The 100,259-nt window shown below is 69.4% G+C and carries 85 protein-coding genes and 4 pseudogenes; 44 read left to right on the top strand and 45 right to left on the bottom strand.

What is annotated here, in order from left to right:
• From BCD49_RS34005 to BCD49_RS33990, 4 genes are all read right to left on the bottom strand, one after another.
• Positions 1 to 526 (bottom strand): transposase (locus tag BCD49_RS34005; protein ID WP_198939477.1); only part of this gene is annotated, 526 nt, incomplete at its 3' end.
• Positions 527 to 631: 105 nt separating this feature from the next.
• The gene (locus tag BCD49_RS41415; protein ID WP_232794288.1) at positions 632 to 970 is read right to left on the bottom strand and encodes a hypothetical protein; all 339 of its coding nucleotides are present in this window, start codon (positions 968 to 970) and stop codon (positions 632 to 634) included.
• A 35-nt stretch (positions 971 to 1,005) separates the two neighbouring features.
• Entirely contained in the window at positions 1,006 to 1,578 is a 573-nt protein-coding gene (locus BCD49_RS33995) for a hypothetical protein (protein WP_071042324.1), read from the bottom strand.
• 186 nt (positions 1,579 to 1,764) lie between these two features.
• On the bottom strand, positions 1,765 to 2,559 hold the full coding sequence (locus BCD49_RS33990) for an alpha/beta fold hydrolase (protein ID WP_007514062.1): 795 nt from the start codon (positions 2,557 to 2,559) through the stop codon (positions 1,765 to 1,767).
• Positions 2,560 to 3,166: 607 nt separating this feature from the next.
• Here BCD49_RS33990 and BCD49_RS33985 point away from each other — a divergent pair.
• The gene (locus BCD49_RS33985) at positions 3,167 to 3,541 is read left to right on the top strand and encodes a hypothetical protein (protein ID WP_007514064.1); all 375 of its coding nucleotides are present in this window, start codon (positions 3,167 to 3,169) and stop codon (positions 3,539 to 3,541) included.
• Positions 3,542 to 3,572: 31 nt separating this feature from the next.
• Positions 3,573 to 4,049, top strand: coding sequence for a nuclear transport factor 2 family protein (locus tag BCD49_RS33980; RefSeq protein WP_007514066.1), 477 nt, complete (start codon positions 3,573 to 3,575; stop codon positions 4,047 to 4,049).
• A 38-nt stretch (positions 4,050 to 4,087) separates the two neighbouring features.
• Here the strand turns inward: BCD49_RS33980 and BCD49_RS33975 are convergent, their stop codons facing one another.
• Together BCD49_RS33975 and BCD49_RS33970 are read right to left on the bottom strand one after the other, a co-directional pair.
• Positions 4,088 to 5,329 carry an NAD(P)-binding domain-containing protein gene (locus BCD49_RS33975; protein ID WP_083401869.1) on the bottom strand — a complete coding sequence of 414 codons (1,242 nt, stop codon included), beginning with the start codon at positions 5,327 to 5,329 and terminating at the stop codon, positions 4,088 to 4,090.
• 356 nt (positions 5,330 to 5,685) lie between these two features.
• Positions 5,686 to 6,459 (bottom strand): SDR family oxidoreductase, encoded by a 774-nt coding sequence (locus BCD49_RS33970; protein WP_007514069.1) that lies wholly within the window; start codon positions 6,457 to 6,459, stop codon positions 5,686 to 5,688.
• A gap of 87 nt (positions 6,460 to 6,546) precedes the next feature.
• Here BCD49_RS33970 and BCD49_RS33965 point away from each other — a divergent pair, with 87 nt between their 5' ends.
• Genes BCD49_RS33965 through BCD49_RS33950 form a run of 4 tightly spaced genes read left to right on the top strand, consistent with a single transcriptional unit; the run spans position 6,547 to position 10,269 of the window.
• On the top strand, positions 6,547 to 8,007 hold the full coding sequence (locus BCD49_RS33965; protein ID WP_007514070.1) for an aldehyde dehydrogenase family protein: 1,461 nt from the start codon (positions 6,547 to 6,549) through the stop codon (positions 8,005 to 8,007).
• Positions 8,004 to 8,822: an SDR family oxidoreductase gene (locus tag BCD49_RS33960; RefSeq protein ID WP_007514072.1), complete on the top strand. Its 819-nt coding sequence runs from the start codon at positions 8,004 to 8,006 to the stop codon at positions 8,820 to 8,822. Before BCD49_RS33965 ends, BCD49_RS33960 begins: the two co-directional genes overlap by 4 nt.
• A 2-nt stretch (positions 8,823 to 8,824) precedes the next feature.
• On the top strand, positions 8,825 to 9,577 hold the full coding sequence (locus tag BCD49_RS33955) for a carboxymuconolactone decarboxylase family protein (RefSeq protein ID WP_007514074.1): 753 nt from the start codon (positions 8,825 to 8,827) through the stop codon (positions 9,575 to 9,577).
• Positions 9,574 to 10,269 carry a TetR/AcrR family transcriptional regulator gene (locus BCD49_RS33950; RefSeq protein ID WP_007514075.1) on the top strand — a complete coding sequence of 232 codons (696 nt, stop codon included), beginning with the start codon at positions 9,574 to 9,576 and terminating at the stop codon, positions 10,267 to 10,269. Before BCD49_RS33955 ends, BCD49_RS33950 begins: the two co-directional genes overlap by 4 nt.
• Before the next feature lie 6 nt (positions 10,270 to 10,275).
• Here BCD49_RS33950 and BCD49_RS33945 read toward each other — a convergent pair whose 3' ends face one another.
• The 6 genes from BCD49_RS33945 to BCD49_RS33920 all read right to left on the bottom strand — a co-directional run bounded on the left by BCD49_RS33945 (position 10,276) and on the right by BCD49_RS33920 (position 18,596).
• Positions 10,276 to 11,067: an alpha/beta fold hydrolase gene (locus BCD49_RS33945; RefSeq protein ID WP_007514076.1), complete on the bottom strand. Its 792-nt coding sequence runs from the start codon at positions 11,065 to 11,067 to the stop codon at positions 10,276 to 10,278.
• Positions 11,068 to 11,257: 190 nt separating this feature from the next.
• The gene (locus BCD49_RS33940; RefSeq protein ID WP_241832449.1) at positions 11,258 to 12,535 is read right to left on the bottom strand and encodes an ABC transporter substrate-binding protein; all 1,278 of its coding nucleotides are present in this window, start codon (positions 12,533 to 12,535) and stop codon (positions 11,258 to 11,260) included.
• A 160-nt stretch (positions 12,536 to 12,695) separates the two neighbouring features.
• On the bottom strand, positions 12,696 to 14,243 hold the full coding sequence (locus BCD49_RS33935) for an acyl-CoA synthetase (RefSeq protein WP_071042320.1): 1,548 nt from the start codon (positions 14,241 to 14,243) through the stop codon (positions 12,696 to 12,698).
• Between the two features lie 198 nt (positions 14,244 to 14,441).
• Positions 14,442 to 15,476, bottom strand: a complete 1,035-nt coding sequence (locus tag BCD49_RS33930; protein WP_007514079.1) for an LLM class flavin-dependent oxidoreductase — start codon at positions 15,474 to 15,476, stop codon at positions 14,442 to 14,444.
• A gap of 51 nt (positions 15,477 to 15,527) precedes the next feature.
• On the bottom strand, positions 15,528 to 16,376 hold the full coding sequence (locus BCD49_RS33925; RefSeq protein ID WP_007514080.1) for an SMP-30/gluconolactonase/LRE family protein: 849 nt from the start codon (positions 16,374 to 16,376) through the stop codon (positions 15,528 to 15,530).
• 54 nt (positions 16,377 to 16,430) lie between these two features.
• Positions 16,431 to 18,596: an acyl-CoA dehydrogenase gene (locus BCD49_RS33920; protein WP_007514081.1), complete on the bottom strand. Its 2,166-nt coding sequence runs from the start codon at positions 18,594 to 18,596 to the stop codon at positions 16,431 to 16,433.
• Positions 18,597 to 18,839: 243 nt separating this feature from the next.
• Here BCD49_RS33920 and BCD49_RS33915 point away from each other — a divergent pair, with 243 nt between their 5' ends.
• The 9 genes from BCD49_RS33915 to BCD49_RS33875 all read left to right on the top strand — a co-directional run bounded on the left by BCD49_RS33915 (position 18,840) and on the right by BCD49_RS33875 (position 29,387).
• Positions 18,840 to 19,682 carry an enoyl-CoA hydratase/isomerase family protein gene (locus tag BCD49_RS33915; RefSeq protein WP_007514082.1) on the top strand — a complete coding sequence of 281 codons (843 nt, stop codon included), beginning with the start codon at positions 18,840 to 18,842 and terminating at the stop codon, positions 19,680 to 19,682.
• Between the two features lie 25 nt (positions 19,683 to 19,707).
• Positions 19,708 to 20,403 (top strand): TetR family transcriptional regulator, encoded by a 696-nt coding sequence (locus tag BCD49_RS33910; RefSeq protein WP_198939476.1) that lies wholly within the window; start codon positions 19,708 to 19,710, stop codon positions 20,401 to 20,403.
• A 53-nt stretch (positions 20,404 to 20,456) separates the two neighbouring features.
• Positions 20,457 to 21,290 (top strand): SDR family oxidoreductase, encoded by an 834-nt coding sequence (locus BCD49_RS33905; protein ID WP_007514084.1) that lies wholly within the window; start codon positions 20,457 to 20,459, stop codon positions 21,288 to 21,290.
• Positions 21,280 to 22,098 (top strand): maleylpyruvate isomerase family mycothiol-dependent enzyme, encoded by an 819-nt coding sequence (locus BCD49_RS33900; protein WP_007514085.1) that lies wholly within the window; start codon positions 21,280 to 21,282, stop codon positions 22,096 to 22,098. Before BCD49_RS33905 ends, BCD49_RS33900 begins: the two co-directional genes overlap by 11 nt.
• A 198-nt stretch (positions 22,099 to 22,296) precedes the next feature.
• The gene (locus BCD49_RS33895; RefSeq protein ID WP_007514086.1) at positions 22,297 to 23,313 is read left to right on the top strand and encodes a TIGR03617 family F420-dependent LLM class oxidoreductase; all 1,017 of its coding nucleotides are present in this window, start codon (positions 22,297 to 22,299) and stop codon (positions 23,311 to 23,313) included.
• Positions 23,314 to 23,358: 45 nt separating this feature from the next.
• Positions 23,359 to 24,333, top strand: coding sequence for an alpha/beta hydrolase (locus BCD49_RS33890; RefSeq protein WP_027140529.1), 975 nt, complete (start codon positions 23,359 to 23,361; stop codon positions 24,331 to 24,333).
• Positions 24,334 to 24,668: 335 nt separating this feature from the next.
• Positions 24,669 to 26,411: an N-acyl-D-amino-acid deacylase family protein gene (locus BCD49_RS33885; protein WP_007514088.1), complete on the top strand. Its 1,743-nt coding sequence runs from the start codon at positions 24,669 to 24,671 to the stop codon at positions 26,409 to 26,411.
• Between the two features lie 370 nt (positions 26,412 to 26,781).
• Entirely contained in the window at positions 26,782 to 28,227 is a 1,446-nt protein-coding gene (locus tag BCD49_RS33880; RefSeq protein WP_071042319.1) for an aldehyde dehydrogenase, read from the top strand.
• Positions 28,228 to 28,649: 422 nt separating this feature from the next.
• Positions 28,650 to 29,387 carry a hypothetical protein gene (locus tag BCD49_RS33875; RefSeq protein WP_206744937.1) on the top strand — a complete coding sequence of 246 codons (738 nt, stop codon included), beginning with the start codon at positions 28,650 to 28,652 and terminating at the stop codon, positions 29,385 to 29,387.
• Between the two features lie 391 nt (positions 29,388 to 29,778).
• Here BCD49_RS33875 and BCD49_RS33870 read toward each other — a convergent pair whose 3' ends face one another.
• The 4 genes and pseudogenes from BCD49_RS33870 to BCD49_RS46625 form a co-directional block, all read right to left on the bottom strand.
• The gene (locus BCD49_RS33870) at positions 29,779 to 31,170 is read right to left on the bottom strand and encodes an ABC transporter substrate-binding protein (RefSeq protein ID WP_071042317.1); all 1,392 of its coding nucleotides are present in this window, start codon (positions 31,168 to 31,170) and stop codon (positions 29,779 to 29,781) included.
• A complete protein-coding gene (locus BCD49_RS33865; protein ID WP_131803615.1) occupies positions 31,167 to 31,499 on the bottom strand; it encodes a hypothetical protein in 333 nt (110 codons plus the stop codon). Before BCD49_RS33865 ends, BCD49_RS33870 begins: the two co-directional genes overlap by 4 nt.
• Before the next feature lie 767 nt (positions 31,500 to 32,266).
• Positions 32,267 to 33,526 carry an ABC transporter substrate-binding protein gene (locus tag BCD49_RS33860; RefSeq protein WP_071042316.1) on the bottom strand — a complete coding sequence of 420 codons (1,260 nt, stop codon included), beginning with the start codon at positions 33,524 to 33,526 and terminating at the stop codon, positions 32,267 to 32,269.
• A gap of 447 nt (positions 33,527 to 33,973) precedes the next feature.
• A pseudogene (locus BCD49_RS46625) lies at positions 33,974 to 35,066 on the bottom strand (integrase core domain-containing protein).
• A gap of 101 nt (positions 35,067 to 35,167) precedes the next feature.
• Between BCD49_RS46625 and BCD49_RS33850 the strand changes: the two are divergent.
• On the top strand, positions 35,168 to 35,479 hold the full coding sequence (locus BCD49_RS33850) for a hypothetical protein (protein ID WP_007514101.1): 312 nt from the start codon (positions 35,168 to 35,170) through the stop codon (positions 35,477 to 35,479).
• Between the two features lie 118 nt (positions 35,480 to 35,597).
• On the opposite strand, the gene BCD49_RS33845 is transcribed toward BCD49_RS33850, so the two are convergent.
• Entirely contained in the window at positions 35,598 to 37,793 is a 2,196-nt protein-coding gene (locus BCD49_RS33845; RefSeq protein WP_071042315.1) for an MMPL family transporter, read from the bottom strand.
• 306 nt (positions 37,794 to 38,099) lie between these two features.
• On the opposite strand from BCD49_RS33845, the gene BCD49_RS33840 reads away from it, so the two are divergent.
• Positions 38,100 to 38,717: a TetR/AcrR family transcriptional regulator gene (locus tag BCD49_RS33840; protein WP_007514103.1), complete on the top strand. Its 618-nt coding sequence runs from the start codon at positions 38,100 to 38,102 to the stop codon at positions 38,715 to 38,717.
• Positions 38,718 to 39,023: 306 nt separating this feature from the next.
• On the opposite strand, the gene BCD49_RS33835 is transcribed toward BCD49_RS33840, so the two are convergent.
• The 11 genes from BCD49_RS33835 to BCD49_RS33785 form a co-directional block, all read right to left on the bottom strand.
• The gene (locus tag BCD49_RS33835) at positions 39,024 to 39,668 is read right to left on the bottom strand and encodes a response regulator (RefSeq protein ID WP_007514104.1); all 645 of its coding nucleotides are present in this window, start codon (positions 39,666 to 39,668) and stop codon (positions 39,024 to 39,026) included.
• On the bottom strand, positions 39,659 to 41,002 hold the full coding sequence (locus BCD49_RS33830; protein WP_007514105.1) for a sensor histidine kinase: 1,344 nt from the start codon (positions 41,000 to 41,002) through the stop codon (positions 39,659 to 39,661). The genes BCD49_RS33835 and BCD49_RS33830 overlap by 10 nt, the downstream gene beginning before the upstream one ends.
• An 84-nt stretch (positions 41,003 to 41,086) precedes the next feature.
• Positions 41,087 to 41,932, bottom strand: coding sequence for an ABC transporter permease (locus tag BCD49_RS33825; RefSeq protein ID WP_007514106.1), 846 nt, complete (start codon positions 41,930 to 41,932; stop codon positions 41,087 to 41,089).
• Positions 41,929 to 42,729, bottom strand: coding sequence for an ATP-binding cassette domain-containing protein (locus BCD49_RS33820; RefSeq protein WP_071042314.1), 801 nt, complete (start codon positions 42,727 to 42,729; stop codon positions 41,929 to 41,931). The genes BCD49_RS33825 and BCD49_RS33820 overlap by 4 nt, the downstream gene beginning before the upstream one ends.
• 1,197 nt (positions 42,730 to 43,926) lie before the next feature.
• The gene (locus BCD49_RS33815) at positions 43,927 to 44,739 is read right to left on the bottom strand and encodes a hypothetical protein (protein ID WP_051466247.1); all 813 of its coding nucleotides are present in this window, start codon (positions 44,737 to 44,739) and stop codon (positions 43,927 to 43,929) included.
• 348 nt (positions 44,740 to 45,087) lie between these two features.
• The gene (locus BCD49_RS33810; RefSeq protein WP_007514109.1) at positions 45,088 to 45,831 is read right to left on the bottom strand and encodes an SDR family NAD(P)-dependent oxidoreductase; all 744 of its coding nucleotides are present in this window, start codon (positions 45,829 to 45,831) and stop codon (positions 45,088 to 45,090) included.
• Positions 45,832 to 45,897: 66 nt separating this feature from the next.
• Positions 45,898 to 46,734 (bottom strand): TauD/TfdA dioxygenase family protein, encoded by an 837-nt coding sequence (locus BCD49_RS33805; RefSeq protein WP_007514110.1) that lies wholly within the window; start codon positions 46,732 to 46,734, stop codon positions 45,898 to 45,900.
• A 2-nt stretch (positions 46,735 to 46,736) separates the two neighbouring features.
• Entirely contained in the window at positions 46,737 to 48,479 is a 1,743-nt protein-coding gene (locus BCD49_RS33800; RefSeq protein ID WP_071042313.1) for a class I adenylate-forming enzyme family protein, read from the bottom strand.
• A 230-nt stretch (positions 48,480 to 48,709) separates the two neighbouring features.
• On the bottom strand, positions 48,710 to 49,291 hold the full coding sequence (locus tag BCD49_RS33795) for a carboxymuconolactone decarboxylase family protein (RefSeq protein ID WP_007514114.1): 582 nt from the start codon (positions 49,289 to 49,291) through the stop codon (positions 48,710 to 48,712).
• A gap of 239 nt (positions 49,292 to 49,530) precedes the next feature.
• Positions 49,531 to 51,114, bottom strand: coding sequence for a flavin-containing monooxygenase (locus BCD49_RS33790; protein WP_071042312.1), 1,584 nt, complete (start codon positions 51,112 to 51,114; stop codon positions 49,531 to 49,533).
• Positions 51,115 to 51,244: 130 nt separating this feature from the next.
• Positions 51,245 to 52,093, bottom strand: a complete 849-nt coding sequence (locus BCD49_RS33785) for a cupin domain-containing protein (RefSeq protein WP_007514117.1) — start codon at positions 52,091 to 52,093, stop codon at positions 51,245 to 51,247.
• Positions 52,094 to 52,484: 391 nt separating this feature from the next.
• On the opposite strand from BCD49_RS33785, the gene BCD49_RS33780 reads away from it, so the two are divergent.
• From BCD49_RS33780 to BCD49_RS33705, 16 genes are all read left to right on the top strand, one after another.
• Entirely contained in the window at positions 52,485 to 52,913 is a 429-nt protein-coding gene (locus BCD49_RS33780) for a Zn-ribbon domain-containing OB-fold protein (protein WP_071042311.1), read from the top strand.
• Entirely contained in the window at positions 52,910 to 54,073 is a 1,164-nt protein-coding gene (locus BCD49_RS33775; RefSeq protein WP_007514120.1) for a thiolase family protein, read from the top strand. The genes BCD49_RS33780 and BCD49_RS33775 overlap by 4 nt, the downstream gene beginning before the upstream one ends.
• A 360-nt stretch (positions 54,074 to 54,433) precedes the next feature.
• A complete protein-coding gene (locus tag BCD49_RS33770) occupies positions 54,434 to 55,372 on the top strand; it encodes a thiamine pyrophosphate-dependent dehydrogenase E1 component subunit alpha (protein ID WP_442960538.1) in 939 nt (312 codons plus the stop codon).
• A 54-nt stretch (positions 55,373 to 55,426) separates the two neighbouring features.
• Positions 55,427 to 56,422: an alpha-ketoacid dehydrogenase subunit beta gene (locus BCD49_RS33765; RefSeq protein WP_083401868.1), complete on the top strand. Its 996-nt coding sequence runs from the start codon at positions 55,427 to 55,429 to the stop codon at positions 56,420 to 56,422.
• Positions 56,415 to 56,657 (top strand): lipoyl domain-containing protein, encoded by a 243-nt coding sequence (locus tag BCD49_RS33760; protein WP_007514125.1) that lies wholly within the window; start codon positions 56,415 to 56,417, stop codon positions 56,655 to 56,657. The genes BCD49_RS33765 and BCD49_RS33760 overlap by 8 nt, the downstream gene beginning before the upstream one ends.
• Before the next feature lie 27 nt (positions 56,658 to 56,684).
• Positions 56,685 to 58,028: an aromatic ring-hydroxylating oxygenase subunit alpha gene (locus tag BCD49_RS33755; protein WP_071042308.1), complete on the top strand. Its 1,344-nt coding sequence runs from the start codon at positions 56,685 to 56,687 to the stop codon at positions 58,026 to 58,028.
• A gap of 44 nt (positions 58,029 to 58,072) precedes the next feature.
• Entirely contained in the window at positions 58,073 to 59,755 is a 1,683-nt protein-coding gene (locus BCD49_RS33750; RefSeq protein ID WP_007514128.1) for an FAD-dependent oxidoreductase, read from the top strand.
• On the top strand, positions 59,752 to 60,129 hold the full coding sequence (locus tag BCD49_RS33745; protein WP_027140534.1) for a 2Fe-2S iron-sulfur cluster-binding protein: 378 nt from the start codon (positions 59,752 to 59,754) through the stop codon (positions 60,127 to 60,129). Before BCD49_RS33750 ends, BCD49_RS33745 begins: the two co-directional genes overlap by 4 nt.
• Before the next feature lie 54 nt (positions 60,130 to 60,183).
• Positions 60,184 to 60,705, top strand: a complete 522-nt coding sequence (locus tag BCD49_RS33740; protein ID WP_007514132.1) for a nuclear transport factor 2 family protein — start codon at positions 60,184 to 60,186, stop codon at positions 60,703 to 60,705.
• A 204-nt stretch (positions 60,706 to 60,909) separates the two neighbouring features.
• Positions 60,910 to 62,130, top strand: a complete 1,221-nt coding sequence (locus BCD49_RS33735) for a CaiB/BaiF CoA transferase family protein (RefSeq protein ID WP_071042307.1) — start codon at positions 60,910 to 60,912, stop codon at positions 62,128 to 62,130.
• A gap of 14 nt (positions 62,131 to 62,144) precedes the next feature.
• Positions 62,145 to 63,269: an amidohydrolase family protein gene (locus BCD49_RS33730; protein WP_007514135.1), complete on the top strand. Its 1,125-nt coding sequence runs from the start codon at positions 62,145 to 62,147 to the stop codon at positions 63,267 to 63,269.
• 122 nt (positions 63,270 to 63,391) lie between these two features.
• On the top strand, positions 63,392 to 64,102 hold the full coding sequence (locus BCD49_RS33725) for a GntR family transcriptional regulator (RefSeq protein WP_071042323.1): 711 nt from the start codon (positions 63,392 to 63,394) through the stop codon (positions 64,100 to 64,102).
• A gap of 295 nt (positions 64,103 to 64,397) precedes the next feature.
• On the top strand, positions 64,398 to 65,240 hold the full coding sequence (locus BCD49_RS33720; protein ID WP_071042306.1) for a TauD/TfdA dioxygenase family protein: 843 nt from the start codon (positions 64,398 to 64,400) through the stop codon (positions 65,238 to 65,240).
• Positions 65,241 to 65,574: 334 nt separating this feature from the next.
• Entirely contained in the window at positions 65,575 to 66,474 is a 900-nt protein-coding gene (locus BCD49_RS33715; protein ID WP_027140536.1) for a 3-keto-5-aminohexanoate cleavage protein, read from the top strand.
• Between the two features lie 2 nt (positions 66,475 to 66,476).
• Positions 66,477 to 67,217: an SDR family NAD(P)-dependent oxidoreductase gene (locus tag BCD49_RS33710; RefSeq protein ID WP_007514142.1), complete on the top strand. Its 741-nt coding sequence runs from the start codon at positions 66,477 to 66,479 to the stop codon at positions 67,215 to 67,217.
• Positions 67,218 to 67,448: 231 nt separating this feature from the next.
• On the top strand, positions 67,449 to 68,951 hold the full coding sequence (locus tag BCD49_RS33705) for an aldehyde dehydrogenase family protein (protein ID WP_007514144.1): 1,503 nt from the start codon (positions 67,449 to 67,451) through the stop codon (positions 68,949 to 68,951).
• A gap of 104 nt (positions 68,952 to 69,055) precedes the next feature.
• Here the strand turns inward: BCD49_RS33705 and BCD49_RS33700 are convergent, their stop codons facing one another.
• The 4 genes from BCD49_RS33700 to BCD49_RS33685 form a co-directional block, all read right to left on the bottom strand.
• The gene (locus BCD49_RS33700) at positions 69,056 to 69,997 is read right to left on the bottom strand and encodes a sucrase ferredoxin (protein WP_007514146.1); all 942 of its coding nucleotides are present in this window, start codon (positions 69,995 to 69,997) and stop codon (positions 69,056 to 69,058) included.
• Between the two features lie 188 nt (positions 69,998 to 70,185).
• Positions 70,186 to 71,046 (bottom strand): SDR family NAD(P)-dependent oxidoreductase, encoded by an 861-nt coding sequence (locus BCD49_RS33695; protein ID WP_232794029.1) that lies wholly within the window; start codon positions 71,044 to 71,046, stop codon positions 70,186 to 70,188.
• Positions 71,043 to 71,948, bottom strand: a complete 906-nt coding sequence (locus tag BCD49_RS33690) for a carboxymuconolactone decarboxylase family protein (protein ID WP_007514150.1) — start codon at positions 71,946 to 71,948, stop codon at positions 71,043 to 71,045. The genes BCD49_RS33695 and BCD49_RS33690 overlap by 4 nt, the downstream gene beginning before the upstream one ends.
• Positions 71,949 to 72,009: 61 nt before the next feature.
• Positions 72,010 to 72,531 (bottom strand): cysteine hydrolase family protein, encoded by a 522-nt coding sequence (locus BCD49_RS33685; protein ID WP_007514152.1) that lies wholly within the window; start codon positions 72,529 to 72,531, stop codon positions 72,010 to 72,012.
• Here BCD49_RS33685 and BCD49_RS46235 point away from each other — a divergent pair.
• The 5 genes and pseudogenes from BCD49_RS46235 (at position 72,445) to BCD49_RS33670 (ending at position 75,521) form a co-directional block, all read left to right on the top strand.
• Positions 72,445 to 72,993 carry an HNH endonuclease gene (locus tag BCD49_RS46235; protein WP_335341732.1) on the top strand — a complete coding sequence of 183 codons (549 nt, stop codon included), beginning with the start codon at positions 72,445 to 72,447 and terminating at the stop codon, positions 72,991 to 72,993. The genes BCD49_RS33685 and BCD49_RS46235 overlap by 87 nt on opposite strands.
• Positions 72,994 to 73,099: 106 nt before the next feature.
• Positions 73,100 to 73,216, top strand: a pseudogene (locus BCD49_RS46620) (IS5/IS1182 family transposase); the annotation flags it as partial.
• A 275-nt stretch (positions 73,217 to 73,491) separates the two neighbouring features.
• Entirely contained in the window at positions 73,492 to 73,986 is a 495-nt protein-coding gene (locus BCD49_RS33680) for a MarR family winged helix-turn-helix transcriptional regulator (protein WP_071042305.1), read from the top strand.
• A 146-nt stretch (positions 73,987 to 74,132) separates the two neighbouring features.
• A pseudogene (locus BCD49_RS46615) lies at positions 74,133 to 74,722 on the top strand (DsbA family protein); the annotation flags it as partial.
• Between the two features lie 487 nt (positions 74,723 to 75,209).
• Entirely contained in the window at positions 75,210 to 75,521 is a 312-nt protein-coding gene (locus tag BCD49_RS33670) for a hypothetical protein (protein WP_007514158.1), read from the top strand.
• 773 nt (positions 75,522 to 76,294) lie between these two features.
• Here BCD49_RS33670 and BCD49_RS33665 read toward each other — a convergent pair.
• From BCD49_RS33665 to BCD49_RS33645, 5 genes are all read right to left on the bottom strand, one after another.
• Entirely contained in the window at positions 76,295 to 76,675 is a 381-nt protein-coding gene (locus tag BCD49_RS33665) for a nuclear transport factor 2 family protein (RefSeq protein WP_007514160.1), read from the bottom strand.
• Between the two features lie 34 nt (positions 76,676 to 76,709).
• Complete coding sequence (locus BCD49_RS33660; RefSeq protein WP_007514161.1) at positions 76,710 to 77,132, bottom strand: nuclear transport factor 2 family protein; 423 nt, start codon at positions 77,130 to 77,132, stop codon at positions 76,710 to 76,712.
• A gap of 5 nt (positions 77,133 to 77,137) precedes the next feature.
• Positions 77,138 to 77,944, bottom strand: coding sequence for an MBL fold metallo-hydrolase (locus tag BCD49_RS33655; RefSeq protein WP_007514163.1), 807 nt, complete (start codon positions 77,942 to 77,944; stop codon positions 77,138 to 77,140).
• Positions 77,945 to 77,991: 47 nt separating this feature from the next.
• Complete coding sequence (locus BCD49_RS33650) at positions 77,992 to 78,615, bottom strand: DsbA family protein (RefSeq protein WP_007514165.1); 624 nt, start codon at positions 78,613 to 78,615, stop codon at positions 77,992 to 77,994.
• A 146-nt stretch (positions 78,616 to 78,761) separates the two neighbouring features.
• Positions 78,762 to 79,244 carry a MarR family winged helix-turn-helix transcriptional regulator gene (locus BCD49_RS33645; RefSeq protein WP_007514166.1) on the bottom strand — a complete coding sequence of 161 codons (483 nt, stop codon included), beginning with the start codon at positions 79,242 to 79,244 and terminating at the stop codon, positions 78,762 to 78,764.
• Between the two features lie 655 nt (positions 79,245 to 79,899).
• Here BCD49_RS33645 and BCD49_RS45495 point away from each other — a divergent pair.
• The 3 genes from BCD49_RS45495 (at position 79,900) to BCD49_RS33630 (ending at position 82,975) form a co-directional block, all read left to right on the top strand.
• Positions 79,900 to 80,355 (top strand): alpha/beta hydrolase fold domain-containing protein, encoded by a 456-nt coding sequence (locus BCD49_RS45495; RefSeq protein ID WP_007514168.1) that lies wholly within the window; start codon positions 79,900 to 79,902, stop codon positions 80,353 to 80,355.
• Positions 80,356 to 80,656: 301 nt separating this feature from the next.
• Positions 80,657 to 81,223: a TetR/AcrR family transcriptional regulator gene (locus BCD49_RS33635; RefSeq protein ID WP_007514170.1), complete on the top strand. Its 567-nt coding sequence runs from the start codon at positions 80,657 to 80,659 to the stop codon at positions 81,221 to 81,223.
• A gap of 240 nt (positions 81,224 to 81,463) precedes the next feature.
• Positions 81,464 to 82,975: an alpha/beta hydrolase domain-containing protein gene (locus BCD49_RS33630; RefSeq protein ID WP_007514174.1), complete on the top strand. Its 1,512-nt coding sequence runs from the start codon at positions 81,464 to 81,466 to the stop codon at positions 82,973 to 82,975.
• A 200-nt stretch (positions 82,976 to 83,175) separates the two neighbouring features.
• Here the strand turns inward: BCD49_RS33630 and BCD49_RS33625 are convergent, their stop codons facing one another.
• Positions 83,176 to 83,760 carry an aromatic-ring hydroxylase C-terminal domain-containing protein gene (locus BCD49_RS33625; RefSeq protein WP_007514176.1) on the bottom strand — a complete coding sequence of 195 codons (585 nt, stop codon included), beginning with the start codon at positions 83,758 to 83,760 and terminating at the stop codon, positions 83,176 to 83,178.
• A 15-nt stretch (positions 83,761 to 83,775) separates the two neighbouring features.
• Positions 83,776 to 84,480: an integrase core domain-containing protein gene (locus tag BCD49_RS33620; protein ID WP_007514178.1), complete on the bottom strand. Its 705-nt coding sequence runs from the start codon at positions 84,478 to 84,480 to the stop codon at positions 83,776 to 83,778.
• Between the two features lie 446 nt (positions 84,481 to 84,926).
• On the opposite strand from BCD49_RS33620, the pseudogene BCD49_RS33615 reads away from it, so the two are divergent.
• Positions 84,927 to 85,211 (top strand): annotated as a pseudogene (locus BCD49_RS33615) (group II intron maturase-specific domain-containing protein); the annotation flags it as partial.
• 173 nt (positions 85,212 to 85,384) lie between these two features.
• Here the strand turns inward: BCD49_RS33615 and BCD49_RS33610 are convergent.
• From BCD49_RS33610 to BCD49_RS33585, 6 genes are all read right to left on the bottom strand, one after another.
• The gene (locus tag BCD49_RS33610; RefSeq protein WP_007514182.1) at positions 85,385 to 86,518 is read right to left on the bottom strand and encodes a glycosyltransferase; all 1,134 of its coding nucleotides are present in this window, start codon (positions 86,516 to 86,518) and stop codon (positions 85,385 to 85,387) included.
• 376 nt (positions 86,519 to 86,894) lie between these two features.
• On the bottom strand, positions 86,895 to 87,698 hold the full coding sequence (locus BCD49_RS46610; protein ID WP_425343340.1) for a DUF7507 domain-containing protein: 804 nt from the start codon (positions 87,696 to 87,698) through the stop codon (positions 86,895 to 86,897).
• A complete protein-coding gene (locus BCD49_RS33605) occupies positions 87,644 to 88,003 on the bottom strand; it encodes a DUF7507 domain-containing protein (RefSeq protein WP_157845207.1) in 360 nt (119 codons plus the stop codon). Before BCD49_RS33605 ends, BCD49_RS46610 begins: the two co-directional genes overlap by 55 nt.
• A gap of 167 nt (positions 88,004 to 88,170) precedes the next feature.
• Positions 88,171 to 89,106, bottom strand: a complete 936-nt coding sequence (locus BCD49_RS33600) for a methyltransferase domain-containing protein (RefSeq protein ID WP_007514190.1) — start codon at positions 89,104 to 89,106, stop codon at positions 88,171 to 88,173.
• Positions 89,107 to 89,590: 484 nt separating this feature from the next.
• Positions 89,591 to 94,786, bottom strand: a complete 5,196-nt coding sequence (locus tag BCD49_RS33595) for a tetratricopeptide repeat protein (RefSeq protein ID WP_158072982.1) — start codon at positions 94,784 to 94,786, stop codon at positions 89,591 to 89,593.
• Between the two features lie 588 nt (positions 94,787 to 95,374).
• Positions 95,375 to 99,022, bottom strand: coding sequence for a WD40 repeat domain-containing serine/threonine protein kinase (locus BCD49_RS33585; RefSeq protein ID WP_071042302.1), 3,648 nt, complete (start codon positions 99,020 to 99,022; stop codon positions 95,375 to 95,377).
• Positions 99,023 to 99,410: 388 nt separating this feature from the next.
• Between BCD49_RS33585 and BCD49_RS46230 the strand changes: the two genes are divergently transcribed.
• Entirely contained in the window at positions 99,411 to 99,755 is a 345-nt protein-coding gene (locus tag BCD49_RS46230; protein ID WP_116439454.1) for a transposase, read from the top strand.
• Between the two features lie 115 nt (positions 99,756 to 99,870).
• The coding region (locus BCD49_RS33575) for an IS5 family transposase (RefSeq protein ID WP_241832448.1) at positions 99,871 to 100,259 on the top strand (389 nt) is incomplete at its 3' end.

Genomic DNA, 100,259 nt, shown 5'->3' with positions numbered 1-100,259 from the left:
CGATGACCCTGTCGGTGATGTCCGAGACCTGCTGGCGCGACACGGTGGTGCCGTAGATCTCGGCGAGATGCGCCTGGACCTCGCCGGTCGTCAGTCCCTTCGCGACCAGCGAGACGACGAGGTCCTCGACCCCGCCGAGGCGGCGTTGGCGCTTGGCGACGATCGTCGGGGTGAAGGTGCCGTCACGGTCACGGGGCACGTCGATCTCGACCGGTCCGATCTCGGTGACCACGGTCTTCGTTCGAGTGCCGTTACGGGAGTTCCCGCCGTCACGGCCGGCCGGGTCGTGGGCCTCGTAGCCCAGATGCGAGCTCAGCTCGGCGGCGAGGGCCTTCTCCAGGACCATCTTCGTCAGGGTGCCCAGCAGCCCGCCCGGCCCCGTCAGCGACAGCCCCTCAACCCGGGCCTTCTCCACGAGGCTCTGCGCGAGCGCCTCGTCCACGACCACGCCCGCCGGCGCCCCATCGCCATCCACCGGTCTGACCGGGATCGCCMCAGCCGCCGTGTCAGCCATCGTGTCGGTCATCTGGTGTCTCCTCTACCTGCACAGATGCACAGAGTGTCACAGGGGAGTTACACCGTTGTTCTTACAGGCCCTTCGGCTGGCCATGGACGTGGTCGGTAGAGGGTGTCAGCTCCTGCTGTCGAGGCGGACGCGTTCGGCCTGTTGCTTGATGATGGCCAGGACTCGTTCGTCGCCGGGTGTGCTGGGAATGGTCGCCAGGATCCGGTCGAGTGTGTCGGTGACGATGGTCGACGCGGCGCGCCGTCGTAGGCCCCATCTGGTGGCTTCGTCGATGAGGTGGACAGTGGTCACCTGCTGGATGTCGGTCTGGCCGCCGACGCGTTGGCCCATGCGGGTTTCGGCTCGCATCGGTTGTCCGAGGTGGTCGCGGAGTTCGAGGGCGATCGTGGACAGGACGTCGTACAGCGGTGCGAGGCGTACCGCTGGATCATCTGTCGCGTGCAGGATCGAGAGGTTCTTGGCATGTGCGTCGACGTTGCCTATGGCGATGTTGCCAAGGCCACGGTGTCGTTGGTGAGGAAGTCGCAGGCCAACACGCCGCGGGCCTGGCTACGCAGGAACTGTGACCATCTTGGCCCGGCGCCGCGGCGGGGTGCCGGACCGAGGCCGTGGCGGCGCAGGAGGTTGCGGACCGAGGTGGCTGACACCTGGACCTGCAGCTTGCTGCATTCCCCGACGATGCGGACGTAGCCCCAGCGGGGKTTCTCCCGGGCCAGGCGGAGCACCAGCTGCACCGTGGCCTCCTCAAGTCGGCGACCACGATGCGGCTGCGGGTAGGTCCAGCGTCGGCGGCCCAGCTCGCGGTGCCAGCGCAGGAGGGTGGCAGGGGTGACGAGGAACGCCGACCAGCGCGGTCGGGGCAGGAGCTGGGCCAAGGTGGCCAGCAGCATCCGATCGGATGAGGTGTACCGCGGCCGGGCGAGCTGGCGATGCAGGACCGCCAGCTGGTGGCGCAGGACGGCGATCTCGATGTCCTTCTCGTCCGGCCGGCCACCGAGACCGGCCACGCCGGGCAGCCTACGGATCAGCAGGAGCACGACCGTCGACACCATGTCCACCATKATCCCCGCCGTGCTGTTCGCCCAGCTCAGCGCCCCTGATCGCCTACTTGCACCCCACAGGTCCGGTACAAAGGCTGACCAGGGCGAAGGAGAAGCCGCCGTCAGACAGGACCGGCCACTGGCCGTAACCGCGCTGTGCCGAAGCCGCCGGATCGCCCGCCGGCAGGCGCCCATGGATCAGGCGATGGACTCTAGCCAGGTGTCCACGAGCGCGTTGAACTCGGCGGGGCGTTCCTGGTGCAGCCAGTGGCCACATCCTTCCCAGGAGACGGCCTTGGAGCTGGCATCGGCGAACAGCGTCGTCTCCACGGACACCCGCGAAGGGTCGGCGTAGAACGACAACACTGGACAGCGTCGCCGTCGTAGGTAGCGCTCCCCGCTGGAGCGCATCGACGTCACCTCGGACCCGGCAGCCATGTTGGTGAGTGTGTCGCGGAGAACGTGGTTGGGCATGCCGGCGACCCGGCGAAGGTGCCAGGCGCGAAGCGCGGGAACTGACGCCGGGGTGTCGCTCGCGCCCAGCAGGCCTTGGACGAATGGCACAGGATCGCTGGCATCCATGACGGCCGTGAGGGCGGGGATGGCTTCGACGAGTGCGTCATCGACGAGATAGCCGGGATCGACGGCGACCAGCGCCTGGACCATCTCTGGGTGTTCGACGGCGAGGGCGCTGACCACGAGGGCGCCCATCGAGTGGCCCACGGCGACAACCGGCCCGCATCCGAGATGCTTGACGAGGCGAGCCACGTCGTCCGCGAAGACCCGCGGCTCATAGCCGCCCTCGGGGGTGCTGGAGTGCCCATGCCCTCGGAGATCCAGGGCGATCACCCGATGCCTGGCCGCGAAGTGCGGCAGCTGCCAGGTCCAGTCGTGCGAATCACAGGTGTACCCGTGCACGAAGAGCATCGGCGGGCTGCCGGTCCCCTCGTCGGTGAAGAACAGCTGCGCATCACCGAGGTCGGCGAATGCCACATCCACTCCTGTCCTCGACGCTCGCGTCGACGCCGGCTCCCGCGCCGTGCGCCGGCGAGGTTCCTCCCGTACGTCAGCCAGGACGACCTTCACCCCGGACGCGCCGAGGGTGTCGGCCATGCCGAGGCCGTTTGCCGCTTGCGGCGCGGGTCATGACCGCGACGCGCCCGCCGAACTTCTCCATCGGTACCTGCCCCCGACGTCAGTGCCGGTTCAGCATCCGTACGAGTGTCGAGCAAACGTATCCAATATGCAATAGTCGGAGGGCGGGAGAGCGGCTCGATCCGGCCACGGGCAGCCAGTCCCGCTCCTGCCTGGCTAACGGCCCCAGGGGCTCGGCGGCCTCGTCGTCCCTTCGGGCGTGGGCCAGGTCRCCCAGGACGTGGTCGATGCTCCGCCATCTCGGGCGTCTCCACCAGAAAGTCTCGCGCGGCGACATGTGGTCTTGAGGCGCGGATTGTGGTGGATGCCGCCAGCGCTGGAGTCTGATCGTGTTGGAGGGAGCGGATGGGCGTCGATGACGGAACGCCACGGACTTCGGCACCGCTTCCTCCAGCGTGCTCAACCCCGGCGTCCGCCTCGGCGCCCACACCACCAGCAGTACGCGGTGGTCGGCTTCGGCGAGACGCTGCGGATGGAACTCGAGCAGGAGGGGATCGGGGTGTCGATCCTGTTCCCGGCCAGCATGTCCACCCGTCACCTGGAAAGCAGCAGGCTGGCCCGACCAGCACAGCTGGGACCGTCCCTGCTGCGGAACGAGGATGTCGCGGCGATGCTCGCCAGCCGCGACATGGACGACACGACGAACGTCGTCACGCCGGAGTTCGCGGTCCGCAACCTGCTGGACGATCTCGCGCGCAACGAGCCGTACATCGTGACACACGGTGGCTACCGGGATGCGTTGGTCCGGCGCCAGCAGGCGTTCGTCGCCACGTATGACCGGATGACCGGCTCGAACGATGTGACGGAGCCGGCCCGGTGAGCCAGGAGGAGTTACAGGAGGGGAGTTAGCCGTGGACGCCGGCACCCTCGTCGAGATCGAGAAGATCAAGCAGCTCAAGGCCCGTTACTTCCGGCTGCTGGACACCAAGAAGTGGGACGACTGGGCCGAGGTCTTCACCCCGGACCTCAACCTCTGGGTACAGGACGTTCCGGACGTCATCTACACCAGCCGGGAGGAGTTCCTCGCCGCGATCGTCCCGATGCTCACCGGCGCGGTCACCACCCATCACGGGCACATGCCGGAGATCGACGTCACCGGGTCGGACACCGCCCGTGGCGTCTGGGCCATGTTCGACTACGTCCAGCTCCGCACCCCGGACCGGTCGATCCAGCTAAAGGGCTTCGGCCACTACCACGAGGAATACCGCAAGGGTTCGGACGGCCAGTGGCGGATCAGTTTGCTGCGGCTGCACCGGCTTCGCGTCGACTACAGCCGACGTGTACGCCAACGGTCCGCGTGCCCGCCCTCATCGGTCGCTTGCCAGTAGATGGTCGGGGCGCTCACGATAGCCGCGACGTCCGGGCTTCATCCATCCGCCGCGCTGTGGTCGAAGCGTTGCCGATTGTTGCGCTTGGAGCTGATCCGCCAGTGCCCGTCCGGGCATTTCCGGTACGTCTCGATGTAGTGGCCGTAGCCTTTGAGGCTCAGTCTGCCMTGAGGTCCGTCCAGCTGGACGTAGTCGAACATCGACCAGACGCCTTCGGCCTCGGTGTCGCTGAGCAACGTGATCTCTGGCATGTGGCCGTGATGGGTCGTCACGCCGTTGTCTAGCATGGGGATGGTGGATTCGAAGTACTCCTGGTTGAGCTGGAAGCGCTTCTCCCCTTCGATCGGGAGGTAGTGCTTGCAGTCCGCGGTGAACAGGTCGCGGAACGCGTCCCAGTTCTTCAGGTCAAGGTAGCGGAAGTACCGTGCCTTGAGCTGCTTGATCTGTTCGATGTCCCATAGCGCCTGCACGGAGGGTGAAACAGGCTGCTGACCGGACTCCGCGGCGGTCGCCAGGAGCCCAAGCTGCGTGCCCGCGGCGGCGGCGAGGGCCTTGGCGGTCGCGACGTCCTTGGTGATGTAACGGCCGGCAGCTTCCTGGAGGCGAGCCGACGAGCCGAGCGCGCGCACCGCGCCGAGGGCATAGCTGTYCCCGCTGCAGTGGCTGATCGCGTCGAGAGCTTTCGCTGGGTCGAGCCCAAGTTCCCGAGCCACCCGTTCCGCTTCCGCCACCAGGCCGACGTTCGCCCCGAACAGCGCGTTGTTGACCAGCTTCACCCGTTGGCCGTCACCGAGTCCGCCGACGTGCAGGATCGGGTTGGCATAGGCGGCCAGCACAGGCCGGACCGCCTCCAGAACGCTGGGCTCACCGCCGACCAGCAGCGTCACCCGGCTCGCCGCGGCGTCCGCCGGACCGCCGCTGAAGGCCGCGTCGAGGATCCGGATATCACGGGATCGCCCGGTCTCCGCGAGCGCGGGCGCGGTGTCGGGGCTACAGGTCGTGTGGATCACCACGACGGAGCCGGGACGCATCGAGGCGAGCAGCCCCTCGTCGCCCCCGCACACCTCATGTATCTGCTGGTCGGAGAAGACGCACACAACGACCACGTCGCTGGTGGCCGCCAGCGCGGCAGGCGTCGGTACGCTGCTCGCCCCCGATGCCTCGACCTCGCGCACCACCTCGGGCCGGCGGGCGTAGAACGACGCCTGGAAGCCTGCCTTGACAACTTGCTCCAGCATGGGCCGGCCCATGCTTCCCACGCCCAAGAATCCGATCTTCATGCCGTGCTCCCGGATCCGTCACCGGCGGCCGTCCATGCGTTCCGGTCGAGGCCGAAACCGCCATCAGGGGCGGCCGTGATCGTCTCTGCCAGTTCTGCTGTCATATCCAACCAATCGTCGGGCGACTGTCCTGTCGAACAAGAGCACAAACGGTGAACCTTTTCCATTGCCGTTGGCGGATAGGGCCCGCCGTGGGCAAGGAGACGCACAAATGGAAAAGGTTCAGTGGGAGGCGCCGGCAGGCCCACGCGGTAGTCGCCGCGAACGACCTCGCGCCCGGGTGTTGTCGGCCGAACCCTCGAGGACGGCTGCGGCGCGGCCCTGCCGGTGATGCGGACGCAGGCGTTCCCTCTTGATCAGAGCCGGGAAATCCAGCCGCCATCGACCAGGATGGTCTGGCCGGTGATCCAGTCGCCTGCCTTCGAGCACAGCAGGAGAAGGGTGCCGATCAGGTCCTCGGGCGGCCCGGACTTCTTGCCGGGGATGCCCGAGTAGAGAGCGTTCCGGAGGGCTGAGTCCTTCGGCAGGCTCACGTATCCGCTGTCGTTGTCGACGAGCCCGGGTGCGATCGCGTTGACGTTGATACCGCGTCCGCCGAGCTCGGAGGCGAGGTTCACGGTGAGGCCGTGCAGCGCGTACTTCGAGACGCTGTAGATCCCGCCGGCGATGAAGGCGCCGGCGGACAGGCCGTTGACGATCCGGCCCCCGCCGCGGGCTGTCATCGATTCGAGCACTGCCTGGGTACACAGCAGCGGGCCGCGCAGGTTGACGTCCACGACGCGGTCCCACTCGGGGACCGGCATGTTCGACAGGCCGTACGGGGGCAGGTTGGTCATGATCGCGGCGTTGTTGATCAGGATGTCGATCCCGCCGAAGGCCTCGACCGCGGTTGTCGCCATCGCCTGGGCCGACTGCGCCGAGGCGACGTCGACGTGCGCGGCGGCGGCGTGGAACCCGCTGTCGGTCAGGGTCTTCGCGGTCGACGTGGCCGCTTCGAGGTCGAGGTCCGCGAGGACGACGGACGCTCCGGCCTCGCAGAGCGCGCGGGCATAGACGACGCCGATGCCGCCGGCGCCCCCGGTGATGATCGCGACCTTGCCAGTCAGGTCGAACAGCTCGGTGGGAGTCATGCCATCGACTAACGCATGCGCATCAGGTCTAAGTCAACTAGTGTCGCCTCAAATGCACATGCGTTAGGTAGGCAGGAGGAGGTCGGCATGACGATCGATCGCACGGTCCCAGCGGTGCATCTGCACATCGGAGAGGAAGCGCGCCCGCACGGCACGGGTGGGGTGCACGACCACGTCTTCCCGGTGACGGGCGAGGTCCAGGGGCCGGTCCCGCTCGCGGGGCGCGATGACGTCGACGCCGCGGTCAGCGCCGCGCAAGACGCGCTCGGCGCGTGGCGGGCGTGGAAGCCCGCGGACCGGGCAGCCGTCCTCCTGCGGCTCGCGGAGCTGATGCGCAGCGATGGCGATGAGCTGGCCCGGCTCGCGGTGCTCGACAACGGCATGACGCTCGGGAACGGCCAACTCGCCGTCAGTGTGATGGCGCAGTACATGGCCTACTACGCGGGCTGGGCGGACAAGATCGAGGGTCGGGTGACCTCGGTCCCGGGGCAGTCGCGTGAGCTCGCGTACACCGTCCCTGAGCCCTACGGCGTGGTTGCGATCATCATGACGTGGAACAGCCCGCTGTTCTCAGTCGGCATGAAGCTTGCTCCCGCGCTGGCTGCCGGGAACACGGTGGTCCTCAAGCCGTCGGAGCTCACGCCGTACGCGTGCGAGCGGCTCATGGCACTGATCCGGGAGGCGGGCATCCCCGCGGGTGTCGTCAACCTGCTGCTCGGTGGGGCCGAGACAGGCGACGCGCTGGTCCGCCACCCGCTCGTGCAGAAGATCAGTTTCACCGGCGGTCCGGCCACGGCCCGGAAGATCCTCGCGGCCTGCGCGGAATCGCTCAAGCCGGCCGTCCTCGAGCTCGGCGGCAAGTCCGCCAACATCGTCTTCCCGGACGCCGACCTCGACGCCGCGGCGATGATCAACAGCTACAGCGTCCTCGGCACGCTCGCCGGCCAGGGCTGCGCGATCGCAACCCGCATGCTCGTGCACGAGGACATCTACGACGAGGTCGTCGACAAGGTCGTCGCGCTGGTGAGCACGATGCGGTGCGGCGACCCGTTCGACCCCACGACGACGATCAGCCCCGTCATCACGAAGGCCGCGCAGGAACGCGTCGTGGGGATGATCGAGCGCGCTCGGTCGGAGGGCGCGGGCAAGCTCCTGCTGGGCGGCGGTGTCCCAGGCGGCGACCTTGCCAACGGCTTCTTCGTCGAGCCGACCGTCTTCGGCGAGGTGGATCCGGCCAGCGAGCTCGGTCAGGTCGAGGTCTTCGGTCCCGTGCTCTCGCTGATGCGCTTCGCCTCGGAGGACGAGGCAGTCGCGCTGGCGAACGCGACCGAATACGGGCTCGCCTCCTACGCGTACACGAAGGACGTACGCCGGATCAACCGCCTCGCGACCCAGCTGCACGCCGGGGGCGTCTACGTCAACGGTGCGTCGCCAGTCCTGGGATGCGAGCTGCCGTTCGGTGGCGTGGGCATCTCCGGCTACGGCCGCGAGGGTGGCCTCGAGGGCCTGCTCGAGTTCGTCCGCACCAAGGCGGTGGCCATCGCATGACGATTCCGCTGAAGCTGGACGGAGCAACCGCCGTCCTCACCGGAGCCGGCAGCGGCATCGGCCGCGCGAGCGCGCTGGAGTTCGCCCGCCGTGGCGCCCGGGTCGCCATCAGCGACCTCGATGCCGACCGCGCGGATGCCGTCGCCGCCGAGGTCGAGGCCGCCGGCGGCGCGGCCGTCGCCGTCCGTGCCGACGTCACCAGCGAGGACGATCTCGTGCGACTGCGCGAAGCCGCGTTGACGCGGTTCGGCCGGGTCGACCTCGTCATGAACAACGCCGGGGTGCTCGCCATGGGCGCGCCCGAGTCACTGCCCGACGAGGCCTGGCAGTGGGTGCTCGACGTCAACCTGATGGGCATCGCCCGYGGCAACCGGGTGTTCCTGCCCCTGCTGATCGAGCAGGGCAGCGGCCACCTGGTGAACACCGCGTCGGCGTCCGGACTGCTCGCCTATGGCTTCGACCGGCTGCCGTACGTTGCGAGCAAGCACGCGGTCGTCGGCGTGTCGGAGGCTCTCGCGTCGTATCTCGGTCCGCGGGGGGTGGGTGTCACCTGCCTCTGTCCATCAGGAGTGATCACCAACATGCCCGAAGGGTTCCGGGTCTACGGGGAGACCTCCACCAGGCCTCGCGCTCCTGAGCACGAGATCGTGACGGCGGAGCGGGTCGCCGAGCTGACCGCGGACGCTGTCACGCTGGGCCGGTTCCTCGTAACCACCGTGCCGGACGTCGAGGCCGAGCTCGTCGAGCGGGCGCGAGACATCGAGGCCTACCTGCAGGCGCGCATCACCGAGCAGACCGCCGACCGAGAGGACTGACCATGACTCCCGACGAGGTCTACCGCACCGTCATGACCATCGACCCGCCAGCGGTCGAGACGCCGTTCGAGGCCGCGAGCCGGGAATTCCTCTTCGGGAACGTCTGGAACCGTCCCGGCCTGAGCATCCGCGACCGCAGGCTGGTGTCCCTCGCCTGCGTCGCGGCGGCGGACGCACCCAAGCCGATCGACGACCATGTCTACGCGGCACTTCGCAGCGGCGACCTCACGATCGAGCAGATGAACGAGGTGACCCTGCAGTTCGCGGTCTACTGCGGATGGCCGAAGGGCTCGCACCTGGAGATGACGGTCCGCACGCAGTGGCACCGGATCCACGCGGAGCGCGGCGAGCAGACGCCGCCGTGGCCGACGCGAACGCCGGAAGATCTCGGTCCCGCCGATCCTGCGCAACGGATCCTGGACGGCCAATGGGAGTTCGCCGACGTCAACGTCGTACCGGCTCCCCCGTCGGACTCCCCATACTTCTATGCCGGCATCCTCAACTTCGTCTTCGGGCACGTGTGGCGCCGCCCGGACCTGTCACGTAGAGACCGGCGGCTCGTGACCATCCCGTGTGTCGGGCTGTCCGACTCGCCCGCGCCGATCCTCTCGCACGTGGGTTCCGCGCTAGAGACTGGCGACGTGACCTACGACGAGATGCAGGAGATCTGCCTGCAGTTCAGCGCGTACTACGGCTTCGCCAAGGGCGAGGCACTCCAGGACGCCGCTGAACGCTGGCGCCTGGGCAAGGCGTGACCCACCCAGCCACCACCCCGCTCAACGCGACGGCGCTGCAGCTCCTGGCCACCGCCGAGCGGCTGTTCGCCGAGAACGGCATCGCCGGCGTGTCCCTGCGACAGATCGGCACCGCGGCGGGGTCGGCCAACAGCTCAGCTGTCAACTATCACTTCGGCACCAAGGACCGGCTGATAGAGGCAATCTTCGCCTACCGCCTTCCGCACCTCCTCGAACGACGCGCGCTGCTGAAGGAACGCGTCGACCCGGATGACCTGCGCGCCCGCCTCGAAGCCCACCTGCTGCCCGTCCTCGAACTCGCGGAATCGCCGGGCAACTCCTACGTCTCCTTCGTCGAACAGCTACAGCGAGGCGCGGACTCCTGGCGGCTCTTCGCCACGCAGCCCGACATCCGCCAATCGCGGGAAGAGTTCCTCGTCGACGTGCGGCGGCTACTGCCGGACATCGGCGAACCGACACTGGCCATCCGGGTCGGACAGGTGCAGAACCTCAGCCTCAACGCCGCGGCCGAACGGGAACGCGCCATCAACAGACAACAGAAGGTGATCCCCTTCGGCCTGTTCGTCACCACAACCCTCGACGGTTTCACCGGCTTCCTGACCGCACCGGTTTCCTCCGAAACTCGACGATTCCTCGCCCGGCCGCCCACGACGGTTACTCCGGAACCCGCGCAGCAGACGGCGCCTCACTAGACGACGTCAGGGCCGCGCCGCCGCGGTTTTCCCAGCTCCGCCGGAGCCGAGCGCCAGCCGGTCCGCCTCGCCGCCGAGGATGGCGGCGAGCGCGGGCACGGCGGTGACGAACGGGGAGTGCGCGGTATCCAGGGTGTGGACGGCGTCGACCCGCGCGGCCTGGTGCATCCGGCGCTGGCATGCGATCGGGAGCGCGAGATCCTGCGCGGTCTCGACGTAGACCTTGCGGACCTGTCCCCATCGCTCGTCGGTGAGTGCTACGGGTTCGGCGGTTACGAGGGGTGATTCGGGTACCAGCAGTGCCCCGAAGCGGCCGTAGTCGGTCTCCGGGACGTCGGTGTAGAACGTCTCGCGGCCGAGCTCGACCGGTACATAACTGACGCGTCTTTCCTCGTCGAACCGCTGGCTGGTGATGACCAGCGAGTCGGCGAAGTCCTGGTGGCCGCCGATGTCGATCAGCGACTGGCCGTCTGCCGGGACGAACGCGGCCAGGTAGACCAGGCAGCCGACCAGGTCGGGCACGATCTCGGCCGCCTGGGTGATGGTGAGGCCGCCCATGCTGTGCCCGACCAGGATGACCGGCCCGCGGGCGGCGTGGATCCGTTCGACGACGGTCTCGACGAAGTCGGCGAGGGTCGCGGTGGCGGCCACGGCGGGATCGTCACGGCCGGGGAGGTCAACGGCGTCCACCGTGTATCCACGTCGCCGTAGTTCCGCTGTCAGCGGCTGCCAGCTGGCGCCTCGGTGAAATGCGCCGTGTACCAGCAGTAAGTGGCCACCCGTGGCCTCTGCGCTCATCGTCGGCCTCCGTCGTTCTCGCTGCTGCTGTTTGGCGTTCAGCGGTGTTCGGGTGACGCCCGGCGGGCGATCAACGCCCCGTGCCCTGCCTGGCGCGGGTCACGGTCCGACGTCTTCTTCGTGGCGCCGCCGCCGCCCGCGGGCGGCGGCGGCGCCACGAACATTTGATGCGTCCCGGCCCTGGTGGGGCCTACGGCGCCGGTGTGATGACGCCGCAGGTCTCGGGAGGCGCGGTCCAGGTCTTGTCCTTCAGGTGGGCGAGGGTTCCGCAGGGTGAGGGGGCGATGTGGTTGAGCGGCCAGCGCGTCTCGGGCAGCGCTCCTGGGACGTAGTTGGTGAAGTTGTCGTTGAGTACTTTCAGGAAGCTGTCGACGGTGAGATTGCGCCCGACCTTCCGCAGCGCGCTGATGACCAGGTCCGCTGACCAGTAGCCGGCCATGACGGGCGTGCTGAGCGCGACCCCGGGGGCGTAGGCGGCGAGGTCCTTGACCATCTGCGCGATGGCGGGGACGTCGGTGGAGATCCCGGGCTGCCACCCCACGATGGCGTAGGTGTCGTCAAGCTCGGYCACGCCGGCGAGGCGGGGGTCGTAGATCGGGGTGATGAGGATGCCCTTGTAACCGGCCGCCTTGAGCGCGGAGACCATTTTGACGGAGTCGGCGAACTGGAGGACCGTGAACACGGCGGCTGGCGGCTTTCCCCCGTCCGCCGTCATGATCGCGCTGACGATGGGGGTCGGATCGGTCAGGCCGGACAGAGGTACCGGTGACTTCTGGTAGACGACCTTGAATCCGGCGGACTCGAAGCCCTGGCCGATGGTGATGTTGCCCTGGCGGGCGGCCTCGACGTCATTCCCGACCACGGCGATGGTCTTCGCGGCGCCGGCGGGCAGCAGCTTCGCGACGGCGATGGGTGGGCCGGTGCTGACCGTGCGCTGGGCTTTCGGCGCCGGTGTCTGGCAGCCGGTGATGCCGAAGCCGATGGCGTTGCCGCAGAAGGCGGTGTTCGTTCCCCAGCCGACGAACGGGACGACCTGCTTGCAGAACGTGTCCAGGAAGTTCGGCGCCGAGACGGCGACCGGGGCCACGGCGAACACCTGCTCCTGCTGGACGAGGACACTCGCCTGTTGGCCGTCCCGAGCCGCGTCGCTGCCGTCGTCGCGGACTCCGACGAAGTCGATCTGGCGGCCCGCGACACCGCCTTCCGCGTTCGCCCGCGCGAAACGCGCCTTCGCGCCCGCGTCAATGTCGCCGAACACCGCGCCAGCCGGGCTGGTCAAGGACGCCAGTCCGCCGATCTTGATTGAGGTGTCCGTGACACCACGGTTCGGGTTTGGCGCCGCCCCCTGGCAGGCGAGCGTCTTCGGATCGAGCGTCACGTTCGTCTGGCTCCAGCCGTGGTCGGGCCCCTCCTTGCTGAAAGCGGGGTCCGCCGAGACCACCCCGGCGCCGCCAGATCCTCCGTCCACCCCACCACCACCACCACAGCCGGCGATCCCGACCAAGGAGACGATGGATAAGACAAGGGCCGTTCGAATTCCACGCTGCATGAGCTTCTCCTTCGAGACTTGATCCGCTCCTCGACGCCGCCGAGGCGCGGGGTTGTGGGGGGCGCCCAGGGAGCGGCGCTCAGGAGACCTCCTTCAGGTACTCGTCACGCAGCTGGCCCTTGGCCAGCTTGCCGGTCGCCATCCGGGGCAACTCGTCGCGGAAGCTGAACATCCGCGGGACCTTGTAGTGGGCGAGGTTGTCGCGCGCGTAGCGGTGCAGCTCGTCCGCGAGTTCCTCGTTCGCCTCGACGCCGGGCGCCGGCGCGACGACGGCCTGCACGAACTCGCCCATCTCGGCGTCGGGTAGGCCGAAGACGGCTACGTCGGCGACCTTCGGGTGCATCACGAGGCGGGCCTCGACCTCGGCCGGGTAGATGTTGACGCCACCGGATATGATCATGAAGCTCTTGCGGTCGGTGAGATAGAGGTAGCCCTCGTCGTCGAGGCGGCCGATGTCGCCGACCGCCGTCCAGTTCGGGTGGTCGGGATGCCTGCTCGCCGCGGTCTTCTCGGGATCGCCGTGGTAGCTGAACGGGGCGTCGGGTTGCTCGAAGTAGAGCAGGCCGGGCTGGCCGGCGGGCAGCTCGGCGCCCTCGTCGTCGCAGACGTGGGCGATGCCGTTCAGCATTTGCCCGACCGAGCCGGGGTGCTTCAACCAGTCCGCCGCGCTGATGTAGGAGATTCCCGCGCCCTCGGTGCTGGCGTAGTACTCGTCGACGATGGGTCCGAGCCAGTCGATCATCTGGCGCTTGACGTCGGGCGGGCACGGCCCCGCCGAATGGATCACTCGCCGCAGGCTCGACAGGTCGTGGCGCAGCCGTCGTTCCCCAGGCAGCTTGAGGACCCGGACCAGCATCGTGGGCACGACCTGCGTGTGGGTCACCCTTTCCYGCTCGATGACCTCGAGCAGACCCTCGGCGTCGAATTTCTCCATGAGCACGAGGGTGGCGCCGAGCTCGTGGACACCGGTCGACCACTGGATCCCCGCCGAGTGGTACAGCGGGGTKGGACACAGGTAGATCGAGGTCTCGTCCATCCCGAACACGTGTCGGGCCAGGATCGACGTGCCAACGTCCTTCGGGTCGTCGACGGTCCGGCCGCTCAGCGGCCGACGCACGCCCTTGGGCCTGCCGGTCGTACCCGACGAGTAGAGCATCAGACCGCCGCGCGGCTGCTCGTCGAGTGGCGTCGCGGGCTGGGCCGCCACCGCGTCGTCGTAGGGCTCGAAGCCGTCGGCGGCGCCGTCGACCACGAACCGGTGGATGCAGCCGCGCGCGGCGGCCACCGCGGCGACGGCCGTGGGCGCCAGGGCCCCGGTGGTAACGATCGCCTTGGCGCCAGCGTCGTTGAGGATGTATGCCGCCTCGGCCGGTGACAGGTGTCGGTTGATCGCCGTCAGGTATAGCCCGGACCGCCTCGYCGCCCAGACCACCTCCATGAAGCGCAGGTGGTTCTCCGCCAGCAGAGCCACGGCGTCGCCGGGCCGCAGACCGCGTTCCCGTAACAGCCGTGCGAGCCGGGTCGACCCGGCGTCGAGTTCGGCGTAGGTCATCCGGGCTCCGGAGCCCGCCATGATGACGGCCGGCTTGTCCGGCGAGGTGCGCGCGTGCGCACCGGGATAGACCATGTCAGCCCTCCAGCAGAGGCAAGTGGCGTCCTCCGCGGCCGCGGAGCAGAGGACGGTGTGCGTTCGGCGAGGAGCCCGCGGCCGGCACCGCGCGAGCGCCGTCGGCCTCGGTGAGGCGGTCAGCGACACCGAGGCCGACCAAGCTGAGCCCGGTTGGGCCCGCGTGGACAGGTCGCCGGCGCCGACGTCCGCGAGTGCTCAGCCAGGGTGCGTGACGCCGTGGTGACTGTGCCCGCCCGAGGCGGCGGACATGAACGCTTCGAGTTCGTCGATGACGTCCGGGGCCGCGGGGGCGTAGACGATCTCGGTGATGCCTGATTCGCCTGCTTCGTGGATGCGGGTGGCCACCGTCGCGGCGTCGCCGGTCCAACCGGTGCCGAGGATGGCGGGGCCGGCCGCGGTGACGGCGGGGCGGTCCCGCTCGGTGATGACCGTGATGTGGCCCTCGTGTACGGCGAGGTGGCGCTGCTCCGGCGGGCGCGCGGCCAGCATCGCACCACGCCAGACCGTGCCACCCGGAACCTGCTCGACCAGGTCAGGGGACAGGTCCCAGAGCCCGTGGAACGAGAGGGTCGCGAACCACGGGCCGGCGGCTTCGACCAGGCGTGGTGTGGTGTGGTCCTCGCCCGGGCGGACGATCGTTCCGTGGGTCAGCAGCGCCGTCGGTCTCCCGGTGCGCTGGTGTGGCTCCGGCACCGTGGGGACGATGACGCCGGCGACGTCCAGCTCCTGGGCTGTCACGTGGCCTTTGGGCCCGCTGGGGGCCAGCCACAGGGGGGTGGTGATGGGGCGCGGCGGCGCCCAGCCGGCCGCGTGCAGCAGCTGGCAGGGCACGCCCTCGATCTCGACGACCTCGCCGTCCAGCAGGCCGCGTAGCTGGCGGATGTACGTCGCCACGTCCGCCCACTTCATCGCGGGCTTGCCCATCGCCTTGCGGCCGGTGAAGCCGGTGCCGAAGGCGGCCACGAGTCGGCCGGGCGCGAGGTCCTCGACGGAGGCGATCGCCGACGCGGTCACCATGGGATGGCGCAGGCTGGGGATCGCGACGCCTGTGCCGACGCCGATGCGCCGGGTGGCTTCGGCGATGCGCGCGAGCGCGATCCAGATGTCGCCGTAGAGCGCCGGCGAGTCATACACCCACACGCGGTGGTATCCCAGTCGTTCCGCTGCCCGCGCGTACTCGACGATGCTCTTGCTCGGAGGTAACGCGACGGAGATTTCCGGTCGTACCATGGTCGCCTCGACACGCCTTTCTCGTCGTCTGAACCGGCTGGCGCGGACCGCTTAGGGCCGGCCCGTTCCTGGCACTTCCACCGGTAGTTGGACGATCGATCCGGTCGGCTCGGCGTGCCGGTCGCGCTTGAAGGCCACCGTGTTCATGCAGACGAACAGAGTCCGCCGGTCATCGCCGCCGAGCACGCAGGCGAGGGGAATGTCCTCGACGTCAATCTGCTGGTCGACGCCGCCCGGACCGACGTGCAGGATGCGCCGGCCCCAGGGGTCGGCGACCCACACGTCGCCCCGCTCGTCCAGGCAGATCCCGTCGGGGGCCACCAGTGCCTCGCCACTTCGCGGAGTCAAGGGGACGTGGGTCCGGTCGACGAGTTCGCCGTTTTTGATCGAGAACCGGGACAGCCGGCGGCCTGCGGACTCGGCCACGACCAGGGTGTCGCCGGCCGCGGTGACGGCCGCCCCGTTGGGGCACAGCATCTGGTCGGCGCCGACCGACACCTCGCCGTCCGGACAGACACGGACCAGGACCGTGGGCTGCCCGGTCGGGGCGCCGCCCATCGGGAATCCCAGCTGGGTGACGTAGGCCGTCCCGTCCGGGGTGACGATCATGTCGTTGATCCCGTGCGGGGCGAGGTGGGAGACATCCGCGTGCGGGTGGGCGGTGCCGTCCTCGATCCGGTAGACGACGCTGTGTTCCATTCCGGCGACCAGCATGCGGCCGTCTGGCAGCCAGCCGATGCCGCCGGGGTCCTCGTCGTCGGGGAAACGGTGCACGGCGGTACGGCCGCCGGCGTCGTCGAACCGGTAGACGGTGTGYGCCCACATGTCGGATAACCACAGCGCGCCGTCGTGCCAGCGAGGGCACTCGACAAACTCGAGGTCACGGGCAAAGATCTCCATCTGGGACTCCCGTTCAGGCTCGTTGTGCGGCGGGTGCGCGCTAGGACARCCGCGCTAGGACAGCAGGGGGTCTCGGGGCAGGCCGAGAATCCGTTCCGCGATCTGGTTCCGGGCGATCTCGGACGTGCCGCCAGCGATGGTGAGCGCACGGGTCGCCAGCAGCGACCTTCCGGCGGTCCCGCCGAAGCCGTCGTCGAGGGCGACGTCCTGGCCGGCGAACTCGGTCAGCAGGGTCGCGGCGCGTTGCCCGTGCTCGGCCGTGACGAGCTTGGTGACGTTGCCCTCCGGGCTGGGTCCGCTCCCGTCCAGGGCGCGGACCACTCGCCGCAGGTCAAGCAGCCGCACGGCGATCGCCTCGGCGACGTGTTCACCCAACCGGGTCTCGGCTCCTGGCACCCGGTGCCCGTGCTGCCGGTACAGGGCGAACATCTGGTCGGCGGTGGTGCCACCGAGGTTACCGCTGAGGGTGATCCGTTCGTTGCCGAGCGTGGCGCGGGCGACGTTCCAGCCCTTGCCCGGTTTCCCCACCACGTCCGCGTCGGGGACGAACACGTCGGTGAGGACCACCTCGTTGAAGTAGTGGTCGCCGGTGAGATGGCGCAGCGGCCGTACCTGCACACCCTCGGTGGCCATGTCGACGACCATCGTGGTGATACCGGCGTGCTTGCTCGCCGACGGGTCGGTACGCACGGTGGCAAGGCCGTACCGACACCGGTGGGCGTCACTGGTCCAGACCTTCTGGCCGCCCAGCACCCAGCCGCCCTGGACCCGTTCGGCTCTGGTCCGCACGGCGGCGGCGTCGGACCCGGCGCCGGGCTCGCTGAACAACTGGCACCACTGCTCCTCGCCGTAGAGCGCTGGCCGGACCCAACGCGCGACCTGGTCCTGGGTGCCGTGTTGGACAAGGGTCAGAATCACCCAACCAGTGATCATCAGGTTGGGGACCTTGAGGTCCGCGGCCCGGAACTCCTGCTCGATGACGAGTTGGAGTCCCGCGGAGGCGCCGAGCCCCCACGGACGCGGCCAGTGCGGCTGCAGGTAGCCGGTGTCGGCCAGCCGGCGGCGCCGCTCGTCATCGGGGAGCGCCGCCAGCTCGGCGGCGAGCGCCCGGATCTCGGGCCGCGCCGCCTCGGCCTGCGCGGGCAGGTCGAACGCGGGTGCCGTCCGGGAGACGCCCGCGCCGCCCAGACGGGTCACGTCCGCGGCGGCGGTTCCCGGCGGCACGATGGCCTTGCTGGTGATGGCCCGCCGGTAGAGCAGGTGGGCGTCGTGCTCCCAGGTGTAGCCGGTTCCGCCGTGTACCTGGATGTTGAGTTCCGCGTTCCTGACGAAGGCCGGTACCGCGAGGGTGGCCGCCACGGCCGCCGACAGCTCGAACTCCTCGGTTGGTCCCGCCGCGGCGCGCGCCGCGTCCCACACCGCCGCGGTCGCGAGCTCGGCGGCGACCAGCATGTTCGCGAGGTGGTGCTTCACGGCCTGGAACGTGCCGATGGTCCTGCCGAACTGCTCGCGCACCTTCGCGTAGGCCGCGGCGACCTCGACGCATTCGTGCGCGCCGCCGCTCGCCTCGGCCGCGACGAGTGTCCGCATGATCGCCTGGGCGTGGGCCAGCGCACCCGGCAGCACGTCGCCTGGTGCCACCCGCGCCTCGGTAAGGCGGAGCCGAGTGGAGCGCCGCGACCGGTCCAACGATCCGAGGGCCTCGTCCGTCACGCCGGGGTCGGCCGTCGACACCACCACGAGGTCCTCGCCGACCGCGAGGAGCACGAAGTCGGCGAGCGCGCCGCCCGGGACGACACCGGACCGGCCCGACATCCGTCCGTCGCTGTCCAGGTCCAGGTCCCCGCCGAGACCGACGGCGCCGACGGCCGTGCCCGCGGCGAGTCCCGGCAGCAGGCGGGCACGCGCCTCCGGGCCTCCACTGGCCGCTATCACCGCCGACGCCAGGACCGTCGGGAGAACGGGCCCAGGCGCGACCGCCCTACCGGTCTCCTCGAGGATCACCACAAGTTCCGGCAGCCCGAAACCGCCGCCCCCGAACTCCTCCGGCAGATGCACCCCGAGCAGACCGAGATCGGCGAACTCCTTCCAGAAGCCCGGCAGGTGTTCCTCGTCGGCGTCCAACAGGGCCCGGCCGGCCGCGCGTGCGTCGCGCGAGGACAGCAGCGATTGGGTAGTCCGGGCGAGCGCCCGGTGTTCCTCGCCGATTGCTATCCCCATGTCTCCTCCATCCGCCGGTGGGCCAGTTCCGTGGGCAGGGGTCAGTCAGGCATGCGGCGGGCAACGCCGCCTGAGGTCGGCCCGCCGGCAAGGGTCCTGGGAGCTGCGCGCCCCGGTGCCAGGGGGCGGGATGGCCGGCCGCGTCGTCAATCTGTCGCCGGCGCCTGCGGCAGATGTTGACAGATCTGACCAACTGGCACAAGGTCCCACTTGGGACATCGGTCCGGCAGGTGGGAGACGGCGGTGCTGACCAACAGCGATCTGTACCTTCGGAGCACCCCGGAGACGGGGCGGACCGTCCTGGCCGACACTCCTGCCCCGGGCGTCCGGTTACTGACGCTGAACCGGCCGGAACGCCTCAACGCGATGTCCGGTGAGCTGGTCCGGGACCTGCACGCGGCGCTCGACGAAGTGGCAGCGGACGACGAGTGCCGCGTCGTCGTGCTGACCGGTGCTGGCCGGGGCTTTTGCGCGGGGCTAGACCTGCACGAGCCGCCGAAGCCGAGCAAGGCAGGATCCGGCCCTCAGACGGGGATGCGGGTGCAGCAGGCCATCGCGTCCCTGGTTCCCAAGCTGCGCAACCTGCGTCAGCCCGTGATAGCGGCGGTGAACGGCCCGGCGTCCGGCGGTGGCTTCGCGCTAGCCCTTGCCAGCGACGTGCGGGTCGCCGCCATGTCAGCGAGGTTCAACGCCGCTTTTGTGCGCGTCGGGCTGTCGGGCTGCGACATCGGGGTGAGCTGGCTGCTCCCCCGGCTGATCGGGGCCGGCCGTTCCCACGAGCTGCTGCTCACCGGCCGTCTCGTCGACGCCGACGAGGCGCTGCGCATCGGTCTGGTCAACCGCGTCGTCGACGACGGCAAGGTGGTGGACGCCGCGCTGGAGACGGCCGCGCTGATCTGCGCCAACAGCCCCATGGGCGTGTGGATGACCAAGGAGGTCAGCTGGAGCCAGCTGGAGATCGGCAGCCTGCAGGCCGGCATCGACCTGGAGAACCGCACCCAGGTCCTCACCTCCTACACCCAGGACCAGAAGGAACAGGTCAGCGCCTTCCTGCGGCGACGTTCCCCGAACTACACCGACTCCTGACGGCCGTGCCGAGGTGACACCAGATGTGAGAGTCTCCGGACCGATGGAAGCAACGAAAAGATCGCTGCGTGAGCGGAAGAAGGAACGCACCTTCGAGCACGTCGCCCGGACCGCGGTCAGGCTCGCCATGGAGCACGGTCTGGCGGCGGTCCGGGTCGAGGACATCTGCGAGCGAGCCGAGATCGGCCGGTCGACCTTCTTCCGTTACTTCGACTCGAAGGAGAGCTGCTTCGTCGCCGGCGTGCATCGGGGGCACCTCGAGGCGGTCCTGGCTGCCATTGAGGCCCGCCCGGCGGACGAGGGACCGCTCACCGCGCTGTGCAACGCGTTCCTGGCGATCCAGGAGGACTGGCGCAGGCAGCGCGACGTCCTGATCCTCGACGCGCGGCTGCGGGCCGAGGTCCCGGCGGTGCGGGCGCACGCCAGCGCCACACACCTGGACTGGGAAACCTCCATTGCCCGGGCGATCGCGCCGCGGTTCGCCGCCCCGGACGTCGACCTCTTCCAGTCGCGCATCATGGTTGGAAGCGTGCTGTGCGCCGTTCGGGTGGCGACGGAGAAATGGCTCGCCGGGGGAGCGAACTATTCCCCGGCCGTGGAAGTCGCGGCGGCCTTCACCGTTCTCCGCTCGTACGTGACCGTCGAGGCCCCGGAAGCGGGCGAAACCAGAGATACGGGCCAGGCCGGCGGCGGTGAGCCGGGGAGTTCCGGCCATCGTTAGCACTCATATCATCCGAATCTTTCACGTGTCTTTCATGCGATGGGGTCCACGGCATGGGGAATCTGAACGGAAAGGTCGTCCTCGTCACCGGCGCGGCGAACGGTTTCGGCCGTGAGATCGCCTTCCGGGCCGCGGCGCGGGGCGCGACCGCGGTCGCGTCGGACATCGATGCATCAGGTGCCGCGGAGGTGGCCTCGTCCATCATCGCCACCGGTGGCGCCGCGTTGGGGCTGGGGCTGGACGTGCGCGACCGGCAGGCATTCGCCGACGCGACCAGTCAGGTGATCACGCAATACGGCCGGCTCGACGTTCTCGTCAACAATGCCGGTGTCATGCCGCTGGCCTTCCTCGCCGACCACGCCCGCGCCGCAGACGCGTGGGACCGGTGCATCGACATCAACCTCAAGGGTGTCCTGCACGGCGTCTGCGCCGTGTACGACCAGATGGTCAGGCAGAACAGCGGCCACATCGTCAACATCTCGTCTGTCTACGGCAACGCCGGCGTCGCCGGGGCCGCGGTCTACAGCGCGACGAAAGCCGCTGTCGCGACGCTGTCGAATGCGCTGCGGGTCGAGAGCCAGGGGCGCATCAAGGTGACGATCGTCCGCCCCAGCGGGGTCGTCGGAACGAACCTCGGCGCAACCGTCCTGGACCCCACGGCGGCCGCCCCCCTGGCCGCGCACCGGGCCTCCGAATGGCAGGACAACCTCGCCCGGTACCTCGAGGGGAAGCTGGACACCGAGCAGACGGACCCAGCGGATGCGCGCTACTGGGTCCTGTCACCGGGGGAGGTCGCCGAGCACGTGGTGAACGTGATCGACCAACCGCTCGGCGTGGCAGTCACCGACCTGACCCTGCGAGCGACCGGAGAGGACTATGTCTTCTGACACCAGCCCGGCCGGCGGCCTGACGACGTTCGACACCGAGCCGCTCGAGCGCGCACTCACCGAGAGCCTCGACGTGTTCAGCGGGCTGACGGCCGACGAGATGGAAGCCCCGTCCGCCTGTGACGGATGGACCGTCCGGACAACGCTCGCCCACCTCACCGCCGGCGTGGCGGCGATAACCGGACAGCTGCCCGCCGTGCCCTACGACAAGAACAAGGAGTTCGAAGCGGCCGTCGACGCCCAGGCACTGGATCTCGCCGCACGGCCGGCCGCGGAGCTTCTCGAGATCCTCCGATCGGCCTCGCCCGCTCTGGTGAACATCTTCGCCTCGCTGCCGGACGACTTCGCCGCGATGCCGGTGGACATGGGAACCGCCGGCACCTATCCCTTCGCGAGCCTCGCCGACGCCCTCACCTTCGACCACACCTGCCACGTCCGGTGGGACGTCCTCACGCCTCGCGGGCAAGTCCGACGCACCCTGCCCGACCTGGACGCCGGACGCCTGTCGGCCTCCCTCCGGTGGCTCACGGGCTGCATCCCGCAGATGACCACCGAACGGTTCCGGGACCTGCTCACCGACCCGCTGACCTTCATCCTGACCGGACCCGGCGCCGCGACGTTTCGACTCACACCACACGCCGCATCAGTCGAAACGTCGACCGACGAACCGACACGGGCGACGGTGAAGTCGACGACGTCGGACTTCATCCTGTGGGGAACCGGACGAGAATCTCGACAGGGCCGGGTCAAGATCACCGGTGACGTCGCATATGCGGAAAGGGCACTCGACGCGTTCCGCGTCTACTAGCGGCCGAACGCGGCCAGACGTCATACCGACGTCGCGGCCGGCAGATTCGCCGACCTGCACGCGCCTTCCGCGGTGGGCACTTTCTAGAAGGAGAGCCGGGGGCGCACGGGGTTCTTGTCATCACCAAGCGGTTCGGAGCGCGCCTGTGGAGAATCGCGCCGCGCCGGTCAGGAAGCGCGATGCCTGGAGGAAGGCAGCATGAAGGTCGACGCGATCGTTCATGACGATCTGGCGTTGGTGGGGGAGCGGGCCCGGTTGGCCCAGGAGCTCGGGTTCGACGGGATGAACGTCGCCGAGGTCGCGCACGACCCATTCCCGCCACTGACGCTGGCTGCCGTGGCGACAGAGCGGATCAGGCTGGGTACCGGGATCGCCGTGGCGTTCGCGCGCAGCCCGATGACGCTCGCCGTGCTTGCCTCCGATCTGCACCGGCTCTCGCACGGCAGGTTCGTGCTGGGCATCGGCAGCCAGATCAGGCCGCACATCACCCGACGGTTCTCGATGCCGTGGTCGCGTCCGGCGGCACGGATGCGGGAGTATGTCGCGGCCATGCGGGCGATCTGGGCGTCCTGGGCCACCGGCGACCCGCTGCGCTTCGAAGGCGAGTTCTACCAGCACACCCTGATGACGCCGATGTTCAGCCATGGCCCGTCCGAGTTCGGGGACCCGGCGGTGTTCGTCGCCGCGGTYGGGCCGGCGATGACCGCGGTGGCCGGCGAGGTGGCCGACGGCCTGCTGGCACATGGCTTCACCACTCCCGACTATCTGCGGGAGGTGACCCTGCGCCATCTGGAGCGGGGGCTGGCGGCCGCCGGCCGGACCCGGGCCGACATCGAGGTCTCCGTCCCGGTCTTCGCGGTCACGGGCCGAGACGAGGCGGAGCTGGCGGCGAACCTCGGCGCGGCCCGCCACCAGCTCGCCTTCTACGGGTCCACTCCGGCCTACCGGCCCGTGCTGGAACACCACGGCTGGGGCGAGCTCGGCGACGAGCTGCACCTGCTGTCCAAACGGGGCGAGTGGGCGCGGATGGCGCAGGCGGTGCCCCGCGAGGTCGTGGAGGCGTTCGCGGTCGTCGTGGAGCCCGCCGCCGTCGCCGGCGAGATCGCCCGCCGCTGGGGCGGCCTGGTCGACCGGGTACAGATCGGTCTACCAGACAACGACCCCGAGCGGATGGCCGCCGGTGCGGAAATGATCAAGGAGCTGGCCCAGAGGTAGCTCGTGCCCCGCATGCCCACCGACATTGCCCACGGGAGAGCCATCATGACCACCGTCGAAGGCCGGCAGTCAGTGCACCTGCCGGCGCGCGACATTCCCATCCCGTCGTCTATCAGCCCCGAGGCGCGAGCGATCCTCGCCGCGCCACGGCAGGCGGACACCGGCTACCCGCCGCACGATGACGTGGCGGCCTGGAAGAAGATGATCGCCGGCCGGCACGAAATGYTGGCCGCGATGGTGGGCAGTCGGCCGGTCGACGCCGCGGTGACCGTCGAAGACGCCGACGTCGACGGCGTGCCGGTCTACGTGGTCACCCCGTCCGGTGCGCCCGACGGCCGCGTTTACCTGGACATCCATGGCGGCGCGCTGATCCTTGGCGGTGGCGTGGTCTGCCGGGAGATGGCCGTGCACACCGCGGCCCGGCTGGGCACCCGGGTCTGGGCGGTCGACTACCGGATGCCGCCCGACCACCCGTACCCGACGCCGCTGGACGACTGCGTCGCCGTCTACCGGGCGTTGTTGGAGAACTACCACCCCGAGCAGATCATCGTCGGCGGCGCGTCTGCCGGCGGCAACCTGGCGGCGGCGCTGCTGCTACGGGCACGCGACGAGGGGTTGCCGCTGCCGGCCGCCGCGGTGCTCAACACCCCGGAGGCCGACCTCACCGAGTCCGGCGACTCCTTCCAGACGAACCTGGGCCTCGACCCGGTACTGCAGGGCAGCCTCATGCCGGTGAACCAGCTCTACGCCGCCGGCCACGACCTGGCCGATCCCTACCTCTCCCCGCTTTTCGGCGACTTCGCCCAGGGCTTCCCGCCCACCCTGCTCACCACCGGCACCAGAGACCTGTTCCTGTCGAACACGGTGCGGATGCACCGCGCCCTGCGCGCCGCCGGCATCGCCGCCGAACTGCACGTCATGGAGGCGGCCGGCCACGCCGGCTTCCTCGGCATGGCACCGGAGGATGCCGATCTGAACCATGAGGTCCGCCGCTTCGTCGACGCCCACTGGCCCGGCTGACCGCTCCTGACCTCGACCGAGCCGGCGCCACCGGATGACATGGCGCTGGTCTGGGCCCCTGGTGACCTCGTGAACGGCCTGGTCATCGACACGCGACGCATCCTTCCGTGACCTCTCGGCGGTGATCAGTGAGTTCTACTCGAACGAATACGAACGAGCCTGGTAAAAGCCAGGTCGACGCAGGTGGCCGAGTTCTGGAACCCCACAGGCCGGCAGGCACCACGGTTCGGGGAACGAGGGCACCTGCCGGCGGGACGTGATCCGGCCAATCGGTTGACCGCGATTGTTGCCCGATTCGTAGCATCTCTTCAACGTTCTGAATCGAGGTTCAGATCATGGCCGCGTACGATCTTGTCATCACCGGTGGCACTGTCGTCGACGGGACCGGCGCCACGCCGCGGGTCGCCGACGTCGCAGTACGCGACGGCATTCTTGCCGCCGTGACGGAACCGGGCGTTCTCGACGGAGCTGCGCGCGAGCGGATCGACGCCGACGGACTGCTCGTCACGCCGGGATTCGTCGACATCCACACTCACTACGATGGACAGGCGACCTGGGATCCGCTACTGACGCCGTCCTGCTGGCACGGGGTGACAACGGTGGTGGCCGGCAACTGCGGCGTCGGCTTCGCGCCCGCGGCACCGGACAGGCGCGACTGGCTGGTCAGCCTCATGGAGGGCGTCGAGGACATTCCCGGCTCCGCCCTCGTCGAGGGGATGCGGTGGGCCTGGGAGACCTTCCCTGAGTACCTCGATGCGCTCGAAAGCACCCCGCGCAGCCTCGACATCGGCGTCCAGATCGCGCACGGCCCACTGCGGGCCTACGTCATGGGGGAGCGTGGAGCCCGCAACGAGCCGGCCACGCCAGCCGACATCGAACGGATGGCGACGCTGGTCGCCGAGGCCCTCCGCGCCGGGGCGCTGGGTTTCTCGACCTCGCGCACCCTGACCCACCGTGCGATCGACGGCGAGCCGGTGCCGGGAACGTTTGCCGCCGAGGACGAGTTGTTCGGCATCGGCCGGGCGCTGCGCGATGTGGGCGCCGGTGTCTTCGAGGTCGCGCCGGCCGGCATCGTCGGCGCCGACCACGCCGATCCGTACAAAGAGGTCGCGTGGATGACCCGGCTCGCCAAGGAGATCGACCGGCCGGTCACGTTCGGCATGAACCAGACCAACGACTCGCCGCGCGAGTACCTCGACCTGCTCGCCGCGGCTACCGCGGCCGCCGAGGCAGGCGATCCGCTGATTCCCCAGGTCGCGGGACGCGCCTCCGGTCTGCTGTTCGGCCTGGAGACCACCTACCACCCGTTCATGCACCGGCCGACCTGGCAACGGCTCGTGTCGCTGGCACCGGCACAGCGGCTGGACCGGCTACGGGAGCCGGCGATCCGCGACGCGATCCTGTCCGAACCAGATCCTGAAGGCAGGCCGTTGATCCTGGTCCTGTTCGCCGACCGGACGATCCCGGTCACCGACGAGCTGGACTACGAACCGGCCGTCGAGGCCAGCATCGGGCACCTCGCCCGCACGTCCGGCCGTACCGCCTTCGAGGTGCTCTATGACCTCACGGTCGCGGGCGGCCCCGACCAGTTGTTCATGATGCCGATCCAGAACTATGCGGATTCAAGCCTCGATCCGGTTCGGGAGATGCTGCTGCATCCGCAGGCCGTGATCGGCCTCGGGGACGGCGGCGCGCACTGCGGGATCATCTGCGACGCCAGCATTCCCACGACCAACCTCACGCTCTGGACCCGGGACCGGACCCGCGGCCCGCGGCTCCCGCTGCAATACATCATCCGCAAGCAGACCCGCGACACCGCCCGGCTGTTCGGCATACGCGATCGCGGCGTGATTGCCCCGGGCTACAAGGCCGATCTGAACCTGATCGACTACGAGCGGCTACGGGTGCGGGCTCCCCAGATCGTCCACGATCTGCCAGGCGGCGCGAAGCGCTTCATTCAGCGGGCCGACGGCTACGCCGCCACCCTCGTGTCCGGCCAGGTCGTGATCCGCGACGGTGAACCGACCGACGCCCGACCCGGTCGGGTGATACGCGGCGAACAGCCATCGCCGCGCTGAGCCTCGCCGAGACTGGCAATGGGCGGGTGTCGCATCGCGGCTGTGGCCTACGCACCTGCTGCCGCAAGGGGTGCCACCGACCCGTACCTCACCGGTGATCGCCGGATCCGCACCCTGTCGAACTGACGCCGCTCGCCAGGACCACGGTGAAGCCGTACCTCGTGACCAGGCTCGCCGTGGACAGGGGCCCAGGACCCGGCCGGCCCCTCCGCGAGGCTTACGGATCCGCCAACGACCTCGGCGCGGCCGGTCCGCATCCTTCCCGCCTGACCGACGCCCGTCGGCGGCGTTCCTAGCCCTCGCCGCCTGAGCGGCCCCTCTGACCAGCCCTCCCAAGTCCAGCGGCATTCGCCGAGATCCGGAGATCGTGATGACCATCGTGAAGGACAGCCTGTACATCGGCGGATCGTGGGTGGCGCCGGCGAGCGACCGCGCGATCAACGTCATATCCCCGCAAACCGAGGAGGTCGTCGCCACCGTCCCCGAGGCGAGCGAGGCCGACATCGACGCGGCCGTCGCCTCCGCCCGCGCGGYGTTCGAGGACGGCCCGTGGCCAGGCACCTCGCCCGCCGAACGAGCGTCGATGATCCGCGCGATCTCGGCGGCGATCCAGGCCCGTTCCCAGGAGTTCGCCGAGACCCTCACCACCGAGATGGGCGCGCCGAGCACGTTCGCGCTGTTCGGCAACACCTTCGCCGCGGCCATGGTGCTCGACGGCTTCGCCGAGCTGCTCGACACCTTCCCGTTCGAGCAGGAGCGGCCTGGTCTCCTCGGCCGGATCCTGGTGGCGAAGGCACCGGTCGGCGTCTGCGCCGGGATCGTTCCCTGGAACGTCCCGCTCTTCCTGACGGCCTCGAAGATCGGGGCGACCCTCGCCTCCGGCTCCACCATGATCGTCAAGTCTGCGCCCGAGTCGCCGCTGACCGGCTACCTGCTGGCCGAGGTCCTGGAGTCGGTCGGCCTGCCGCCGGGCGTCATCAACATCATCGCCGCGGACCGGGAGATGAGCGAGGTCCTGGTCCGCCACCCCGGCCTGGACAAGGTGTGCTTCACCGGCAGCACCGCCGTCGGACGGCGCGTCGCCGCGATCTGCGGCGAGCAACTCAAGCGCTGCACGCTGGAACTCGGCGGCAAGTCGGCATCGATCGTCCTCGACGACGCCGACCTTTCGACCGTGCTGCCGGCACTGATACCGGCGGCGTTCGCCAACAGCGGCCAGATCTGCGCCGCGCAGACTCGGGTCCTGGCGCCCCGCTCCCGCTACAAGGAGATCGTCGACGGACTCGCCGACCTCGTCGCCGCCACCAGGGCCGCCGACCCGAACGACCCCGAGACCATCGTCGGCCCGCTCGTCGCCAGCCGCCAGCGCGACCGCGTCGAAGGCCTGATCGGATCCGGTATCGATCAGGGTGCCCGGCTCGTCTGCGGCGGCGGGCGCCCCAAGGACGCCCCCAGCGGCTGGTACGTCGAGCCCACGTTGTTCGTCGACGTCGACAACGGGATGCGGATCGCCCAGGAGGAGATCTTCGGTCCCGTCCTGTCGGTAATCCCCTACGACACCGAGGAGGACGCGGTCCGCATCGCCAACGACTCCACCTACGGCCTGTCCGGCTCCGTCTGGACCGCCGACGAGGCACACGGYGTGGCCGTCGGCAAGCGGGTACGCACCGGCTCCTTCGCCGTCAACTCCGGTTCCTACATGGACCTGAAGAACCCCTTCGGCGGGTTCAAGCAGTCCGGCATCGGCCGCGAGATGGGCATCGAGGGCCTCGATGCCTACCTGGAGACCCAGACGCTGGTCCTGCCGAAGGGCTGACCGGCCTTCCCTAGTGTCTCGTGATTCCGGACCGTTTTATGCCACTCTAAGTCATCTCCACAGGTCATATGCTTGATCCTTGGAGTCGAAACAACAAGGAAGCAGCATCACGAGACACTAGGTACCGGCCCCTCCCGAACACCTCACAACAACCCGACCGGCGGACTGGCCGGACCGGGAATAGCCAGCCCCTGAAATTCCTGACGCAGGACACCGGCTCAAGGCGCGGGTCGTGGTGGCCGGCGTCGCACTGTGGACTGCAGCCGGGGCGGATCCCATCGGTCCGGCCGGCGCGTTCCAAGCACGCGTGCTCTGCGAAGCAGCGGTCGCCCGGGTCATCGCCGGATACCGCACGGCACAGGAGGTTCCGCGCARTGAAGCATCTCACCGATGACGAGATCCGGTCCGCGGCAGACATGCTCGTGGCAGCACGCAAGGGACGGTTGGTGCTGGCTGGATTGCCGGCAGACGTGACGCCGGAGCACACGGCGGATGTACAGCGAATCATCGACGCCGTGAGCGCCAGGATCGACCGACCGGTGCTGGGGTGGAAAAGCTATACGGTATACAAGCCAATGCACCCGCTGTTCTATGCGCCGATCTACGACGTCTACCAAAGCGGCGCGGAGATCCCCGCCCTAATCTCGCCGATGCGGCTCATCGAGCCCGAGATCATGTTTCGCGTCGACCGCGACCTGCCCGTGCAGGACCGTAATTACAGTATTGGCGAGATCATGGACGCGGTAACGGCAGTCGTCGGGTTCGAGGTCATCGGATCACGCTTCGTCGCGGGCTCCTCCAATGGTCAAGGGTCGTTGTACGGCTCGCTGTCCGACCACATCTCCAACGGCTGTATCGTGGTCGGTGACGAGATCCCCCAGTGGCGGGAGGTGGCATTCGAGGACGTGGCGTTGCGGTTGACCGAATCAGACCGTGAACTCGTCTCGGTGATCGGCTGCCACCCCTTCGACAACCCCTTTCTCCCAGTCGTCGTCGGAATCAACCGCATGCGACGGGGTGCGGCTGTAAAAGCGGGTGACATCATCATTACCAGTTCATCGACTAGCTTCTTCTCAGTGGAGGCCGGCGCGTTGATCCGCGCCACATACCAGGGGCTCGGCGAAGTTACGGCCACGTTTCCAGTCAGCGCGGAGCCGTGACTATTTGTGGACCTCGAAGCCCCCGAGCTCGCAGCCGAAATGATGAATTCGTTGATGGAGTCGATCAGCACGCAGGCGGTCGACCCGGGCTCGATGAGGCGAAACGAGAGCTTCTTGACAGGCAAGGACGCCTCTCCAACGAGGGCATCCGGATCAGCCGGCTGCTGGCGTTCCCGCGTGGCCAGAACCTCCCTGAAGGGTGCAACTAGACGATTGCGCAGGTCAGGCAATTGATCACGCGGCTCGTTGGTATTCGTGGAGGAGGCCGCCGAGGCGGTCGATGCGTCTGATTGGACCGCTCAGATCTCCGGCCGGCGGTGCGGCCTCCAGATTGCCGAGGCGGTGCGACTGGGGATCGGTCGCACCGCCTTCGGGTCGTGCGTGGAGGTGGTCAGGTTAGGGGGAAGAGGTATTCGTGGCCGAAGGTCTGGAGGTCCTTGATCGGTTCGATGGTCTTCTTGGGGCCGTCGAAGCGGACGATGGCGGCGCAGTCGTTGCCCAGGAGGCGTCCGGCGGGCCAGGTGGAGCCGCACAGCGCGTTGCCGAGCGCGGGGTAGTCGAACCCGGAGTTGAGGACCTTGGCGAGGGCCTCGGTGGTGACCGAGCCGTTGATCTTCGCGAAGGCCTTGAGGAACAGGTCGGCGGCGCCGTAGGAGGTCAGGGTTCCCGACGCGCTGGCGTCGGCCTGGGAACCGACGGCCTTCAGGTCGGCGTCGATCTGCTTGAAGGTGGCGCTGGGGAAGACGCCGGAGCCGAAGTTGGGCGTCATGGCGTAGACGCCGTCGAGCTGGTCGGCGAGGGGGGCTAGGCGTGGGTCGGCGAAGTAGATGAGGATGTCGCCGGTGTAGCCGGAGGAGCGCAGCGCGGCGACGAGCGGGAAGATCGTGCCTGGGGCGGTCGTCGATGCGACGAGGTTCGCGCCGCTGGCGATGATGTCGCGGGCGATCGGGGTGTAGTCGGACAGCGGCGGCGCCCCGGGGCCCGGGATCGGGGACTTGGCGTAGGGTGCCTTCATGCCGAGCCCGACGGCCATCTTCGCGAAGCTTTTGACGGAGTTCTCCGAAGCGGCGGCGCCCAGCCCGACGAACGCGGCGCTCACGTCGACCGGCTTCTTGCCGGCACCCGCCAGGTAGCTTTCCAGGCCGGCGGACGAGTAGAACGTCTGCCCGGGCAGCACACCTGTGCAGGCGACCGACTGGGTGATGGAGAAGCCGAACTGGCGGTTGTTCCAGCCGCAGTAGTCGTTCGAGATGCCCCAGCCGAAGTAGGGCACGTGCTTGTCGTTGAGGTAGTCCCCGACGGTGGAGACCGTCGCGGTGAAGGGCACCAGRCCGAAGACCTTCTTGTCCTCGACCATCTCGGTMACGGCGTCCTTGGACKTSGTSGGRTCGSCRCCGCTRTCGGYRCAGCCSRCGTAGGAGAAGGTGTARCCGTTCACYCCGCCCTCGCGGTTGGCRCGTTCGAACCGCGCCTTCGCGCCGTCGCACACGCCCGGGAAGTTCTCGATACCGGTCGTGTCCTTGACGTCGGCGACGCCACCGATCGTGATGACCTTGCCGTTGACGCCGCGGACCGTGCTGCCGGTCGCGAACTGGATCGGCCCGGCCTTCTCGATCGCCAGTTTGCTGGCGGCGGCGGCGTCCATCGGCGTGCCCAGGTCGACGGGTGCCGAGGAGGTGCCGTTGTCGGTGGTGGAGCTRCACGAGGCGAACGTGACCGCGGCCACCAGCGCCGCGACGCCGGCCAACCCGGCCCGCGCTCGATGGGAACGCAGCAAGATCACAGTTTTTCTCCTTCTTGGAGAACGTCCGGACGTGACGGGTAGCTTCCGACAGCGGCCGCGCCGCAGAGGGATACGAAGGTGAGCTCGGCGAGGTCGATAGCCAGGACGCCAAACGTCGACTGCAGACAGCCGAGCGAAACGGCGTTGATTCTGTTGAGCGCGACTACGGCGGGATCATTCGGCCCGACGGGGCGGTCGTGGCTGCGTAGCTTGGCCAGCACGGCTGGTCTTTTCTTCGGCAAGGGGACCCGTTCGATGGCGACGACCTGATCAGAAGATCGCCAGCGTGGCGAGAGCTGTATCGCATATGCCAGCCTTGCTAGCGTCACGATGCCTTCGGCTGGCTGACCGTCGAGGACAACGTCTGGGGGTGGCTGCGTGGCGACTGGGGCGGCATGTCTCGGTCGATCTGTCCGTCAGCCGTACACCCGGGCTGCCGCGCGTCGATAAGTCGGTCCTCGGGTCTTTCTATGAAGATCGCCACCGAGGTACCCGCCGCTATGCGTTCGAAGCCTGTCGCGACGCCGTACACCTACGGCGACACGGGGAGGCATCCCGAGGCGAGGCAAAGGCAGCTCCTTGTCCGTAGGATACGGACCCGATCGTGACGTCCTGCTCGAATTCCGATGCGGACGCCGGCCTCAAGACTTCCCTGACGACAACTCTACGCCCCCGTAGGCAACAGGAACTCGTGCCCCCTGCGGGGATCGTCCCCGCAGGGGGCTGGCTGCCGGTCGCTGGAACAAGACCGGGAAGAGCGATCCAAGCGGCCAAGGCCGTGCGGACCCCGCCCGGCCCACGTCGACCTGGATACACAAGAAACCTAGAGAGAGCGAGAAGGGGGCGGCGGGCTAAGGAATTCCGCCAAAAATCACAACCTCGGATCATCTGGAGGTGGATTGTTGGCTCGCCGACAGTCGAGTGTTGATCCTGTAGTTGATGTCGCTCTCGAGTTCGACGATGAAGTAGTGCGCGGTGTGGCGGGACCGCGGTTGTTCGGTTCGTCGTCGGTCGCGCTGGCACGTCGCCATTCGGTGACCGCGGCGCGGCGACCTGTCCGGCGAAGACCGGCGCCAGGGTCCGCGCCGTGGTGTTATTAGAGAGGTTCGCCACACCAGTAACCGTCGCGGTTGAGTGCCGCGGGTGGTGGGACGGCGGCGAAACTACCACCCGTCGAGTCGACGTTGATGAAGTTCTCGCAGAGGATCGGCTGGGTGGGCTGGGACAGGTTGATCGGGGGGATCAGGCCGCTGGCGGTGAAATCCGTCACCCTGCGGAGGGTTTGGATGAGCGCCTGGCGGGTGGGGCAGGGTCCGGCGAGTTGGAGTCCTTGGATCATCTCGTCCGCGGCCACGTAGCCGGCGAGGGCGAGCTCGTCGGTGGGGTCCGCCAGCTCCGGCGCGTATACGGTCATGGCTTTCTGGTAGGCGTTCATCGCGGGGGAGCCCTGCGCGGCGACACTTGACATGATCGACATTCCGGCCATGTCGCGACCTCGCTGGGCGAGCAGACCGGGGCTGAARCCGGTRGCRTTCAACGCCACATTRATCTTGACYCCRMGAGMCTTGGCCTKCGCRTAGATGTCGATRAAGGSRCYSGACTGGGCGGCGCCGACGAGGGTGTCCGCGCCGGAACTTTTCAGCTCGTCGGCGACCTTGGCTGGGTCGGTGACCCCTTCGGTGTAGGTGACCTCGTCGACGATCTGGATACCGCGGCTTCGCAGGCTGGGGACGAACTGTGCCGCGAGGCTTCGGGACGCCGCGACGTTCGGGTCGACGACGACGAGCGCCTTCCTGCCGCCCTGTGCCTTGACGAAGTCGCCAAAGACGGAGGTACCGCCGGTGTTGAACAGGTTGCCGGCATGGAAGAGGTTGGGATGGTTGCTCCAGGTGGCGCTCGTCCCGGTTCCGGTGACCGGGATGGTCTCCTTATCGAGCCAGCCGGCTGACTCGTCGAGGACGATCGAGGTGGCGATCAGGCCGAAGACGTGCTGGGTGTCGACGAGGTCGTGCGCGACCTTGGAGAAGGTCTCGGCGTCGGACTGGTCGTCGCCCCATACCAGGTCGATCCCGCGGTCGTGGACGCCGCCGGCGGCGTTCTGCAGGTCGATGCGCGCCTCGACGCCGCTGCGGGCGGCCTTGAAGGCGGAGGCGATCTCGGCGGGCCCGGTGTCGGGATAGATAAGTCCGATCTTGATGGAGGTGGGCGTCACGCCTGGTGCCTGGGTCGGGCAGGCGGCGGCCCCGCTGGTGGCCGAGTTCGACGGCATGTCACAGGCGGTGAGGCCGGAAAGCCCGACCAGCACGGCCGCGATTGCCCCTGCAGAGGTCCGCACGCGCAGGCGACGAAGGATCATGACGCGCCCTCTCCCATCGAAAGATCTATGTTAATAGTGGCAATTCGGTCATTTTTCGTGGCCCCACGTTAGCGTGCCGCCCGCGACGAGATTCCAAGGGAACCGGCGGCGTGTCGCATCGAGTGAAGCCCGGCGATGCCAGCTGTGGATCTTTCTTCGAATGGGTCCTTGCGGTGCGAACAATCTTAACTCGCGATGTCGATGTCGATGTCGATGTTGGTGGGCGCCGGGCGGCGGRCAGGCCGGCGGCATGAGGTTTGCCGTAGTTGTTTGGTTGATCGCCCGGATCGGGACGACGATCGGTCCCGTGTTGGCGCTGTTCGGGGCCGTCGCCGAATCGGGGTTCTGGAGTCCCCACGGCGTTGGCGTTCGGTGAGCTGGCAGGCGCGGCGGCCGGGCGGGGTGTTTATGGTGACGTTGTACCTGCCGAAAGTACGTCCGGGCAGGTCAGGTGGCGTGTTCGTACTCGTGCAGGATGCCGCCGAGGCGATCGTGTCGGCGGACGGTGAGACGGGTCAGCCGGTCCGGCTCGGTGATTGGTTCGGGCAGCGGTTGGAGTGGTCTGGCGTTGGCGATGCTCTGGTGGGGGTGGGAGTTGTAAAACGCCTCGTACTGGCGGAGGGCGTGCAGGAGCTGCCGCTGGTTGTAGATCAGGGTGCGGTCGAGGAGTTCGTGGCGGCAAGTTCGCACCCACCGTTCCATGATCGCGTTCAGGCGGGGACGTGGATGCCGCTGCGCACGATCGTGGTCCCGGCGTCGGCGAGGATCGCGTCGAACAGCGCTGGGAATTTGCCGTCGCGGTCGCGGATGAGGTAGCCGGCGGTCGAGGCGGCGTCCTGCAGATCCATGGCGAGGTTGCGGGCGGCCTGGGTGACCCATGCTGCGGTGGGGTGTGCGGTGGTGCCGAGGATTCGGATGCGGCGGCTGGTGTGTTCGATCACGGCGAGGATGTAGAGGCGTGTCCTGGTCAGGGGCACCGTCTCGAGGAAGTCGGCGGCGAGGATGGCGTGGGCCTGGGAGCGCAGGAAGTCGGCCCAGCTGGTCGCGGTCCGGTCGGGTGCCGGGTCGATGCCTGCCTCGTGCAGGATCTCCCAGACCGTGGGCGGGGCGATCTTGATGCCGAGGGTCAGGAGCTCGCCGTGTATGCGGCGGTAGCCCCAGCCGCTGTTTTCTCGGGCAAGGCGCAGCACCAGGGCGCGGATTGAGGCCACAGTACGGGGCCGTCCGTGCTGCTTGGGTCGGGAGAGGGCGGCGTGGTGGCGGGCGATCAAGGCGCGGTGCCATCGCAGAACGGTGTCCGGGCGTACGAGGAGTCGCAGGTGGCGCAGGGTTGGCCGCGGCAGCGTGTGCAGGAGCGCGGCGAGCAGGGCGCGGTCGGCGGGTCGGAACTGGATCCGTTGGCGTCGAGCTGGCGTTACAGCACGGCGATCAGGTGGCGCAGGGTGAGGATCTCGATGTCCTTGTCACGGTCACCGCGGGGCAGTAGGCGCAGCAGCGCGAAGGCGTTGGTGACACCGAGGTAGGTCAGCCGAAGCAGCACGAAGTGGCATCCTCGCGCAGCCACCGATCCCGACGAGTGAGGGCCGGGTGCTAGGAGGGCCATGGTCGGCAGCCACGGCTGCGACTGTGCTGAGAGGGCGGATGGCATTTTCGGCGGCCACGGGGCCCTGGTACCTCGACGTCGGCCACCACATCGCTTCCGTGCTGAGCGACGCGGACCGTAGAAAACGCGAACGCGACCTTCTCGCGCACTACCTTGACCGCCTGCGGGCAGGCGGCGTCGAGACACCCGCCTGGGACGAGGTGTGGAGCGTTCTTGGCCGCGGCGTCCTGGACGGCTTTTACCTCTGGGGTGTCACGGTCAAGGTCGACCCACCATCACCGCCGCACTCCTGGAACGTCTCGGAACGGCCGCCGCCGACCACGACGCCTTCGCCACGGTCGCCGAGGTAGGGCGATGCCGCGCAGGTTCTGTGTGTACGACTGGGCGGTCGCGGCGGGGTCCTTCCTTTCGCGGGAGAGGTAAACGGACCCGCGGCCGGTGGGCAGCGGGTCCGTGGTGAGGGTCCGATTAGACCGGTGCGCGTTCGTGGGTGGCGTCGAGGGGGTCGTGTCCGTCGTCGAGGAGGTGGTGCAGTTTCTCGCCTTCGACGTCGACGTTGGGCAGGATCCGGTCGAGCCAGCGGGGCAGCCACCAGGCGGCGCGGCCAAGCAGGGCCATCACCGCTGGCATGATGGTCATGCGCACGACCACCGCGTCGAAGAGCACGGCGACGCCGAGGGCCAACCCGATCGACTTGACGATCGATTCGGGCGACAGGATGAATCCGGCGAAGACGCTGATCATGATGAATGCGGCGGCGGTGACGACCCGGGCTCCGTGGCCGAACCCGGTGATCATGGCCTGGCGTGGGGYGCTGCCGTGCGAGTACTCCTCACGCATCCGCGTGACCAGGAAGACCTGGTAGTCCATGGCGAGGCCGAACACGATGCCGACCAGGACGATGGGCAGGAGGCTGAGGATCGGTCCGGTCTGCTCGATGCCAAACAGGTTGGCGAGCCAGCCCCATTGGAACACTGCCACGACGGCTCCGAACGTGGCCGCGATGCTGAGCAGGAAGCCGAGGGTGGCCATCACCGGCACGAGCACCGACCGGAACACCAGCAGGAGCRGGACGAACGCCAGGCCGATCACGACGATCAGGTAGGGCACGAGCGCGTCGCCGAGCTTGGTGGAGACGTCGATGTTGATGGCGGTCAGACCGGTGACACCGATGGCGGTGCCGGGCGCGCTAGGGAGCTGTCGGATGGCGTGGACCAGCTTCTCGGTCGCAACATCGCTTGGTCCGGTCGTCGGGGTGACGGTGAGCAGGGCGGTGTCGCCCGCCTGGTTGATGACGGCCGGGGATACCGCGGCAACGTTGTGGAGCCCACGGATCGTCTGCGTGGCTTGGTCCGCTGCTGCCTGTGCCGACCCGGCGCGCGCGTCGATGGTGACGGTCAGCGGCGCGTTGAAGCCGGGCCCGAACGCGCCTGCCAACAGATCATAGGCGTGACGCTGGGTGGTGGCAGGCGGGGCGGAGCCGTCGTCCGGCATGCCAAGGCGCAGGTCCAGGGCTGGTATCGCGATGACACCGAGTCCGATGACGCCGATGAGCAGCGCGAGGACCGGGCGGTGGGCGATCGCCCCAGCCCGCCTCGTGCCGATGTTGGGTGCCGGCGTGGCACCGGCCTCTTTCAGGTCGCGGGCGTGCAGCCCGCGGGGGTTCCGGGAGATGCGCTCGCCGGCGAAGCCCAGCAGCGCCGGCAGCAGGGTCAGCGCGATGAGCACGGCGACGGCCACGGTGAACGCGGCGGCCAGCCCCATCTGGGTAATGAACGGAATTCCCGCGACCGCCAGCGCCGCTAGCGCGATCACGACGGTCAGGCCGGCGAACACCACCGCGGAACCAGCGGTTCCGACCGCCAGGCCGGTAGCCTCCTCCCGATCGCGTCCGGTGGCGATTTCCTGCCGGTACCGGGAGACGATGAACAGCGCGTAGTCGATACCCACGGCCAGACCGAGCATCAGGGCGAGTGTCGGCGTGGTCGACGACAGGTTCACGAACCCGCTCATGGCAGTGATCGCGCCGATACCGATGGCGATACCGAGGATCGCGGTCAGCAGCGGCAGGCCGGCCGCCACCAACGAGCCGAACGTGATGAACAGGACCACGGCGGCGACGGCAATCCCGATGGCTTCACCCGCGCCCTGCGCAGGCTTGACCGTCAACGCGTCGCCGCCGACCTCGACGGTCAGGCCCTGGGCCCGGGCCTTGTCCGCCACGGCGGTGAGCGCGCCGCGGGCCGGGTCGGTCAGCTCCGCCGACGGCACCTGGTAGGTCGCCCTCGCGACGGCCACGGTGCCGGCGCTGTTGACCGTGCCGGGCTGGAACGGGTCGCTGACCGAGGCCATCTGTGGAGCCTTCTTCAGCTGTGCGATCGCGTCCTCGACAGCCGGCCGCATATCACTGAGCCGCTGGCCGTCCGGCGCGGCGAACACGACATTCGCCGTGGCGCCACCGGCCGACGCCTGCGGGAACCGCTTGTCGAGGAGGTCGATCGCCTGCTGCGACGGCGTACCCGGGATGCGGAACGCGTCGGAAGTAGATCCGGACAAGGTGGCGGCGCCGGCCAGCGCGCCGGCGAGGACCGCGAACCACACCGCCGCGACCAGCCACCGTCGTCGGAACGCGAACCGGCCGAGCCGGTAGAGGAACGAGGCCATGAGTGTCTCCTGCTCAAGGGAGTTTGGGATTCGCCAGCCACAGACGGGCCCTGGATGCAGGCGTGGCGATTCGGGTCCCGCCGGCATTCGTGGCTCCCGGCGACACGGGTGACGCTAGTCGTTCGGCAAGGAGTTGACTAGCCGATCGTAAGGTACGTCACCTGCTAAACGGCTAGGATCTTGCTTTACGAACGACAAGTTCGTGCCGCACATCGACGGTGCCGTGCACTGGCCGATCGGCAGGTTGATTACTTGCCAGTCGGCAAGCTAAGCTGTGGCCCCTTGAAGACTCGGCAAGGAGCGATCATGAGCCTGGCGGCGCTGAAGGCACCCGGAGTGACCGATACCCGGCGCCGCATCGTCGACACGGCGGTCCGCCTGTTCACCAGGCACAGCTTCGCGGGCACGTCACTGCAGATGATCGCGGACGAGCTGGACATTACCAAGGCGGCGGTCTACCACCACTTCCATACCCGCGAGGAGCTTCTCCTCGCGGCGGTCGAGCCGGTGCTCGAGCCGTTGCGGACCATCGTCGAGACGGCCGAGACGCAACGCACTCCCCAGGCCCGGGCGGAGTACATGCTCGTTGGCTACGCCAACCTCGCGGTGCGCAATCGTGCCCTGCTCTCGGTGTTGGCCGCCGACCCTGGCGTGACCGATGTCATGCTTACCCAGCATGGCCTGGATGACTTGATCAACCGTCAGTTGAATCTTCTCGCCGAGGTCGACCGCGGCCCCAGCGGGCGGGTCAAGGCCGCCCTCGTGCTGGCCGGAATCCCCGGCGCGGTCGCGCCGAGGCTGATCGGCCTCGACGATGACGTCCTGCTCCAGTACGTCATCGAGGCGGGCCGCCGCACGCTKGGACTCCGCACACCAAGGCGGTCCACCCGCGACGCGGCACCTAACGTGCCCGAACGTCGATAACGCATCAAGCAGGTTCACTGCGGCAGAGGCCTGTCCCAGGTGGCTGTGGGTGCCCGATATCCGGTCGCAGGGTTGCACCCGGGTCCACGTGCCCGGCCCAGGCAACCTGCCCGCGAGGTCACGGACCAACCGCGACCCGACCAGCCCGTGCAGCGCTGGTCGCCCTGCAAAAACTCGACTGGCTCGCCAGACACGCTCGCTAGAAGTACTACCCGCCAGGTCGTTGTCGATCTGGACAATGAGGTGGCGGACATCCGAACTCAGGTGGGCGGGCTTTCGTCACTGCCGTCGGGTCGGTCGTATGCGTCAGATACCGAGGTAGCGCAGCACCGCCAGGACGCGTCGGTGGTCGGCCGCGGAGACTGGCAGCATGAGCTTGGTGAAGATATTCGCGACGTGTTTCTCGACGGCCCGTTCGGTGACGGTCAGCTGTCGCGCGATCGCGGCGTTCGACCGCCCTTGGGCCATCAGTGCCAGCACCTCGCGCTCGCGTGGGCTCAGTGTGTCGACGGCGGCGCGGCTCTGGCTTGCCCCGATCAGCTGGCTGACCACCTCGGGGTCGAGCGCGGTGCCGCCGGCTGCGACCCGGTCGAGTGCGTCGACGAAGTCCTTGACGTCCAGCACGCGTTCTTTGAGGAGGTAGCCGACTCCTGCCGAGCTGCGTGCCAGCAGCCGGCTCGCGTACTGGGTCTCGACGTACTGGGAGAAGATCAGCACTTTCAGGTTCGGGTCCCGCTCGCGCAGTTCGATGACGGCGCGCAGTCCCTCGTCGGTGTGGGTAGGTGGCATTCGGATGTCGGAGACGACGATGTCCGGTCGGAGCTGACCGACCGCGGCCTTCAGCGCCTCGCCGTCTGCCACGGCGGCCACGACCTCGTAACCTTCCTCGACGAGCAGTTGGACGAGGCCTACCCGCAGGACCACCGTGTCTTCCGCGATCACTATCCGCACGGGTCAGCCTCAGTCTTCCGGTCCCTGAACGGAACGTCCACGGTGATCATGGTGGGGCCGCCCGGGGGACTGCTGACCGCGAGTGAGCCGCCCAGCGTGTGCACGCGTTCCGCGAGGCCACGCAGCCCGCTGCCGGCACCGGCGTAGCTGGCTCCCCCGATCCCGTCGTCGCTGACGGTCAGGCGCAGGGTGTCGCTGTCGGTCGCGATGCCGATCGAGCAGGCCGTCGCCTGGCTGTGCTTCCCGGCGTTGGCCAGCAGTTCGGTGGTGGCGAAGTACAGCATGGTCTCGACTGAGGCCGGCGGCCGGCTCGGCAGGTCTACTCGGACCGTGGTCGGGATCAGCCCTCGGGCGGCGAGCGTGGCAAGCGCCGGTTCGAGGCCGGCATCGAGCGCGGGTGGGTGAATTCCTCGCACCAGTTCGCGAAGATTGACGATGATCGTCTTGACCTCGTCGCGTGACTCCCGGACCAGCTCCCGTGCCCGCGCGACGTCGGCCTTGTCGAGCCGGCTCTCGGCCCGCCCGAGCCGCATCCCGAGCGCGACGAGCTGGGCCTGYGCACCGTCGTGCAGGTCACGCTCGACCCGGCGCAGCGTCGAGGCGGCCTCATTGACCGCATGCAACCGGGTCTCCTCCAGCTCTCTGATCCGCAACGAACTGTCCGAAGGGCCGAGCAGCTTCGGCAACAACCAACGGTCGAGGCCGAGCACGGCCCGGGTGAGCCAGGGCGCCGCCGCCAGCACCAGCACGCCGACGCAGCTGACCGCCAGCCCCAGCGGCCAGCTGTCGAGGTAGAAGTGCCCGAGCTGGAAGCCGTAGGAGCGCTCGGCCCTGCCGGCGTCGGCCTCGCGCGACCCGATGACCTTCGACAGCACTGGATAGAACAGAAACGTTGCGCCGTAGGCCCAGGGCAGGAAACCGGCCGCGAACTGGACCGCGCCAGCCGGGATCCGGACGGCGAAGCAGCCCACGGCTCGCCAGGCGACCGGGTCGGCCAGATGGTAGGTGAGGAAGCCGAGGACCCCCCGCCGCCGCCGGGGCCGGTCGGGTCTGGCGACAGGCAGCCACAGCAGCGAGCCGGCCAGCCACCGCTGGACGTTCGCGAGGCCCCGGTCGAACGCGAGCACCGGTATCAGCACAGGTGCGACGACGAACACCGTCGCCGACAGCGCGCCCACCAGCACGGTGGCGACGACGGCGGCCACGCCTACGCAGGCGGTCGGAAGGCTCACGAGCGCGTAGAGGCATTCCCGCCAGGCGCGCGCACCGTAGGCCGTCCGCAGTGCGGCACCCAGACCGCGCCCACCCCACCCTCGTGCCGTCGGGCTCCTCACCGTCCGGCTCCTCGTCGTCCGCCGTCCACGGTCCACCTGCCCATCGGTGCGTCGCCCCGGTACGTCGTCGTCTCGCCCGGCCGGTCAGGACACGTCCCGGCGCTTGACCGAGACGAACCCGGTGGCGAGCAGCACCGCCGTCCAGACCACCAGGATTCCCAGGCACGCCAGCGGCGGGTAGACATCGTTGACGTCGTGACCGTTGCTCATGACGACGAGGCCGCTGGTCACGGGCAGCGCGGCGACCAGGTGCTCGGCGAACGAGCCCGGCAACAGGCTCAGCACGAGCGGCGCCACGTACTGGAGACTGGCCATCGCGCCGATGCCCGCGGCCGGGTGCTGCACGATCGCGCCGATGGCGAGCGCGATCAGGCCTGTCAGCGCCATGAACACCCCGAAGGCGAGGATCGCGCGCACCGTGGTGGCGTCGCCGATCGACGTCGAGGCGTGCTCGCTCGTGATGGCCGAGCCGACGAGGAACGCCGCCACCGCCACCGCCTCCGCCACCAGGAAGAGCAGACCGCCGAAGACGACGGCCTTCGCCGCCAGGATCGGCGTCCGACGCGGGGTCGCGAGCACCGAGGCGCGGATCATCCCGGTCGCATACTCCGACGCCATCAGCAGGACACCGAGGACACCTACGGCGAGCTGGCCGAATGTGGCGCCGGGCTGCAGGATCACGGCGACGTTGTCGGAGGTGAAACGTTCCTTCGTCGCCGCGTCGAGCGTCGGCCACGACGACATGAGCGCGGCGGAGGCGAAGACGGTGAACCCAAGCGAGATCACCGCCATCGCGAACAGGGACCAGCCGGTCGAGCGCACCGTCCTGATTTTCGTCCACTCGGCCCGACACAGGTCGCCGAACCCGGCGACCCTGGCGGCATCCGGAACGGCAGCAGCCCCCCTGCGAGACGCGATCGTGGCGGTCATGATGCTCCCTTCGCGGCGTACTCGACCGAGCCAGCCGTCAGTCGCATGAATGCCTCTTCGAGCAGTGCCGGTCGGGCGACGGCAGGAGTGGCGGCGTAGAGCCGCGGGTCGGTGTAACGCTCGACGAAGTCCCCAGTCGAGCAGTCCGCAAGCAGCCGGCCCCGGCCGAGGATGAGCAGGTGATCGGCGGTCACGGCCATCTCGTTCATCAGGTGCGAGGAGACCAGCACGGCGCGGCCCTCGGTGGCCAACCGCTTCAGCAGATTCCGAAGCCACCGGACGCCTTCCGGATCAAGGCCGTTGACCGGTTCGTCGAGGACCACGACCCCCGGGTCGCCGAGCAGCGCGGCGGCGATGCCGAGGCGCTGCGCCATGCCGAGGGAGTAGCCGCCAGCCCGGCGGTCGGCCGCGTCCCGCAACCCGACGAGGTCGATCACCTCGTCCACCCGGTGGATGGGGRGGGCCTGCGACTGGGCCAGGCACAGCAGGTGGTTCCGTCCCGACCGGCCCCGGTGGAACGATCTCGTCTCCAGCATGGCGCCCACCCGGCGCAGTGGGGCGTCGAGCTCGGCGTACGACCGACCGTAGACGGTCGCTGTACCAGCGTCCGGCCGTTCCAGACCAAGCACCAGCCGCATCGTGGTGGACTTCCCAGCACCGTTCGGACCGAGAAAACCGGTCACCCTGCCAGGAACGACCGAAAAACTTAGATCATCGACGACCGTCTTGCCGCCATAGCGTTTCGTCAGGCCAAGCGCGCGGATCGCCGCCACCTGAGGATTTTCCTTGGAGGTCATGCCTCGAGACTGCCGATTGTGAGCCCTCCGCCGCGAGGGCGCGGCCCCCTGTCTTCCAGGTGGGGATAGCACGAATCGCCGGCGTCCACCCGGACTTCGCGCGGCACGACAATCATCCCCACGCTCAGCGGCGGACGGGCCCCACACATCACTATCCGCGCCCCGCCCGGCCGCTGCGCCTGCCAGCTCATCGAACGCCAACGCCGTGTAGAGCATCAGAACTTCGATTCGGGCGATGACCTGTACGTATGCGTGTCCGCAGGACTCGTGTCGGGCAGGCTGGCTGGCATAGTGTGATCCCTGCTCCACGGCCCGGCGTGCAACGTCCTCGGACTGATGGCGCTTCAGACCCGCGGGGACCGCGCGAAGGACCTGGGAACTCTCGTCCTGCACCACCAGCGCAGGAACACGATTGTCGACACCGAGCCCGCCATGATCTCCCGTCGCGGTGTCTGCTCAGTTCAGCGCCCTGACCGTGCGGTTGCACCCCACAGGTCGTTGCCGAGCCAAGCCCGAACGGGAGGCTGAGCGCGACGACGACGGTGCTCAGTACGGTGACCAGGCGGAGCCGCGGCCAGTTGGCCGCTGGGATGAGGGGACGCAGGTCCTGCGGCTGCCGCTGGCATAGTGATCGCCTCTGGCTGGTTTTCGCCGGCTGGGACCGCCGTCGTATGGGTGCGGGTCATCGGTGTGCCCCGGTCCCTCCGGCCAGGAGGGCAAKGTCGAAGACCTCGCTTAGGCCGATCATGTAGGAATGGGTTGAACCCCCCTTGGACACGATCCATTACCCCACGGTAGGCGTCGTCGATCTTCAGGTCGGCCTTCACCGTGCTGGTCTCGACCTGGTAGGTCAGCCGTAGGCCCAGGTGGCGGTACAGGTCCGTCTTCTCTACTAGTTCCACTTCGGCGAGTGCTGTGGCTACGTCGCCGAGGGACGTGACCAGGTTGCTGATCTCCTCGCGGGTGAGCTGTCGTTCCTGTCCTTGCCGTACTTGGCGGAGGTCCCGCTCGGCGGTGGTCTTCTCCGCCTGGGCCTGTGCKATCCAGCCGGTGACGACCGCGGGGTCGGCGCCGGCGTCCAGCGCGGCTCGGTAGCGGGCCAGCTTGGCGTTGCTCTCCTCGATTGCCCGTCGGGCCTGCTCGGTGGCGAGGTCGTCGGAGACGTGCCGCTGGGCCAAGTGGCAGCAGACCAGCCAGTCAGGGCTGCGTGATGGGCGGGATACGGATCCAGAGGGTGGCGCAGGCGGCGACCAGCATGCCGTCCCGGGCGTAGAGAGCGGAGGAGGCGCGCAGCTTGCGGCCTTCGGCCGAGTCTGCGCGCGCGACAACGACGTAGGTCTCGCCGGGAAGCACCGATCCGGCGACGGCGACGGTCTGGCGGGCCAGCAGCGCAGCCAGTGCCTCGGTCGGCAGGGCGGCCTGGTGTACCCAGAAGGACGCGCAGTCGAGGGCTGACCACAACAGGTGCCGACCGATCGTGCCATCGGCGCTGGCGAGTGACGGGTGGACGGTCCACGGGGTGGCCGTCAGGCCGGGCGGTCCGCCGGGGACCGGGCCGGCGAGCAGCCGCAGCCCATCGCCGGGCGCGCGGCCGGTGCCACACCCGAAGCAGTTCGGGAACGGGTGCCCGCCGCCGCCAGGAAATCCGGGAAATGCCGCCGCCGCCTGCTCGGCCGCCGCGAGCTCGATGAAGGGTGCCGGATTGGCGCGGATGCTGTCCGGTACGGCGTGTGCCTCGACCAACAGCGTCCCGTCGTGCAGGAGGCGCACTCCGCCGTCGACCGCCGCCTCGACGGTCAGCGTGACGTCCAGCGGTGTCCGTGCCCGCAACACTACCTCGGCCGCCCATCCGGACCCGGCCGAGCTGTCCTGCTCGGGGAGACGCTCGGCCACCGTACCCGCGATCCAGCCGCCGTTCGCGCTTCCCGGCGGCCCCTCGAACCGAGCCGGCACGGTCACGGTGCCCGTCGAGGTCGGGACCTGCATGTCGATCCGGTCCAGTCTGCCCACCCGCAGGATGCTAACGATCGGCCCTGTCCCATGTGCCCCAACGTGACCGAACGCGTCAGACCGGGACTGTTTCACCAGCGGCTCTGTCGCGCATCCGGTGGTGACGCAGAGTCAGTGGCCATCGCGTACCGACGCGCGACGGATTTGTTCTACGGCGCGGCTTCTGGGACCTCCCTACGGCGGTTGCTCATCTCGCGTTCGATCGCGACCTGTCCGGATTCGACGGCGTTGGCGGGCGGCTGCCGCCATCAACACCCGCTAACAGACGGTCACTACCGAATATGGGACAGAGCCGTTGTTCTTACAGGCCCTCACGATCGTCCGCAGCGGCATCGGGATCTGGACCGGTCAGGTGTTGCGGCCGCCGTTGACGCCGAGGATCTGGCCGGTGATGTAACTGGCCTCCTCGCTGACGAGGAACGCGCAGGCGGCGGCGATATCCTCCGGACGGCCGATCCGGCCGACCGGGGTGGCCTCGGTCTGCGCCTCGACGCTGGCCAGCCCTTCCGTTGCCGACTGGCGCAGCATCGGGGTGTCGATAAAGCCCGGCGGGATCGTGTTGACGGTGATGCCCTGGCGGGCGAACTCGCGGGCCAGCACCTTGGTGAGGCCGACGACGCCCGACTTGGCCGCGACGTAGGAGGCCATTCGCGGCACGCCGCTGTGGACGCTCGACGAGGAGATGTTGACGATGCGCCCCCAGCCCTCGCCGATCATGCCGGGGAGAACGGCCTGGCAGCAGTGGAACGTCCCTGTGAGGTTGACGGCGAGCGTCTGGTTCCACGTCTCGAGCGTGAGTTCGAGGAACGGGCGGTGGGAGGCCATCCCGGCGTTGTTGACGAGGATCGTCGGGCAGCCGAGCCGCCCGCGCACCTCGTCGACGCCGGCATCGATGCCCGCGCGGTCCGTCACGTCGACGTCCACGCCGATCACCTTGCCGCCGGCCGCCTCGATCGAGACGGCCAGGGCATCCGCGGCCGCGCCGTCTCGATCGAACACGGCGACGGCGTTGCCGTCGTCCGCCAGCCGTCGGGCGATGGCCGCGCCGATACCTGAGGCGCCACCGGTGACAATTGCGATGCGTCCGCTCACTGAAGCTGTTCCCTCCCGATTCCGAGCTAATGACAGAATGAATCCAGTCCGGTTGGACGGAAAAGGTCACTGGATTGGCTCGTCGCCGAGGAGTGTGCTGCGGTGCATGCGGCGCTCCTGGGCGTGGTCGAAGGGGCACGCCCGGTGGACCAGGCCGCGGTTGTCCCAGATCACCATGTCGCCGACCGTCCAGGTATGGCGCAGCACTCGGTCCGGGGCGGTGGCCCGGGCCAGCTGGTCGTCGAGCAGGGCCCGGCTCTCGTCGGGCGCGAGCCCCGGGATGTGTGAGGCCGTCGCGCCGAACACCAGCGAGTTGCGACCCGACCGGTGCCGCCATACCAGCGGGTGCTCCCGGGGCGGCCGGCGCGGCCCGCGCCAGTCGGCGAGCTGCTCGGGTGTCGGGTCCGGGTAGCTCAGGCGCTGCGCAGCCTCGAACGTGTGCACGACCCGCAGGCCGGCGAACCGTTTCTTCTCCGCGGCGGACAGCGCGTCGTAGGCGGCGTAGGTGCTGGCGAACTCCGTCTCGCCGCCGTCGGCGGTGACCACGTGGGCGCTGAGCACGGACGCCTTCGGTGGGGGGCCGCCGTCGAGCGCGCCGTCCATGTGCCAGTGGACGTTGCTCTCGAAGTATGACTTGTTCGGGTTTGCCGGATCGAAGCTGATCTCCATGATCTCGGGGGTTCGATATCTCCGAAAGACCGCGAGTTCGCCCAGCTTGCGGCAGAACGCGACCTGGGCGGCGTCGTCGATGTGCAGCTCACGGAACAGCAGCACGCCCCGCGTCTCGAGCGTCTCCAGGCACGCCGACGGCAGGTCCTCGTCATGCAGGAGGCGGTCGACGTCGACGCCCTTGGCCGTGGCCCCGATGACCTCTCCCAGCTTTTCCGTCACCAGCGCGGCCACCGTCACTTCTCCCTTGACGTGGTAGGCGCCAGTTCCGCCAGCCGTTTGGCGGCCAGCTCGCGCAGCTCGCCGGTCTTGATCTTCGCGGAGCCGGTCATCGTGATGTCGTCCTCGTCGAAGAAGAGCACCTGGCGCGGGACCTTGTAACTCGCCAGTCGCGTCCGCAGCAGCCGGCGGATCTCGTCGGCCTCGATGCTCGCGTCCGGGTGCCGCACGACACAGGAGACGACGACCTCGCCGAGCGTTGCGTGCGGAACACCGACGGTCTGGGCCAGTCTGACGCCGGGAATGGCCACCAGTGCCTCGTCCACCTCCCGCGGTGAGACGTTCGCGCCGCCGGTCTTGATGATGTCGGTGAGCCGGCCCTCCCAGAAGAGCAGGCCGGCGTCGTCGAGATACCCACCGTCTCCGGTGCGGAAGAAGCCATCGGCGTCCAGGGACTCGTCGAGCGGAACCCCGAGATAGCCGAGCATCAGGGTCGGGCTCCTGACGCAGATCTCGCCGCGTTCGCCGCGCGGGACCACGACACCCGTCGCCGGGTCCACGATCCTGACCGTGACGCCGGGCAGCGGCTTGCCGCTGCTGCCCTTGTGCTCCTCTGGCGGCGTGTTCGCGGGGAAACAGGTGGAGATCGTGAAGGTCTCGGTGTTGCCGTAGGCGTGGCCGGGCTCGTGCCAGACAGCCGACACGGTCGGGTGCCGCGCGATCGGCGTGGCGGCGTCCGTGAACCGCATGGCGCTCAGGTCCACGTCGTTCCAGTTGGGCGCCTCCTCGAGCTGTGCCCACTGGTGCGGCCAGGCGAACGGGAAGGTCACCCGCTCCGCCTGCATCAGCTCGAGCGCCTCGGCGGGGACGAACGTGGGCTGCAGCACCACGGTGCCGCCACTGGAGAAGGTGCCACCGATCGCCATGCCGAAGTTACCGGACCAGAACAGGCCGTTGGCGACCCAGCAGCGAACATGGTCCTGCTCGGAGAACCGGTAGATCCGAGGGAAACGCCACAACTGGAGGGCCACGCCGCGGTGCGAGTTGAGAATGCCCTTGGGCCGGCTCGTGGAGCCCGAGGAGAAGAACAGCAGCGCCGGGTCGCTCGGCCGCGTCGCATCGGCCGTCGCCTCGACCAGCTCCCGCGGCTCGCGGTGCCCGCGCGTGAGGAACGCCTCCCACGGTTCGACCGCACCGCCGGACGCGCCCTGGCCGAGGGCGACGAGCCGGCGCAGGAACGGGAACTTCGCCGACTGCAGCTCACCAGGCGCCGCCTTGACGATCTCCGGCTCGAGCTCGGTCAGCATGTCGACGAAGTCCTTCGTCAGCACGTCCCGCTCGACCAGCAGCACGCCGACGCTGGAGGCCCGCAGCAGGTACTCGAGCTCGCTCGGCGTCGAAAAGGTGCTCAACGCCACCGCCACGCCACCGGCGAGCGATACGCCGAACACCGACGCCACCCACTCCGGCCGGTTGGTCATCAACACACCGACCCGGCTGTCCCGGCCCACCCCGCAGGCGCGCAGCGCGCTCGCGACCTCGAACGCCCGTTCCCACAGCTCGGCGTAGGTCCAGCGAGTGACCGCGCCCCCGGCCGCGCGCAGGACCAGCGCCTCGCGCTCGGCGAAACGCCCGCAGACCTCACGCAGGTAGCCAGGCAGCGTGAGCACCCCCAGCCCCGGCTCGGTGGCTAACGGCGGTCYCGACACAATGGACAACACGGTGGGTGAAGAAACAAGCGTGTCTGGTTCAGGGCTCATGGGCGCCCCTCCTGTCGGTCAGCCGGCGGCCTGGTGGCGGACCACCGAGACGCGGTGGACCGAGTGATGATGGACAGGGATTGTTGGCGGCCGGGGCCTCCTCGACCCGTGTGAAGAACGCGCCGCCTCCTCGCGCTCGCGCATTACCGCTCCGGGCCGGATGAATGGCATGTCCCGCCGGCTTCCGGCGCCGTGTCCTGGCGAGGTGCTCCGCCGGTCTCCCGCGGCGCTCACCAGGAGCCGGGGAGGTGGGGGACAAGGTCGGCCTCGGGCTCCACGCCGAACGAGCGCAGCGCCATCGCCACCAGCTCGTAGGTGCCCACGGTGAACACCACGTCCATGAGCTGCCGGTCGTCGAACTCGCCGGCGAGCGAGTTCCAGGTCTCGCCGCTGATCGCGCCGTGGGTGACCAGCTCGTCGGCTGCCTTCAGCAGGGCCTGCTCGGTGGCCGACCAGCCCGACATGTCCGCCGGCTGGGCGATCCGGTCGATCTCCGCGGGCTGCAGCCCGGCGGCCTTGCCGAGGATGCTGTGCTGCGCCCACTCGTAGTCGCAGCGCCGCAGCGACGCGACCCGCAGGATGAGAAGCTCCCGCTGCCGGGCCGACAGCGCCGACCCGTACAGCAGATGGCCGTTGAAGGCGAGGAACGCCCTGGCCAGCTGCGGGTAGCGGGCCAGCGTGCCGAACAGGTTGGACCCGCCCTGGCGGCCTTCCTCCGGCCGGTCGCCGCGAACCGCCGAGCGGTAGCTGGCAATAAAGTCCGTAAGCTCCGGCGGCCATTCAGTCCTTGGTATCGGTGGTATGCGCGCCATCGTCGGTCGCTCCTGTCCAGTCACGAGCTACTTTTTGGTCGAGGCCGAGACCGATCTTCAGCAGGTGGACCCGGGCCCGTCGATGGCCTACGAGCTGCTCACGCCAACGGCTGCCCGTCAGCCCGCGGAAAGAGGTGGGCCATGACATTCCTCTCGTCACGAACACTTCGCGCGCTGCGAGCCGGTCTTCCTCTGACGGCTCGACGAGCCGGGGCCGCCGCGAGGCGCTCCCATCCCGGTCAGGCAAGGAAGCCCGCGTAGTCGCTCTCGACGGTCTTCGCTATCAGTCGCAGCAGCGCCGGCCGGCCCGCCGGGTTGAGCAGGAACCGCCGGGGCTTGCCCGGCACGTTCGTCCCGTAGTACTGGCCATGCTCCACGAAGCTGGTGTACCGCAGCGCGTTCGCCATCGTCTCGGCCCACTGCTCCTCGTCCGCGAGCGGGACTTCGACGCGGTTGTTGCCGTGCTCGCGTGCGTGGTTCAACAGGTCGGCGACGAAGTCGACCTGGTCACCGCCGTAGCGCGGGTTGTTGCCCGCCGCGCCGTGCGGGCCGCCCGGGAAGAAGAAGTTCGGGAACCGGTGACACATGAGACCGAGGAAGGTCCGCGGGCCTTCGGCCCAGTACTCATTCAGGGACAGTCCGTCGACGCCGTCGATGCCCATCCGCAGCATGGCGCCCGTGCCGAAGTCGAAGCCGGTCGCCCAGACGATGAAGTCGAACTCGCGCGCCCCGTCCGTCGTCTCGATGCCGGTCGGCGTGACTCGGACGAACGGCGTCTCACGGGTCGAGACCAGCTCGACGTTCGGCTTGTTGAACATCTCGTAGAAGCCCGCGACGAAGGGCGGCCGCAGCGCACCGTAACCGTGGTCGGGAATGAGCCGGTCAGCGACCGACTGGTCGGTCACGATGCCGCGGATCTTCTCCTCGAGGAATTCGCACCACTCCTTGTTGGCCTTCGGGTCTAGCAGCATGTCCTTGTAGTTGCTGCTCATCTTGGCGAATCCGGGACTGTTCCAGATGGTCTCGTAGAACTCCCAGCGCAAGACCTTCGAGTCGTCGAAGGTCTTGCGGTCGGAGCGCTCGTGCAGGAATCCCGCGAACGACACCGCCAGGGCGTCGCGAATCTTCTCGAAGCTGCCCTTGAGCTCGGCCTGCCGCGCTGCGGAGATCGGGCGGTTGTTCAGCGGGGTGCACCACGAGGGGGTGCGCTGATAGATCGTCAGCGACACGGCCTCGTCGGCGATCAGCGGCGCGACCTGCACCCCGCTCGAGCCGGTACCGATCACCGCCACCCGCTTGCCCGCGACGTCCACGGGCGCCTTGGGCCACCGTCCGGTGTGGTACTGCTCGCCCGCGAACGTCTCGCGACCAGGCGCCTCCGGATAGAGCGGCACCGAGAGCACGCCGGTCGTGCTGATCAGGTAGGTCGAACGAACGACGAGCCCATCCTCGGTCCGGGTCGTCCACGTCCGCGACTCCTCATCCCAGTCGGCGGCGACGACCAAGCTGGCGAACCGGATGGAGTCGCGCAGGTCGAACCTGTCGACCACGTGGTTGAGGTAGCGCTCGGTCTCGGGTTGTGYGGCGAACTCCTCGCTCCACTCCCAGTCCCGCCAGAGCTCCGCGGAGAAGAGATAGCCGTAGGTGTAGCTCTCCGAGTCGAAACGGCACCCCGGGTAACGGTTCCAGTACCACGTACCGCCGACCCCGTCGYCCTGTTCCAGCAGTCGCACGGAGTACCCGTCTTGGCGCGCACGATATAACTGGTTGATCCCCAGGATGCCCGCACCCACGATGACGATGTCGACGTCAGCTTCTTCCATGTCTCCTACAGYCACATCGCAGCAGTGCCCGGCGGTGGTACTCGGAGGCGGCGGCCACCGGCTACGCCACGCCTTCCTGCTGCTGCCTGAGTCGAGGTGGTGGGGCGAGCCGGACACGGTCGGTCGGGTCTCAGAGCGTCAGGGCCGCGGCGGTACGCGCCAGCTCCAGGAGATGGACGCCGCCGGCGCTGGCGGTGATGGCGGGTACCTTCGCCGCGGGCTCGACGAGCAGGACGTCGCCCTTGGTGAATTCCACAGCTCCGACGGTCATCGAGCCGTCGAGGACAAGCGTGGCTCGCCAGTCGTCGACGGCCGCGGGTGGCAGCATCGCGCCGGCCGCGAGCCTGCGGTCGAAGACGATCCCACGCTCGGGATCGGTCGAGTCACCGAGGTCCCAATATGCGTTGCCGTCGAGGTGCCCTTTTTGCAGGCCGGGCGTTCCGTCAACCGGAACAACCTGCCTGCGTCCGTTCTCCACGAGGGCCGGTGGCCGCGGGACGAAGACCGATGTGTCGAGACCTTTGAGGTACACGAGTGCGGGGTGGTCGCGGTATTCCTCCCCGTAGCCGCCGGGGGAAAGGACGTCGCGGGCGAAGATCTCGAGCAGCTCGCAGCCCTTGGGACCGTTCATCAACAGCCCGTACTCCACGCCCGGTGCGGCTATGAGCACGTCGCCGCGTTCCATCCACCAGTCGCCCATGAGGAGGCTGCCGTCGAGGACGACCACCGCGGTCCAGCAGTCGTGCCAGTGCAGCGGCCAGACCTGGTTCGCCGCCATCCGGATGTCGGGGAGCAACATGCGCCACGGGTCCTCCGGCCGTCCGAGGAACCACATCTGGGTCCACGCACCGCCGCCGGGCTGGTCCGAGTCCTGGACGACTCCGCCCGGCCCGTCCTTGCCGCCCGGCTCCAGCCGTGAACGCGTGACTCCCGCCGCCACGAGGTCGGACGGCGGGTCGTTGAAGACGAGCACGGGCATCTGGATTCCCCTCCGTCGGTGCGGCCAGGGCTGCCGCGGGGTACCGCCGCGGCCGTCGCGCCCGGTCGTCCAGGGCCAGGCGGCCGACCGCGCCGACGCCGTCTTGGCCAGGCTCGTCGGGCTCTCTCGAGGTCGGCCTTGTGTTGTATACGACTCTTGTTGTTGTATACAAGCAAGTCGACGTGCGCAAGAGGGGATCGACCTTGACCGGCGAGTTGGTGAGCGCGATCCGCAGGTGTGGCGAGAACAAGTCCCCGGTGGGTGCCGACCTGACGCACATGCGATGGCCCGGCCCGGGAAGGGCCAGCCTGAGATGGCGGGGGAGCGGTAGCCAGGACGCCGCATCGGCGCGCGGCGGTCCGGGCGGGCGTGGCGCGCGAGGCGGGCGCACATGAAGCCCGCKGGCGGCCCGGTTGCCGCTGAGGGCCGGCCGGTGCCGGTGGTCGACGATGGCAGCCGTGACTTCTGGCTCGGCGGTGCCGGCGGGCAGCTTCTGATCAGGGCCTGCACCKGGTGCGACCGGTTGTTTCATCCGCCGGCGCCTATCTGCCCGCACTGCTGGTCCCGTGCGGTCACGTACCGGGCGGTGTCCGGGCGGGGGGCGGTCGAGTCCTACACGGTGGTGCGTCGGCCGTGGGTGCCGGGCTATGAGCCGCCCTATGTCGTGGCTCGGGTGGTGCTGGCCGAGCAGCCGGACCTGCGCCTGTTGACCAACGTGGTCGGCTGTGACGTCGAGGCGGTCACCACCGGCATGCCGGTCGAGGTGACCTTTGAGCGGCGAGGTGACGTGTTCGTGCCCATGTTCAGGCCGGTCGCATGACCGCCGAACGCCAGGCGATCATCTCCGGCATCGGAAGGTCGGCTACCGGCAGACGCCTCAACCAGTCCGCGACCGAGCTGACCCTGGACGCCTGCCTCCAGGCCGTCGCGGACGCCGGCCTGACTCCGCGCGAGATCGACGGTCTCGCGTCCTGGCCCGACTACCAGGCCCCGTTCGGCTTCGGCGGGCCCCGCGTCGGCGAGCTGCACTCGCTTCTGCGGCTGGACCTGTCGTGGATTCTCGGCTGCGGCGACGGCGCCAACGTCACCGGCATCCTCGGCATCGCCGCGCACGCGGTAGCGGCCGGGCTCGCGCGCCACGTGCTGGTCTACCGCACCGTCACCGAGGCGACCGCGCAGGGCGCCGGCCGGCGCCCGGCCGTGATGGCCGCGCCCGGAGCGGCCGCGGACTGGAAGTCCGCCTACGGGGTCGGCTCGCCCGCGCAGCTCGCCGCGCTGTGGGCCCGTCACCACTTCGACCGCTACGGCACCACCCGAGACCAGCTCGGCTGGGTCGCGGTGAACAACCGGCGCCATGCCGCCGCCCATCCGACCGCGATCTACCGTGAGCCGATGACGATCGAGGACTACCTCGCGGGGCGGATGATCAGTGAACCGCTGTGCGTCTTCGACTGCGACGTCCCGGCCGACGGGTCGATCGCCTTCGTCATCTCTCACGTCGACCACCGCCGTGACGTCGACCGGCCCGTCTACTTCGAAGCCGTGGGCGGTGGGCGACCCATGACCTCCAGCTGGGAGTTCTGGCCCGACCTCGACGTCATGGCGGCGATGCCGGCGGCCCAGCAGATGTGGTCGCGCACCTCCTTGCGGCCCGCGGACGTCGACGTCGCCGGCATCTACGACGGGTTCAGCATCTTCGTCCTGTACTGGCTGGAGGCGCTGGGCTTCTGCGGCCGGGGCGAGTCGGGACCGTTCGTCGAGGGTGGCAAACGGATCTCCCTTGACGGTGAGCTGCCGCTCAACACGTCCGGCGGCCAGCTGTCGGAAGGCCGTTACCTCGGCTTCGGCCTGGCCTACGAGGCCTTCCTGCAGCTCCGCGGCCAGGCCGGTGCCCGTCAGGTCGCGGACGCGGAGGTCGGTCTGGTCACCGGTGGCGGCGGCCCGCTCGCACAGGCCTTCCTCTTCGCCAACGACCGCTGAATCAACGTGGCTGGGGAGGGCCTGATCGGGCTGCCTCACGACCAGGCCGGCGCCGATGGGCGACGTCATGCTCGTGACCTGCCGGCCTCATCCTTTGCGTGATCCACCGGCGGTGCCGACGCGGGTGACGCTGGCGGCCAGATCCATCCCTTGCGCATCTCCCCCGAGTTGTATACAAATGAGAACCCGGGTCTTGTATACAAAAGGTGATGTAGCGCTTCGCTGTCGCTGGCGATCGGCCCTCCGGCCCTCGCTGAGCCGCCGCCATCGTCGCGGACCGGGTTGGGAAGGGGAACGGATGTGAAGACGGATCGAACCGCGGGCGTGTCGCCGRGCGTGCAGCGCCGGTTGTACGAGCTGATGGTGCTGATGAAGGCGGYCGACGACCGGTTGGGCARGGGGATCGCGTCGGGCGAGCTGCAGTGCGTGTACTGGCCGTCACGGGGGCAGGAGGCGATCGCCGCGGCAATGGGGGTGTGTCTTCGGCCGGATGACCAGCTGGTCACGACCTATCGGGGGTTGCACGACCTGATCGGTAAGGGTGTGCCGCTGGTGGAGATCTACGGCGAGATGCTGGGCCGGCGGGTGGGGGCAGGCCGGGGCAAGGGCGGGACGATGCACATCGCCCGCCCGGAGTCTGGCGTCATGCTGTCGACCGGGATCGTGGGAGCCGGACCACCGGTAGCGGTGGGGTTGGCGATGGCCGCACGGCGCAAGGGTCTCGATCGGGTCGCCGTCGCGAGCTTCGGTGACGGGGCGACCAACACCKGTTCGTTCCATGAGGCCGCGAACATGGCGGCGCTGTGGGACCTACCGCTGGTGCTGGTGTGCCAGAACAACCTGTATGCCGAGATGACGGCCACTGAGCACACGATGAAGATTGCTCACGTCGCGGATCGGGCGGCTGGGTATGGGATGCCGGGCATCCGCGTGGACGGTAACGATCCGCTTGCGCTTGTCGCCGCGTTGACGGGGGCGGTGGAGCGGGCGCGCGGCGGGGGCGGGCCGACGCTGCTGGAGTGTGTGACGTTTCGGTTCCGTGGTCACTACTTCGGGGATCCGATGGCGTATATCCCGGCCGAGCAGTTGGCTGCCGCTATGGCGGCTGATCCCATCCCGCGGTTCCGGTCTCTGCAGCTCTCGGCCGGGATCTGCGATGAGCAGGACCTCGCGGGCATCGAGGCGGCCGCCGTCGCGGCGGTCGAGGAGGCGGTGGCCACTGTGTTGGCGGCACCGGTCCCGTCTTTGGACGAGCTTGATCGTGATGTGTATGCCGACTCGCGTAACTGCCCGGCATAGCGGCCGCCCCGGCCGGTACCTACCTGTGTAGAGGTGGACGTGGACGAACGACGGATGACGATGACCGAGGCGTTGAACCTGGCGTTAGATCAGGCGTTGGCGCGTGACGAGGGCGTTTTCCTGTTGGGCGAGGATATCGCCGATCCGGGGGCGTCTGGTCCGACGAAAGGCCTGTCGACGAAGTACGGCGTCGACCGGGTGCTGGATACGCCGATCTCGGAGGCGGCGATCGTGGGCGCGGCCATCGGCGCGGCGATGGAGGGGTTCCGCMCCGTCGCCGAGATTATGATTATGGATTTTATCGGGATCGCGGCCGATCAGCTCGTCAACCATGCGGCGAAGCTGCGGTTCATGACCGGTGGGCGGACGAGCTCGCCTATCACGGTGCGTACGCAGGTGTATGGCGGGATCGGGACCGGGGCGACGCATTCACAGTCGTTGGAGGCTTGGTTCATGCATATCCCGGGGTTGAAGGTGATCGTGCCCTCGACGCCGCGAGACGGCAAGGGCCTGCTGACGTCGGCGATCTTCGATGACGACCCGTGCCTGTTTGTCGAGACGATCCGGTTGCGCGGCCAGCGCGGGATGGTCCCGACCGATCCGGCGTTCGCGATCCCGCTTGGTCAGGCGGAGGTGAAGCGGCCGGGTACTGACGTCACGTTGGTCAGCTATGGCCGGGGAGTGGTCGAGGCGCTCGGGGCGGCCACCAGGCTCGAGAAGGAGGGGATCAGCGCCGAGGTGCTCGACCTGCGCACCCTGGTCCCGCTTGACGTGCCGGCGATGCTCGAGTCCGTGGGCCGCACGAGGCGGGCCGTCGTCGTGCACGACGCCGTCCAGTTCGCGGGGCCTGGCGCGGAGATCGCCTCGATCCTGCACAGCGAGCTTTTCGGCGTGTTGGCGGCGCCGGTGGAGCGGGTGGGTGCCCGATTCGTGCCGGCTCCGGCGGCACCGGCGCTCGAGTCCCAGATATATCCGAGCGCTGAGCGCATCGTCGCGGCTGTTGGTCGGACGCTGCGGGGCGCGACGGTTAAGGCAGGCGTTCATGACTGACTTTACGATCCGTATCCCTCGGATATCGGTGGCGATCTCGGAGTCGGAGCTCACGGAGCTGCTCGTCGACGAGGGAGGGCATGTCACCGAGGGCGCCCCGCTGTTCGTCATCGCCACGGACAAGGCCGAGAACGAGGTCGCCGCTGGTGCGTCCGGCACCGTCCAGTGGAGCGGTGAGGTCGAGACGGTCTACGAGATCGGGGCCGAGATCGGGACTATCCGCACATCGGGCTGACGCCCACGCGGAAGGAGATTGCTGTCGATGGCCATCACCGACGATCGACGACCCGTCGCCACTCGCGATGTGCCGTACGCGATGCGGGACCGGTTACACGTGCCTCGCGAGCGCTACTACGACCGGGAGTTCTTCGAGCTGGAGAAGGAGCACCTGTGGCCGCGGGTCTGGCAGATGGCGTGCCGGGCCGAGGAGATCCCCCGGCCCGGGGACTTCGTCGAGTACGAGATCTGCGACCAGTCGATTCTGGTGGTGCGTCAGCCTGACGGGTCGGTCAAGGCGTTCCACAACGCGTGCCGTCATCGGGCGACCCAGCTGTGCAAGGGTTCCGGGCGGCTGCCTGGCGGGCAGATCGTGTGCCCGTTCCACGGCTGGCGCTGGAACCTCGACGGCACCAACTCCTTCGTGTACGGCGCCGACGGGTTCGCGCCGGAGTCTCTGCGCCCGGACGACATCCGGCTGGTCGAATGCAAGGTCGAGGAGTGGGGGGCCTGCGTCTGGGTCAACATGGACCCGGGTGCCCGCCCGCTACGGGAGGCGCTCGCCCCGGCGGCGGACGCGCTGGACGCGGTCGGCGCCGAGAACATGCGTGTGTGGTGGTGGAAGGAGACCATCCTCAACGCAAACTGGAAGACCGCCCAGGAGGCTTTCCACGAGGGCTACCACGTGATGTCCACGCATCCGCAGCTCACCTTCGGCCAAGGTGAGGACTACCCGTACTCCAACGTCGAGTACATCCCGCTCGAGAACGGCCACGGCCGCTTCCTGGGGCGGTTCGACCCGACCGCGGGCGGCATCTCCMAGGGGCGGGGCGCGGAGGCTTTCCTGTCGCGGTCGCAGACGTTGTGGGAAGGGCAGGACGCGATGACGCTGGAACGCGACCTGCATGTCTTCCGGGGGATGCGCAACCGGGTCCCGCCCGGCGAGGACTTCGCGACCGCGGCCATCAAGGCGCTGTTCGACTACGCCGAGGGCGCCGGCATACCGCTGCGCCCGACGCCGGAGGGCATGCGGATGTGGGGCGGCGAGGTGTTCCTGTTCCCCAACTTCATCGTGATCCCCCAGTTCGGCAACGCGCTGTCCTACCGGATCCGTCCCCACAATGACGATCCCGAGTGGTGCCGCTTCGAGGTGTGGTCGTTGACCATGTACCCGGAGGGCGAGGAGCCCGGCCGGCCGAAGCTGAAGGGCCGCTTCGCCGCCGACGACACCGAGAACTGGGGCCTGATCCCGCGCCAGGACTTCAGCAACATCGAGCGCCAGCAACGCGGCCTGCATTCCCGGAGCTTCCGACAGCATCGGCTGGCCACGGAATGGGAGCCGATCATCAGCAACATGCACGTCGAGCTCGACCGCTACCTCGCCGGCTGAAGGCGCCCACTCCACAACCATCGACTTCATCGGAGGGGTTCACCGTGGCGGACTCGGAGTACACGACCGACGTCGTCGTCGTGGGATCGGGCGGCGGGCTGGCCGGCGCCCTGACCGCGGCGGCGAGCGGGCTGGAAACGCTGGTGATAGAGAAGCAGCCGATGCTCGGCGGCTCGACGGCCATGTCGGGCGGCGTCCTGTGGCTGCCGAACAACCCGCTCATGCAGGACGAGGGCGTTCCCGACAGCCTCGAGGACGCCTTGGCGTACTTCGACTCGGTCGTCGGCGACGTGGGTCCCGCGTCGTCGCCCGAGCGTCGGCTCGCCTACATCACCGAGGGCGCGAACATGGTCCGCTTCCTGCGGGAGCGGGGGCTGCGGTTCGAACGGTGCGAAGGCTACAGCGACTACTACGCACAGATGGCGGGTATCCGTGGTGGCAACGCCCGCGGGCGCTCCATCGAACCCGCCGTGACCAACGGCAAGGAACTCGGGCCGTGGCTCGAGAAGCTGATGCCGGGCATGACGGTCGCGATGGGAATCGTCGTGATGACCCGCGAGGCGGCCACGCTGTCGATGGTCAAACGGAGGCCCAGGGCCATGCGCACCGCCGCACGCGTCGGCACACGGACAGCTGTCGGCCGGCTGCGGCGCCAGGCCCGCCTGGCCAACGGCGCGGCGCTGATCGCCCAGACCCTGAAAGCCGCCCTCGCGGCCGGGGCATCGGTGCGGACGAGCACCAGCCTGGTCGACCTCATCATGGAGGATGGCCGGGTGGCCGGCGTGGTGGCCCACCGGGACGGGCAGACCGTGCGGATCCACGCCCGCCGCGCCGTGCTGCTCAGCTCGGGCGGCTTCGCCCGCAACGCGCAGATGAGACAGAAATACTCGAAGCAACCGAACGACGCCTCGTGGACCATCGCCAACCCAGGCGACACCGGCGAAGCGATCGAGGCCGCCATCCACCACGGCGCCGCCGTCGACCTCATGGACGAGGCACTGTGGATCCCGGCCTCCATGCAGCCCAGCGGCCGGCCGAGCATGCACAACGGCGAGCGCGGCAAACCCGGCTCGATCATCGTCGACAAGGGCGGCAAACGGTACTTCAACGAGGCAGTCTCCTACATGGAGGCCGGGCGGCAGATGTACGCCCACAACACCGACGGCGGCTCCATCCCCAGTTGGCTCATCATCGACTCCCGCCACCGCGCCCGCTACCTGTTCGCCTTCCGTGCGAAGACCCCCGACGAGTGGCTCACCAGCGGCTACCTGAAGAAGGCCGACACGATCGAACAGCTCGCCGAGGCCTGCGGCATCGACCCCGCCGGGCTGACGGTCACGGTGAAGCGGTTCAACACGTACGCGGAGCAGGGCAATGACCCGGACTTCCACCGCGGCGACGGCGCCCACGAGCGCTACCAGGGCGATTACGGCAGCAAGCCGAACGCCTCGCTCGGACCCCTCGCCAAGCCGCCGTTCTACGCCGTCGAGATCTATCCCAGCGACGTGGGCACCAGCGGCGGCCTGCTGTGCGACGAGCACGCCCGCGTCCTCGACGCCAACCACGACCCCATCCCCGGCCTCTACGCCGCCGGCAACTGCACCGCCTCGGTGATGGGCCGCACCTACCCCGGCGCCGGCGCGAGCATCGGCGGCAGCTTCGTGTTCTCCTACATCGGCATGAAACACGCCGCGCTCGTCGCCTCCGGAGACAGCGTCGCCCGGTGACCGAACAGCGCGGCCGGCACGGGCGGGCACCGGTGGTGCACGTCGACCCCGTCGGGGCCGACCTCGAGCTTGAGCCCGGTGAGACGATCATCGAAGCCGCCTGGCGTCTCGGGTACCACTGGCCGACAACCTGTTATGGCCAGGCGACGTGCACGGTGTGTCATCTCGAGGTGCTCGCCGGCGACGAGCACCTCACCCCCGCCGACGAAGAGGAGCGGCACGCCCTCGAGAACCGGCTTCCCGGGGCTGATCGCCGTGATCTCGCCCGGCTACGACTGGCCTGCCGGGCGCGGGCAACCGGCGACGTCACCGTACGGAAAAAGGGCGTTCGACGTCAGGAGACCGTGCCGATTCCCCCGGCTGGGCCACTGTGAGGCAGGACGTCGGACTGCCCGAAATGGAGGAATGGAGACGTCGAGGAAGGTGCGATGACACAGAGCGCGAGCTGCGAGCAGGCAGCGATCCAGCAGCTGCTCGACAAGCAGGCGATTCGCGAGGCGATTCTGCGGTACTGCCGGGGCGTGGACCGGTGCGACCCGGATCTCATCAGCTCGGCGTATCACCCCGACGCGATCGACATCCATGGCCGCCAGCGCTTCACGGGCGAAACCGTCGGGCAAGGCATCGTGGACCTCGTCCGCTCGGCGAAAGTCGCGATGAACCACATCACGAATCAGCTCATCACCTTTCACGGCGATGGGACTGCCGGCTGCGAGACGTACTTCACCGTGTGGCAGAGCGCTGAGACCGAGGGCGGCGATCGCCTCGTCGTCGCGCTCGGGCGATACGTCGACCGCTTCGAACGCCGCGCGGGCGGGTGGAAGATCGCACACCGGCTTGTGATCGTCGAGCTGACCCGCGTCATCCCTCCGGGCGACCTCATGAAGCCGCCTCTCGGTCTTGGTTCCCGGGACCGGAACGACCCGTCATACGCGGCGCTCGTGCCCTGACCTTCCCAGGCTCCGCGGTGGCTCGGCGGGGTCCTTCGGAGCTCTCGCGGGTGAGCGCCATGCACCGCGTCTCGCGGGCTGTCCATCGCTCCCACCGCGACCGATTGACGGATTGTTGTATACAAGTGCCGGGTTCTTGTTGTATACAAGTCCCTACAAGTAGGGCGCCCGTGAGGCGATCGACGAGGATGCGAGGGCGAGGCGGTGGCCGACAAGCTCGCGTACGACCTGTTAGCAGGGGTCAGGGTAATTGAGGTGGCGGCATGGCTGTTCGCTCCGTCGTGCGGGGCAATCCTCGCGGACTGGGGCGCCGACGTCGTCAAGGTCGAGCCGACGACGAACGGGGGTGATCCCTACCGCGGCTTCTTCCACACCGGTCCGGTCAACCCGACGATCGAGCTCGCCAACCGGGGCAAGCGCAGCGTGGCCGTCGATCTGTCGACGCCGGCCGGGCGCGAGGTGCTGATGCGGCTGGTCGCCGAGGCCGACGTGTTCGTCACCAGCCTGCTGCCTGGTTCGCGCGGGCGGCTCGGCATCGACGTCGCCGACATCCGGGCGGCGAACCCCTCGATCATTTATGTGCGGGCCAGCGGCTACGGGCCTCGTGGCCCGGAGGCCGAGACCCYTGGCTTCGACGCCGCGGTGGCGTGGGCCCGGGTCGGTATCGCCCAGTTTCTCACCGAGCCGGATGCCTACCAGCCGACCCATCCGCCTGGTGGTATCGGTGACTGCGTGGGCGGGCTGTCTGGCGCTGGCGCCATCGCCGCCGCTCTCTACAAGCGGGCGCGCACGGGCGTGGCTTCGGAGGTCGACATCTCGCTGCTTGCCGGCGGCATGTGGATGAACGCCACCGTCCTCATGACGGAGGCCAACGCCGGACCAGAGGGCTCGTTGATGCGGCGGGTCGACCGCGGGCTGGTCCGCAATCCGCTGTCGAACAGCTACCGGACGAAGGACGGCCGCTGGCTGTCGATGGTCGTCATACAGCCGGACCCGCACTGGCGCGGCTTCTGCCAGCACATTGGCCGGCCGGAGCTGGCCGACGACCCGCGATTCGCGGACTTTCATGCCCGCATGACGCACAACAGCGAGTTGATCGGCTTGCTGGACGAGGTGTTCGCGTCCCGCACGCTGGATGAGTGGCGGGCGGCGTTGGGCACTTTCGACGGGGTGTGGGATGTGCTCCAGACCCCCGCCGAAGCCGTATGTGACCCGCAGGCGCTCGCCAACAACTACCTCCTGCCGGGGGAGGAGCCAGGCCCGCCGCTGTCGGCCGTGGCGTCGCCGGCGCAGTTTGACGGACAGCCGCTCGCGGCGGCGCGCCGCGCACCCGAGCACGGCCAGCACACCGAGGAGGTCCTGCTGGCGTACGGCTACTCATGGGACGACCTCGCCGCTCTCAAGGAACAGGGCGCCATCATCTGAAAGGGGTACTCGCCGTGGAATACAAGGTCATCTCCGCCGACAACCACATCATCGAGCCGCCGCACACGTTCACGACCTATCTGCCCAAGGAGTACCGCGACCGGGCGCCGCGTATTCTGCGCGGCGCGGACGGCGGTGACGGCTGGAGTTTCGACGGCAAGCCGCCGGTGAAGACGTTCGGGTTGAACGCCGTGGCCGGCCGCCCATACGAGGACTACAAGGCCAGCGGCCTCACGGTGGAGGAGATCCTGCCGGGCAACTACGACGGCACCGCCCACCTGAAGGACATGGACACCGACGGCGTCGACGCCGCCACTATCTACCCCATGGCCTCGCTCACGGGGTACGTGCTCGACGACCGTCCGTTCGGTCTCGCGATCTTGCGCGCGTACAACGACTGGCTTCTGGATGAGTTCTGCGCGGTGAATCCCCGGCGGCTGATCGGTCTGCCGCTCCTGCCCGTGGACGACGGGCTGGACGTCCTGCTGGCCGAGTTGGAGCGGGTGGTCGCCAAGGGTGCCAAGGGCGTGTTCATCCCCTACTGGAGCGAGACTCCGTACTACGACAGCTACTACGAGCCTTTCTGGACGGCGGCGGAGCAGGCGCCGGTGGCGGTGTGCATCCACCGGACCATGGGTGGGAAGGAGCCCCCGACGCTGGCCACCCCGAGTCCGGACGCCGCCGCGGGCATCAACCTCTCCGGTGTCGTGCAGCGGTTCTTCACCGCCGTCGGGCCGTTCACCCAGCTGACTTTCACTGGGCTGTTCGAACGGCACCCCCGCTTGAAGTTCGTCGATGCCGAGGTGAATCTCGGATGGCTGCGGTTCTGGATCCAGATGATGGAACAGGAGTTCGAGCGCCAGCGGCACTGGGCGAACCCACCGCTACACACCCCGCCCAGCGAGTTCGTCGGCAAGAACCTGTTCGTCAGCGTGCTCGACGACTTCGTCGGCTTCGAGGACGCGGGGCGTGATCCGCTCGTGGCGTCGGCGGCCATGTTCTCCACCGACTACCCGCACAGCACCACCCTGTTCCCGAAGACCCAGCAGTACGCAGCTGAGCTGACCCGAAGCCTTGACGACGACCGCAAGCAGGCCATCCTGGCCGGCAACGCCGTAAGGGTGTTCAACCTCGCCTGAACTGTTCGGACCTCGCCCGCGTCGCCACCTCCCCGGCGAGTCGCCACGCGACGGACTGCGGCCGGCATGATGGGCTGCGGTGAACTGTTGGAGCAGCGTTCAGGACAGGCATGGGCAACGGAATGACACAGTCGACAACGACGACCAGTTCGCCCTCGCGGCGCAACGTGCAGGAGCTTGTCGATGACGTCCGCGGGCGCATCATCCGCGGCGAGCTCGAGCCCAGTCAACGCTTGTGGGAGGAGCGGCTCGCGGCCGAGCTTGGCGTGTCGCGGATCCCGATGCGGGAAGCGCTGCGTGCGCTGGCGGCCGAGGGGTTCGTCCGATCCGAACGCTACGGCGGCACCTACGTGGCCACCATGGACGCCGAGGCCGCCCACGACCTGCTCGACGTGCGGGCGGTCCTGGAGCCGCTGGCCGCGGCGCAGGCGGCCATGCGGTGCAGCCCCGAGCACCTGGAGACGTTCCGTCGGCTCCTCGACGAGGGTGCCCGAGCGGCCCGCGAGCRGCGCTACGAGGACACCCGCAGCATGAAGGGACGGTTCTATGAGCACCTGACCGTGGCGTCCCAGAACAGCACGTTGATCGCGCTGATGCACGTCGTGCGCTACAAGATCGAATGGGCCACGTCGATCGAGCTCGTCAGCAGCACGCCACGGGAGATGCGATCCCTTCGGGCGAAGGTCATGCGCGAGATCGTCGACGCCATTGCCGACCGCGACCCCGTGCGTGCGGCGACGGCGGCGGCGGACAACATCGACGCCATCTACGCCTCGATGGGATGGCGGCGCGCGGTCCACGCGCGGTTCGAAGCCGCCAGCACATCCGAATAGGCACCGCGCGGGCAGGAGACGCCGCCCGGGTTGACGGCGAAGCTCGTCCCGGCCGGCGGGGCCTGCCCGGGGGTGGTCCCTTCGCGGGCGCGATTCACCCCGAGACGGCCCGCGCGGCGCCGACTGCTTCTTGTACACACTGATCCGCTTTGAATGCAATGCCGAGGCTGGAGTCCAGGTGATCCCCACCCGTGTGAGCACGTGAGCAGTACCGGGCGGATGCCCCGGCGCCCGGAGAGGCCATCGCGGCCGTCCGTATGTATCTCGACAACGTTCAACCAGAGAGGTTGACATCATGGGTGTTGAAACAGCGCCCGCTGAGGAGCTCTCGGCAGTCGGCGGTATCAGGCTGGAAAAGGTGACGGGGACCATCGGTGCGATCGTTCATGGGGTGGATGTTCATGTCTCCCACGACGACGATGTGACATCGGCACTGCGGCGGCTGTTACCTGAGCACGGCGTACTGTTCTTCTATTCTGATTCGGACATCGGCGAGGAGACCTTCTCGTMATTCGCCACAGCCTTCGGTGAGCTCTACGTCTACCCTTACGGGAAAGGCCCGGGGCAGTTTGTGACCGAGGAGGGCGCCGACGCGGTACGACTTCGGACGAGTTCCTGGCACACGGACGGGAGCTCGCAGGAGAGGCCACCCCTAGCGGCGCTCCTGTCTCCGGTCCAGGTTCCGTCCTTCGGCGGGGACACGATGTGGTCGAGCATGACCGCGGCGTTCGACGCCCTTTCGTCCCGCTACCAGCGGTTGCTCGATGGCATGGAGGCCGTGCACAGCACCGCCGCGGTGGCGCGGTCCCACGGCGACGGCGGGCGTGCCTTCGGCGAAGGGGAACGCCACGTGCATCCCGTCGTCATCACCGATCCGGTGACCCGGCGCAGGGCTCTCTACGTCAACTCGGTCTACACCGAGCGGCTCGTCGGGGTGAGTGAGCGCGAGAACGAGGCGCTCCTGCGGATGCTGTACGAACACGTCAACACGCCGGAGTTCCACGTGCGCCTGCGGTGGCGGCCGAACATGATCGCCGTGTGGGAGGAGCGGGTAACGCAACATCGCGCGATCGCCGACTACACGGAACGGCGAATCCTGCGCCGCATCACCATCAGCGGCGATCCCCCGGCGGCCTGACCGCGTTCCGAGTACTTCGGCGGCTCCTGCGGCGCTGGACCTCTGGTATGCCTTCTCCCGCCCTCGCCTGCCCGCGGCCATGAACCCGAGGCGGGTCAGGAGCGGCTCGCGCGAGCCGTCTCGCCGGGATGTAGAGCACAACGAAGCGCCGTCCGTGCCGTTGGAGGACACGGCATGACATGCCATGACGACCGGGGGCGAGGAGTGGCTGGTAAAGCATCGAAACGTCGCCTTCCACTTCACCCTGGCGGCGCCGATTTCGGGTTCCACTTATGGCTTCGACCACAAGGCCGGCCGATGTGACGCCAGCCGGCGTGGCGACCTGGAGATGCATATGACAAAGCAGAAGCTCATCATCGAGGTCCGGATCAACGAGGGAACGCCGAGAGATATCAGCCCACACGTTCCCTACAGCCCTGAGGAGATCGCCGACCAGGCGATCGAGTGCTGGCGGCGGGGTGCGTCCGTCGTGCACTACCACGCCCGGGACCCCGAAACGGGCGCCCAGTCCTCGGAGGTGGACCTGTACGCGGACGTGGTGCGGCGGATCAAGCAGGAGAGCGATCTCATCACGTTTCCGACGCTGGGCGCGAGCATGTTGCCCACCGTCGAAGAGCGGGTGGCACACATCCTCGAGATGGCGAAAGATCCGGCGACCAGACCCGACGGCATCCCGGTCGACATGCTGACCACGAACCTGGACCGGTACGACTCGAGACGCAGAGAATTCGCCAGCGTTGACCGGGTCTACCTGAACACCACGAAGATGCTCACCGACCTCTGTGAGACCGTGAGCGCCGTCGGGGTGCGTCCGGTGCCGATGATGTGGAACATCGCCGGGGTGCGGCTCACCGAGGCGTTTCTCGAGATGGGCCTGTACCAGGAGCCGCTGTTTTGCGAGCTGACGGTGTTCGCGGACCCGTTCGTCAGCTACGGACATCCGGCCACGATCAGAGGTCTGCACGCGCTGCTCGACTTCGTTCCGCCCCGGGCGAACTGGCAATGGCTCACGAGTGTGATCGGCGGCAACGCGTTCCCGGTGCTCGCCGGCGCGATCGAGGCCGGCGGCCACGTCGCCATCGGCGTCGCCGACCACTCGTACCCCGAGCTCGGCCTCCCCACGAATGCCGAGCTCGTCGCCCGTGTCGTCGAGATGGCGCGGAGCATGGGCCGGGAGGTTGCCACGGCGGCGGAGGCCCGCGAGATGCTAGGCCTGCCGGGAGGTGAGGTTTAGCCATGGGCATCCTCGACGGCAAAGTAGCGGTGATCACCGGTGCGGGTTCGGGGATCGCGAAGGCGTCGGCGAAGGTCTTCGTGCGAGAAGGGGCCAAGGTGGTGGCCGCCGACATCAGCGGCGCGGAGAAGGACACCGCTGCCGAGGTCGGGGAAGGCGTGCTTCCCGTCCACTGCGACGTGTCGAAGGACGCCGACGTGGCGGCGATGTTCCAGGCCGCGCTGCGGGAGTTCGGCCGTGTGGACGCGGTGCTCAACGTGGCCGGCACACACGGGCGCCGGCCCCCTGAGGTGCTGACGGTCGACGAGTTCGACAAGATGACCGCCGTCAACCTGCGGGGCGTCCTCCTCGTCACGCAACATGCGATTCCGGCCATGCTCGAGGGCGGCGGCGGCGCGTTCGTCAACGTCTCGTCGGTCTCCGCGATCAACGTCCAGAGCCGCACGTCGTTCATGTACGCGGCCGCCAAGTCCGGCGTCCACGCCCTCACCAAGTCCGTCGCCGTCGAGTACGGTCCCCGGGGCATCAGGGCGAACGCCATCGCACCCGGCTTCACCTTCACAGAGATCATGACCATGGGACCGGACCTGCTGCGCGAGATGAGCTCGAAGGCGGCGCTGAACCGAGCCGGTCACCCGCAGGAGCTCGCCGAGGTCGCGGCGTTCCTCGCCTCCGACCGAGCCTCGTTCCTGACCGGCGTGATCATACCGGTGGATGGCGGGTGGTCGGCGAAGCTTGCCTGACAGCCGGACGGCCTGCCGTCCGGTCGAGGCGGCCGCGCGGCTCGACCTTCGGCATCATGCCCGGCGGCAGCGCGTCCGGCGGAAGCGGACGCCGCTATCGGGTCGGACATCAATCCGCCAAAGCGCCGCGGGCGGGTATGGGGCGCCTTGCTTGGATCAGACCCAGTCTCGCTGCCCGGAGTGTGGGAGGCTGGAGACAACGCCGCAAACCGGTAGGGAAAGGACAAGGATATGGCGACGGTCACCGAGTCGAAGCTCAGTGTCGGCGAAACGAGCCTCTATATCGACGGTGAACTGCGAGGCGCCGCCGGGGGCCGTACCTATGACAATATCAGCCCTTGGACCGGAGAGGTCGTAGGCAAATCTGCCGATGCCTCCGCCGAGGATGTCGGCGATGCCGTCTCGGCCGCGCGCCGGGCCTTTGACACCACCGACTGGTCAACCAATCATGCCAAGCGCCTGGAACTGGTGACGAAACTCTACGACCTGTTCCGCGCCAACACGGACCGCTTAGTCCAGATTGCCCGTGACGAAGCAGGGTCGACCCTCTTCATCGCCAGAAACGTCCAGATCCTCCAGTCGCTCGCGGGCTACCAGGACCTCATCGACGCGTTCGCCAAGGTCCGCTGGACGGAAGATCGCGGCAGACGCGGCCCGGAGGGACGTGTCAGCCACCGCATTCAGATGCGCGAGGCAGCAGGTGTGGTTGGAGCAATCACACCGTTCAACGTACCCTTCTACGTCAACATCGAAAAGGTTGTTTCGGCCTTGCTGTCGGGCTGCACGGTTGTGCTGAAGCCCGCCCCCGACACGCCTGCTCTCGGGGCGATCTGGGGCGAGATGGCAGCCGAGGCGGGCTTTCCGGCTGGCGTGCTGAACGTCGTGACCGGCAGCGATCCCGCCCTGGGTGAACTGCTGGTCACTGATCCCCGCGTCGATCTCATCGCCTTCACCGGCTCGTCGGCGGTCGGAAAGCGGATCATGGAAAAGGGCGCATCGACGCTGAAGCGTGTGCTGCTCGAACTCGGCGGCAAGTCCGCCAAGATCATCCTCGATGACGTGGAGGACTTTGCGGGCGAGGTGGCTTCTTCCGTCATCGCGGGCCATTCGGGTCAGGGCTGTACGGTACGCTCGCGTCTGCTTGTGCCCAGGAACCGCTACGCCGAGGCGATCGAAATCCTGAAGTCGACCTATGCGGCCTACGACGGCAAGTGGGGCCACTATGACGATCCCCGGGATCCCATGGGCCCGGTCATCTCGCGGCGGCAGATGGAACGCATCAAGGCTTATATCGATGTMGGCCTGCAGGAGGGCGCTACCCTGATCGCCGGCGGGCGGATCGGCGCGGCGAAGCGGGGCTTCTTCATCGAACCCACCTGCTTTGCCGACGTGACCAACGACATGGCCATCGCCCGGGAGGAGATCTTCGGGCCTGTGCTTGTCGTCATGCCCTACGAGGACGAGGACGACGCCGTGCGTATCGCTAATGACAGCGAATATGGCCTTTCGGGTGAGGTGTCGTCCGGCAGCATCGAGCGCGCGATCAAGCTCGCCGCTCGTTTCCGTAGCGGTACGGTCAGCATCAACGGCGGCCGCTGCGTCGACGGAGACATTCCCTTCGGCGGTTACAAGTCGAGCGGCCTCGGCCGCTCCTGGGGTGTCGAAGGCATCGAGGAGTACACCGAGACGAAGATCGTCTCTTACCTGGTGCCGGGCGTATCCGCCGGCGCCTGAGCCAGCTTCAGGTACGCGGCCGCCGGGCCCGGCGCCAGCGCTCTAACCGGGCCCGGCGCCGTGGAGCACGTGTCTGGGACGCTCGCAGGATTTCGGCTGGGCGTTCACCCCGTGCCCCTGAGACTGATCGACCGCAGGGCCAGCTCCGGTGCCGTCTTCTCCGCCAGTTCGGGAGCCTCGCCGCACCTGAGGGTGGGGACGTCGCGGACGACCTCGATCGTGGCGTCCGCCGTTCCCGGCCCGGTCGGCCCGCGCCAGGTCAGTTCCACGGTCGCCGATCGGCCGCCCGGCGCGATGTCGGTGCGTGACGAGGTCAGCTGGTGGTCCAGCCAGGCCCAGCCGAACCGCTCGAACAGCTCCCGCTCGGCGACCTGTCCCCAGGCGTCCAGCGCGGTGGTACCGCGGTAGTGCTGCCGCAGCGGAGGCGGCCCGAGCCGGCGCACGACCGCGTCGATGGCGTCGACGTCGAGGAAGCCCCAGGCCCGCCCGTCCGGCAGGGTGAAGCCGGTCGGGGCGAAGCGGTGTCCGCCGGTGTGGCTGCACCGGCGGACACGCACGCCTGGCCAGGTCCTCGCCACGTCCAGCGCCAGCCGCGTTCCCAGCCGGGCGCAGCAGCGATCCCGCGCGCCGTGCCCGCACAGCAGCACGTCGGCGGGGGCGGGCAGGTGACCCGGATCCGACCGCGGCGCCTCGAGCAGGCGGGCGACCTGGCCGGCGAGGCGTTCCGCGGGCACGACGTGGTCGGTGCCGGCGAACCGACTCGAGTCGGTCCGGCGCCAGATCGTCACCCGCACGCCGGGGACGTCCGCGTCGTCGGCGTGCGGTCTGACCGCCAGCAGCCGGGTGCGGGGCGGGCACCGCCCCAGCAGGTCGGCGAAGGCCGGTATCGCGCCGATGTCGCTGGGCCAGGGTGGTGGCATGTCGACGAGCACGAACGTGTCGCAGGTCAGCGCGGACCCGATCGGGTCGACGCCCTGGGCGCGGGTCCAGGGCGCGCATCGGTAGTCCAGTGCCGGGGAGACGGCGCCGACGTTCACGAAGGTCACCTTTCGTTGTCCTCGATCTCGTCTATCGACTGGGCGCTGAAAGCAGGATGCCGGCGACCCGCCTCGGGACACCGGCCCGCTGGCGATGGGAACACCGGCCCGCTGGCGATGGCGACGCCAGCGGGCCGACCATGCCCAGGACCACGCCGCGGCTGCCGTCGTGGGGGCTGCCGACGTGGGGCGGCGAGTCACTTCTCCGCGAAGAACGCGAAGTCTTCCAGCACCTGCTGCTGGTGCGCCCGCACCACATCCCCCATCTCCGGATGGGTGATGATGTGGGCGCGGTTCGCGCGAATGCCTCGCACGACAATCGGCCCCACGGCCTCGATCGGCAGCATTCCCGGCACCGCGCCCGGCGACAGTACCCGACCCGCCATCGGATCGGCCATCGGTCCACCGAAGCGCTCCGGTCGGTGCCGGGCCGTGGTCGTGACCAGGTTGGTCGCTACCGCTCCGGGACACAGCACCGACACTCCGATGCCGTCGGACGCCAGCTCGTGCCGCAGCATGTTGCCGTATCCGACCACGGCGTGCTTCAACGTGGTGTACACGCCGGTTTCCGTTCCGCCGGTCTGCTCCGTGGGCAGCGCCACCAGGCCGGCCATCGATGACGTGAGGACGATGTGCGCCCCGTCGTCGTGCGCACGCAGAAGTGGCAGGAACGCGTCGACGACGCGTACGGCGGCCGTGAGGTGGAACTCGGTGAACCACGCCCACACCTGTTCGCTGGACGCCGCGGCCGGAGCGCTGGTGTGGACGCCGACCGTGTTCACGAGGACGTGGACGTCGCCCAGATCATCCGCCGCCCCGGCGGCCAGCGTCGCCAACGAATCGCGATCGGTCGCGTCCACGCGCGCGGAAAGCGCGTCGCCGCCGCGCCCCGCGATATCGTCGCGTACCGCCCTCGCGTTCTCGGGGTCAATGTCGGCGACGAGGACCCGCATGCCCTCACCGGCGAGACCCAAGGCGATCCCGCGCCCGATCCCGCTGCCGCCCCCGACGACCACCGCGCCGCGTCCGTCGAGCTTGTCCATGGTCGTCATACTCATCTGCCTTCTTGGGTGGCGGTGCGTTGAAGGATGGCGTGTCGGGCGACGTTGGTGGCGTTGTGCCATCCCGATCCGCCGGCGTAGACGCCGGTGTGGGCGATCACTTCGTAGATCTGGTCGGGCGTGATCCCGAGATTGAGCGCGTTATTGACGTGGATGTGCAGCTCGTCGTTTTCCACGAGAACCTGAAGGACGGCCATCGTGATGAAGCTCCGGGTGGGCAGCTCCAGTCCAGGCCGGCCCCACACTTCGCCATAGCCGTAGTCGGCGGTGATCCAGGCGAGGTCCTGTTCGACGGGGAGGCGGCCGGGCCTTGCCGCGGGGAAGGGGACGCCGGGCAGCTGTGTGAGGAGCGGAGCGTTCTCGCCGTGACCGATGCGCCCGACGCCGAGGATGGCGACAATCCGGGTTCTGGCGGCCCGCCGCTCGGTGTCATCCATCGGCGGTTTCGGTTCGCCCGGGGTGGCGTTGCCGGCGGGGAGGATCCCGCGCGCGACGAAGACCTCGCCCGCGACGTCGGCGGCGTTCTCCCAGGCGGACAGGCCGGCATAGACGCCGGCATGCAGGAGGGCTTCGTGGATCTGTTCTGGGGTGATGCCGATGTTCACCGCGCTGTTGATGTGGCGGTAGAGCTGGTCGGAGCGGCCGAGGGCGGTCAGGGCGGCCATCGTGATGAAGCAGCGGGCTTTCAGCTCGAGGCCGGGGCGGCCCCAGATCTCGTATTCATAGAGTTGGGCACCGCGTATTTCGGCCTCGATGGGGAGCGCTGTCGCGGGTCGAAGGTGCCCGCCGCGCCGGCGGGGAGGTAACGGCGGTGCGTCCGGGGAGGTTCCAATCCGGTCGATGCCGAGTTCGCGGCGCACGCGTTGGTAGGCCGCTTCACGTTCCGCCTGGGTCATCATGCCGACCTGCCTGGCCGGTCGAGAGGCTTTCGGGCAGGGACCTGCATGCTGGGCGTCTCCTCTACTTCAGTTCGGCGATCTCGGCGGTGGGCAGCACGGTCGCGATCCGCCACAGCCCGAGCCAGCTGTTGGGGAACACACCGGCGTCGACAAGCGCGGCGTGCGCCCCTGGCTCGGGGTCGTCGCACGCGTCGGAGCAGACGGTGACTCGGTAGCCGACGTCGACGGCCCACCGGGTGGTGGACAGCACCGTCCCCCCGGTTGCCACGCCCGCGACGATGAGGTGACTGATCCCCGACTGTCGTAGAAGGTCGTGGAGACCGGTGCCGGCGAAGGCGCCGATGGTGGTCTTGCCCAGCACGTACTCGCCTTCCACGGGTGCCACCGACGGGTGGATGTCGTCGCGCATCGGCTTCGGCACCACATGAACGACGGGTACGCCCAGCTGGCGGGCCAGGCCCACTGCGTGGCCGGCCCGATCCACGACCGTGGGGTCATGGCAGAAGCGCTCGACGATGTACTGGGTGAAGTCCAGGACCACCAAGGCGGTAGTCCCCGCTGTCGGCGCCGTGGACAGCGTCATCGGTCCCTCCATGAAGTTCGTCGACATCTTGTATACATTGGTTCTTGTTGTATACAACACGCTCGAGATCTGCAAGAGGTCGACCTGGCTACTGGCCAGCCCGGGGATGCTGGCGCCGTCTGTCCGGCCCCGTCGGCCTCAAGATCGCCACCGGCGTCGGGGCTTGCCCCTCTCCACCGGCAGCGATCGGCGACGGTCAACGACCGCCAACCGATCCGGGTCGACCATCCGCACAAGGAGCTCATCACACGGCTCCTCGCGGAAATCTGCGAGGTCTGCCAGCGGGCGGGCGAGGTCGAGGTCCACCACGTCCGCACCCTAAAAGACCTTGGAACATCCGGACCCGCACAGCCCCGGTGGGCAGCGACCATGGCAAACCGGAGGCGAATAACCCTTGTGCTCTGCGCTTCCTGCCACGGCCAGATCCACACCAGGCAGCCAGCCATACCGCTCACCCAGTAGTCACCGGTGAGCCGATGATCGGGAAACCATCAAGTCCGGCTCGGCGGGAGGCCGCGCGGAAAAGGATCAGCCCACGCTGGCACCTCGCTGCGCGGCCGACCCATCCGCCTGGCTCGGCGGCTACCGCCGCCTGACGATCCGCTACGAGACCAACGGCCGCAACTTCCTCGCGTTCCTCACGCTCGCGGCCACACTGATCTGCTGGAAGAGGCTTGCCGCGTGAGACAACCTCGAAGTGCCCCGATGAGCTGCGAGAGCGGGCGATCCGGCTGGTGCTGGACGCCAGGGCCGAGCCGGGGACGAGCGCGAAGGGCGTGTGCCAGCGGATCGGGGGACAGCTGGGGATCTCCCCGGATACGCTACGGACAGCTACCCATCGCGATCTTAACCCGCGCTCCCTTCGGCGATCATCAACGATGGGCTCACGATGATGACGGCGTTCCGATCTGGGCAGGCCGGTCGGGTGGGGCCTTGCGGGGTGGGGAGTGGGGTGACGTTGTGGGTGAGCAGGCGGAGATCTCGACGGCGAGGCAGGCCGCCAACGACGAGTTGGTGCTTGCTTTTGGGCGGTTGCAGGGGGCGGCCAACCGGCTGGAGTACATCCTGGGGCGGGTGTTGGAGGAGGAGTGCGGGATCAGTCATCTCATGTTCGAGGTGCTGCTGATCCTGGGGCGGGCGGGAGAGCCCKGGTTGTCGATGCGGGCCATCGCGCAGGAGCAGGTACTGACCACGGGCGGTGCGACGCGCCTGGTGGACCGTATGGAGGCCGCCGGGCTGGTCGAGCGGGCCGAAGACCCCGCAGACCGGCGCGGCCGACTGGTGCGGCTGACCCCGCGGGGCGAGGAGGCGACGGTGCACGCCGCCCGGGTGCACGTCGGGAACATCCGCCGCTACTTCCTGGAACCCGTGCCGGCCGAGGACCGGGAACGGTTTGCCGAGGATCTGCGCATCCTGAGCCACGCGGCGAGGGACATACTGCCCCGATTGCCCTGAACCGCAGCCCGCGGCGGCCGGCGGCGCGGTGGGGCCTGAGCGGCGGATGTGACCACCCTGGCGGAATACCTGACCAGTCAGATACTGTTCTGTCGGAGGAGGCGCTTGCGCTGGGCGGGCGCGTACCACCCCTCCTAAGGTCTCTGATGCAGCTGATCTACGTCTTCGATGCCTACTGTGGCTGGTCGCACGGGTTCTCCGGAACGTTGCGCGAGGTCGTCTCCCCGCCATCCGGCGCTGCCGGTGGAGGTGGTCTCCGGGGGCCTGTTCACAGGTTCGCGCCGGGTGCCGATTCGCGCGTTCGGCTACGTCCGGGGCGCAAACGCCCAGATCGCCGAGATGACCGGCGCGCCGTTCGGTGAGGCGTACGAGCTGCTGATCGCGGACGGCTCGTTCGTGATGGACTCCGAGGCAGCCGCCCGCGGCGTGGCCGCCCTGCGCCGGGTCGCCCCCACCGTGCTGTGGAACTGGCCATCGCGTTGCAGCACGCCATTTACGTCGACGGTCTGAGCCTGTCGGACGCGGGCACCTACCGGAAGGTGGCCGGCGTGGACGGCGACGCGGTCGTGGCCGCCTTCGAGGCACCTCAGGCGCAGGCAGCGGCTGAAGCCGAATTCCGCCGCGCCGCCGATCTGGGCGTCACCGGCTCCCCACCCTTCTCGCCGTGGCCGCGGGCCGCGTCGCCGCCTTGGCTCGCGGCCACGCTACCGCCGACGACGTTGATCGGCGCCTGTCACATGGAACTCCGTGCCACCTCCGCCTGGCTCACACCCCGGGGCGAATCGGTCAGCGGCAGCCAGCCGGACCCGCTCCCGCCGTATCTGCTCGGCGGGCGTCAGCCCGCCACCAGCCGCATACCTCACCTCTCCCTCGACACCACCCAGACCGGGCCCACCATCCACGGCTGTTGAACCCCGCGGACAGTCCCACTGCCGCACTCGTGGTAGCCGGGAATGCCAGCGCGCGGATGAGGACAAAAGTGGCCTGCCGGGACACGATCGTCAGTCGCGCGGAGGACGGATATGGAGATCGGGACCCATCCGCGGATCTTCTCTCGGATGTCTCTGGCCGGGTCCTCCCCACACCTTCGACGAGGTCCTCCTCATTGACGTTGCGGACCACAAGAAAGGGAAGTCCATGTACCGGAGACTTGCTCTGATAGCCTTGGCCGTCGCGGCGCTGCCTGCGTGCGGCCCGATCGATAACGCGACCGACACCCGACGATGGGTCCGTCGCCCATCGCTGCCGCGGCGCCAGTGACAGAAAGCCCGACAGCCGGTCTCATTAGTGAAACCGACGACGACGGTCGGTACGTGAGAACGTTTCGCCGGGAGTTTCCCGACCTCGCCGGTGGCAAGACTGACGCCCAGATCCTCAGCGACGGCGAAGCCGACTGCTCCGATATGGCCTCCAACTGGACGGTGACCGCGCCTTCGATGAGCCAGCGCCACGGCCTGGGCAACTCGACAGCCGACCAGTTCGTTCTCCACAACATTGCGCTGCTGGCGATGTTCACCATCTGCCCCGCCCGCTGACCCGGCCCGTGACGACGATGGTCGGCGCCTGGGGCCAACTCAAGGCCGGCGGGGACTGGTTCAAGATCGGCTCTGTCGTGCTCTCGGTAGTAACGCAACGTCACATGGTGTCGTGACGCAGCAGCAGCGAGCGCGCCGGTCGCTGCCGTGCGTCAGCTGTCGGCGAGCTGGCGCAGGAGGCGGACGCCTGGCATGCGGTCGTCGGCCTGCGTCGGAACGTCGAAGATCTCCTGCTGGACACATCCCTGTGTGCCCGCCGCCGCGGTCGCACCCACCCCACGGGCAGGCGGCGATCTGGCTGCTGCGGATCAGACTGCTTTCTGGTCGTGCGGGCCTACGACACCTCCGTCGGAGCCGACGCCTGCCCTGCCTTCCCGAGCCGGGGCCGGGCCGCGGCGGACGCCGCCGGGTAGCTGTCTCCTGGGTGCCCAAGAATCTGTCTCCGCCGCAGTAAATATCTGGGCTCCGTCCTGGGTGGAGTTTCTGTCGTAGTCAAGAGAGTTTATGGTCGCGGCAGACAGGAACGGGCGCGAGCGGGACGGCGGCCATGGTGGGCCGCCGAGTACCACCGCGAAAGGTTCGGCAATACCCGGACAGGTGACCCATGAGGAGAGGGGGGCAGGCACCATCAGGATCGACCGAGCGATGGGCACGCTCGCCCGGTCGCCGCGCAGGCCCGCGCCGCCATTCAGCCGCCCAGATCGGTGCGGGCGCGAAATAGGCGAGGGAACCTCGGTACAGGCCAACGCTCCGGGCCGTGTCGGCTGCCGCGATCAGAACATGGTGTTGTTGTTGGCGCTCTTCTCGGGCACCTCCTGGATGACGTCCCAGTGTTCGACGATCCTGCCGTCGGCGACGCGCCAGATGTCGGCGACGGCCATGCCGCGGTCGCCGGGTTTGAGGTGCAGATTACTGTGGGTGACGACGAGGTCTCCTTCGGCGATTGCCCGCTTGATGTCCAGGCGGAGGTCGGGGAACTGCCCGCGCAGCCAGCGGACGTAGCCGACGAACGCCTGCGGGTTGTCCCGCGCTTCGGGGTTGTGTTGGGTGTAGGTCTCGCCGAGGTATTGCGCGGCGGCTTGTTCCGGCTGGTTGTCGTTGAAGGCCTGCTCGTAGAAGGCGGTGACGAGTGCCTTGTTGTCGGTCGAGGACATGGAGTCTCCGTCGGTAGGCCGGCGTGGCGGTGGGTCAGTCGGTCATGGCGTCGTGGACGAGCGCGGTGTCGACGAACTGTTCGAAGCGGACGATCTGGCCGCCGCGGACGGTGAAGTGGTGGGCGACGCGGACGTCGAGCGGCTTGCCGGTGTTCTTGTTCACCGCGGTGTAGCGGGCCAGGACGACGACGTTCTCACCGTCGACGACGTAGGTGTCGTCGTGGGCGGTCCAGCCGTCCCAGTCGCCGGCGAGCCGTTCCATGACACCCGCGGTGACGCCTTCGGGGGTGCGGTAGGTGCCGGCGAGGGGGAAGCCGGCCATCTCGGTCCACTCCACGTCTGGGGCGAGGGTGGCGCGCAGGGCTTGCAGGTCGCCGGCGGCGGAGGCCAGGTACTGGCGGCGTACCACGTCGGCGGGCGCGGTGGAGGTGGCGAACTCGGCGGTCTGCGCGGTCATGGTCGTCAGCCCCAGCTCATCTCGCCCTTGGCGACCTTGGCTCCGATCTGCGCGGCGATCAGCATGCCGTGGCCGGGGTAGCGCCGCACGAGGGCGTCGGTCAGCGCGGCGCCGTCGGCGGCGCTCGCGAGTTCCTCCTCGAAGGCGGTGAGGTAGTCGCGGGTGGCGGTGATCGCGGAGGCGTCGGCGGGGGTGTTCGGCAGGCGGTGGCCGGGCACGACAATCCTCGGGGCGAGGGCGGCCATGTCGTCCAGCTGCCTGATCCAGGCGGCCCGCTGCTCGGGGGTGGGGGTGTCGGCGATCCAGACGTGCTCCTGCTGGAACAGCAGCACGCCGCCGAGGATCGCGCGCTGCTCGGGCTGCCACAGATAGTGCCGGTCGGGCAGCTCGGCCGCGCCGCCCCTGAGGTCGAAGCGGTGGCCTTCCAGCGTGAGGCCGCCGCTGAGCGGGGCCAGGTCGACCAGACGGGTGGGCAGGTTCGCCCCGAGAGCCGCCCACGCCTTGAGCTTGCCCTCGTAGGAGTGGTGGATGTGCTCGATGGCCGGCTCGGTGGCGACGAAACGCGCGTCAGGGAATGCGTCGGCGAGCACCTCGGCGCCGAAGTAGAAGTCCGGGTCGCCGTGGCTGAGGACCACGGTGGTCAGCCTCTTGCCGGAGTCCAGCACCGCGGCTGCCAGCCGGTGGCCATCCGCGCGGGTGAAGCCGGCGTCGACCAGCAGTACCTCGTTCTCACCGGCGACCAGGGTGGCGGTCTTGTTCTTGCTGCCTACGGGGAAGTCCAGGTCGAAGACGGTGAAGTCCAGGGTGCTCATGCGAGCGCTCCTTGTGTTCTGTGGGACGGACAGAGATGGGAGAACGGTCAGCGGGTGTCCGCGCGGAGCACGGCCAGGCGCGAGTCGACCTCGTCGGCGGTGGCGTGGCCGCGGGCCAGGGTGGTGACGCGCTCGCCGTCAACGGCGAGCAGGGTCGGGAAACTGGTGACGTCCAGCGCGGCGGCGCGGCGGAAGTCCGCCTCGGCCGCGGCCTCTGCCTCGGGTGCCTGGAAGGCGGCGACGACGGCGGCGGCGTCCAGCCCGGCCGTCTCGGCGACCCCCCTGTAGGTGGCCGGATCGGACAGACTGCGCCCGTCGACATAGAAGGCCCGCTGAAGCGTCGCCGCGAGTTCCAGCGCCCGTCCGGGGGCGGCCTGGCGTAGCGCGGCCACGCCACGGGCGGCGGCCTCGGAGTCCATGACGAAGGAACCGTCAGCGATCAGCCGGTCGTAGGCGTCCGCGAACTCCGCTCCGGTCAGCTCGCCGATCTTGGCGTTCGCGCCCTGCACGTATCCGAACGCCCGGATCGGTACCCGACGCTCCCCGGTGAACAGGCCACCCGAGACGACCTCCACCGACAGCCCCGGATGGCGGGAGACGACTTCGCGCACTGTCTCGGAGAACCCGTGCGACCAGCCACAGTAGGCATCGAAAACGTAGACGAGCTTCATCGAAGACCTCGACAGCCATGTCGACGCCCGCCCGATGCGGGCGATCTACCTGACGGAACAGTAACTGACTCGTCAGATATTTCCCCATTTGTATGACCTAGGCCACATGGCGCCTCCAGTAGGGGCGCCGCCGCGCGGGCCGGGGCTCAGGGCAGGCGCGGCAGCATGTCCCGCGCCGCATGGCTGAGAACGCGGAGGTCCTCCGCGAACCGCTCGCGGTCCGCTACGGGCAGTGGCTCCAGGAAGCACCGCCTGATGTTCTCCACATGCATCCGCGACGCACGGACCGCGGTCTCCTCACCCAGCGGGGTAAGCCGAACCAGCCGCCCGCGCCGGTCACCCGGAGCTTGCGCGCGTTCGACAAGCCCAGCCGCCTCCATGCGGGCCACCAGCCGCGTCACACCACCCGTCGTCAACACCTGCTCCTGGGCAACAGACCGCATCGACAGCCCCGGGCTACCCGCACGCCCCAGAATCAGCAGCACCTCGAACATCAGATGGCCGATCCCGCACTCCTCCTCCAGCGCGCGCCCGAGCAGGTACCCCAGCCGGTTAGCCGCCCCCTGCAACCGCCTGAAAGCCAGGACGAGCTCGTCATTCGCGGCCTCCTGCGCCGTCGAGATCCCCATCCGCTCATCCACGGGCCCACTGCCCACGTCATCGCCACCGGCGCCCACACACCGATCATGCCGCGCACGCCGACCAGTGAGCGGGCCATCCCTCCCTGCCCCGCACACTGCGCACGCAGCGCGCCTGACCATACGGACTTGCCGCAGGTCACGACCCGCGCCAGAGTTCCCCGACGACCAGCCTGGGCCCGGCAGGGCGGTTCGTCGTCTCCGCAGCGCGGGGTCACCGCGCTCGCGCCCGCGCGTTGCGGGGTTGTGGTTGTCCTCAACGCGGCCGGGAAGATCTCCAGCGGGCAGCCCGGGGGCATCACAGCAACAGGACACGAGTTCCTCGCGTGAGCAGATCAATCGACGACGCAGGCCTGGCGCGGCGCTCGCGGCCCATCAGCACACCGATCCCAACCATGGCGCCGTCCCGGGCAGCCACAGCGCGGGCGCCCCCGGACCCTCGACACACCGGACTCAACAGGCTGCTTGCCTAATGAACCGACGGGAGGTTGAACCAGCCATCGGCGAATCCTGTACCGGATCGATGCGCGAGCAGAACCGCGCCGTTCGGGCCGGTGGACCGGTCGGTGACCGGATGGCGGGGGGTGGCCGCGGYCGCCGAGCTGGTCGACCGGCTCGGGGTTGTCGAGGCGCTGCGGCCTGTCTGATGCTGGTCGAGCTGCTGCTCATGGCACATGTTCTGGTTCTGGAACGCGCCGCCGGCCTGGACCGGCACCTTGCCGGGCTCCTGCTGCTGAGCCCGATGCTCGATGACCGCATGCAGGCCCCGTCGTCCCACCTCACGGGCGACCTTCTATGGAGCCGGACCAGCAACCAGACCGGTTGGCGCATGCTGCTCGGAGATCGCGCCGGCGCCGACGGCGTCTCCAGCTACGCCGCTCCCGGCCGCGCGACCGACCTGTCCGGTCTCCCCCCGACCTTCATCGGCGTCGGCTCCGTCGAGCTCTTCCGCGACGGGGACGTCGCCTTCGCCTCCACCATCTGGGCCAGCGGTGGCGACGCCGAACTGCACGTCTGGCCCGGCGGCTTCCACGGCATCGAGGACATGGCACCCCACTCCGCGCTCGCACCGACGCCTTCACGGCACGTGACCGCTGGCTAACTCACGTCCTTGGCAGCCCGCGCCGGTGACCGTCCCGAACGGGCCCCATGAAGGCGATCAGGCCGAAAACACCCACGCGGATGCGTCGCCCCGCGAGCGGGGCATGGGCCCGCCGCGGTTCTCGGAGCTGAAGGCGAAGCGGGCGTCCCCGGCACCCCTGGAACCGGCCCCGCTCACCCACCCAGGCGATCGCGCCGCCCGACGGCGGCGATAGGATACATCTGTTCCTTTGGAAGCACATGTGTATTATTGAGACGTGCGACCTGAGCCGTCGCGGGAGCCCCGCACCCAGGACCGAAGGGTGCTGCGGTCGCGCTCGGCCCTGTTCGCGGCCGCCGTGCGCCTGGTCTCCGAGCGCGGCACGGCGGACGTCCCCGTCACCGACCTCGCCGAGGCGGCGGACGTGACCCGGAAAGTGATCTACACGCAGTTCGGCGATCGTGAGTCGCTTCTCGTGGAAGCAGCGGTGGACCTGGTCAATCGGGAGCTCTTTCCGCGGCTCGAGGACGGCGCTGAGGCTGAAGGGCTGGGGGCGCTGGCGGTGGCGCGGCACTTCGCTCGGTACCGGTCGTTTTATCGCCCGATGCTTTCCGGGTCGTGCGCGTTCGCCATGACCAGGGCGTTGAACAGCGCGTTCAGCTCATTCCAGGGACCGGCCATGCGGAGGCTGTTCGGCGAGTTGGACCAGGACGCAGTGGACGACCTGGCGGCGTTTTTCATGGGTGGGACGGCGGCGATCGTCAACGACTGGTTGTTCTACGGTGCAGACCCCCTCGATCCCGAGGAGTTGGCGGACCGCATGCTCCGCCTCGTATCGGTCCTCACCGGTGGCCAACATCCCCGAGCAGACCGAGGTCGCGTTCGATGAACCAGACGGCCGGGCCGTCTTTCCGCGCCTACGCATGGAAGGCCTTCCCGCCGCCGACCCGGGATCTGGTCATCGAATGTGATCTGCGAATGCCGATCTGCGGTGGGTCGAGTCGCGATATCCATCTAGCCCGGCAACCGGACTAACCCTTCCGAGCAGGTCTAGTTGGCCGTCCAATCCGCCAGCTGGTCATGATGCCAATGTCGGTGAACGTCAGGAAACAATGGAGGCTTGACCACAATGCGACGTGAGAATACGGCCAGAAACCGTAGGGTTGTGACGGGTCGGCATCTTTTGGTGATTATCGGTTCGCTCACCGTTGCCGCGTTGGGATCGGCTTGTTCCGGCGGCTCGGACGCAACGCCGGAAACGTCCGCGACAACCCCGCCCCGACCCGCGGGACCGGCTGCCGACTTACACGAACTCAGCGGCGGAAAAGGCGTCAACATGGGTGCCTCGACGACGGTCGTCAACCTGACCGGCACCGGGTACGTCGAGGACGAGTACGTCGCGTCAGGGACGGCGACGTCGTACAACCCGCAGGGCGCGCTCGCTCCCGACGGCCGTTGGACGTTCCAACCCGGCAGCACCGCCGCGTACAGCACCCGAGTGCTCGTCCGGCGACCGGCCGCGGGCAAGTTCAGCGGCACCGTCGTCGTCGAGTGGTTGAACGTCAGCGGCGGGGCCGACTCGGACGCCATGTGGGCCAACACGCACGAGGAGCTGATGCGCCGGGGCGACGCGTGGGTGGGCGTCTCGGCGCAGCGTATCGGCGTCATGGGCGGATCCGCGCTCGTCTCGGCCGGTGGAGCCCCCGCCTCGAGTGGACTGGTGGGCGCGGACCCCGCGCGGTACGGCTCGCTCGACCAACCCGGCGACGGGTACTCCTTCGACATCTTCACCCAGGCCGCACGCGCGGTACGCGGCGGCGGCATGGCGACAGGCGGCCTGAAGCCGCGGCACGTGCTCGCGGCCGGCCAATCCCAGTCGGCGTACGCGCTCGTCACCTACATCAACGGAGTGCAACCCCTCACCCGCGCGTTCGACGGTTTCCTCGTCCTGAGCCGTGGCGCCGGCGCCCTGCCGCTCGTCGCGCCYGGCCAGCCCGCCAGCCTCGCCGACCGCCCTGCGCAATCACCGACAGTCATCCGGACCGACACCGACGTACCTGTACTCGAGGCCCAGGCCGAGGGCGACCTCACCGTCGTGCTGAACTCCCTCAGCTCGCGCCAGCCCGACAGCGACCGGTTCCGCCTCTGGGAGGTCGCTGGTGCCGCGCACGCGGACGCGCACACACTCGGCCCGTTCGTGAGCGCGATCGACTGCGGGGCGCCGCTCAACAACGCCCCCATGCACCTCGTCGTGAAGGCGGCACTGCACGCCCTCGAGAACTGGGTCTCCGCGGGGACACGACCTGCCACCGCACCGCGGATCGAGGTCACACCGGACAGCCCGCCGCAGATCGGGCGCGACGCCAACGGCATCGCCCGGGGCGGCGTGCGCACCCCGCCCGTGGATGTGCCGGTCGCCGTGCTTTCAGGCAAGCCCGGGCCGAGCGGATCGCCGATCTGCCAGCTGTTCGGCTCGACGATTCCGCTGCCCGCCGAGCGACTCGCGGCTCTCTACCCGTCCCGTGACGCCTACCTTCGGCAGTACACAACGGCGGTCGACAGCACGATCAAAGCCGGATTCGTCCTCGAGGCAGACCGCGCCGCGCTGCTCGCCTTCGCGCAACCATCAGACATCAAGTGAAACTTGGCGCCGCCGACGTCGTCATTGCCTGCTTGGGAGCTGGTTGGCTATGCCGTCGAGGCTGTGGGTGAGGTCGGCGGCCTGATCTACTCCGGAGCCCGACATGGTCGTTACGACTGCCGCGACCTACACGAGCGACATGACTGGCGACAGCGCCAGCAACCAGCCGATCTGGTTCAGCCGGGGCGGCGTTTCAATCTCTACGAGTAGCACGATGGTCTCCCTTGGTTGTATGCGGTGCGCGGTTCACGCTGATGGCGTGGCGTCCCTGATCGGTTCCGCGCCTGGTCAGGCGGTTCCCCGGCCACGTCCCCGACGTATGCGGAAGGTCCGTCGTGTGGCTGCTGGTGGGCTGGGTTCAGCTTCCGGTGCTGGTGGTCAGGGCGGTGGATGTCCGTCACCGGATCGGTGGATGAGGTCCGGCTGCGCCAGGCGACGTGCCCGTCGGGGCGGACGAGGACCGCGCCGTCGGGCGCGACGCCATAGAGGCCCGGCCAGTTCGGCTCGGGGATGACATGGCTGTCGACGGGTGCCCTGGTGGCGTGGGCGGCGGCGGCGCGCCAGGCGTGGCCGGGTTCGGCGGTCAGCAGGACGAAGCGCTGGTCGAACAGGTCGATGGTGGACGTGCCGTCGGCCAGCCACAGATGGGGCGCCCGGCAGCCGGGTGCGGCGGTCGGCTGGTAGTCGGCGCCGGGCGGGTCGGCGTCGGGGCTGCCGTCGTCGACGACGACCGGTGACGTGTACTGGTAGCCCATGTCGTGAAGGGTGCAAGTGTGCGATTTCACCGGTCGGAGCCTTGATCATGCGGCTCGTTGGTATTCGTGGAGGAGGCCGCCGAGGCGGTCGATGCGTCTGATCGGGCCAGCCGGATCGCCGGTCGAGGTCTGCGCGGTGGGGGTGTCGAGGTCGATGCCTCGGTGAGGTCGAGCGGTGTTGTAGTGCTTGACGTAGGTCGACAGAACCTGGTCGGCGTGGCGCCGGTTCCAGATCAAGTTCCAGTCCAGGCGCTCGGCGCGGACGGCGCGGATCCAGCGTTCGGCGAAGGCGTTCGCCCGCGGCGCCTGGACCGGCGTCCTGAGGATCCGAATGCCCTCGTCGGTAAAGACCTCGTCGAAGCCGGCGACGAGCTTGGCATCCCGGTCGCGGATCAGGAACCTGTACGGCCCGCCGTGACTGTCGGCGAGCTGGTAGGTCAGGTTTCTGGCTTGCTGGGTGACCCAGGCGGCGGTGGGGTGTTCGGTGACGCCGGCGAGCCAGACGTGGCGGCGGTCGAGTCCGATGAAGAACAGCACGTAGAGCCTGGCCAGGGTCACGGTGTCGATCGTGAGGAAGTCGCAGGCCAGCGCGCCGTGGGCCTGAGCACGCAGGAACTGCGACCAACTCGGCCCTGCGCCACGGCGGGGTGCCGGGCCCAGGCCGTGGCGGCGCAGGAGATTGCGCACCGAGGTGGCCGAGACCCGGACGTGGAGCTTGTGGCATTCCCCGACGATGCGGACGTAGCCCATCGCGGGTTCTCCCGGGCCAGGCGCAGCACCAGCTGCACCGTCGCCTCCTGCAGCCGGCGGCCCCGACGCGTCGGCGGATAGGTCCACCGGCGCCGGACCAGCTCGCGATGCCAACGCAGCAGCGTCGCGGGGGTCACGAGGAACACCGACCAGCGCGGCCGGGGCAGGAACCGAGCCAGGCTGGCCAGCAGCATCCGATCGGACGAGGAGTACCGCGGCCGGGCGACTTGCTGGCGCAGCACTGCCAGCTGGTGGCGCAGGACGGCGATCTCAACGTCCTTCTCGTCCGGCCGACCACCGAGACCGGCCGCGCTGAGCAGCCTACGGATCAGCAGGAACACGACCGTCGACACCGTGTCCGCCATGATCCCTGACGTGCGGTTCGCCCAGCTCAGCGCCCCTGACCGTCCACTTGCACCCCACAGGCCAAGAGCGCGGAGGTCCGCTCCTGGCGGATCCACCGGCGCACCGGGCAGACGCTGGACGACCTCGCGCAAGCCATCAACCCGATGGTGCGAGGTTGGATGAACTACTGGGGCCGGTTCAACCGGCTGGAGATGTTCCCGCTTCTCAAACGCATCAACGCCTACGTGGTGCGATGGGCCCGCAGGAAATACAAACGGCTTCGCGCGTTCAAGTCTGCCATGGCATGGTGGCAGGCGGTCACCCACCGGTGCCGCACGCTATTCGTGCACTGGGTTTGGACACGCAACTTCTGGATGGCTGGATGAGAAGAGCGGAGTGAGGGGAGACCCTCACGCTCCGTTCCGTGGGAGCCGGGGAGTGAAAACCTCCCCGGCCACCCGACCATTCTTGCTGTCGTTGCGGCCCTTGCTGGCCTGCGCTTCCACAGCTGTTCTCACGGGTCTGTCGGCGGTGGGCATCTCACTGGTTCGTCATTTCCCTACCAGGCAGAGCGAGAGGCCCTCGGCGCGGGGCCTGCGATCATCGACGTGAGCACGTCGTCCGCGCTTGGCATCGTGTCGATCTCCTTCTGCACGGCGCGGGCCGCCGCCGCGTACCGCGGGTCGCCGAGCAGCTGACCTACTGCTTCGGTGATCGCGAGCGGGGTCACCACAGAGTCGTCGAGCGTGAGCGCGACACCCGCCCGCTGCGCGGCCGCGCCGTTGTCGAACTGGTCAGCGCCCTGGGGCAGCACGAGCTGGGGCAGGCCGTGTGCCAGCGTGCCGAGCAGGATCCCGGCGCCGCCCTGGGAGACGACGAGGTCGCAGCGGGGCAGTAGGAGCGCATGCGGGAGGTAACGCTCGACGAGGACGTGCGGCGGCTGTGAGCCGAAACGATCGGGAGCCACGTCGGGGCCGACGGTGACGACGAGGTTGACCGGCAGCTCGCGCAGCCCGGCGATGGCCGCCTCCAGCACTCCGGGTCGACGCTGGTGGAACACCGTGCCAAGAGTGAGGTGCAGGGTGCGCTCGTACGGCAGCGCCATGAGTGCCTCGGGTAGCCGCTCGCCCGGCGCGGGCTCGCCGACACCGGGGCGCAGCGGCTGCACCCTGCGCTCCGACGCCCTGCGCTCCGACCTGGTCGGTGGCTGCAGGGTCGGTGGGCAGATGGACAGGTAGACCGCGCCGCGATGTGCGTCGGCGAGGTCGGGCACGTCCCACTGCCTTCCGAGCTCGTCGATGCTCGCGGCAAACATCTCCCAGTCGCCGGCCGCGGCGATTCCCAGCCCGTGCACGACGTGACGGGAGTCGCCGCGAGCCGCGGCGATGGCCCCGGCGAACTCCAGTTCCTCGGACACGATGAGGTCCGGGCCCCACGCGGCGGCCAGGGGGAGCAGGTCGACGGCGCGCTGGCTGGCGGTGTGCCAGAAATACGCCGGCGAGCTGGGTGTCCCCGCCTCGACGGACGTGGGCCCGACCGACCAGGCCGTCAGACCGCGACGTGCGATGTGTTCCCCGAAGTCGGCGCCAGTGGCGACGGCAACCTCGTGCCCGGCGCGCTGCGCGGCCAGCGCGAGTGGAAGCACAGTGTTGACGTGGCCGAAGAAGGGGCAGGCGGTGAACAGGATCCGCATCGGCTGCTCTTTTCGCAGGTTGAGGAAGACCTTACCGGTCCGGCTCGCCCCCTGTTCACTCGACGCGGCGGGGGCACGAGCAGCTCGACGTCCTTCGACGCCGACGAACGACCGAGCAGGACAAGCCACCCACACACCCGAACAAGATCAGACAGAGCAGACGCAGGGACACAGTCGGGCGCTGTTGCATTGAGCTGGTCCGGGGTAAGGCTCGGGCGGGCTGGTTGCGTGGTCACAGAGCCAGGGGGAGTTCGGTGAACGCTGTTGCGGGTCGGTGATGGGTTTCGGCGTCGGCACCGAGTTCGTAGTGGCGGCGGCGGAGATTCTGGGCGAAGGCGTGCCCGGCGCCGATCGCTTGGGCGGGAACTCGTCGAGCTCACGGACTTCTGCGGCCAGGAACGCGATCCGTTCGTCTCCTGCACGCTGCCGGCCGAGCATCTCGGTGGGCACAGCTACGATCTCGGCGCCCTCGAGGCGGAACCGGGCGCGCCTGCCGTCTCCTAAGGACGGCGGGGACTGGCGCGGGACGCCGAAGGAGAAAGGCGCCGGCGGCCCATGCGGGGCCAGCGAGAACGGCAAGACGCCGCCTGGTCGGCCACCTCCTGACGAAACGGCCACCAGCGCGCGTGCTCAACCCGCGCGCCGGTGGCCGTTCGGAGCCATTCGCCCTGGTCAGGAGACCGTACGCCAGCCGGAGAACCAGGCAGTCGGCCAGACTCCGCCCGAGGTCCCCACCACTGGGAAAGGCGCAAGGAGACTGTCCGGGCCCCGGTCGTCCCAGGCGGTCCGGCGGGGCCTGTGGGCCCAGCCGGACCGGCTGGCCCAGCGGGACCGGTCGCGCCGGCAGGCCCGGCAGGCCCGGCAGGCCCGGCAGGTCCAGCGGGCCCGGCAGGCCCGGGCGGTCCGGCGGATCCGCCGCCGACGAGGCCGGCCGCGGCGGTGGCGGGGTTGACCACACCGAGCCTGAAGTGGGCGTGAAGGCGTTCGCGGCGGCCGTGTTCACCACGACGCCCGTGCTGACGTCGGCAGCCGACGTCGTGTGGGTGCCCGTGCACTCGGTGGACGCGCCGGGCGCCAGCACCGTCGCCTGATAGGCGACCGTCGGCAGGCTCGAGTCGATGACGGTCAGGTCGGCGAGGTCGGATCCGCCGGTGTTCGTGGCCGTGAAGTCGTACTGGATGTCCTGGCCGCGGCGGCGTACGTGGTCGGGCTCGCCGCCTTGGTGAGTGTGAGCGCGGGCGGGGCGGCGACCGCGCTCAGGAACGGCGTCGTGGTGGCCGTGACCGTGAGCCCCGCCGGGTCGATGCCGCTCGCGGTCACGGTGCCGCTCACATGCCCGGCAGCCAGGTCGGCCGCCGTGGTGGCGTAAGGGCTGGTGCAGATAACCGAGGCGCCCGCCTCGACCCCGATGAGTTCGACGAACTGGACACGGTCGTGCGCCACCTGGACGACGAGGCGAGATGCCCGCTGTCGTCTCATTCGCAACGGATTACCCTCAGTTAGCGAAATGGGTGGATATGCTCGTGGATGGCCGTTTGCTCGCCGTCGAGCCCGCGGTCCTCGTCTAGACCCGCCTGGGACTCCGCGACCTGCGGAAACGACGACGGACGACCGGTGACGGTCCGTCGAGGAGCCCTCGTTTCTGGCGCACCTCAAACCACGTCAAGATCGCCTTGTTCGGGGCGGCGTCCCCACGCCGAGATCAGCGGTGCGAGGGTGAGATCGAGCCCGCCGGCGCCGACGGCCGCGACGTGCGCGTCGATCTCGGCTTCATCGGCCAGCCGGGCGGCGACCAGCTCGGCGCGGACCTGTCGCATCGTCGCTATCTCCAGGCGGTCGCAGACCGCCCCGCCGACCGGGAAACTGCCCGCCGCCGCGACATCGACCAGGCCGGCCTCGCGCAACGTCCGAGGCAGCGTACGGCCGTAGCGCAGATCGGCGCCGCGGCGTGTCATCAACTCCCGGAAGGCGCGCCGCAGCCGGTTGGCTCGCCGCTGCGCCGGGCCGCTTTCGTCGAGGCACGCCAACGGCTGCAGCTCGGTGTCCGCGTCCTCCACCAGAAGCCAGCCGCCGGGCCGCAGCGCCGCCACCATCGTTGCCAGCGCTCGAGCGCGGTCGGGCACATGGACGAGGACGAGCCGGGCGTGCACCAGGTCAAACGTCCCCGGCGGGGGATCCGCGCCGATGTCGTGCCGGCGTACCTCGTAGGTCCCCTGCGGGTCCAGCCACGCTGGATTGATGTCCGTCGCCAGTACGTATCCGGTCGGTCCGACGGCCGCGGCGAGCGCCTCGGGGATGCTGCGACCTCCGGCCCCCACCTCCCAGCAGCGCCATCCCGGCCCCACCCCCAGGCGGTCGAAGTGCCCGCGCGTCACGCCGTCGAACAGCTCGGCCAGCGCGACGAACCGCTCGCCCGCCTCGGCCTGCGCGTTGTCGAGGAGATAGCGGTGATCAGGGGCAGCCCCCAGCACGCCCGGCGACGAGGCCCCGCCCGGCGAGCCGGGAGCCTCTGCGGGCGGACTCGCGGTGGTCGCCGGACCGGGTTCGGGGCCAGAGTCGCGAGCCCGCGGCGAGGAGTTCACGGCCACATCCTCACCTCCTACCGCGCCGCAGGTACCACGACGCGAGATGACATCACTGCTACGGCGAATCAGCACCGTGTGCCGTTGAGTGGCCTCGAAATCCTGGCGGCCAAGCCACGCCGCCCGTCCAACGAACCGCCCCTGACACCCGCCCCCGACCGATCCAATAGATCAACCCGGGGCTCGAGGAGGACCCGTACCGCCGTTGGCGACAGCGATGATCAAGGGTCCTTACGCCAGAGGGTCCCTGGATCGGCGAGTGTCAGCTACCGGGTCCGTTCGGTCCGCAGCGGTGACGATCAAGCCGTGGTCCTCGCGCCCCGATACCGGGGACAGCGCGGCCGTACGCTTCGAGGATGCGGGCCCGTTCCCGCGGGAGCGTGCCTCGCAGAGCGAGGGCCAGGCCCACGAGCCAGGCCAGGCAGGCCACCTCGACACGGATGCGGTCTCTTGGTGAATGTGCAGTTCTCGTAGCAATTGAGCATGGACATCATCCTTCTCGGAGCGTGTCGACGAGTTGGTTGATGGTGGTGGTGAGTTCTGGGTGGGTTTTGCGGAGGTGGTGGAGGCGGGTGGAGGCGGCGCGGCGTTGGAGGTCGGTGGCGTCGGCGGCTGCGGTGGCTGCCAGTTCGTTTGCGCTGGTGGGGTTGCCGGTGAGTAGTGCGTGGATGGCGGCGAGGAAGTGGCCGACGAAGGGGAGGTCCACGAGGTAGGGCGCGGTGGCGGCGATGCTGGCGAGCAGTTCRCTGTCACCGGCGGTGGYGGCTGCCATGGCGTCGGCGGTGGCGGYGGCGGGGTCGGTGAGGAGGTCAAAGACGTCGTCGAGGTCGCGGTCGGCGAGCAGGGTGAGAATGGCGAGGTGCTGGGCGGCCTTCGGGCCCGGCGCGGTTGCGAGCAGGGCACCGGCTCGGGGATCGGTGATCAGCTCGGGGTGGTTGGCGATGTAGTCACGGGACTCCGACCAGGTGGGTGCCGTGAGCCAGCCGAGGAGCAGCGTGCGGAACTCGTCGTCGTCGCGGAGGCGGCGCAGGGTGGCGTCGAGGCCGTCGTTGGTGATGTCGTCGAGGATGCCGGCGAGTTCGCCGGAGGCCGGCAGGTCTGGGAACAGGCGGGCGAGGACGTCGAGCTCGGCGCGCAGCGTGGGGTCGGGGAGGTCGGCGACGATCCGGGTGAGGACGGCTTCGTGCGCGTCCCAGGTTTCGGCGTCGGCCCAGGTGCCGACGGCGTCGATGGTGCTGTCTCGTACGGGGAGCTGGGCCCAGTCGGGCAGGTCGTGGCGGGTCGTGGTGGGGAGTCGCAGCGCGGTCGCGCGCAGGGTGCGGCGTGCCCGCGTCGCCAGCGCGCCGTTGTCGGCCTCGTGTAGGTAGCGGGCCGCGGCGGCGAGGTCGGCGGCTGTGCCTGGTGGATCGTCGCCGGCGCGCCATGACGCGCGAGCGGCCAGCAGGTAGCCCGCCCCGTCGGGCCCGAGGGCCTCTACCTGGTCGTCGTGGAAGGCGGCGAGGGCCTCGTCGTGCCGGCCGGCTCGGGTCAGCTGGTCCGCGAGGGTGCTGACCGCCGTGGCCAGGGCGGGAAGGAAAGCGGCGGGGCTTGTGTCGGCGAGGGTGCGGTAGGTGGTGACGGCCTCGCGGGCGGCGTTGAGTGCGCCGGTGTGGTCGCCGGTGTCGGCGAGCCGGTCGGCGAGGGTGCGCAGGGAGGCGGCGAGTCCCGGTCGGAACGCCGCGGGGTTGATCTCGGCGAGGTGGCGGCGCAGCGTGACAGCCTCGCGGGCGAACGCCAGCGCGCCGTCGTGGTCGGCTGCTGCCGCGGTGAGGGTCGCGAGGGTGGTGAGTGTCTGGGCGAGGCGCGGTGTGAACGCCGCGGGGCTGGCGTGGGCCAGTTCGCGGTAGAGCTCGAGGGCTTCGCGGGCCGTCGTGAGGGCGTGTGCGGGGTCGTCGGCGTTGGACAGTTCGATGGCGTGGGTGTGCAGCGCGGCGGCCAGGTCTGGCCGGAACGCTGCCCGGTTGGTCGCCGCGAGGCGTCGCCGCAGGTCGACGGCCTCGCCGGCAGCGGCGAGGGCCTGGTTGTGATGGCCGGCGTCGGAGAGGTGGATCGCGAGGTTGTGCAGCGCGGTCGCGAGTCCCGGCAGCGCAGTTTCGGGCCTGGTGGCGGCGAGCTGGCGGCGTAGGGCGAGGGCTTCCTGGGCGGTGGCGAGTGCCTGGTCGCGGTGGCCGGCGTCCGCGAGGCGGTTCGCGAGAGTGTTCAGCGCGTTGGCGAGGTCGGGCTGGTAGAGCGCCGGGTCGGTGGTGGCGAGCTGGCGTCGCAGGTCGGTGGCTTCGCGGGCCGCGGTGAGGGCCTGGTCGCGGTCGCCGGTCTCGGCGAGGAAGGTCGCGAGGTTGTTCAGGGCGGAAGCGAGGTCGGGTACGAACGCGGCCGGGTTGGTGGCGGCCAGATGGCGGTGCAGCGTGACGGCTTCGTGGGCGACGTTCATCGCTTGCCGGCGGTCGCCGGTGTTCGACAGGCTGGCGGCGAGGTTGGTCAGCGCGGTGGCGAGGTCGGGCAGGAACGCCGCCGGGTCGGCTTCGGCCAGCCGGCGGTAGAGCGTGGCGGCGGTGGTCGCCGCGTCGAGGGCCTGTGACCAGTCGCCGGTTTCGGCCAGCAGGCTGGCGAGGCTGTTCATCGCGCCGGCGAGCTCGGGTGTGAAGGCGGCCGGGTCGGCTTCGGCGAGGCGGTGGCGGAGCTCGACGGCCTCGCGGATCAGCGCGGTTGCCTGCTGCCGGTCGCCGACGTCGGCGCTGTAGAGGGCGAGGTTGGTCAGCGCGGTCGCCAGGTTCGGCAGGTAGGCGGCTGGGCCGTCCTCGGCGAGGCGGCGGTACAGCGTGAGGGCTTCGGCGCCGATGGTGACGGCCTGGTCGCGGTCACCGGTCGCTGCGAGGCGGGCGGCCAGGTTGTTCAGCGAGGTCGCGAGATCGGCCGTGAACGCCGCCGGGGTCGCCGCGGCCAGCGCTCGGCGCAGGTCGACCGCCTCGCGGATGACGACCAGCGCGGCCGCCTGCTCGCCGATGTCGGCGAGCCTGTTCGCGAGGTTGTTCAGCGAGGAGGCCAGGTTCGGGAGGAACGCCGTCGGGTTGGCCGTCACGAGGCGGCGGTGCAGCGCTACCGCTTCCTGGGCGGTCGCGGCTGCCTCGGTGCGGTCGCCGGCGTCGCGCAGCGCCTGGGCGAGGTTGTCCAGCGAACGGGCGAGATCGGGAGCGAACGCCGCGGGGTCGGCGTCCGCGAGCTGGCGGCGCGCGGCGGTGGCCTCGCGGGCGACGGCGAGCGCCTGGGCCCGGTCGCCGGTCTCGGCGAGATAGCTGGCCAGGTTGTTCAGCGAGGTCGCCAGGTCGGGCAGGACGGCCGCGTCGGCGTCGGCCAGCCGGCGTCGTAGCTCGGTCGCCTCGCGGGCGGCGGTGAGGGCTTGGCCACGATCGCCTGTCCTCGACAGGAAGGTGGCGAGGTTGTGCAGGGTGACCGCCAGCGCGGGTTCGAACCGCGCCGGGTCGGCCTGCGCGAGCTGGCGACGCAGGTCGGCTGCCTCCCGGGCCACGGCGACAGCGCGCCGGGAGTCACCGGTCTCCGAAAGCTCGCCGGCGAACGTGCTCAGGGCTCCGGCCAGGTCGGGGATGAACCGCGCGGGGTTGGCCGTGGCGAGACCCCGATACTGGTCGGCCGCGGCGCGGGCCGCGGCCAGGGCTTTCTCGGGCTCGCCGGACTCGGCGAGCCGCACCGCATAGGTGTGTAGGGCGGCGGCCCGCGTGGCGACGGTGGTCTCCTGCACGGTGGCGGACGGGACCTGCGCGTCCGCCACCTGGCGGGTCGCGGCGGCGAGCGCCAGCGGCCGCAGCGTGCCGTGGCCGAGCGGCAGGCTGCTGGCGAGCTGGTCGAGGGGCAGCGGGGTGTCGGGGCGTTCCGCCAGCCGGACGAGGGCGGTGAGCATGGGTCCGCCGCGCAGGGCGGCGACCGCGAGCGCCGGGCGCCACAGCCCGGAAACCTCTTCGACGGCGCGGGTCGCGAGCCCTTCGACGACCGTTGGGTCCTCGGCGGTGTCGGCGGCACGGGTCAGCGTGAGGCAGGCGTGCCGGCGCTCGGCGTCGTCGGCGTCGGTGAGCTGGGCGACGAGCCGCAGCGGATCGCTTTGATAGACCGTCGTCGCGAGGTGGTCGCCGACGCGGTCGGGGCGAACGGCGATCGTGCCGTCGGCCGGGTCGGTCGGCAGGACGCGGGTGAAGGTCTCGGCGACCTCGTCCCGGAGCTGGTCCGCGCGCGCCAGCACCGGCGTGTGCGCCAGGGCTGGTCCCAGCCGGGACGGCGTCGGGGCCAGGAGGGTGACCGCGGCGCCGGCAGCGCGCAGCACGGTGTGCGTGGGCACCCGGTCACCGAAGTGGCGGGTGTAGGCGCGGCTCCAGTAGCCAATCTCATGGTCGAGGACCGCCTCATACACGGCGGCGTGGCTGGCGGGAAGCGCGCCGGCACGATGGACGCGCAGCCAGGCGAGCATCACCAGGTCCAGCGTCGTCCACATGCCGACCATCGGTGGCGGCGGCGGGTCGCCGCCAGGGTCGGGACTGCCGGCCTCGGCGGCGAACGCGGCGCGGGCGCGCCGGTAGACCCGGCCCGGGCTCGGATGGTGGACCGGCAACGGGTCGTGCGCGGCCGTCGCCGGCAGGCCGTCGCGGCGCAGTGCCGGGCGCAGGTCGTCACTCCACCACCCGGACACCGTCCGCGCGCCGAGCAACAGGCAGGTCGGCGCTGTCGGGCGCAGCGCCAGCGCACGGGCCGCGGCCAGCACCGCCGGGGTGCGGGCGGCCTCGGCGTAGTCGACCGCGACCGCCACCGGAGCCTCGACCGTCGCCAACCAGTCCAGGCTCGCCTGCGGGAGATCGTCACGTAGGAAGCCGGCATACCACCCGTCGGCGGCGAGCCGCTGGGTCAGCTCGGCCAGCAGATGCGTCTTGCCGGAACCGCCGACACCCGACACGATCCGGATCTCCGGAGCCGACGTGGTCCCTGGGAGCCCGGCGCACCACTGCAGCAGCCCGTCGAGCTCGTCGCGCGGCTGGAACGGCACGATCCGCGACAGCGCCCGCATCGCCGCGAGCGGACCTTGCGCCCGGTCTACGCCCAGGTAGGGCGGGGACAACGGCTCGACGACCGGAAGGCCGAACAGCCAGGCCCCGCCCGGGAATCCCACCGCGCCGACCGGTTCCCGTGCCCCAGGCGGTAGTGGTGGCGGTGAGGTCGGCTTTGCCCGGGCACCGCTGAGCGCGTGGTGCACGGCCGCGACCAGCCGTTCGCGCGCCGCCGAGGCGTCGAGGCCGAATAGATTGACGGGCACCCGCGGCGCCAGCAGGCCCGTCAGCGGGACGTCCTCGACCCGGACCGGAATCAGCCGTCGCGCCTGTCCGGACAGGTCCGCGGCCATCGCGGCCTGCCATTCCGCCCTGCCGAGCAGGGACCGGTCATAGGCCGCCGAGACGACCGCGATCACGCACCGGACCTCGCCGACGGCCCGGTGGAGAACATCGACCCAGTTGGACGCCGGGACGGCGTCCCACACCGGCAGCAGCACCCGATAGCCGGCAGTCTCAAGCTCCCAGGCGATCCACTCCGCCCACGCCTGATCCTCCCGGGCATGGGAGACCAAGAACTCCCGACGCCTGTCCCCAGCCACGCCATCGGCGGTCCCACCCCCGTCGACCACCCCACGATCATCGCACCCCGCCTGGGCCCCGCCGATATCCCTGCGGTTGGCGGGCACCGGCCGGCCGGACATCCAAGCCGCCGTGTAGGTGCGGCCGGTCTCCGCCCAGTCGCCTGGTGCTCTCCGCGAGGGCGTCTGAGCCGTCCTGCGGGAGACGAAGGCCTCGACGTCCGTTCCTGCTGACGGGCCAGCCTGACCGGGCAGCACGGTTCGCCGCGGCGTCCGCGCACGAGGCCACGGACGTCCAGCGAGATGCCGCCATCGCCCGGCTCCGCCGGCTGCGGCAAACCCGACCGGACCTCGCCGCGGCCGTGGACGCCCTGATCGCCCGCTACGAAACCCCCACCCGTCAGGACGACGCCCCGGCGCCCGCGGCCGAGTCCTGATGTCGCCGCCACTGACTCGCGCGACGACGCCGCCGGACACGACCGGACCGCAGCCAGAGGCCCAGGCCTCGGTGATCCGACGGGACCGGCTCGGCGGCCTCATCCACGAATCCCTGCAGGCAGCCTGACCGGACCCGGTTCTGGGCACCCATAGGCTCAGCTGTTCGGTGGTTCATGGGATCTCACCCTGGGCCGCCGAACCGCCCGTGATGCCAGCGGCGGGGGACCGGGACGGGAAGGTGAAGTCCCAGGCCAGGCCCCAGGCGCACAGGCCGCTACTCAGGTCGGTGGTCGCCAGGAGCGTGCCGTCCTCGCTCAGCGTCGCCTTGGTGACCGGGGCGCTGTGTCCCTCCAACGTCCGCAGACAGCGCCCGGAAGCGACGTCCCAGACCTGCACCAGGCGTTCCCCGCCGGCGGTGACCGCGAACGAACCGTCAGCGCTGAGGGCGAAGGCACGCGGCTTCCCCGCCAGCGCCAGGGTCTGGCGCACCTCTCCGGTGTCCGTCGCCCACACGCGCAGCGCGTCCCGGTCGGGCGTCGCGGCCAACCCGTGGTCCGCGCTGAACGCTATGAGGGTGTCCCCAGTGCCGTAGCTGCCTTGGTTGGTCAAGGAGTACCGAAGCTCGCCGCTGGCGACGTCCCAGGCTCCGACGGACAGGCCGGTGCAGAGGAAGAGGGTCCGGCTGTCCGCGCTGAAGTCGAGGCGTTCGAAACGGCTGTGCGACGGCAGCGTCCAACTGGGCTGGTCCGCGTCGAGCGACCACGCCTTGACTTCACTGTCGCGGAAGGGGTTGTCGGACTCGTCCGCGTTCTGGTGGGTGCCGCCGAGGGAGGCCGCATACCGCCCGTCGGGACTGAGCGCGACCGTGTGGACCGCCCCGCCGTGCGCTCGCAGCTCGCGCAGGAGCGCACCTGTGGTAAGCCTGCGCAAGCGTAGGACGCCGGCCTTGTCACCGATCAAGATACGGTCATCGTCATCCGTCGGCATCAACGCGAACGCGCTGATCGCGCCCATCTCGTCGGTGAACAGCTGCCTGCTGCCGTCGACGAGGCTCAGCCGCTGGATCATGCCTTGGGACGTCAGAACGACGAGCAGGGCGCCGCCGAGCGCGAACCGGATGTCCCGCGCGCTCCCGCCCTCGCCACGGTTGAAGATGTGCAGCCGCTCACCGACGGCGAAGTCCCAGACATCCACCTCGCCGGTCCACCAGCCGATTGCCGAGACCAGGCCGTCGGCGCGCAGGGCCAGCGTCGTCGGCTGGGTGAACTCGCCGTGCCCGTTGTAGGAGTACAGCTGCCACGCGCCGAGCAGTTCGGACCTGTGGCCGTGCGCGCCGACCCGCGCCCACGCCGCCCRCAGCTCCGGATGGCGGGCGAAGCCCGGCATCCCCTGCGCGGACCGCAGGGCTTCGGCGGCGGCGGAGAACCGGCCCTGCGCCGTGAGGTCGCTCGCCTGGTCCATCAGGTCGCCGAACACGTCCTGCACCCCGGTGAGCTCGCGCGCGGCCCGGGGCCGCGCGTAGCACCAGGGCGCCTGGTAATCGGCGGCAGGCAGTGACCGGACCGCCACCTGGCGACTGCCGATGCCCAGGACGGCGACCCGGCCATCGGCGCTGACCGCCGCGGTGTGCACCCACCGGGCATGAGCCGGCAGCTGCTGGTCCAGCGTGCGCAGGCAGCGACCGGTCGTCGCGTCCCAGACCTGGACCGGCACGGCGGCATCGCCAGCCGTCAGCACGGTCGGCCCGGCCGAGCTGACCGCCAGGGACGTCACGGACCGCCACCGGTGACCGGCCTCGCTCACCACGATGCGCCGTCGCGCGTCGAACACCGTGAGCGGCCCCTTCCACCAGGCGACCACGGCGCACCGGGCGTCGGCGGACACCGCCCCGATGTCCATCGGAAAGCTGCGCACGGGCCTGCCGTGCAACGTTCCCCTGGCCGGCCCGACCAGCGTCGTGGTGCAGGTCCTGCGGGCGACGTCCCAGGCACGGACGGTGCCGTCGCCATCCGCCATCAGCCCGCCGAAGGACGMGGACAGTGCCATGGTGCCGTCKTGGCTCAGCGCCAACGAGCTGATCGCGCCCATGTGGTCGTCCATGGTGTTGACGACCCGGGGTGTACTCGCCTCCCAGACCCGCAGTACGCCGCGCGCGGACCCCGTCGCCACGTACCGGCCGTCGCCGCTGACCGCCACGGCCACCACGGCGGCATCCCCGTCGAACCGCGGCAGGTCCCGGCGCCGGCCGCGCCTGAGGTCCCAGATCTCGGCGGCGCCGGCGCGGACGGCGAGGCCGAGCGTGCCGGCGGTGTCCATCGCCACGGCCGTGACGGGCTCGCCATCCTTGGTCAGGGTGCGCCGCGCCCGCCGTCCGCCGCGCCCCGGCGCCCAGAGCAGCAGCCCGCCCGCGCGGTCACCGGACAGGACGAGGCCGCCGTCGGCGCTGCTCGCGACGGCAGACACGTCCGCGCCGTGGTCCTCGAGGCCGGCATGGATCCGTGGCGGGCGGTGCTCCCACGCGGCGAGCGCCGCGGCGACGTCCGCCGAACCCGGGTCGGTGACGGACGCCGCCCGCAACAGTTCCCCCGCGCGCTCGTCCTCGTGCCGTTCCAGCTGCGCGGCGCCCAGGAGCAGCGCGCCGCGCCCCGCCTGCGCCCCGCCGTCGGCGGCCATGGCCGCCTCGACGTTCGCGACCAGCTCCTCGCCGGTCTGGCGGCCCGACCGCCAGCGGTGCAGGCCGAGGTTGTAGACAGACGGAAGGTGGTACGGGTCGGTGCCGAGCGCCTCCAGCCACAGCGCTTCGGCCTCGTCTATCCCGCCTAGGTCGAGGAACGACAGGGCCTGGTTCGACAGGCCGTCCGCCAGCAGCCGGGCCGCCCTGGGCGCGGGCCGCTCGTAGGCGGCGCCGACGAGCTCGGGGTAGAGCCCATGCAGCCGCGCCGCCAGGTCGACGAGGCTCGCGGGGCGCGCCGCCGGATCGGCGGCGAAGCACTCGCGCAGCAGGACGGCGACGTCCGCTGGCATCGGCGGGATCCGCGGGTCGCCGACGCCGCTGCCGCGCAGGAACGCGTCGAGCGCCGCCCCGGCGGCCGGGCCGTGGCGGCCCGACCGACCGCCCGCGAACATCTCCAGGACGGTCACCGCCCAGGACCACACGTCCGTCGCGGCGGTCAGCCGGATGGTCCGGTCCACGGCGGCGGCGGCCTGTTCCGGCGAGCAGTAGGCGGGCGTCATCCCGCCGAAGCTGACGGCCACCGGGACGTCCGGCGGCCGTGCGGGCGCGCTCTCACCGGTCGCCGCCGCCCGCGCCTTGGCTACGCCGAAATCGGTGACCTTGGCCGTGCCGTCCGGTTCCAGCATCACGTTGGCGGGTTTGACGTCCATGTGGACGAGCCCGGCCGCGTGCGCGTGCGCGAGACCCCACGCCATCTGGACGGCCGTGTCGAGAATGCGGCCCAGCGCTGCCTGCCCGCCGCCCGCGTAGAGGTCCCGGCTGCTCACGGCCTGCGCCAGACTTCCGCCGTCCACCCACTCGGCGAACACCCGGGGGACGTCGTCGATGGTGCGGACATACGCGCAGGCGACCGTATGCGGGTGCAGCCCGAGCTTGACCCAGGTGGCAGCCTCGGCCTCGAAACGGGCGCGGCCATCCGGTGTGCGAACCATCTTCGAGCGCGGCGTCTTCACGGCCATGTCGATCTGCCAGCCGCGATGGCGCACTCGGTGCACGACGCCCATGCCGCCGCTGTGCACCACGTCGAGTACCTCGTACAGGCCGAGTACGACGTCGCCCGGTTTCCAGTCCTCAGCCGGCGCCATGGCGTCAGCCGACCAGCGCGTCGAGCGCCCGTTGCGTCCGCATGCGGCCCCCATGAGCTGGCCGAAAGTATGTCGCAAGGATCAGGCTAGTCGTGACGCGAAGACTCTGCCTATTCCGATCGCGTTCGCGACAGCTCAGACCCGGTGAGGCCGGTACCGGCGGCGAGCAAGGCCAGGCCGCCCGGCCGGAGCTCGACCCGACCGCCACCTTCGTTCCTCGCGGCTACATCGCCGCGCACCTTGGGTGCGGCCTCTACTTGATCGAACCCGACCCTGAAACCGACCCAATAGGATCGGGCGACCTGTTCACCGCCGTCGACGACGCGTGGCCGAACCGGGACCTGCGGGCCGTGATCATCCGGCCTGGGGCGGGAGGCACCAGCCATGGATGTTGACGAGGTCGTCGCGATGGTCACCTGCCGGTCTGCGGAAGCGTCGGCTGTGCCTCGGGCGACCCCGACTGCCTCGGGCCCGCCCGAGGAGGACTAACGGGAGCTACCGGGTCGGCATAGGGCAGGCTCAGCGCCGGCAGGGGAGAACCTGGATTGCTCCCGCGCACCCCCACGGCTCCGGCCTCGGCTGCCAACGCTTGCCCGTCGAGCGGACCATCGGCTGGATACGCCGGTTCCRCCGGCTCCGCACCCGCTGGGAACGCCGCGCGGACATCCACCAGGCATTCCTGACCCTCGCCTGCTCGATCATCTGCCTACGAAAACTCAAAGGATCATTCTGAAACCAGCTCTAAGAGCCTGTCCTGAATCTTGATGTTGTGGGCTGGCCGTGGCCCGTTCCCGATCTTCGCGGTGTGGTGGCGTGAACGGCTGGGACGGGCTGGTCRCGGTCGGGACATGGGACGATCTCGCCGCTATCCCTCGGATATGTYGGATGAGGAGTGGGCGTACGTGGCGCCGCTGTTGCCGCCGGTTCCGAAGGACGGCCGGCCCGAGAGCCATGACCGGCGCGACATCGTGGACGCGATCCTGTACGTGGCCCACAACGGGATCGTGTGGCGGGCGCTGCCGGCGGACTTCCCACCCTGGAAGACGGTCTACGGCTTCTTCGACCGGTGGAAACGCAAGGGCGTCGTCATCCGGGTCCACGACGGGCTGCGCGACCAGTTGCGCCAGGCCGAGGGCCGCCGGCCGCGGCCGACCGCCGGGGTGATCGACTCCCAGTCCGTGAAGGGCGCCCAGACCGTCACCCACCCCAGCCGTGGCTACGACGCGGGCAAGAAGGT

The sequence above is a fragment of the Pseudofrankia sp. EUN1h genome (genome assembly GCF_001854645.1).
Classification (GTDB): domain Bacteria; phylum Actinomycetota; class Actinomycetes; order Frankiales; family Frankiaceae; genus Pseudofrankia; species Pseudofrankia saprophytica.
Note: the sequence above shows the minus strand (reverse complement) of the source record. Positions and strands in the feature narration are given on the sequence as shown.

Excerpts from the sequence above, each read along its gene's own strand:
- BCD49_RS33775 (WP_007514120.1), top strand. The coding sequence starts at position 52,910 with ATGACCGCCGAACGCCAGGCGATCATCTCCGGCATCGGAAGGTCGGCT.
- BCD49_RS33655 (WP_007514163.1), bottom strand. The coding sequence starts at position 77,944 with ATGAGCACCCTGGACTTCACCGTCTTCGACCTGGACTTCCCCGTAGGC.
- BCD49_RS33945 (WP_007514076.1), bottom strand. The coding sequence starts at position 11,067 with ATGAGCGCAGAGGCCACGGGTGGCCACTTACTGCTGGTACACGGCGCA.
- BCD49_RS33885 (WP_007514088.1), top strand. The coding sequence starts at position 24,669 with ATGGCCGCGTACGATCTTGTCATCACCGGTGGCACTGTCGTCGACGGG.
- BCD49_RS33685 (WP_007514152.1), bottom strand. The coding sequence starts at position 72,531 with ATGACGCTGTCCACGGCGCCGACAGCGGGGACTACCGCCTTGGTGGTC.
- BCD49_RS33660 (WP_007514161.1), bottom strand. The coding sequence starts at position 77,132 with ATGACCGCGCAGACCGCCGAGTTCGCCACCTCCACCGCGCCCGCCGAC.
- BCD49_RS33905 (WP_007514084.1), top strand. The coding sequence starts at position 20,457 with ATGGGGAATCTGAACGGAAAGGTCGTCCTCGTCACCGGCGCGGCGAAC.
- BCD49_RS33670 (WP_007514158.1), top strand. The coding sequence starts at position 75,210 with ATGGGTCCGTCGCCCATCGCTGCCGCGGCGCCAGTGACAGAAAGCCCG.
- BCD49_RS33850 (WP_007514101.1), top strand. The coding sequence starts at position 35,168 with ATGGCATTTTCGGCGGCCACGGGGCCCTGGTACCTCGACGTCGGCCAC.
- BCD49_RS33760 (WP_007514125.1), top strand. The coding sequence starts at position 56,415 with ATGACTGACTTTACGATCCGTATCCCTCGGATATCGGTGGCGATCTCG.
- BCD49_RS33740 (WP_007514132.1), top strand. The coding sequence starts at position 60,184 with ATGACACAGAGCGCGAGCTGCGAGCAGGCAGCGATCCAGCAGCTGCTC.
- BCD49_RS33710 (WP_007514142.1), top strand. The coding sequence starts at position 66,477 with ATGGGCATCCTCGACGGCAAAGTAGCGGTGATCACCGGTGCGGGTTCG.
- BCD49_RS33955 (WP_007514074.1), top strand. The coding sequence starts at position 8,825 with ATGACTCCCGACGAGGTCTACCGCACCGTCATGACCATCGACCCGCCA.
- BCD49_RS46235 (WP_335341732.1), top strand. The coding sequence starts at position 72,445 with ATGGCAGAAGCGCTCGACGATGTACTGGGTGAAGTCCAGGACCACCAA.
- BCD49_RS33610 (WP_007514182.1), bottom strand. The coding sequence starts at position 86,518 with ATGCGGATCCTGTTCACCGCCTGCCCCTTCTTCGGCCACGTCAACACT.
- BCD49_RS33970 (WP_007514069.1), bottom strand. The coding sequence starts at position 6,459 with ATGACTCCCACCGAGCTGTTCGACCTGACTGGCAAGGTCGCGATCATC.
- BCD49_RS45495 (WP_007514168.1), top strand. The coding sequence starts at position 79,900 with ATGCTGGTCGAGCTGCTGCTCATGGCACATGTTCTGGTTCTGGAACGC.
- BCD49_RS33715 (WP_027140536.1), top strand. The coding sequence starts at position 65,575 with ATGACAAAGCAGAAGCTCATCATCGAGGTCCGGATCAACGAGGGAACG.
- BCD49_RS33690 (WP_007514150.1), bottom strand. The coding sequence starts at position 71,948 with ATGATGACCCAGGCGGAACGTGAAGCGGCCTACCAACGCGTGCGCCGC.
- BCD49_RS33620 (WP_007514178.1), bottom strand. The coding sequence starts at position 84,480 with ATGGGCTACGTCCGCATCGTCGGGGAATGCCACAAGCTCCACGTCCGG.
- BCD49_RS33650 (WP_007514165.1), bottom strand. The coding sequence starts at position 78,615 with ATGAAGCTCGTCTACGTTTTCGATGCCTACTGTGGCTGGTCGCACGGG.
- BCD49_RS33900 (WP_007514085.1), top strand. The coding sequence starts at position 21,280 with ATGTCTTCTGACACCAGCCCGGCCGGCGGCCTGACGACGTTCGACACC.
- BCD49_RS33665 (WP_007514160.1), bottom strand. The coding sequence starts at position 76,675 with ATGTCCTCGACCGACAACAAGGCACTCGTCACCGCCTTCTACGAGCAG.
- BCD49_RS33695 (WP_232794029.1), bottom strand. The coding sequence starts at position 71,046 with ATGAGTATGACGACCATGGACAAGCTCGACGGACGCGGCGCGGTGGTC.
- BCD49_RS33825 (WP_007514106.1), bottom strand. The coding sequence starts at position 41,932 with ATGACCGCCACGATCGCGTCTCGCAGGGGGGCTGCTGCCGTTCCGGAT.
- BCD49_RS33785 (WP_007514117.1), bottom strand. The coding sequence starts at position 52,093 with ATGCCCGTGCTCGTCTTCAACGACCCGCCGTCCGACCTCGTGGCGGCG.
- BCD49_RS33930 (WP_007514079.1), bottom strand. The coding sequence starts at position 15,476 with ATGGTACGACCGGAAATCTCCGTCGCGTTACCTCCGAGCAAGAGCATC.
- BCD49_RS33795 (WP_007514114.1), bottom strand. The coding sequence starts at position 49,291 with ATGGCGCGCATACCACCGATACCAAGGACTGAATGGCCGCCGGAGCTT.
- BCD49_RS33920 (WP_007514081.1), bottom strand. The coding sequence starts at position 18,596 with ATGGGGATAGCAATCGGCGAGGAACACCGGGCGCTCGCCCGGACTACC.
- BCD49_RS33645 (WP_007514166.1), bottom strand. The coding sequence starts at position 79,244 with ATGGGGATCTCGACGGCGCAGGAGGCCGCGAATGACGAGCTCGTCCTG.
- BCD49_RS33965 (WP_007514070.1), top strand. The coding sequence starts at position 6,547 with ATGACGATCGATCGCACGGTCCCAGCGGTGCATCTGCACATCGGAGAG.